Annotated in this window: 124 protein-coding genes, 5 tRNA genes and 1 pseudogene (1 of these 130 running past the window's edge); 78 read left to right on the forward strand and 52 right to left on the reverse strand. The window is 41.6% G+C overall.

Annotated elements, in window-relative coordinates:
* From PWQ49_RS03605 to PWQ49_RS03615, 3 genes and pseudogenes are all read right to left on the reverse strand, one after another.
* Positions 1 to 594: pseudogene (locus PWQ49_RS03605) on the reverse strand (methanogenesis marker 9 domain-containing protein); the annotation flags it as partial.
* 269 nt (positions 595 to 863) lie between these two features.
* Positions 864 to 1,613, reverse strand: a complete 750-nt coding sequence (locus PWQ49_RS03610) for a trypsin-like peptidase domain-containing protein (protein WP_300607962.1) — start codon at positions 1,611 to 1,613, stop codon at positions 864 to 866.
* 18 nt (positions 1,614 to 1,631) lie between these two features.
* Positions 1,632 to 1,985: a S1C family serine protease gene (locus PWQ49_RS03615; protein ID WP_300607965.1), complete on the reverse strand. Its 354-nt coding sequence runs from the start codon at positions 1,983 to 1,985 to the stop codon at positions 1,632 to 1,634.
* A gap of 703 nt (positions 1,986 to 2,688) precedes the next feature.
* On the opposite strand from PWQ49_RS03615, the gene PWQ49_RS03620 reads away from it, so the two are divergent.
* The 3 genes from PWQ49_RS03620 (at position 2,689) to htpX (ending at position 5,444) form a co-directional block, all read left to right on the forward strand.
* Complete coding sequence (locus tag PWQ49_RS03620) at positions 2,689 to 4,029, forward strand: hypothetical protein (RefSeq protein WP_300607968.1); 1,341 nt, start codon at positions 2,689 to 2,691, stop codon at positions 4,027 to 4,029.
* The gene (locus PWQ49_RS03625; protein ID WP_300607970.1) at positions 4,026 to 4,304 is read left to right on the forward strand and encodes a hypothetical protein; all 279 of its coding nucleotides are present in this window, start codon (positions 4,026 to 4,028) and stop codon (positions 4,302 to 4,304) included. The genes PWQ49_RS03620 and PWQ49_RS03625 overlap by 4 nt, the downstream gene beginning before the upstream one ends.
* Before the next feature lie 291 nt (positions 4,305 to 4,595).
* Positions 4,596 to 5,444 carry a zinc metalloprotease HtpX gene (gene htpX / locus PWQ49_RS03630; RefSeq protein WP_300607974.1) on the forward strand — a complete coding sequence of 283 codons (849 nt, stop codon included), beginning with the start codon at positions 4,596 to 4,598 and terminating at the stop codon, positions 5,442 to 5,444.
* Position 5,445: 1 nt separating this feature from the next.
* On the opposite strand, the gene PWQ49_RS03635 is transcribed toward htpX, so the two are convergent.
* Positions 5,446 to 5,877, reverse strand: a complete 432-nt coding sequence (locus PWQ49_RS03635) for a DUF488 domain-containing protein (protein ID WP_300607977.1) — start codon at positions 5,875 to 5,877, stop codon at positions 5,446 to 5,448.
* 475 nt (positions 5,878 to 6,352) lie between these two features.
* Positions 6,353 to 7,054, reverse strand: a complete 702-nt coding sequence (locus PWQ49_RS03640; protein WP_300607980.1) for a radical SAM protein — start codon at positions 7,052 to 7,054, stop codon at positions 6,353 to 6,355.
* Between the two features lie 136 nt (positions 7,055 to 7,190).
* Here PWQ49_RS03640 and PWQ49_RS03645 point away from each other — a divergent pair, with 136 nt between their 5' ends.
* A complete protein-coding gene (locus PWQ49_RS03645; RefSeq protein ID WP_300607983.1) occupies positions 7,191 to 7,490 on the forward strand; it encodes a hypothetical protein in 300 nt (99 codons plus the stop codon).
* Here PWQ49_RS03645 and PWQ49_RS03650 read toward each other — a convergent pair.
* The 7 genes from PWQ49_RS03650 to ala all read right to left on the reverse strand — a co-directional run bounded on the left by PWQ49_RS03650 (position 7,487) and on the right by ala (position 13,070).
* On the reverse strand, positions 7,487 to 8,467 hold the full coding sequence (locus PWQ49_RS03650) for a methanogenesis marker 2 protein (protein WP_300607986.1): 981 nt from the start codon (positions 8,465 to 8,467) through the stop codon (positions 7,487 to 7,489). The genes PWQ49_RS03645 and PWQ49_RS03650 overlap by 4 nt on opposite strands.
* An 18-nt stretch (positions 8,468 to 8,485) precedes the next feature.
* Entirely contained in the window at positions 8,486 to 9,433 is a 948-nt protein-coding gene (gene nifB / locus PWQ49_RS03655; RefSeq protein WP_300608291.1) for a nitrogenase cofactor biosynthesis protein NifB, read from the reverse strand.
* A 63-nt stretch (positions 9,434 to 9,496) separates the two neighbouring features.
* The gene (queD, locus tag PWQ49_RS03660) at positions 9,497 to 9,859 is read right to left on the reverse strand and encodes a 6-carboxytetrahydropterin synthase QueD (protein ID WP_300607989.1); all 363 of its coding nucleotides are present in this window, start codon (positions 9,857 to 9,859) and stop codon (positions 9,497 to 9,499) included.
* Complete coding sequence (locus PWQ49_RS03665) at positions 9,859 to 10,581, reverse strand: 7-carboxy-7-deazaguanine synthase QueE (RefSeq protein WP_363321803.1); 723 nt, start codon at positions 10,579 to 10,581, stop codon at positions 9,859 to 9,861. Before PWQ49_RS03665 ends, queD begins: the two co-directional genes overlap by 1 nt.
* Positions 10,578 to 11,135 carry a DUF366 family protein gene (locus PWQ49_RS03670; RefSeq protein ID WP_300608296.1) on the reverse strand — a complete coding sequence of 186 codons (558 nt, stop codon included), beginning with the start codon at positions 11,133 to 11,135 and terminating at the stop codon, positions 10,578 to 10,580. Before PWQ49_RS03670 ends, PWQ49_RS03665 begins: the two co-directional genes overlap by 4 nt.
* Positions 11,135 to 11,827 (reverse strand): 7-cyano-7-deazaguanine synthase QueC, encoded by a 693-nt coding sequence (gene queC, locus PWQ49_RS03675; protein ID WP_300607991.1) that lies wholly within the window; start codon positions 11,825 to 11,827, stop codon positions 11,135 to 11,137. Before queC ends, PWQ49_RS03670 begins: the two co-directional genes overlap by 1 nt.
* 190 nt (positions 11,828 to 12,017) lie before the next feature.
* Complete coding sequence (ala, locus tag PWQ49_RS03680; RefSeq protein WP_363321804.1) at positions 12,018 to 13,070, reverse strand: alanine dehydrogenase; 1,053 nt, start codon at positions 13,068 to 13,070, stop codon at positions 12,018 to 12,020.
* Here ala and PWQ49_RS03685 point away from each other — a divergent pair.
* From PWQ49_RS03685 to truD, 4 genes are all read left to right on the forward strand, one after another.
* Positions 13,069 to 13,725, forward strand: a complete 657-nt coding sequence (locus PWQ49_RS03685; RefSeq protein ID WP_300607994.1) for a DUF434 domain-containing protein — start codon at positions 13,069 to 13,071, stop codon at positions 13,723 to 13,725. The genes ala and PWQ49_RS03685 overlap by 2 nt on opposite strands.
* A 30-nt stretch (positions 13,726 to 13,755) precedes the next feature.
* Positions 13,756 to 14,676: a tetrahydromethanopterin:alpha-L-glutamate ligase gene (gene mptN / locus PWQ49_RS03690; protein WP_300607996.1), complete on the forward strand. Its 921-nt coding sequence runs from the start codon at positions 13,756 to 13,758 to the stop codon at positions 14,674 to 14,676.
* 22 nt (positions 14,677 to 14,698) lie between these two features.
* Positions 14,699 to 15,052: a peptidyl-tRNA hydrolase Pth2 gene (gene pth2, locus PWQ49_RS03695; protein ID WP_300607999.1), complete on the forward strand. Its 354-nt coding sequence runs from the start codon at positions 14,699 to 14,701 to the stop codon at positions 15,050 to 15,052.
* Between the two features lie 96 nt (positions 15,053 to 15,148).
* Positions 15,149 to 16,468 carry a tRNA pseudouridine(13) synthase TruD gene (gene truD, locus PWQ49_RS03700; RefSeq protein ID WP_300608302.1) on the forward strand — a complete coding sequence of 440 codons (1,320 nt, stop codon included), beginning with the start codon at positions 15,149 to 15,151 and terminating at the stop codon, positions 16,466 to 16,468.
* 5 nt (positions 16,469 to 16,473) lie between these two features.
* Here truD and pyrG read toward each other — a convergent pair whose 3' ends face one another.
* From pyrG to PWQ49_RS03715, 3 genes are read right to left on the reverse strand one after another with little or no spacing between them, the layout of a single operon-like run.
* Positions 16,474 to 18,063 carry a glutamine hydrolyzing CTP synthase gene (pyrG, locus tag PWQ49_RS03705; RefSeq protein WP_300608002.1) on the reverse strand — a complete coding sequence of 530 codons (1,590 nt, stop codon included), beginning with the start codon at positions 18,061 to 18,063 and terminating at the stop codon, positions 16,474 to 16,476.
* Between the two features lie 19 nt (positions 18,064 to 18,082).
* Positions 18,083 to 18,736 (reverse strand): hypothetical protein, encoded by a 654-nt coding sequence (locus PWQ49_RS03710; protein WP_300608005.1) that lies wholly within the window; start codon positions 18,734 to 18,736, stop codon positions 18,083 to 18,085.
* A gap of 13 nt (positions 18,737 to 18,749) precedes the next feature.
* Positions 18,750 to 18,932: a methytransferase partner Trm112 gene (locus tag PWQ49_RS03715; RefSeq protein ID WP_300608008.1), complete on the reverse strand. Its 183-nt coding sequence runs from the start codon at positions 18,930 to 18,932 to the stop codon at positions 18,750 to 18,752.
* A gap of 114 nt (positions 18,933 to 19,046) precedes the next feature.
* Between PWQ49_RS03715 and PWQ49_RS03720 the strand changes: the two genes are divergently transcribed.
* Entirely contained in the window at positions 19,047 to 19,985 is a 939-nt protein-coding gene (locus PWQ49_RS03720; RefSeq protein WP_300608011.1) for a nucleoside recognition domain-containing protein, read from the forward strand.
* Positions 19,986 to 20,140: 155 nt separating this feature from the next.
* On the opposite strand, the gene PWQ49_RS03725 is transcribed toward PWQ49_RS03720, so the two are convergent.
* Together PWQ49_RS03725 and alaS are read right to left on the reverse strand one after the other, a co-directional pair.
* Entirely contained in the window at positions 20,141 to 21,208 is a 1,068-nt protein-coding gene (locus PWQ49_RS03725; protein WP_300608014.1) for a response regulator, read from the reverse strand.
* Between the two features lie 89 nt (positions 21,209 to 21,297).
* Complete coding sequence (gene alaS, locus PWQ49_RS03730) at positions 21,298 to 24,084, reverse strand: alanine--tRNA ligase (RefSeq protein WP_300608017.1); 2,787 nt, start codon at positions 24,082 to 24,084, stop codon at positions 21,298 to 21,300.
* Between the two features lie 538 nt (positions 24,085 to 24,622).
* Between alaS and surE the strand changes: the two genes are divergently transcribed.
* Positions 24,623 to 25,411, forward strand: coding sequence for a 5'/3'-nucleotidase SurE (gene surE, locus PWQ49_RS03735; RefSeq protein WP_300608020.1), 789 nt, complete (start codon positions 24,623 to 24,625; stop codon positions 25,409 to 25,411).
* 2 nt (positions 25,412 to 25,413) lie between these two features.
* On the opposite strand, the gene PWQ49_RS03740 is transcribed toward surE, so the two are convergent.
* Together PWQ49_RS03740 and moaA are read right to left on the reverse strand one after the other, a co-directional pair.
* On the reverse strand, positions 25,414 to 25,563 hold the full coding sequence (locus PWQ49_RS03740; RefSeq protein ID WP_300608023.1) for a hypothetical protein: 150 nt from the start codon (positions 25,561 to 25,563) through the stop codon (positions 25,414 to 25,416).
* Positions 25,564 to 25,569: 6 nt separating this feature from the next.
* A complete protein-coding gene (gene moaA / locus PWQ49_RS03745) occupies positions 25,570 to 26,475 on the reverse strand; it encodes a GTP 3',8-cyclase MoaA (RefSeq protein ID WP_300608026.1) in 906 nt (301 codons plus the stop codon).
* 73 nt (positions 26,476 to 26,548) lie between these two features.
* Here moaA and PWQ49_RS03750 point away from each other — a divergent pair, with 73 nt between their 5' ends.
* Positions 26,549 to 27,868 (forward strand): cobyrinate a,c-diamide synthase, encoded by a 1,320-nt coding sequence (locus PWQ49_RS03750; RefSeq protein WP_300608029.1) that lies wholly within the window; start codon positions 26,549 to 26,551, stop codon positions 27,866 to 27,868.
* Positions 27,869 to 27,876: 8 nt separating this feature from the next.
* Here the strand turns inward: PWQ49_RS03750 and larE are convergent, their stop codons facing one another.
* Positions 27,877 to 28,683 (reverse strand): ATP-dependent sacrificial sulfur transferase LarE, encoded by an 807-nt coding sequence (gene larE, locus PWQ49_RS03755; protein ID WP_300608032.1) that lies wholly within the window; start codon positions 28,681 to 28,683, stop codon positions 27,877 to 27,879.
* A complete protein-coding gene (locus PWQ49_RS03760) occupies positions 28,680 to 29,414 on the reverse strand; it encodes a HesA/MoeB/ThiF family protein (RefSeq protein WP_300608035.1) in 735 nt (244 codons plus the stop codon). The genes larE and PWQ49_RS03760 overlap by 4 nt, the downstream gene beginning before the upstream one ends.
* A gap of 211 nt (positions 29,415 to 29,625) precedes the next feature.
* Here PWQ49_RS03760 and PWQ49_RS03765 point away from each other — a divergent pair, with 211 nt between their 5' ends.
* The 7 genes from PWQ49_RS03765 (at position 29,626) to PWQ49_RS03795 (ending at position 36,185) form a co-directional block, all read left to right on the forward strand.
* Positions 29,626 to 29,952 (forward strand): transcriptional regulator, encoded by a 327-nt coding sequence (locus PWQ49_RS03765; RefSeq protein ID WP_300608037.1) that lies wholly within the window; start codon positions 29,626 to 29,628, stop codon positions 29,950 to 29,952.
* An 88-nt stretch (positions 29,953 to 30,040) separates the two neighbouring features.
* Positions 30,041 to 30,111, forward strand: a tRNA-Cys gene (locus tag PWQ49_RS03770).
* A 15-nt stretch (positions 30,112 to 30,126) separates the two neighbouring features.
* Entirely contained in the window at positions 30,127 to 31,506 is a 1,380-nt protein-coding gene (gene pscS / locus PWQ49_RS03775) for an O-phospho-L-seryl-tRNA:Cys-tRNA synthase (protein WP_300608040.1), read from the forward strand.
* Between the two features lie 11 nt (positions 31,507 to 31,517).
* Positions 31,518 to 32,828, forward strand: a complete 1,311-nt coding sequence (locus PWQ49_RS03780; protein ID WP_300608042.1) for an O-acetylhomoserine aminocarboxypropyltransferase/cysteine synthase family protein — start codon at positions 31,518 to 31,520, stop codon at positions 32,826 to 32,828.
* The gene (locus PWQ49_RS03785; RefSeq protein WP_300608045.1) at positions 32,821 to 34,272 is read left to right on the forward strand and encodes a homoserine O-acetyltransferase; all 1,452 of its coding nucleotides are present in this window, start codon (positions 32,821 to 32,823) and stop codon (positions 34,270 to 34,272) included. Before PWQ49_RS03780 ends, PWQ49_RS03785 begins: the two co-directional genes overlap by 8 nt.
* A 485-nt stretch (positions 34,273 to 34,757) precedes the next feature.
* Entirely contained in the window at positions 34,758 to 35,387 is a 630-nt protein-coding gene (locus tag PWQ49_RS03790) for an ATP-binding cassette domain-containing protein (protein ID WP_300608048.1), read from the forward strand.
* Positions 35,388 to 36,185, forward strand: a complete 798-nt coding sequence (locus PWQ49_RS03795) for an ABC transporter permease (RefSeq protein ID WP_300608051.1) — start codon at positions 35,388 to 35,390, stop codon at positions 36,183 to 36,185.
* 389 nt (positions 36,186 to 36,574) lie between these two features.
* Here the strand turns inward: PWQ49_RS03795 and thsA are convergent, their stop codons facing one another.
* The 5 genes from thsA to PWQ49_RS03820 all read right to left on the reverse strand — a co-directional run bounded on the left by thsA (position 36,575) and on the right by PWQ49_RS03820 (position 41,596).
* The gene (gene thsA, locus PWQ49_RS03800) at positions 36,575 to 38,212 is read right to left on the reverse strand and encodes a thermosome subunit alpha (RefSeq protein WP_300608054.1); all 1,638 of its coding nucleotides are present in this window, start codon (positions 38,210 to 38,212) and stop codon (positions 36,575 to 36,577) included.
* A 172-nt stretch (positions 38,213 to 38,384) separates the two neighbouring features.
* Complete coding sequence (locus PWQ49_RS03805) at positions 38,385 to 38,558, reverse strand: DUF5350 domain-containing protein (RefSeq protein WP_300608056.1); 174 nt, start codon at positions 38,556 to 38,558, stop codon at positions 38,385 to 38,387.
* A 128-nt stretch (positions 38,559 to 38,686) separates the two neighbouring features.
* Complete coding sequence (locus tag PWQ49_RS03810) at positions 38,687 to 39,571, reverse strand: glycine betaine ABC transporter substrate-binding protein (protein ID WP_300608058.1); 885 nt, start codon at positions 39,569 to 39,571, stop codon at positions 38,687 to 38,689.
* 40 nt (positions 39,572 to 39,611) lie between these two features.
* Positions 39,612 to 40,442, reverse strand: coding sequence for a proline/glycine betaine ABC transporter permease (locus PWQ49_RS03815; RefSeq protein ID WP_300608061.1), 831 nt, complete (start codon positions 40,440 to 40,442; stop codon positions 39,612 to 39,614).
* Complete coding sequence (locus tag PWQ49_RS03820) at positions 40,439 to 41,596, reverse strand: glycine betaine/L-proline ABC transporter ATP-binding protein (protein ID WP_300608064.1); 1,158 nt, start codon at positions 41,594 to 41,596, stop codon at positions 40,439 to 40,441. Before PWQ49_RS03820 ends, PWQ49_RS03815 begins: the two co-directional genes overlap by 4 nt.
* Positions 41,597 to 41,861: 265 nt before the next feature.
* On the opposite strand from PWQ49_RS03820, the gene PWQ49_RS03825 reads away from it, so the two are divergent.
* The 7 genes from PWQ49_RS03825 to PWQ49_RS03855 all read left to right on the forward strand — a co-directional run bounded on the left by PWQ49_RS03825 (position 41,862) and on the right by PWQ49_RS03855 (position 48,465).
* Positions 41,862 to 43,115, forward strand: coding sequence for a DNA double-strand break repair nuclease NurA (locus PWQ49_RS03825; RefSeq protein WP_300608067.1), 1,254 nt, complete (start codon positions 41,862 to 41,864; stop codon positions 43,113 to 43,115).
* Positions 43,105 to 44,931, forward strand: coding sequence for an ATP-binding protein (locus PWQ49_RS03830; RefSeq protein ID WP_300608070.1), 1,827 nt, complete (start codon positions 43,105 to 43,107; stop codon positions 44,929 to 44,931). The genes PWQ49_RS03825 and PWQ49_RS03830 overlap by 11 nt, the downstream gene beginning before the upstream one ends.
* 421 nt (positions 44,932 to 45,352) lie before the next feature.
* Positions 45,353 to 45,694 (forward strand): DUF134 domain-containing protein, encoded by a 342-nt coding sequence (locus PWQ49_RS03835; RefSeq protein ID WP_300608073.1) that lies wholly within the window; start codon positions 45,353 to 45,355, stop codon positions 45,692 to 45,694.
* Between the two features lie 2 nt (positions 45,695 to 45,696).
* Entirely contained in the window at positions 45,697 to 46,536 is an 840-nt protein-coding gene (locus PWQ49_RS03840) for an Mrp/NBP35 family ATP-binding protein (protein ID WP_300608075.1), read from the forward strand.
* 22 nt (positions 46,537 to 46,558) lie between these two features.
* Complete coding sequence (locus PWQ49_RS03845) at positions 46,559 to 47,257, forward strand: DUF169 domain-containing protein (RefSeq protein ID WP_300608078.1); 699 nt, start codon at positions 46,559 to 46,561, stop codon at positions 47,255 to 47,257.
* A 7-nt stretch (positions 47,258 to 47,264) separates the two neighbouring features.
* Complete coding sequence (locus PWQ49_RS03850; protein ID WP_300608080.1) at positions 47,265 to 47,999, forward strand: prenyltransferase/squalene oxidase repeat-containing protein; 735 nt, start codon at positions 47,265 to 47,267, stop codon at positions 47,997 to 47,999.
* Positions 48,000 to 48,033: 34 nt separating this feature from the next.
* Complete coding sequence (locus PWQ49_RS03855; RefSeq protein ID WP_300608083.1) at positions 48,034 to 48,465, forward strand: polymer-forming cytoskeletal protein; 432 nt, start codon at positions 48,034 to 48,036, stop codon at positions 48,463 to 48,465.
* An 8-nt stretch (positions 48,466 to 48,473) separates the two neighbouring features.
* On the opposite strand, the gene PWQ49_RS03860 is transcribed toward PWQ49_RS03855, so the two are convergent.
* The 3 genes from PWQ49_RS03860 to PWQ49_RS03870 all read right to left on the reverse strand — a co-directional run bounded on the left by PWQ49_RS03860 (position 48,474) and on the right by PWQ49_RS03870 (position 51,100).
* Positions 48,474 to 49,232: an ABC transporter ATP-binding protein gene (locus tag PWQ49_RS03860; protein ID WP_300608086.1), complete on the reverse strand. Its 759-nt coding sequence runs from the start codon at positions 49,230 to 49,232 to the stop codon at positions 48,474 to 48,476.
* Positions 49,232 to 50,017 carry an ABC transporter permease gene (locus tag PWQ49_RS03865; protein ID WP_300608089.1) on the reverse strand — a complete coding sequence of 262 codons (786 nt, stop codon included), beginning with the start codon at positions 50,015 to 50,017 and terminating at the stop codon, positions 49,232 to 49,234. Before PWQ49_RS03865 ends, PWQ49_RS03860 begins: the two co-directional genes overlap by 1 nt.
* 78 nt (positions 50,018 to 50,095) lie before the next feature.
* Positions 50,096 to 51,100: an ABC transporter substrate-binding protein gene (locus PWQ49_RS03870; RefSeq protein WP_300608091.1), complete on the reverse strand. Its 1,005-nt coding sequence runs from the start codon at positions 51,098 to 51,100 to the stop codon at positions 50,096 to 50,098.
* A gap of 179 nt (positions 51,101 to 51,279) precedes the next feature.
* Between PWQ49_RS03870 and PWQ49_RS03875 the strand changes: the two genes are divergently transcribed.
* On the forward strand, positions 51,280 to 51,810 hold the full coding sequence (locus PWQ49_RS03875; RefSeq protein ID WP_300608094.1) for a helix-turn-helix domain-containing protein: 531 nt from the start codon (positions 51,280 to 51,282) through the stop codon (positions 51,808 to 51,810).
* Between the two features lie 190 nt (positions 51,811 to 52,000).
* Here the strand turns inward: PWQ49_RS03875 and PWQ49_RS03880 are convergent.
* Positions 52,001 to 52,074 (reverse strand) — tRNA-Val (locus PWQ49_RS03880).
* Between the two features lie 101 nt (positions 52,075 to 52,175).
* Here PWQ49_RS03880 and PWQ49_RS03885 point away from each other — a divergent pair.
* From PWQ49_RS03885 to PWQ49_RS03895, 3 genes are read left to right on the forward strand one after another with little or no spacing between them, the layout of a single operon-like run.
* On the forward strand, positions 52,176 to 52,793 hold the full coding sequence (locus PWQ49_RS03885) for a magnesium transporter (protein ID WP_300608305.1): 618 nt from the start codon (positions 52,176 to 52,178) through the stop codon (positions 52,791 to 52,793).
* Complete coding sequence (locus PWQ49_RS03890; protein ID WP_300608096.1) at positions 52,790 to 53,350, forward strand: magnesium transporter; 561 nt, start codon at positions 52,790 to 52,792, stop codon at positions 53,348 to 53,350. The genes PWQ49_RS03885 and PWQ49_RS03890 overlap by 4 nt, the downstream gene beginning before the upstream one ends.
* Before the next feature lie 52 nt (positions 53,351 to 53,402).
* A complete protein-coding gene (locus PWQ49_RS03895) occupies positions 53,403 to 54,605 on the forward strand; it encodes a potassium channel family protein (RefSeq protein ID WP_300608098.1) in 1,203 nt (400 codons plus the stop codon).
* Positions 54,606 to 54,612: 7 nt separating this feature from the next.
* On the opposite strand, the gene PWQ49_RS03900 is transcribed toward PWQ49_RS03895, so the two are convergent.
* From PWQ49_RS03900 to mbhE, 9 genes are read right to left on the reverse strand one after another with little or no spacing between them, the layout of a single operon-like run.
* Entirely contained in the window at positions 54,613 to 54,852 is a 240-nt protein-coding gene (locus tag PWQ49_RS03900; RefSeq protein WP_300608100.1) for a hypothetical protein, read from the reverse strand.
* A gap of 10 nt (positions 54,853 to 54,862) precedes the next feature.
* The gene (locus tag PWQ49_RS03905; protein WP_300608103.1) at positions 54,863 to 55,912 is read right to left on the reverse strand and encodes an L-threonylcarbamoyladenylate synthase; all 1,050 of its coding nucleotides are present in this window, start codon (positions 55,910 to 55,912) and stop codon (positions 54,863 to 54,865) included.
* Positions 55,913 to 55,927: 15 nt separating this feature from the next.
* The gene (mnhG, locus tag PWQ49_RS03910) at positions 55,928 to 56,272 is read right to left on the reverse strand and encodes a monovalent cation/H(+) antiporter subunit G (protein ID WP_300608106.1); all 345 of its coding nucleotides are present in this window, start codon (positions 56,270 to 56,272) and stop codon (positions 55,928 to 55,930) included.
* Positions 56,269 to 56,535: a cation:proton antiporter gene (locus PWQ49_RS03915; RefSeq protein ID WP_300608109.1), complete on the reverse strand. Its 267-nt coding sequence runs from the start codon at positions 56,533 to 56,535 to the stop codon at positions 56,269 to 56,271. Before PWQ49_RS03915 ends, mnhG begins: the two co-directional genes overlap by 4 nt.
* On the reverse strand, positions 56,532 to 57,026 hold the full coding sequence (locus PWQ49_RS03920; RefSeq protein WP_300608111.1) for a Na+/H+ antiporter subunit E: 495 nt from the start codon (positions 57,024 to 57,026) through the stop codon (positions 56,532 to 56,534). Before PWQ49_RS03920 ends, PWQ49_RS03915 begins: the two co-directional genes overlap by 4 nt.
* Positions 57,023 to 58,558, reverse strand: a complete 1,536-nt coding sequence (locus PWQ49_RS03925) for an NADH-quinone oxidoreductase subunit M (RefSeq protein WP_300608114.1) — start codon at positions 58,556 to 58,558, stop codon at positions 57,023 to 57,025. The genes PWQ49_RS03920 and PWQ49_RS03925 overlap by 4 nt, the downstream gene beginning before the upstream one ends.
* Positions 58,558 to 58,977, reverse strand: a complete 420-nt coding sequence (locus tag PWQ49_RS03930; RefSeq protein ID WP_300608116.1) for an NADH-quinone oxidoreductase subunit K — start codon at positions 58,975 to 58,977, stop codon at positions 58,558 to 58,560. Before PWQ49_RS03930 ends, PWQ49_RS03925 begins: the two co-directional genes overlap by 1 nt.
* Positions 58,974 to 59,390, reverse strand: coding sequence for a monovalent cation/H+ antiporter subunit B (locus tag PWQ49_RS03935; protein ID WP_300608119.1), 417 nt, complete (start codon positions 59,388 to 59,390; stop codon positions 58,974 to 58,976). The genes PWQ49_RS03930 and PWQ49_RS03935 overlap by 4 nt, the downstream gene beginning before the upstream one ends.
* Positions 59,387 to 61,756 carry a hydrogen gas-evolving membrane-bound hydrogenase subunit E gene (gene mbhE, locus PWQ49_RS03940; RefSeq protein WP_300608121.1) on the reverse strand — a complete coding sequence of 790 codons (2,370 nt, stop codon included), beginning with the start codon at positions 61,754 to 61,756 and terminating at the stop codon, positions 59,387 to 59,389. Before mbhE ends, PWQ49_RS03935 begins: the two co-directional genes overlap by 4 nt.
* 309 nt (positions 61,757 to 62,065) lie before the next feature.
* Between mbhE and PWQ49_RS03945 the strand changes: the two genes are divergently transcribed.
* From PWQ49_RS03945 to PWQ49_RS03955, 3 genes are all read left to right on the forward strand, one after another.
* A tRNA-Val gene (locus PWQ49_RS03945) sits at positions 62,066 to 62,142 on the forward strand.
* 50 nt (positions 62,143 to 62,192) lie between these two features.
* Positions 62,193 to 62,269: transfer RNA gene (locus PWQ49_RS03950), tRNA-Phe, on the forward strand.
* An 18-nt stretch (positions 62,270 to 62,287) separates the two neighbouring features.
* Positions 62,288 to 62,359, forward strand: a tRNA-Gly gene (locus PWQ49_RS03955).
* A 1,148-nt stretch (positions 62,360 to 63,507) separates the two neighbouring features.
* Here PWQ49_RS03955 and PWQ49_RS03960 read toward each other — a convergent pair.
* Genes PWQ49_RS03960 through PWQ49_RS03990 form a run of 7 tightly spaced genes read right to left on the reverse strand, consistent with a single transcriptional unit; the run spans position 63,508 to position 70,182 of the window.
* Positions 63,508 to 64,281: a formate dehydrogenase accessory sulfurtransferase FdhD gene (locus PWQ49_RS03960; protein ID WP_300608124.1), complete on the reverse strand. Its 774-nt coding sequence runs from the start codon at positions 64,279 to 64,281 to the stop codon at positions 63,508 to 63,510.
* Positions 64,278 to 65,603 carry a formylmethanofuran dehydrogenase subunit B gene (locus PWQ49_RS03965; protein ID WP_300608308.1) on the reverse strand — a complete coding sequence of 442 codons (1,326 nt, stop codon included), beginning with the start codon at positions 65,601 to 65,603 and terminating at the stop codon, positions 64,278 to 64,280. Before PWQ49_RS03965 ends, PWQ49_RS03960 begins: the two co-directional genes overlap by 4 nt.
* Entirely contained in the window at positions 65,596 to 65,985 is a 390-nt protein-coding gene (locus PWQ49_RS03970; RefSeq protein ID WP_300608126.1) for a molybdopterin dinucleotide binding domain-containing protein, read from the reverse strand. The genes PWQ49_RS03965 and PWQ49_RS03970 overlap by 8 nt, the downstream gene beginning before the upstream one ends.
* Before the next feature lie 10 nt (positions 65,986 to 65,995).
* The gene (locus PWQ49_RS03975) at positions 65,996 to 66,805 is read right to left on the reverse strand and encodes a formylmethanofuran dehydrogenase subunit C (protein WP_300608129.1); all 810 of its coding nucleotides are present in this window, start codon (positions 66,803 to 66,805) and stop codon (positions 65,996 to 65,998) included.
* Positions 66,806 to 66,810: 5 nt separating this feature from the next.
* Positions 66,811 to 68,562, reverse strand: coding sequence for a formylmethanofuran dehydrogenase subunit A (locus PWQ49_RS03980; RefSeq protein ID WP_300608133.1), 1,752 nt, complete (start codon positions 68,560 to 68,562; stop codon positions 66,811 to 66,813).
* Between the two features lies 1 nt (position 68,563).
* Positions 68,564 to 69,589 carry a 4Fe-4S binding protein gene (locus PWQ49_RS03985; protein ID WP_300608136.1) on the reverse strand — a complete coding sequence of 342 codons (1,026 nt, stop codon included), beginning with the start codon at positions 69,587 to 69,589 and terminating at the stop codon, positions 68,564 to 68,566.
* 14 nt (positions 69,590 to 69,603) lie between these two features.
* Positions 69,604 to 70,182: an FmdE family protein gene (locus PWQ49_RS03990; protein ID WP_300608138.1), complete on the reverse strand. Its 579-nt coding sequence runs from the start codon at positions 70,180 to 70,182 to the stop codon at positions 69,604 to 69,606.
* 227 nt (positions 70,183 to 70,409) lie between these two features.
* Between PWQ49_RS03990 and PWQ49_RS03995 the strand changes: the two genes are divergently transcribed.
* From PWQ49_RS03995 to engB, 3 genes are all read left to right on the forward strand, one after another.
* The gene (locus tag PWQ49_RS03995) at positions 70,410 to 72,017 is read left to right on the forward strand and encodes a BatD family protein (protein WP_300608140.1); all 1,608 of its coding nucleotides are present in this window, start codon (positions 70,410 to 70,412) and stop codon (positions 72,015 to 72,017) included.
* 510 nt (positions 72,018 to 72,527) lie between these two features.
* Complete coding sequence (locus PWQ49_RS04000; RefSeq protein WP_300608142.1) at positions 72,528 to 73,511, forward strand: DHHA1 domain-containing protein; 984 nt, start codon at positions 72,528 to 72,530, stop codon at positions 73,509 to 73,511.
* Positions 73,504 to 74,121: a GTP-binding protein EngB gene (engB, locus tag PWQ49_RS04005; protein ID WP_300608311.1), complete on the forward strand. Its 618-nt coding sequence runs from the start codon at positions 73,504 to 73,506 to the stop codon at positions 74,119 to 74,121. The genes PWQ49_RS04000 and engB overlap by 8 nt, the downstream gene beginning before the upstream one ends.
* Positions 74,122 to 74,123: 2 nt before the next feature.
* On the opposite strand, the gene PWQ49_RS04010 is transcribed toward engB, so the two are convergent.
* Positions 74,124 to 74,726, reverse strand: a complete 603-nt coding sequence (locus PWQ49_RS04010) for a TatD family nuclease-associated radical SAM protein (protein ID WP_300608145.1) — start codon at positions 74,724 to 74,726, stop codon at positions 74,124 to 74,126.
* Positions 74,713 to 74,862 (reverse strand): hypothetical protein, encoded by a 150-nt coding sequence (locus tag PWQ49_RS04015; protein ID WP_300608148.1) that lies wholly within the window; start codon positions 74,860 to 74,862, stop codon positions 74,713 to 74,715. The genes PWQ49_RS04010 and PWQ49_RS04015 overlap by 14 nt, the downstream gene beginning before the upstream one ends.
* A gap of 105 nt (positions 74,863 to 74,967) precedes the next feature.
* Here PWQ49_RS04015 and trmY point away from each other — a divergent pair, with 105 nt between their 5' ends.
* The 13 genes from trmY to purE all read left to right on the forward strand — a co-directional run bounded on the left by trmY (position 74,968) and on the right by purE (position 86,205).
* Positions 74,968 to 75,585, forward strand: a complete 618-nt coding sequence (gene trmY, locus PWQ49_RS04020) for a tRNA (pseudouridine(54)-N(1))-methyltransferase TrmY (protein WP_300608151.1) — start codon at positions 74,968 to 74,970, stop codon at positions 75,583 to 75,585.
* Positions 75,572 to 76,873 carry a tRNA pseudouridine(54/55) synthase Pus10 gene (locus PWQ49_RS04025; protein WP_300608154.1) on the forward strand — a complete coding sequence of 434 codons (1,302 nt, stop codon included), beginning with the start codon at positions 75,572 to 75,574 and terminating at the stop codon, positions 76,871 to 76,873. Before trmY ends, PWQ49_RS04025 begins: the two co-directional genes overlap by 14 nt.
* Before the next feature lie 60 nt (positions 76,874 to 76,933).
* On the forward strand, positions 76,934 to 77,227 hold the full coding sequence (locus tag PWQ49_RS04030; protein ID WP_300608157.1) for a 50S ribosomal protein L21e: 294 nt from the start codon (positions 76,934 to 76,936) through the stop codon (positions 77,225 to 77,227).
* Positions 77,228 to 77,369: 142 nt separating this feature from the next.
* Positions 77,370 to 77,723: an RNA polymerase Rpb4 family protein gene (locus tag PWQ49_RS04035; protein WP_300608314.1), complete on the forward strand. Its 354-nt coding sequence runs from the start codon at positions 77,370 to 77,372 to the stop codon at positions 77,721 to 77,723.
* Between the two features lie 55 nt (positions 77,724 to 77,778).
* Positions 77,779 to 78,372 (forward strand): DUF655 domain-containing protein, encoded by a 594-nt coding sequence (locus PWQ49_RS04040; RefSeq protein WP_300608160.1) that lies wholly within the window; start codon positions 77,779 to 77,781, stop codon positions 78,370 to 78,372.
* 15 nt (positions 78,373 to 78,387) lie between these two features.
* Positions 78,388 to 79,200: a 16S rRNA (adenine(1518)-N(6)/adenine(1519)-N(6))-dimethyltransferase RsmA gene (gene rsmA / locus PWQ49_RS04045; protein WP_300608163.1), complete on the forward strand. Its 813-nt coding sequence runs from the start codon at positions 78,388 to 78,390 to the stop codon at positions 79,198 to 79,200.
* A complete protein-coding gene (locus tag PWQ49_RS04050) occupies positions 79,200 to 79,796 on the forward strand; it encodes a HemK2/MTQ2 family protein methyltransferase (RefSeq protein WP_300608165.1) in 597 nt (198 codons plus the stop codon). The genes rsmA and PWQ49_RS04050 overlap by 1 nt, the downstream gene beginning before the upstream one ends.
* Before the next feature lie 89 nt (positions 79,797 to 79,885).
* Positions 79,886 to 81,817, forward strand: coding sequence for a hydantoinase/oxoprolinase family protein (locus PWQ49_RS04055; protein WP_300608167.1), 1,932 nt, complete (start codon positions 79,886 to 79,888; stop codon positions 81,815 to 81,817).
* A gap of 267 nt (positions 81,818 to 82,084) precedes the next feature.
* The gene (locus PWQ49_RS04060; RefSeq protein ID WP_300608170.1) at positions 82,085 to 84,052 is read left to right on the forward strand and encodes a hydantoinase/oxoprolinase family protein; all 1,968 of its coding nucleotides are present in this window, start codon (positions 82,085 to 82,087) and stop codon (positions 84,050 to 84,052) included.
* Between the two features lie 32 nt (positions 84,053 to 84,084).
* Entirely contained in the window at positions 84,085 to 84,642 is a 558-nt protein-coding gene (locus PWQ49_RS04065; RefSeq protein ID WP_300608173.1) for a hypothetical protein, read from the forward strand.
* Positions 84,639 to 85,505 (forward strand): shikimate kinase, encoded by an 867-nt coding sequence (locus PWQ49_RS04070; protein WP_300608176.1) that lies wholly within the window; start codon positions 84,639 to 84,641, stop codon positions 85,503 to 85,505. The genes PWQ49_RS04065 and PWQ49_RS04070 overlap by 4 nt, the downstream gene beginning before the upstream one ends.
* A gap of 13 nt (positions 85,506 to 85,518) precedes the next feature.
* Entirely contained in the window at positions 85,519 to 85,803 is a 285-nt protein-coding gene (locus PWQ49_RS04075) for a chorismate mutase (RefSeq protein ID WP_300608179.1), read from the forward strand.
* Positions 85,804 to 85,815: 12 nt separating this feature from the next.
* Positions 85,816 to 86,205, forward strand: a complete 390-nt coding sequence (gene purE, locus PWQ49_RS04080) for a 5-(carboxyamino)imidazole ribonucleotide mutase (protein ID WP_300608181.1) — start codon at positions 85,816 to 85,818, stop codon at positions 86,203 to 86,205.
* Between the two features lie 17 nt (positions 86,206 to 86,222).
* On the opposite strand, the gene PWQ49_RS04085 is transcribed toward purE, so the two are convergent.
* Positions 86,223 to 87,065: a response regulator gene (locus tag PWQ49_RS04085; RefSeq protein ID WP_300608183.1), complete on the reverse strand. Its 843-nt coding sequence runs from the start codon at positions 87,063 to 87,065 to the stop codon at positions 86,223 to 86,225.
* A gap of 65 nt (positions 87,066 to 87,130) precedes the next feature.
* Positions 87,131 to 87,841, reverse strand: coding sequence for an ATPase domain-containing protein (locus PWQ49_RS04090; RefSeq protein WP_300608186.1), 711 nt, complete (start codon positions 87,839 to 87,841; stop codon positions 87,131 to 87,133).
* Between the two features lie 347 nt (positions 87,842 to 88,188).
* Between PWQ49_RS04090 and lonB the strand changes: the two genes are divergently transcribed.
* From lonB to PWQ49_RS04110, 4 genes are all read left to right on the forward strand, one after another.
* Positions 88,189 to 90,105 (forward strand): ATP-dependent protease LonB, encoded by a 1,917-nt coding sequence (gene lonB, locus PWQ49_RS04095; RefSeq protein WP_300608189.1) that lies wholly within the window; start codon positions 88,189 to 88,191, stop codon positions 90,103 to 90,105.
* Between the two features lie 13 nt (positions 90,106 to 90,118).
* Complete coding sequence (locus PWQ49_RS04100; protein WP_300608192.1) at positions 90,119 to 91,447, forward strand: TldD/PmbA family protein; 1,329 nt, start codon at positions 90,119 to 90,121, stop codon at positions 91,445 to 91,447.
* A gap of 4 nt (positions 91,448 to 91,451) precedes the next feature.
* Positions 91,452 to 92,774: a TldD/PmbA family protein gene (locus PWQ49_RS04105; protein WP_300608194.1), complete on the forward strand. Its 1,323-nt coding sequence runs from the start codon at positions 91,452 to 91,454 to the stop codon at positions 92,772 to 92,774.
* A gap of 112 nt (positions 92,775 to 92,886) precedes the next feature.
* Positions 92,887 to 93,705 (forward strand): response regulator, encoded by an 819-nt coding sequence (locus PWQ49_RS04110; protein ID WP_300608197.1) that lies wholly within the window; start codon positions 92,887 to 92,889, stop codon positions 93,703 to 93,705.
* A 36-nt stretch (positions 93,706 to 93,741) separates the two neighbouring features.
* Here PWQ49_RS04110 and PWQ49_RS04115 read toward each other — a convergent pair whose 3' ends face one another.
* The gene (locus PWQ49_RS04115; RefSeq protein ID WP_300608200.1) at positions 93,742 to 97,113 is read right to left on the reverse strand and encodes a S8 family serine peptidase; all 3,372 of its coding nucleotides are present in this window, start codon (positions 97,111 to 97,113) and stop codon (positions 93,742 to 93,744) included.
* 731 nt (positions 97,114 to 97,844) lie between these two features.
* Here PWQ49_RS04115 and PWQ49_RS04120 point away from each other — a divergent pair.
* Together PWQ49_RS04120 and PWQ49_RS04125 are read left to right on the forward strand one after the other, a co-directional pair.
* Positions 97,845 to 97,982, forward strand: coding sequence for a hypothetical protein (locus PWQ49_RS04120; protein ID WP_300608203.1), 138 nt, complete (start codon positions 97,845 to 97,847; stop codon positions 97,980 to 97,982).
* Positions 97,983 to 98,112: 130 nt separating this feature from the next.
* On the forward strand, positions 98,113 to 98,637 hold the full coding sequence (locus PWQ49_RS04125) for an Hsp20/alpha crystallin family protein (RefSeq protein WP_300608206.1): 525 nt from the start codon (positions 98,113 to 98,115) through the stop codon (positions 98,635 to 98,637).
* 418 nt (positions 98,638 to 99,055) lie between these two features.
* Here PWQ49_RS04125 and PWQ49_RS04130 read toward each other — a convergent pair whose 3' ends face one another.
* The gene (locus PWQ49_RS04130; protein ID WP_300608209.1) at positions 99,056 to 100,069 is read right to left on the reverse strand and encodes a class I SAM-dependent methyltransferase; all 1,014 of its coding nucleotides are present in this window, start codon (positions 100,067 to 100,069) and stop codon (positions 99,056 to 99,058) included.
* A gap of 400 nt (positions 100,070 to 100,469) precedes the next feature.
* Between PWQ49_RS04130 and rpl3p the strand changes: the two genes are divergently transcribed.
* The 24 genes from rpl3p to secY form a co-directional block, all read left to right on the forward strand.
* Positions 100,470 to 101,483, forward strand: coding sequence for a 50S ribosomal protein L3 (gene rpl3p, locus PWQ49_RS04135; protein ID WP_300608211.1), 1,014 nt, complete (start codon positions 100,470 to 100,472; stop codon positions 101,481 to 101,483).
* 5 nt (positions 101,484 to 101,488) lie between these two features.
* Entirely contained in the window at positions 101,489 to 102,250 is a 762-nt protein-coding gene (gene rpl4p, locus PWQ49_RS04140; protein WP_300608214.1) for a 50S ribosomal protein L4, read from the forward strand.
* A complete protein-coding gene (locus PWQ49_RS04145; protein ID WP_300608217.1) occupies positions 102,247 to 102,495 on the forward strand; it encodes a 50S ribosomal protein L23 in 249 nt (82 codons plus the stop codon). The genes rpl4p and PWQ49_RS04145 overlap by 4 nt, the downstream gene beginning before the upstream one ends.
* Positions 102,496 to 102,506: 11 nt before the next feature.
* Entirely contained in the window at positions 102,507 to 103,220 is a 714-nt protein-coding gene (locus PWQ49_RS04150) for a 50S ribosomal protein L2 (protein ID WP_300608220.1), read from the forward strand.
* Positions 103,221 to 103,236: 16 nt separating this feature from the next.
* Complete coding sequence (locus PWQ49_RS04155) at positions 103,237 to 103,650, forward strand: 30S ribosomal protein S19 (RefSeq protein WP_300608223.1); 414 nt, start codon at positions 103,237 to 103,239, stop codon at positions 103,648 to 103,650.
* 10 nt (positions 103,651 to 103,660) lie between these two features.
* A complete protein-coding gene (locus PWQ49_RS04160) occupies positions 103,661 to 104,116 on the forward strand; it encodes a 50S ribosomal protein L22 (RefSeq protein WP_300608226.1) in 456 nt (151 codons plus the stop codon).
* Position 104,117: 1 nt separating this feature from the next.
* On the forward strand, positions 104,118 to 105,086 hold the full coding sequence (locus PWQ49_RS04165) for a 30S ribosomal protein S3 (RefSeq protein WP_300608229.1): 969 nt from the start codon (positions 104,118 to 104,120) through the stop codon (positions 105,084 to 105,086).
* A gap of 2 nt (positions 105,087 to 105,088) precedes the next feature.
* A complete protein-coding gene (gene rpmC / locus PWQ49_RS04170; protein WP_300608232.1) occupies positions 105,089 to 105,292 on the forward strand; it encodes a 50S ribosomal protein L29 in 204 nt (67 codons plus the stop codon).
* Position 105,293: 1 nt separating this feature from the next.
* Positions 105,294 to 105,599, forward strand: coding sequence for a ribonuclease P protein component 1 (gene rnp1, locus PWQ49_RS04175; RefSeq protein ID WP_300608235.1), 306 nt, complete (start codon positions 105,294 to 105,296; stop codon positions 105,597 to 105,599).
* A 5-nt stretch (positions 105,600 to 105,604) separates the two neighbouring features.
* Positions 105,605 to 105,934: a 30S ribosomal protein S17 gene (locus tag PWQ49_RS04180; protein WP_300608237.1), complete on the forward strand. Its 330-nt coding sequence runs from the start codon at positions 105,605 to 105,607 to the stop codon at positions 105,932 to 105,934.
* Positions 105,931 to 106,329: a 50S ribosomal protein L14 gene (rpl14p, locus tag PWQ49_RS04185; RefSeq protein ID WP_300608239.1), complete on the forward strand. Its 399-nt coding sequence runs from the start codon at positions 105,931 to 105,933 to the stop codon at positions 106,327 to 106,329. The genes PWQ49_RS04180 and rpl14p overlap by 4 nt, the downstream gene beginning before the upstream one ends.
* A gap of 12 nt (positions 106,330 to 106,341) precedes the next feature.
* Positions 106,342 to 106,698, forward strand: a complete 357-nt coding sequence (gene rplX / locus PWQ49_RS04190; protein WP_300608242.1) for a 50S ribosomal protein L24 — start codon at positions 106,342 to 106,344, stop codon at positions 106,696 to 106,698.
* Positions 106,699 to 106,704: 6 nt separating this feature from the next.
* Complete coding sequence (locus PWQ49_RS04195) at positions 106,705 to 107,412, forward strand: 30S ribosomal protein S4e (RefSeq protein WP_300608245.1); 708 nt, start codon at positions 106,705 to 106,707, stop codon at positions 107,410 to 107,412.
* Positions 107,409 to 107,918: a 50S ribosomal protein L5 gene (locus PWQ49_RS04200; RefSeq protein WP_300608247.1), complete on the forward strand. Its 510-nt coding sequence runs from the start codon at positions 107,409 to 107,411 to the stop codon at positions 107,916 to 107,918. Before PWQ49_RS04195 ends, PWQ49_RS04200 begins: the two co-directional genes overlap by 4 nt.
* Positions 107,918 to 108,070 (forward strand): 30S ribosomal protein S14, encoded by a 153-nt coding sequence (locus PWQ49_RS04205; RefSeq protein WP_209678136.1) that lies wholly within the window; start codon positions 107,918 to 107,920, stop codon positions 108,068 to 108,070. The genes PWQ49_RS04200 and PWQ49_RS04205 overlap by 1 nt, the downstream gene beginning before the upstream one ends.
* Positions 108,071 to 108,081: 11 nt before the next feature.
* Positions 108,082 to 108,474, forward strand: a complete 393-nt coding sequence (locus tag PWQ49_RS04210) for a 30S ribosomal protein S8 (RefSeq protein WP_300608249.1) — start codon at positions 108,082 to 108,084, stop codon at positions 108,472 to 108,474.
* A 14-nt stretch (positions 108,475 to 108,488) separates the two neighbouring features.
* Positions 108,489 to 109,019, forward strand: coding sequence for a 50S ribosomal protein L6 (gene rpl6p / locus PWQ49_RS04215; RefSeq protein ID WP_300608251.1), 531 nt, complete (start codon positions 108,489 to 108,491; stop codon positions 109,017 to 109,019).
* Between the two features lie 15 nt (positions 109,020 to 109,034).
* Positions 109,035 to 109,475, forward strand: coding sequence for a 50S ribosomal protein L32e (locus PWQ49_RS04220; RefSeq protein WP_300608253.1), 441 nt, complete (start codon positions 109,035 to 109,037; stop codon positions 109,473 to 109,475).
* Positions 109,476 to 109,477: 2 nt separating this feature from the next.
* The gene (locus PWQ49_RS04225) at positions 109,478 to 109,924 is read left to right on the forward strand and encodes a 50S ribosomal protein L19e (protein WP_300608255.1); all 447 of its coding nucleotides are present in this window, start codon (positions 109,478 to 109,480) and stop codon (positions 109,922 to 109,924) included.
* A gap of 46 nt (positions 109,925 to 109,970) precedes the next feature.
* Complete coding sequence (locus PWQ49_RS04230) at positions 109,971 to 110,492, forward strand: 50S ribosomal protein L18 (protein ID WP_300608257.1); 522 nt, start codon at positions 109,971 to 109,973, stop codon at positions 110,490 to 110,492.
* Positions 110,493 to 110,501: 9 nt separating this feature from the next.
* Positions 110,502 to 111,134, forward strand: a complete 633-nt coding sequence (locus tag PWQ49_RS04235) for a 30S ribosomal protein S5 (protein WP_300608259.1) — start codon at positions 110,502 to 110,504, stop codon at positions 111,132 to 111,134.
* Between the two features lie 2 nt (positions 111,135 to 111,136).
* Complete coding sequence (locus PWQ49_RS04240; RefSeq protein ID WP_300608261.1) at positions 111,137 to 111,598, forward strand: 50S ribosomal protein L30; 462 nt, start codon at positions 111,137 to 111,139, stop codon at positions 111,596 to 111,598.
* A 5-nt stretch (positions 111,599 to 111,603) separates the two neighbouring features.
* Positions 111,604 to 112,038: an uL15 family ribosomal protein gene (locus tag PWQ49_RS04245; protein ID WP_300608263.1), complete on the forward strand. Its 435-nt coding sequence runs from the start codon at positions 111,604 to 111,606 to the stop codon at positions 112,036 to 112,038.
* Positions 112,039 to 112,116: 78 nt separating this feature from the next.
* Positions 112,117 to 113,267 carry the 5' portion of a preprotein translocase subunit SecY gene (gene secY, locus PWQ49_RS04250; RefSeq protein WP_300608265.1) on the forward strand. Its footprint extends 328 nt past the window's final position, so only the first 1,151 of its 1,479 coding nucleotides appear in the window; it begins with the start codon at positions 112,117 to 112,119; its stop codon lies beyond the right edge, outside the window.

Consider the following 113,267-nt stretch of genomic DNA (forward strand, 5'->3'; position numbering starts at 1 on the left):
GTTGAGATCCGCTCCCGCTCCGGCTTTCATTGCATCAACGTGGAGTATGTCAGCACCTGCAGATTCAATTGTTTTTGCCAGTTCCTCGTCATCCACAACATTTGCCCTGATCTTTACCGAGAGTACAACACCCGTTTCCTTGATCAGGCGAATCCATTCCGTAAGGCGCGGGAGATCTTTCATCAGTGCTTCCCCTGCGCCGATTTCGATCATTTCTTCTTGCCTGCAATGTGCATCAAGCTCAAGAATCCCGCTTGCTTCCCTGATCATATTTGCGGCTTCAATTAAAGGCTCAATTGAGGTACTTCTCAGATTGAATCCAGCAGCTCCGGATACTTCGGTCTTCTCAATTTCACTTTTCAGGAATTCAAGTGGATTGTCAGATACAAATTCTTCTCTTCCTCTGGATTCAATTCTTTTTGCAGCTTCATTGGTTGCAGCATCCAGATTATATCCTCCAAGTATCACCAGCCCGGCGTTTTTGCCATAGCGGTTTGCAAATGAGCTATCAGTTTTACCCGCCATGGAAGCGATAGCAATAGGGTTATTAAATGAAATGTAACCGCTCTTTATGTCAAATAATTCGTCAGTCACGATAAAATCCTCTGGAATCTTTACTAATGAGACATGTAGAGGATGCAGCGCCCTTTATTTAACTTTTGTCAGGTGCACAGGGAAAAAACAATACAACGGAAAGTGATCATTTCAGGTCTACCCTTTATCCTGTGTGCATGTAAATAATGCATTCACAGATATTGCAGGTATGATCAGCAATACAGAGAAGACCTTTTGTGAAAGTAAATAGTGAACCTAAAACGATAGGAGAGGACATGAACTCATTCAATTTGCATTAGGTCTTCGCATTAGGGCCGGATACCAAGTTTAACATCCACTGTTATCTTTTCGCCTTCCCGATAAATAATAAGCTCTATAATCTCACCTGGTCTTTTGCTATTGACATAGGATATTATTTCGTTCGTGGTATACATAGAAATATCATCAATTCCCACAATGATATCTCCATTCACAAAAACGGGTTTCCCGTCGATTACTTTTTCCTCAGCGGCTATTAAGCCGGCTTTGTCGGAGGGTCCGTCTTCAACTACATCCACCACCATCACTCCATTTGCTGCTTCATTACTGAGTCCCATATATTCAGCAGCAAGAGGGTCCACCTCCAGCATACGGATTCCCAACCATGAGTGTTCGTATTTTCCCGTAGCTATTATTGAATCAGCTACCTCACGTACACGGTTTGAAGGAATTGAAAACCCAACGTTATCTCCGCCTTTTGCACGGTTGATTCCGATTACTTCTCCCGAAAGGGAAAGTAAAGGACCACCTGAATTGCCGGGATTTAGTGCGGCGTCTGTCTGGATCACATTAGACATTGAAAATCCTTCCTCGGTGGGGAGGGTTCTTCCAGTCGCGCTGACAATTCCCTGCGTCACGCTTCCTTCAAGACCGAAAGGGCTTCCGATTGCAAGCACAATCTGTCCGGGACGGACTTCCGATGAGTTGGCAAGCTTAAGCGGGGATGGGTTTAAATCTTCGTCATAGGGTATGGTGGATATTTTCAGGACTGCGATATCCGAATACCTGTCTCCTCCCACGATCTCAACAGTATTGCCCTATCCATTGATGAAATAGACTTCCACGGTATCAGCATCTTCGATCACATGTTGGTTTGTGACAATGTGTCCAGAGTCATCATAAAGGAACCCGGATCCACCTGTAGTAAATTCGACCCCGTTGATTTTTCCTTTGGCCCTCACGGATACCACGGAATCTTTGGCTTCAGCATAAAGTTTTTCATAAATTTCAACTGAACTTGTATTGAAGTTGATGGATGACTCTAATCCATTGCCAGAGTTTACATCAACCTGTTTTCCGCTGTATAACATTGCTGTAAAAGTCATGCCGATTACAAAACCAATTATGAGTATTGCAAACACAGTAGCATAATTGGTATGTTCGTCTCCCATGATCCGCTCCCTTCTTCCGGAGATATTACTATTACGAGTCTGTTTCAAAACATAAATGCCACTTCTTCTAATTATAGTTTGAGGGGTATTGAAATGGAATTTAGAAAACTTTCTGATAATCAATGGGAATTTATTAAATCTATTCTACCGCCCAGCCAATAAACTGGTTAGGAGAAGAGCTGATGACCACAAGATCATCAATGGTTATTCTCTTTGTTTTAATTGCAGGATGTATGAAGAGATATGCTAAATGAACCAGTATTGAATGATTATTGGTTTAAGATGGGGAGAAGATTAGCAAGCAGATATGAAAGACTCAATGCATTTTTTTAGGGGATTGCTGGATATTGCATGTTTCATGTTATACTGGAAAAATTATAAGAACAAGTTAGGAAACAGTTTCATCATAAAAATGGTAATAGGTTAACTGAGTTTAGGGGAAGGTATTTCCTCAGAGCAGTTATATATATCAATACAAAAAATCATTTTCCTACGTGCAATTCTAAAATATTTCACATATCTAATAACTTCTCTGACAGTCTCAAATTAAAGCTTAATTAGAAAATGGGCATAAAATAAAGCTTTAAAATCATAAAATAAAGCTTTTAAAGATACAATGGTTGATTCATAAAAGTATGCTTATATATTCATCTTGTCAAATGGCACGTATTAAATGATTTTGGAATAAAGGAGGAAAGTTACTATGAACATCAATAATAAAAAAATATTTGCATTATTCGCTTCAGTCTGTATGCTGTTAACAATTCTTCCGGCTGCGGCTTTACACGAAGGTAATTTGAATAATGTAACTGTTAATTCTGCGGCTCAGGTTTTTGCGAGAAACGCATCAGGAGCATCAGGAGGGTCCGCAGTTACTTTAATGGCTGACCCACAAATTATGAACAGGGATCGCATCCAGTACTCAAAACAGTTACAGCATGAGTCGCTTAAAGCAAGGAAAGATTTGAACAGGGCAAAGGCAATGTTCAATAATGGGAGTGCAACGGAAGAAGACATTTTCAATGTTTCAAGGGATTACCTTAACACCACCATTGACTACATGATAACCAGCCTGAATGAAACAAAGACTGTTCTCAAGGAGAACAACGGAGACGAAGATCAGATAGAACTTCTTGAGAGTTACATCAAGGAACTTGAAGAAGCAAAAGAAAGTCTTGAAGACGCAGAAGATAGAAAAGATCTTGCAGATGTTGCCAAATCGGTACGTGATATCTGGAAAGATGCACACAAAGATATCAATTTGTCAAGGGCTGTCCACATTGTAAGAGGTCTGGAGGCTTATCTTGTCAAGGCAGAGAGGACTTCTGAACGACTGGACTTTGAAATAACAAGATTAAACGAAAGTGGTGTTGATACTTCCGGGGCAGAGGAATTGCTCGGAGAGTATAATTCTCTTGTTGCAGAAGCAAGTGAATATCTTGATCTTGCAAAAGATAACTATCAGGCAAATACAACAGAAGCTGCTGCCTATGTTCAATTGGCAATAAACAACATTAAGGAAGCAAATACAATACTTCGAGATCTTCTTGGGGAAATAAAGGATCAACGTCCAGGGTATGCTAAATTTGCAGGTCCAGGTGTTGTAAATGCAGAAGGTGATGGTACTGCAGTTCTTTCCGGGGATCTGGATATTGAACTTTCTGCCACAAATGCAACTCTAGTTGTGAAGGATCTTGCAGGGGATGCTGTCGTTGATGTGGAAGGTGAATATGATCTCTTCAACGGCGGAGAATCCCGTGGTGAGGGCGTACCCTCTCAGGTATATCACAATTTCACAGGTAATGCTTCCATCTCAGGATCGAGGCTAACTGTAATGGTTCATGGCTTCGACATATCTTTTGAGGGTGAAGGCATGGGAAGTGTAATGCTTTCAGGTGAAGGCTCTTGTGAAATTAATGATGAAAATATCTCTCTCCAGAGTTTTGAATGGGCTAACGTAGTTGATGATGAGGGAGACGACGAGGACCATGAGAATGATGAAGGGGATGAATCAAACGAAAATGAAACTGAGGATATGGAGTGATTGAAGTGGCATCAGCTCGCTTTATTTATCTTTGTTTCATTATATGCGCAGTTGTTCTCATTGCCGGATGTGTCGGAAATGATGAGGCAGCGACAGAATCCGCTGCAGTTTCTCCCGCAGATTCAGTTTCTGATTATGCGGATAAGGTACTTGCTGAAGAAGGAGCGGCGTTGACTGATGAGGAGCTTGCTTCTCTTGAAGAAGACATTGCAGAACTGGAAGTAATGCTTGAAGATCTAGAATATGATTCAAATCTGACTCTGGAGGAGTTTTGAGTCCTCCATCTTTTTTAATTGGGTAAATATAAATGCCATGCAGAAAACCTCTAGCTAGGTATGGTGGTGTGAACAATCTCAAGGAGATAGTCAAATAGTATAATGCTCAGTAAAAAACGATAAGAATGATGTTTATATTTACCGTTGTTCTATTGTTCATGTGGGCCTTTTATTTGCGGGTCTTATAAGGTTGGCGAAGTCAAACTATCAAATGATTTATATATAATTACAAATCAATTTGTGTCAACTTAGTATGAGATTTCATTTATCTTTGATACTATGAGGTAAATCATGAGGAATATGCTAAAAACCACCGTATTACTGGCGACACTTACTGGCTTGCTGGTGATCATTGGTTCTTACTGGGGTACCGGAGGAATGGTCATTGCGTTTGCATTTGCTCTCCTGATGAATTTTGGTACCTATTGGTATAGTGATAAAATCGTTCTTAGGATGTATCATGCGAAGGAAGTTACTGAAGCAGAAGCGCCACAAATTTACCGCATAGTGCGTAATCTTGCTCATTCTGCGGGTCTTCCCATGCCGAGGGTATACATTGTCCAGACTTCAATGCCCAATGCATTTGCAACGGGCAGGAATCCCGATCATGCGGCAGTAGCAGTTACAACTGGTATTTTAAAGCTTCTTTCCGAAGAAGAACTCGAAGGCGTACTTGCCCATGAAATGGCCCATGTGAAGAACCGCGATACCCTGATAAGTGCAGTAGCTGCTACAATTGCCGGTGTTATTACTATGGTGGCAATGTGGATTCGCTGGGCTGCAATTTTTGGCGGTATTGGTGGAAGGGATGGCGATAACAATATTGTCGGTTTCATTGCAATGGCCATTATAGCACCAATTGCAGCAACAATAATTAGGCTGGCAATATCCCGATCTCGTGAATTTGCAGCAGATGCTGAAGGTGCTCGTATTTCACACAAGCCATTGGCTCTGGCAAGTGCTCTTGCAAAACTGGAAGCAGCTTCATCAAATTACAGGGCAAGTCCCTCTGATGTGAAGCCCTCTGAGAGTACTGCACACATGTTCATTGTCAATCCACTTCGGGGCAGTACCCTGATGAACCTGTTCAGGACACATCCTCCTACTGAGGAACGTATCAGAAGACTAAGGCAAATGTAAATTAAAAAGTGAGTGAAGTCTGGCCCGGTTCAGTAATGTGAATTATCCGGACCTCTCTTTTTTCTAATTCCTGTGAGATAAAATGCCGATGACAATATCTCGGATTCTTCTCAGCACACATTAAAGCAATTCCTGTATTTTCGTTGTTCGCTTTTTCTATTATTGAATACAGTACAGAGATGGCATCTCCAAAATCCGCTGATTCCATGAATTTTTGATAGGGAATCATGCGAATTCCACCGATTTGTGGGCAGTGCACGTATTTCAATTCCCTCTTAGGTAGTTCTGCCATAAGATATTCCAGATTAAATTCTTCTCTTTCTGAATGTGGATAACTGCGTACATCAATTAGATGGGATATTCCATGTTTTCTGAGTAAGCCTATAAATTCTTCAAAGCTCCGGTTTCCATATCCTATCGTATAGCAAATCATAGAATTTCCAATCCTTTAGAAATTTATACTGATTTCATTTAACTCTCCATGATTCTGCTTCATAACGATTAAATCTTGTGGCTCCTCCACATCTTTTCTTTTTCGGGTTCATTATATTGATCGAAATATTGCTTTATATCAATCTTGACCATAAGTATTCACGAATTATCCTGATTATATCGTAAGCAGACTCTGCAAAGAACTGGTTTTGTTATTGGTCTTCTACTCGATTTTATCTTTATAGTTTCTTTTCTATTACTTTAATGAACCTTTTACTGTAATATGATTATGTGTAATTTTGAATCGTGGTAACATGGAAAAGGTGGCACTTTTTATGCATATATAATGGGATAGGGGGCTGATTATAGAAGATTATAAGATTAGTAAACTACTGAATAGAAGCAAGAATTAAAAGCAGTTTTTATACCACCACAATTCTACTTTTACAAACTTGCTCATTTTTTCCTTTTATCAATTAATTTCCGCAATGAATTGATTTTTTACCATTTTCACCTATGATAACAACCGTTGGTACCACATGGCATGCAATAGAAGCTAATTCCTCCATCTCATTCCACGAAGGTACGGGATCTGAATAATCTTTAAAAGGAAGATCAAAATCAGGATTACTCAAAAATTGATACAGAAGAACTTCCGAAGCCCCCTCTAACAATGGAATAACCTTCTCAAATCGTTTTCCTGTTACATAGCCGGGAATCAAGCGTATCCATATTCTGAGCCATTTATTCTTTGCCAATTCAAGGGATTTTGAAAGATTTGCTACATATTTATCCACTCTGTCCTCAGGCATTCCGGTTAATTCCGCAAGGGAAGCAGTATCATCCATTGGTGCTTTCAACTCAAGAACAAAACCTTTCACATAGGGCATTGCTAGCTCCAGAACTTCAGGTTTCATGCCATCAGATTTCAATAGCGTTTCGACACCAAGCCGATCCAGTTCTTCGATCAAAGACATCAAATCTTTTTGGATAGTGGGTTCTGCACCTCCAAGAAAAACCTTTTGTGCATCGGAATCTCTGACAAAATCTATAATCTGATCAATCGAATACTCTTCAAATGGCTGGGTAATGTGTACACAGTATGGACATTTGAGATTACAACCAAAAAATTCCAGTCTTACTTCACCATTGTTTTCAGATAAGTTAATTAAACGCATTGCTATTACCTCTATTTACAATTACCAGACAATAGACTACAAAAACACTGTGCTTAACATAAATATAACCAGGGGATAAGCTATAAAAGCAGAAAAGCTAAATGTAGGGCAATCACGTCAATAATGGTGTAATAGCATGCTAAAAAAGCTTACTCTGGAAGACCTCAAAAGAAGTAAAGATAAACAACAGGCATCAGACTCGAGTGATATCCTAGAAGGACTTTACGATCTCATTATCCCGCCGGGAACGCCATCATATATAATATATGATCTGGTAGAGGAATTTGATCTCGAGCCCCTTGAACGCAAAATTAATGTGAATATCGTGGAATGTGAGGAAAGGGAGGTAATTGTATTAAGAGGTAAACTTGAAACTGTTCAGGAAGCCGAAAAATACCTTCATCAGGAACTCAATGCGTACGTGAATTCTGATTAATGAGATTTAATACCGGTAATAATGTCTTTCTCAAAGTCAAACACACATGCTTTCTTACCTTCGTACTCAATTTCAAGCTGCAGGGATGACGTGATTACCCCTACTTCAGTAGCAGTAATCCCTACGTCTTCGAAAGCTTTAATGCAATCACCTACTTTATCCGGCTTTACTGTTACAACATAACCCGTGGCAGGGTAAATTTTCAGCCACTGAACCAGAGGCATGGATTCTGGAGATGGTATTTTACTTAGATCGACCTTTGCACCGACGCCACTGGTTTCACAAAGCATTCCAAGAGTACCAATTGTGCCAGGATTACTGATATCTTTACCGGCAGTCACCAATCCGGCTTCTCCAATATCCTTCATAACAAGATAGCGTGCTTTTACAGTTTCAGCATCCTTAAATGAAGTAGTATCCCAGCTGTAAGGCGAATTTTCTCCCACCTTGCCATCAAGATCATAGGCCAAAATGATTGCGTCTCCTGCGGATGCGGTATCACTGCGGATAAGAGAATCCTTGCGGGCAATACCTATTATGGCAACAGCAAGTGAATTATACGGAGTATCTGGATGCATATGTCCACCGACCATGGGAACACCGAACTTGCGAATACCTTCACGCATGCCTTCAAGCATCTCATTTGAAACATCCTCATCACTTGAAGACATGACATTCACCATCGCAAGAGGTCGGCCCCCCATCGCGGAAATATCATTTACATTTACAACAATTGAAGTATATCCTGTCCACCAGGGACTTGCATCTACTATTTTTCCCCATATCCCGTCTGCCGCAAAAAGAATTACCTCGTCGCTGCCAATATCAATTACCGCAGCGTCATCTCCCATATCCACAATAGTTCCAGAATATTCCGACTGCACATCCTCAAACATCCTAGCAATATCCGCAATCGGTTTCTTGCGGACAACCCCTTCAAAATTGCAGAGTTCATGGGCCAAATCATCAAGATTCAAATTATACACCTTTGCAGGTTAGTTTTCAGGATCTTTTTTCGCATGTTTGTGGCTTTCAATCTTGATAAGATTTCTACGCATTTCACTCATCTGAGATAGATCCTTCCCAAGAAGACCATATGCATCGGAGCGACATTGTCTGCAGTGGCTCATCTGCTTTACATACGGTTCACAGGCATCCTGAATAGCTTTTCTCTCTTTGTTCGTAGGAGGTCTCAGGTCTGCAAATGTTGCCTGCGCAATGAGAGGCATAACATTCATGATGTAAATACCCATTTCACTTAGTTTTTTAGCCACATCTATAATATGATCATCATTGATTCCGGGAATGAGTACAGTATTAATTTTTACAACAAGACCTGCTTCCACAGCTTGTTTGATCCCTTCAAGCTGGTTTTCAAGAAGAATCGAAGCACCCTCCACTCCGTGGTAAACCTTGCCGTCATAAACAACATGATCAATAATTTTAGCACCTATTTTGGGGTCGATTGCGTTCATAGTCACTGTCAGTGTTGAAACTCCGACTCTCAAGATGTCCTGCATTTTTTCGGGAAGTGATAGACCGTTTGTGCTGAGACAAAGCGTGACATCAGGGAACTCGTTTTTGACTAACTCAAATGTCTCAAATGTCTCGTCATTAGCAAGGGGATCTCCGGGCCCTGCTACTGCAACAACCTTGATGAAAGGATACTCTTTCAGAACCTGACGACTTTTTTCAAAAGCCTGCTGTGGAGATAAGACTTCACTGGTAACCCCCGGTCTGCTCTCGTTAACGCAGTCGTACTTACGATCACAGTAGTTGCACTGGATATTACATTTCGGTGCTACTGCCAGATGCATCCGCCCGAATTTGTGCTGGGCATTTTTATTATAGCAGGGATGTTCTGCAATTCTTCGGTGAACATCATCGGTAAAATTTACCTCTTCGCACTTTTCTGGCAGATTATCAGTTTTTTCAGACAAAATATATCCTCCATTTTTAAGGCGTGAACTTATTGGAGCAGCCATAGATATAAGTTTGGGAAAACTTTAGTCAAAACCGTCAATCTGGCACCACTTGCCTTCTCCTTCCCATACTTTCACAGAAACCCGATAAGGCAAGGCATCAGATAAACGGGCATGGATAGCCTCGCAAAGATTTTCCGAACTTGGAAATTCAAGAATGTCGTTCAGCAAACGGTGATCATATTCTTTCAGGATTTTACGCACAGTACTTTTGATGTCATAGAAATCCATTACCATGCCAGTTTCCTTTTTCTCACCTTCAATCACAATTTCGGTCTTATACGTGTGACCGTGCACCACTCCGCAGGTTTCATGCCCCGGAAGATAGTGTGCACTGTCAATGTATTCAATAATTCCGAGTTTCATCTTTGTATTTGCATTTGTCATTATAAACACCCCCACATCTTGTGAGTCTGGGGAATTATACGTGTATCTACAATGTCCAGCAGACGATATTGGCAATCCAGCAAAAACGATGGGCTGGCAGCCATGTGTTCCTGTGTCACCGGCTGGAGAATGACACAGCTTAGATATCTATGAATATCCTCGATAATTAATATTAAGTCATCCATAGACGTTTTTGAGGTAACAACCACTTTACAGAAACAATCACGACAATCCGTATTGCGAAGAATGCTGAAACATTTTATTGTGTTTTTTAGATGTAACTCTAATTCATCCTCCGGTAAACCTGGATCAAGTTTGACATCACCTGAAACATAACTAACTTTATCTTTTACTTTCCTAGCCATGTCCGGAAGTGTCATGTTGCTTTCAAGATAAAGCGGAACATCGGTTGAGAGGGCTGAAATAAAATCAGCATTGAGTAACGGCTCGCCACCGGTAAGAGATACTGAATGAATTTTGTCGTAGGATTCAATCAACTTATCCACACTTGCAGGACCCATTGGATTTTTCACATGCAAGAATGAAATGGGTTTACTAGGGGATTCGTACTTGCAACTGCCCGGAGGCGCAACGGGAGTATCACAGTAACTGCAATTAAGGTTGCAACCTGAAAATCTCACAAACGCCTGTCGGACTCCTACATAGGGTCCCTCGCCCTGCACGGCACAAAACACTTCAATCAGGTTTGCTTCCTGGATCAAAATACCCCCAATTGTCGGGATTTTCTTAAGTCGGCTTCAATGTCTTCTATTTCAAAAACATATTTTTTGGAAACCACATCCATCAGGTTCACTGCTTGCTTCTCGGTCATGCCAGCATCCTTAAGATTTCCATAGAAATCATGGGAGACATTTACGCCAAAATGTATTTTTTGGGAAATAGCAGAAGTGCTTGCTATTGATACCGACAGTTTCTTTCCATCTACGAAAAGATCGTCCCCCTTCCGTTCCACTGCGATTCCTTTATCTGTTAGCACTGAAGCAAAAATAGTAGCTAGCAAGCGTTGTCTGGCATAAACAAGTTTAAGATCGGTAGAATCAAAGTGTTCCACTATAAAATGCAGCATGTCCGGCGATTCAATCGATTCGTTTTGCCTGCGGTCTTCCAGATCAATCATATGCTCAGGGAAAACATCACATGCACCCCTGAAAGCGATTATTGAATCAGATTGGATTCCAAAAGCCGAATAGGCCCAGAGTGATGATATTTGACTACCGTCGTAATCGATTCTCTTATCCATGACATAAGCTTCTATCATTGGCTTATACCCTCCGTTTCAGCAAACAGTGGATCAGCCCTTCCGATTTTTTCAAACGCAAGAGAGCGTCTTTTACAGCTTTCACAAACCCCGCATGGATCAGGACCTGATGCATAACAACTCCAACTCCATTTAAGCGGTGCATCATTTTCCAGAGATGTTTTTACGATAGATTCTTTATCCATGCCGAGCAATGGAGCATAAACTTTCACGCCTTTAAGAGTAGAATATGTGAAAAAAAGGTTTGCGGCATCCACAAATTTAGGAGAATTGTCTGGGAAAGTCGCTGCTTCTTCTGCATTGAAACCGACAATAATAAATTCACAATCCATTGTTTCAGCGAAACATGCTGCAATATTCAGCATCAAACCATTGCGATTCGGAACCCACACTGATGCTGCAGTTTTTGTTGCTGTTTCAGAGAAAAGGTCCTTAGTCGAAGGTTCAGGTAATGATTTCTCTTTGTTCACAAGAGATGTAGTTGTTATAGCTTCCAGCCAACCAAGCTGGATGGTTTTGTGGATGATGTTATAGTGATCACATATTTTTTTAGAAAAGGATTTCTCAATCGCTGCGGAACGTTGACCATAATCAAAAGTTAGTGCAAGGGCGATGTCCATTTTTTTCTTTGCAATCGCAAGAGCTGCTACTGAGTCCAGCCCACTGCTCAAAAGACATATCCCTTTCAAAATCAATCCTCCGGCTATTACCCCAGTATTCTTTAAAGGTTATTTATAGGTATCTAACCTTATAAATGACAATAGCCTTCATATCGTTCCATCGGATGATTTATAACAAGCGAATTATAGATCGAAAGGAGATATAATCCATCTACTACATTATACAGATGTATTATTTTTGTGTACCTGCTCTCCTATATTAAAACATTTTGAGATTTTCACCAATTCCGCTTTCAATAGCTCTTCTGTATACTAAATTACCGACAGCAACATCCTGTATAGCAAGGCCGGTTGAATCAAAGATAGTAATGTCTTTCTCTGATACCCTCCCCTTCTTCAATCCTGTTATAACTTCACCGATTTCACAACAAATCATATCTTCAGTGATTATACCGGAGCTAAGGGGAACATTTACTTCACCTGAATGGAAAGCCTGAAGCTTGTCATCTACCACGACTCTTCCTCTTTTTAGTATTAAAGGGTCAAGTTCTTCCTTTCCCTGAGCATCTGCCCCGATAGCATTTATGTGTGTACCTTCAGCGATCCACTCTTCTTTGACTATAGGATTCCGGGAAGGAGTTGCCGTAACCACTATATCAGACTGGCAAACATCCGAAATTGTTTCGGCAACTACAACATCACATGACAATAATTTCTCAGCAAATGAAACAAAAGAATTTGCTGACGCACTACTTCGCGTATAAACTTTCACACACTCAAGGTCAAAGCTTTCAGACAAGCCCAGCAACTGGCATCTAGCCTGGTTGCCTCCACCAACAAAACCTGCAACTTTTGAATCTTTTCTGGCAAGATGTTTTGCCGCAACGCCACCAGCAGCACCTGTACGCATATTCGTAAGATAGGTGGCATCCATGATTGCCAGCGGTGCACCGGTTTCTGTCGAATTGAGAACAAAAACAGCCATCACTGTCGGCAATCCTTTTTTCCTGTTTTCAGGATGCACATTAACAATTTTGACTCCTGCAATGTCATCTTCTTCCAGAAACGCAGGCATTGTACGTAAATCGCCATTGTGTTTAGGGAAATATAGATATGGTTTAGGAGGCATTTGAACTTTCTTTTTTCCATGTTCCGCAAATGCCTTTTCTACCGCGTCCATTGCAGAAGGCATGTCAAGGACCGCCTTCACATCATCCTGATTAAGCCAGAGAATATCCAGTTGAACACCCCATAAGGGTTTATTGTACGACAGGTATAAAAGATCTGTTTTAGAAATGAAGTATGCAACCATGAGCAAGTATGAAGACGAATTGAGAATTTTGGCGGTTGCAGCAGAAGACCTCCGTTATCTTTTGAGCAAAGGGTATCCCAGAGCAGGAGCGCTAAAGTTTGTGAGTGATCACTATCGGCTTTACTCGAAACAAAGGCATATATTGAACAGGACTGTCATAAAACCGGACATTGTGGAAAAAAGAAAAAACAAGATAATCGAGTGTGACCAAATACCCGGGAAAAGCCTTGCTATTGATGGCTATAATGTGCTCATCGGAATAGAAACCGCATTGGAAGACTATACACTATGGGTTTCAGACGACGGGTATGTGAGAGATATTAGAGGAAAATTCAACAATTTTAAGATGACAGATACCACAATTATTGCAATCGATAAACTCATGGAAATATTGCACCAGAATCAACCTTCCCGGACAACAATTCTCCTTGACAGACCCATGAGCAACAGCGGGAATCTAGCAGTTCTTTTGAGAAAAAAAATGAAAGAACATCGTATTGAAGGCGATGCACTCACTTCAGATCACGTGGATTATGATTTGAAAAACATTCAGTCAGACATAATTGCAACTTCAGATGGAATAATTATTGACAGTGTGAGCAAGGTTGTCGACATTCCCGCATGTTTTACAAAATACTGGGGAATAAATTTATAGCAGATACCTGCAACGTCAGGTTGATGTAAGTTGAGCACAGAACTAAAAGCCGTGAAAAGAATAGCTATTGCCTGTGGAAACGAACCTGACTGGACAACAAATGCTTTTCTTAAATCATGCAGAAAGGCAGGCGTAGAGGGAATCCAGCTGAATCTGCAAAATCTTAACGTTGATCTGGACAATTCCTTTGTTGAGAATAAAAATGTCCATGACTTTGATGCTGTGATCGTCAGGGATGTCGTTGCTTCAGGTAATGAAGGTCTGTCGTTTAGATTTGACTGGATTAAGGAGCTTGAAAAAGAGGGAATTCCTGTAATAAATTCCACAGAAGCAATCCAAAATGCAGCGAGCAAATTTCACACAACATATCTTCTCAGGAAAAAACAAATCCCAGTCCCTTCCACCCACATTGTGCAGGATCTGGAAAAAGCAATTGATATTGTGAGTGCTTCAAAAGACATTGTAATTAAACCACTTCATGGTTTTAAGGGGCATGGGATTTACAGGATTGTTGGCAATGCTGTAATCTCAAATAATGGAGAAAAACTCCCTATGGAAGCTGAAAAGTTACTCCGGCAATTGATCGAGGAAAGAGGGTGCCTCTACATACAGGAATTTGTCGAGAATCCTTTCAGGGATATCCGGGCATTTATTGTGGGAGGAGAAATCATTGCAGCCATTTACCGCAGTTCTGCAAAAGGATGGATCAATAACCTCAGCCAAGGTGGCAAGGCCAGCCGGTGCATATTGAATGACGAACAAAAGGAACTATGTGTGAAAGCGTCTGAGGCTGTCGGAACAACCTATGCAGGAATAGATCTAATAGAAGGGGAAAAAACCGACATGGTTCTGGAAATCAATGCCACACCCTCAGGAGCAGGTATTTATAGGACATGGGGAATTTATCCAACCGACAGGATCATCGAGCATGTCGTTGAAAAGCTGCTTTGAACTTATTTTCAGGAGAACTTCAATGGACAGATTCCAATATAAGCAGTGCATTGTTGTCAGGGAAGACCTGAAACTTTCCAGTGGAAAACTTGCGGTACAGGTAGCACATGCTGCGGTTTCAGCCATGATAGATGCAACTGACAATGACGTGAAAAAATGGCTGCGAGAGGGACAAAAAAAAGTTGTCCTGAAGGTTCCCACAGAAAAAGATTTATTCAGGCTTAAAACAGATGCTGAGATGCAGGGATTATCTGCTTCGCTTATACGAGATGCCGGACTTACAGAGATTCCACCTAATACAGTTACTGCTCTTGGAATCGGACCCGCAAAAGCTGATGACATAGATAGGGTCACAGGAGATCTCAAACTGCTGTAAACAGACCGGTAATATGATCAAATGATGGATGGACTTTCCTTAGCCAGACAAATGTTACGGTGATTGATGTTGTCAGTGATTGAAAAAACACAGCAAATCGAGGTTCCTGAAATTGAAAGAAAAACCGGTATTGATATTTATGCAACTCCTGCTGAAGGAATTGGGGGACAATTGCGTCAGCTCCCTGAAGATTTTATTGTGAAGGAAATAGCTGAAGACTTTAAGGAAAGCAAAGACGGAAAATATCTAATCCTTGAGATGACAAAACGAAACTGGGAAACCCACCATCTCATAAGGGATATATCCCGCGCACTTGGCATCAGTAACAGGCGGATTGGAATTGGCGGCACCAAGGACAAACAAGCAGTTACAACCCAGAGAATAAGTATTTTCAACATTTCTGAAAGTGAAATTGAAAATCTACACATAAAAGATGTGAATTTCAAAATACTTGGTCGCTCCAACAGGGATGTGGGGTTGGGAGATCTTGTCGGAAATGAATTCAATATAACAATTCGGAATATCGATATTGAAAGAGATGAGCTTGAGTCCCGGATGAAGCTGACTTCCAACACAATCCTTGAAATGGAAGGAGTACCCAATTTCTACGGTATCCAGAGATTTGGGGCACGCAGACCAATTACCCACCTGATCGGGGAATCAATTGTCAGAGGTAATATAGAAAAGGCTGCGATCGATTACATTGCAAAAGCTTTCCCGGATGAACCCGAAAAAACACAGCTAGTTAGGAGGATGGTAGAAGATACCCGCAATTTTGCAGAAGGGCTCTACAGGTATCCGCTGCAATTGCGATACGAGAGAGCTATGATGCATCACCTTCATGTGAACCCTGATGACTATGTCGGTGCATTTGAGACGCTTTCCCTGAAAATGCGGAAATTGTTTGTCCACGCTTACCAGTCATATCTTTTCAACCGCATGCTCTGTCTTCGCATGAAAAAAGGACTTGAACTGAACCGTGCGTACGTGGGAGATATCGTTTGTTTCAAAAACCAACAGGGACTACCAGACACAAGCAAATACGAATATGTAACCGAGAATAATCTTGCAGGCATGAATAGACTCCTCCGTCACGGCAGGGCATTTGTTACCGCTTCACTTCCCGGATACAGAAGCGATTTCGCATTCGGTATACCGGGAGATGTTGAAAGCTCTATCCTGAAGGAAGAAAATGTACCCCTTGAAGGATTCAAAGTTCCTGACATGAAAAAAGTGGGTTCAACCGGCCAGAGGAGAGAAATACTCCTGAAGGTTAAACCTGAATACACAATAGATGATGATGAACTCAATCCGGGGAAACTTAAAGCAAACTTGCGTTTTTCTCTCCCCAAAGGTAGTTATGCAACTGTTGTCCTCAGGGAATACATGAAAACTGACCCAATCAAAATGGGATGAAGGAATTATTGTTTTCCTTCAAGCATGGACTCCATGAATGCCTTAAACGGAGATGACGGTTTTCCGGGTCTGGACCTGAATTCCGGATGGAATTGTGATGCGAAGAAGAAACGATGATCCGGAATTTCCGCAATTTCCATTCTATTCTTGTTCTTGCCTGAGAAAATCATTCCCTTAGCTTCAATCCGTTCCACAAAATTTGGATTTACCTCATACCTGTGCCTGTGTCTCTCAATAATGTTTTGTGAACCATAAATTTTCTCGGCTAAAGAACCTTCACGCAGGACGGCTTCATAGTCCCCAAGACGCATGGTTGCACCCATATCAACGATATTTTTTTGCTCCGGCAGGATATCAATTACAGGGTAAGGGGTATCTTCATCAAACTCGGTACTGTTTGCACCATCAAGTCCCACTACATTTCGTGCAAACTCGACTACTGAAAGTTGCATTCCAAGGCACAGGCCTAGGAAAGGAATATTATTCTCCCTTGCATAGCGTATTGCAAGGATTTTACCCTCAACGCCTCTTTCTCCAAAGCCTCCTGGTATAAGAAGACCATCATAGTCAGCCACCATTTTCACAGCATCAGGATCTTCATCAAACTTCTCGGAATTTATCCAATCCACGTTCAAACAACAACCACATTCAATCGCCGCATGCTTGAGGGCTTCATTGATGCTGATATATGAATCTTCAAGATGTGTGTATTTTCCCACCACTCCAACCTTGATTTCCGTTTTTGCATTATGCATTCTCTCAACCATTTTCTCCCATGAATCATCCATTGAGATCGTTGAAAGGTTGAGTTTGGACATCAGGTATTCAGTAAGACCTTGATTCTCCATTTGAAGAGGCACTTCATAAATGTCATTGGAATCATGGGCACTGATTACAGCTTCCACAGGAACGTCACAGAAAAGGGATATTTTTGAGCGTGTTTTTTCCAGCAAAGGCTCATTGCACCTTGCTACAATTACGTCCGGAGATAATCCGAGCTCTCGAAGCTCCTTTACTGAATGTTGTATGGGTTTGGTTTTCTGGTCTTTCTGGGCATCAAGGATCACCAGAGTCACATGTATAAATGCAATGTCCTCTTCCGCCTCTTCTCGGTGCATTTGCCTCACAGCTTCGAGGAACGGCATACTTTCGATGTCACCAACCGTGCCTCCCACTTCGATTAAACAAATGTCTGCACCACTTTTTGCAGATACTTTTCTTATACGATCCTTGATTTCGTTGGTAATGTGAGGAATAATCTGAACAGTCTTACCAAGGTATTCACCACGCCGTTCCTTGGAAATTACTGACTGGTAGATTTTACCAGTTGTGAGGTTATGGTCTCTTGTAAGTTCGGTATCCAAAAAACGCTCGTAATTACCAAGATCAAGATCCACTTCACCTCCATCTTTCAGGACATACACTTCCCCATGCTGGAAAGGACTCATTGTACCTGCATCAATGTTGATGTAGGGGTCAATCTTGATAGCGGTTACATTGTAACCACGGTTTTTGAGATTTCTCCCCACGGATGCCGTGGTGATGCCTTTACCCAAACCGCTCATAACACCGCCAGTAACTATAATATACTTCATTCCACAACCTCATTTTTCATCATCTAATAAATGGCAAACGGACAAACAAATAGGCCGCTGCAGCAGTAAAAATTATGGCTAAGAATACAGATGGATAAAATCCAAAAGATATACCCTTTTCCCCCAATAAATGGGGGATTGAACTGATAAAAAGATAGGCAGCAATCAAAACCACAATACCAACCATCAGAACCATGAGCTTTTGCATGTCTACTGCCCGGAACGATTTTCCCGCCATTTCCAAAAGTGGTGAACTTGCCCTTGTTCCGGAAATCTTGCAGGATGGGGGTTCGAACACAGTATCCTCATACTCGTCTCTTATCATCCCAATTTCATGTTTTTCTGTACCGATGTTGATTGTAAAACTGTCTTTTCTGGATCCGTAACCGACCATAACAAAAACGTTACCTGTGTTGAAAAGTTTCCCGTCATAGGGAATCCGGACTACCACCGGTACATATTCTTCATGCGTTACGTAAGGGTTATCATCAAGAAAAGTTACATAGTCCTCCAGATGGGGATCCACTGAAAGATTGACATGGGTTGGTGAACCATAGTTTATAATCACCAGTTCGAAACTATCTTCACTGCCTGGGACAAGGGGAACATTAAGGACAGGGGATTCAAACTCAATAGAATTGACACCAAGACGATTAATGTGGATTTGCTGCAACTTTTAGTTCTCCTCAATCTCTTATGTCAGGTGGAAGCAAATTGGGAATACCTTCTTTTATAGGATAGTATTCATCGCACTTCCCACAGTAGAGTGTGCCTTCCATGACCTCTTTGTTATCTTCGTTTTGTATGTTGAGGATAAGATCACCTTTACATACGGGACAGGCAAGGATATCTACCAGTTCCTTTTTCATTTAGTCACCAGAAATACATACGTTGCTACTCATATCAAACTTTTGGTTTTTTGATATTTGGAAATTAGATTATCACAAATAAATTAATCTACCTGTGTCAACGTTTATTTGACCATGCTGGATCTCATGATAAGGGTGCTGGATTTTGCTCTCCCAATCCTGTTAATGATATTCCTTGGCTTGTTTGGCACGGGGTTACTCATAGAACTAGGATTGATGCAAAAACTCACGGGACTTACAAAACCCCTTATCAAGCATACAAACTTACCTGAAGAATGTGGGGCTGCATTTGTTGTTTCTCTGGGATCCACCTTCGCTGCAAACAGTATGATCGTCAAAGTAAGAGACAATGGATGTATCAGTGACCGGCAAACAATGCTCTGTGCAATTCTAAACAGTACTCCGGCATACATCCGGGAAATCCTGACTTACCAGATCCCGATTGTTCTACCTGCTCTGGGTTTTATTGTAGGAGGTTTTTATGTGGGAGTTTTCATCCTGACAGCCATTGTTAAGATATCTGTGATAATCATATTGAGCAGGATATGGTTTGAAGACAGTAAATGCACTCCTGCAAAAGAAGTCAAAAAGGAAAGACCTACACTGAAGAAAGCCCTCTCCAAAATCTTCCACAGAGAAAAAAAGCTGTTCACAAAAATTGCTATTATTTACCTTTCAATGACAACTCTTGTTTTTGCACTACGAGAAAGAGGTGCATTTGAAATATTCAGTGTCCTACCGCTGGCAGAAATTTTTGGCATCCCTCCGGAGAGCATTGTGCCCCTTACAACATACGTGGCAAGCCCTATCCTAGGAGTTTCCCTTTTGGGACCAATGATCGGGGAGGGGAGTATTACATATATTCAAGCCATGATTGTGCTAATGCTCGGAAGTATGTTCATGCTTCCAATATTTGCATTCCGTACTATATTGCCCCGGTATGTTGCCCTTTTCGGACCTAAACTTGGTGCAAAAATCGTTACCCTCTCAACCGGAATAAGCATAATTGTCCGTTTTTGCATCCTTGTGGTATTGCTCATGATTGCGCGATAAAAAGTGGAACTTATTGATATTACGATATGATGAGAAACAAAAGGATCAGTATTAAAAGAGCAAAGATGAAAAGACTTTATACTGTTGTCAAAAACGTGTTCCATCAGGATTTGTAAGGATAACAATTCTGAGAAGACTAACTCAAAAAAGGACAATTATTCAGAAGTCTCCGGTGGATTCCACCCTAATCTCTTCATAACCATTTTTATCCGGGCATTAATTTCCCTTTTATCAAAAGGTTTTGAAATATAATCATCGATTCCAAGTTCCATCCCTTTTAACTTGTCTTCAACATTGGTTTTTGCAGAAACCATAATTATAGCAATATCTCTCGTTGCCCTTACTTTTTTCAGTTTTTCTACGACTTCATATCCATCCATATCCGGCATCATTATGTCTAATAAGATGAGATCCGGAAGTTCTTTCATTGCAATTTCAACAGCTTCCTTTCCACTGTATGCTACTAGGAAGTCATAGGGTTCACTTGCAAGCGAGAGCTTGATAAGATCCACTATATCAGGTTCGTCATCCACGATAAGTATTTTGAGTCTGTCTTTTTTGACTTTTCTTTGTAGATATTCAAGTTCAATTTCACGATCTTCGACACGGTACTGAATATCAAGGGTTTTCAAACCAATTTCAGTGTGCATTTCCCCAGATTCTGAAATTTCAATTATAATGTCAAAAAAAGATTTCATAGTATTTTGCACTTCTGCGGAACTACCTTTATTTAGCATAGAAATGATGCTTCCGGAATGTTCCGTTGCAATGCGTGTCAGGAATTTCCCAAAATTCTCCACGACCTGAAGGTTGTCCTTTGAAAGCACATTCAGATCATCGATAACAAGCAGGGATTCAGGGTAATCGGTGAAAAGTTTTTCAACATGAGAACCTATTTTGATGTAATCAGTCTGTGAACTGCAATAAAGGGTGTTTTTTGCAGATTCAATGGCAGGATTCTCAACATCAATAAACCAGATCCTGTCAAGAAACGATTTGATATCAAATCCATATTCGGTAAATCGAGAAAGGACTCTTTCACGCGAATCCTTGAGACAAAGCCAGATGATTTTCTTATCTTGCTCATTTTCCAGAACTGAAGATATATAAAAATGAATAATGCGTTCACCAAAGACATTTGCAGGTGTAAGTAATAATACATTTTTTCCTTCCAGTTCCCTGCGCAGTGTTGCAAGTATTTCTTCAGTTTTTTCTTCAGGCATCGTTTCCTCTTCCTGATCCTTACCTGCTCTATTTGTTTTCTAATGATATTAATGTTTGGGGAGAAAAACAAAATGAGAATGGGGAAGGCTTAGTTAGCATTCCCCTGTATTTGTGCAACTAATGTATTCTTTCCTACAGCAAGTGCGTCCTCGATCTTAGATGGATCCGTTCCTCCACCTTGTGCAAGGTCAGGTTTACCGCCACCTCCTCCGCCCACAACAGCTGCAACTTCGCGCACAATAAGGCCAGCATTAGCTCCTTTCTGTACTGCGTCTTTTCCTGCCGAGGCTGCTACTTTCACACCGTCATAATCACTAAGCAGGAGTGTCACAAGATCACTGTTTTCAGCGGAAAGCTGTTTTACCATTTTTGCCAGTTCTGCGGCATCTACACCTGGAATAAATTCCGCTATCAGCATGACTCCTGAAATGTCTTCTGCTTTATCCACAAGCTGGCTGATTCTTAAGGAAGCAAGCTCTTCCTTGAGTTTTTCGTTTTCCTTCCTCAGCGTTTTCCATTCTTCAAAGAAACGTTTTGTAGTCGCAGGAAGTTGTTCCGCAGGGACACGGAGAGTCTCAGCAGATTGCCTAATCAGATTGTCCATCTGCTGCATCGCCACAACAGCAGCTTCACCTGCTGCATATTCTATCCTTTCAACACCATCCTGAATTCTCTCAGTTTTGAGGATTTTTATGGCTCCAATCTGACCTGTATAGGTGCAGTGTGTACCTGCGCACGCTTCAATATCATTTCCAACATGCAAAACCCTGATCTTCTTTCCTGGAGGGACGCCTCCCTGATATAGTCCAAAGCCATATTTCTGTTCGGCTTCGGTTCTATCCATCCACTCACTGACAACTCTTCTGTTTTCCATAACCATGCGATTTGCCAGGATTTCGATTTGTTCAATTTCTCCCTGAGAAATGCGCTTGTAGTGTGAAAGATCAAGCCTTGCACGGTCAGTAAATTTCTGAGCTCCTGCCTGCCATATGTGGTCACCAAGCACTTCCCTTGCAGCACCATTTACTATGTGTGTTGCAGTGTGATGTCTTGCATGTGCCATTCTTCTTTTCTCGTCAACTTTCCCGTGGACAAGATCTCCTTTCCGGATGCGGAGTTCATCATCTATTTGATCAATAGTGTGGATTACAACCCCGTTAATCATCTGGACGTCAACAACATTGAGCATGGCATCTTCCACTGTGATAGTGCCATGATCTGCAGGTTGCCCGCCACCTTCAGGGTAAAAGAGTGTATTGTCAAGAACTATATTATTATCGAAAACGTCAAGTACAACCGCCTCAAAATCAAGCCGATGAGGTTCATCATAGAACAGGCGTTTGGTTGCCGGTAGATTGCTTATCCTGTCAGCAAATGGTGATTCTTTTTTTTCTTCCTTTGTGCTCTTGCTGTGCTTATCAGCTACAAGCGAGTAGAAATTGTCGGGAAGATCAACTTCTACTCCAACCTCTGCAGCAGCATCTTTTGCTATTTCAGGAGGTACTCCGTGACTGTCATACATTTCGATGATAGCGTCAAGCGGCATTTTTTCATTGTTTTTCTTGTAATGTTTTGCCGACTTCTGGATCATCTTCCTTCCACGATTAAGTGTTTCTTGGAATTTCTTCTCTTCTAATTCAAGGATTTCGTGAATAACATCAAAGCGCTCTGCAAATTCAGGATATTCAGGAAGGTTGCGAATGTGCATATGCACGATTTCAGAAAGCGGGGTCGTTATGCCACGATCCTGCATCATCTTCAGGCATCTCCTGATAACAAGGCGTGCCAGATAGCCTGCTTTTACATTGGAGGGGATAATTCCATCACCGAGCATGAAAGTCAGGCAACGGCTGTGATCAGCTATGGCATAAATGTCTTCCACAGGTTCCATGATAGCAGTGAGTTTGTCAACTGTAATTCCGATGTCATACGCCACTTGCTTACGAAGCTCGAAAAGATTGGCTCTCTCGCTTATGTCCATAAGTCCTGCAAGTCTTGCATTCTGGGAAAGAATGTTTGAGTATTCCTCGTCTTCAAGGCGGTGTTCAACGCCTGCAAGTTCCATCAATTCTTCAACAACGTTTGGAAAAACAGCATCATAAATGGTAGGTGAACCCTTTGAAGCCCATACAAACCTTTCCAGACCATAACCAGTATCAACTATATAATTATCCATTTTACGGTATGGTTCTCCCTTGATAATTATATCCCCTTCCCTGTGCTGCTGGAGATCCATAAACACAAGGGTTGCAACTTCAAGACCTCCAATAAGAGTTTCTAGACAAGGACCTGCATTACCTCCGCCAGCCCAGGGCTCTTCCTTATATGTTATTGCATAGGGATCCGCTCCCAACTTGTTGAGGAATCCATCGCAGAGCTCAAGGGTGTGTTCTTTCCAGTAGATCTCGTTGTCTTTGGTGTTGAATGCATGGTGTGCCATCATCTCAAAGGTTGTGAGATGCCTGCCGCTACGCCCTACTGCATCAAGATCAGAAAGCCTGATGCATGGCTGTGAAATTGTAAGTGGGTTTGCTGGTGGAGGTACCTGTCCTGAGGTTACAAATGGCTGAAAATCCGCAATTGATGCGATTGTAAGATATATGTCATCTCTCCAGCGTGCAATTACAGGGTATCGTTCGATGCGGGTATGGCAATTTTCCTCAAAATAGCTAAGGAAAAGTTCCCTCATCTCAGTCAGATCATGGCTTTTTTTGAAAATAGGATTCCCTATAAATGTGTAAGGATCACACGGAGCATCACCGCATGTTTCTCTTTCTATATCCCTTGTCCAGAAAAATTTACCACATTTTGGACATTGTTTACGACTAAATCCGTTTAACTTGAAAAAATCAATTTGATATTCCTCTTCCAGCATAATCATCCCAGTTGAGTTTTATTAGTATGAATTTTGAGAACTTAATATTCTATCACGTAAACTACCAAGCCTTAAAAACATTTCCGACAGCCTACCGTGTTCCTGCATATGCTGCTTTTTTAAAACCTTTTCATCTGTGTGATATTTTCATGTATTCATCAAATCCAATTTTCCCAGAGATACTGCGCTCATCCTCCTGTTTTCATGGATGGTTTAGAGGATCTTCAGATTTATCTTTGTGATCCTATTGTTGACGATCCTATACTTGAGGTAAATATTATTATAACAAGTGTGAAGCAAGCGGCGGGCAATTTTCAGAAGGAATTTTCAAAGAGTCAAAATTACATGCCGTTAAACCCAACAAAACAATACATCTTGAAGTAACGTTAAAAATGATCTCTTGCATCCATTATTACCTAAGGCAAATCCTTGTGGAACTGCCTCTTCTTCCATCTTCTACTTTTCGTTCTTATATTTTAATCTGGTTTTAAGCTAAACCATATGTTTAAGAATTGTTAGAAATTAAGTAGGTACTGAAATGTCCAAAAAAATTCTTCTGACTAATGACGATGGCGTTTATGCCGCAGGAATACGTGCTGCTTACAGAAGTGTAAGTCCTCTGGGGGATGTAACTATCTCTGCTCCTGCAATCCAGCAAAGCGGGGTTGGGAGATCAATTTCTATATTTGAGCCTCTTCGAATTCACAAGACAATAGTTGATGGAGTTGATGCGTATGCTGTGGGAGGTACTCCGACTGATTCTGTTATTCTCGGAATTTTTGCAATACTTAAGCAAAAACCCGATTTAATTGTCTCAGGCTTTAACATTGGTGAAAATATAAGCACAGATACCGTTACCACATCCGGCACTGTGGGTGCGGCACTTGAAGGCGCCAGCCATGGTATTCCTGCAATCGCAGTTTCTATTCAGGTCACCGAAGAAGGACTAAAATTTGATGATCTAAGGCATCATGAAGATGATTTTGATGTAGCCATAAAAGTCGTAAGAAAAATTGCGGACAAGGTTCTCAGATATGGGTTGCCTGAAAATGTGGATGTTCTTAATGTAAACATTCCTCATGACGTTGAGAATGATCCTGAAATCGAGTTTACCCGTCTTTCAAGAAAGCTTTTCATGACCGATGTTGAAGAGCGGTATGATCCAAGAGGCAGACCATATTATTGGATTGCCGGTGATCTGGTTGCCGTGGGTGATGAAGGCACTGACGTACATGCTGTAGCCCAGAAAGGGAATGTGTCAGTAACTCCCCTTAGTCTGGATTCAACCGCAAGAGTCGATTTTTCGGAATTGGAAAAACTGATTTGAAATCAGCGTTTAAGGCTTACTTCCATTTTGCTCCAGTCTTTCCCGACACCATGAAGGCTTTCGGCTGATGCCCTGATCACGTTTCCAAGAAACTTCTGGACAAAATCGTTTATCTCAATATCTTTACCGTCAACTGTGAGAACTACTTCCATTAATTATTACCTCCGGTTGTAGGGTACTCTTTTCTTCACTGCTAACTTAAAAAGTTCACGCAACTCTTCAATGGATGCACCTTTTGTGTCAACAAGATTATCATTGGTGAGTAAACATGGTTTGAATTTGCCATCAGCTGTAACCCTTAATCGATTGCAACGGGCGCAAAATTCCGTGTTGTCCACCGGGCGTACTACTTCCACTTCAGTGCCATCAATCATATACTTGCGTCTTCGGTGCATAGTCCGAACACGGATTTCATCCGCTTTCTCAGCAAGCATTTTTTCAATATTTTCCGCATTGACCTGAAATCTGGAAGTTTCATTGAAATCCATTAACTGTATCAGTTGGAGGACAACTTTTCCATGATATTTCCGGGTAAATTTCATCATCTCGTCAATCTGGTCATCATTAATTCCCTTCAGAAGAACCATGTTAAGTTTTACAGGAGTCAGTCCAACTTCGACTGCCGCATCTATTCCTTCAAGAACTTTTTTATGCAGCTTCGGGCTACGGCAGATAATTTTCCCATAACACTCAGGATCAAGACTATCCAGACTGACGTTCACTCTGTCAAGCCCGGCTTCTTTTAGACCTTTTGCTCTTTCTTCAAGATAAATTCCGTTTGTTGTAACCGAAACATCTTTAAGAGGAGGAAGATTTCGCAGAATTTCTTCAAAATCCTTCCTTACCAGTGGCTCCCCGCCTGAAAATTTGACCTTCCAGATTCCGTATTCTGTGCCAACTTTCACAATATTGGCAATTTCCGTGGGAGTCATTTCCTCCTGACTGCCTTCACTTCCTTCATTGTGGCAATAAATACAGTTAAGATTACATCGTTCTGTAATAGATATCCTCAGACTTTTTACAGGTCTTCCGTAAGAGTCTTTGAGTTCGATAGTAGGTTGCATGGGTTTATTAGTAATGGTTTGTTGAGGAAACTGATGGTAATTGCTATATATAAAATAAACTCAATTGCTACCCATGAAACGTTCCATACTTATTGCAGGTACCCATAGTGGAGTAGGTAAAACGACGGTTTCAATGGGTATTATGGCAGCCTTAAGGCGTAGAGGGCTTAATGTTCAGCCATATAAAGTGGGTCCTGATTACATTGATCCTTCTCATCACAGGGCAATTTGTGGTCGCCCCTCGCGCAACCTTGATACTTTTATGATGGGCGAAGATGGTGTACAAAGCTGCATGAAAAACACCTACACAAACGCTGATATTGCTGTTGTTGAAGGAGTAATGGGTCTTTTTGATGGTATGGAGTCAACTGAAATCGCAAGTTCGGCACATGTGGCAAAATGTATGGATATTCCGGTTTTGCTGGTTGTGAATGTACATGGCATGTCGCGAAGTACCGCTGCGCTTGTCAAAGGTTACTCCGAATTTGACAGTGGTGTGAGAATTGCTGGTGTTGTCCTCAATCGTGTCGGAAGTCCGAGACACAAATCCATGATTGTTGATGTGCTTGGTGATATGCCTGTGGTAGGAGCTCTCCCGAGGAACCAGAATATTTCAGTTCCCTCACGGCACCTCGGTCTTCACATGGCAGAAGAACAGGACTATGATGTCGATATGCTTGCAGATTTCATTGAGGAAAATATTGATCTGGATGCGGTACTTGCAATTGCCGAAGAACCAAAAATTCCAGAAACAATAGAGAAATATAAATCATCAGTTGAAGCGGATGTAACTATTGGAATCGCTCTTGATCATGTTTTCTGTTTCTATTATGAGGACATGTTTGATGCATTCAGACGTGCAGGCGCAGAGATTAAGTTTTTCAGCCCGCTTGAAGGCGAAGTTCCGGATGTGGATGGACTGTACTTTGGCGGTGGCTATCCTGAACTGCACATCTCAGAACTCGAAAAATCAAAAACCACTCACAAACTCAAGGATTTCTCAGCTGAGGGGATGCCTATCTACGGTGAATGTGGGGGTTTGCAGTATCTCGGTAAATCCTATGAGATAGATGGTCGAGTTTACAAAATGGCAGATCTGTTCCCGTCAGAAACATTTCAGACAAAGAGGTTGCAGGCACTTGGTTATACAAGAGGTTATGCAGACAGTCCACTGTTTAAAGGTGAGATGCGCGGACATGAATTCCACTATTCTCTTACTGACTGTGCACCTGACAGCAGGTTTGCATATACGATGCAACGGGGTAAAGGAATAGTTGACGGCAAAGATGGCATATATGAGCACAATTCCCTTGCAAGCTATATGCATGCACATCCAGCCACATTCCCTGTTAATGAATTTGTGGAAATGTGCCGCAAATACAACCGCAGCTAATTCAAAACTTATTCTTTTTTGTCAAAGTTTCCCGGGCGATACCCTTCCAGATCAAGGGTTATATAATGGAATCCAAGCTTGCGGAGTTTCGGCATAATCCAGTCCCTTTTTGAAACAAGATCTGAGCACATGTTTTCAGGCACTTCGATGCGCGCAAAACTCCCACCGTCATGAAGCCGCACTCTGCATTGCATTATTCCGCAATCGTGGAGGATATTTTCCCCTCTCTCTATTATTTCCAGTTTGTCAGAATCGAGCTTTTCATTGTAGGGCATTCGTGAAGCAAGACATGCAGAAGAGGGTATATCCCAGAATTCCAGCCCCATTTCCCTTGCGATTTCACGAATATCATTTTTGTCGATCCCTGCTTCCACAAACGGATGACAAATCCCTTCCTCGGAAGCAGCATGGAGACCTGGGCGGTATTCAGCCAGATCCGAAAGATTTGTCCCATCGGCGATGGTCGTAATACCATGTTCTCCTGCGATCTGCTTCAATGTGCTGCAGATTTTTTTTTTGCAATGATAGCACCTGTCGTTTTGATTATTCCTGATTTCGGGGATTTTCAGGGGATCAAAAGGCAGCATTTTGAGGCAGATCCCGTACCTTTCAGCAATATCACGGGCACGGCGGACATCCCTGCGGGGTATAAGCGGAGAATCAACCAGCACACAGAGATGTTTATCATTTAGCACTTTTTTTGTGATCACAGCTAACAGGGAACTGTCTGTACCTCCCGAATACGCAATCAGTAGCGTACCCTTGTCGGAAATAAATTGTTCCAGCTTTTTGAGCTTATCTTCGTGCAGGTTCATTTTTCACTGCAACTCCAGCATATTTCACAGGATGGATTCCTGGAGATTTTGAGTTCTTCGGTTGTGCCGGATTTTCCGTCCCACACAACCATCCTGCCAGTATAGAGATCTTCCTCTCCAAGCAGGTATTTGATTGCTTCGTTTGCCTGCATGGTTCCTACAACCCCAGCAGTTGTCCCGATTATCGGGAACAGTTCCTTTGGAGGTTTTCTTTTGAAGATGCATTGGATACAGGGCGTTTTCCCAGGCAGAATTGTTGTCATCTGGCCATGGATACCGTGTACCGCTCCGTGAATAAGTGCAATATTATTCTCAACTGCAATCCGGTTTAGCAGAAAACGTGTATCGTAGTTGTCCAGTGCATCTATGATCACATCCGCATCTCCGAGTAGCTCTTTTGCATTGTCGTCTGTAATTCTGTCCCCGATAGTCTCAATGGTTATGAAGGGATTGATGTCTTTCAGCTTTTCCCCGGCGGAGCAAACCTTCTTTTTCCCCATATCATAATGCCAGTGGAGAATCTGCCTGTTAAGGTTACTCAACTCCACACTATCCATGTCAATGATCCGTATATGCCCCACACCGGCCACGGCAAGATAATTAATAATAGGCGATCCAAGCCCTCCGCATCCGGCAACAACGGCCCTGGATTTCTTGAGGCGCTCCTGCCCCTCCTCCCCGATCATCATTATCTGGCGGCTGTACAACTTTTTCTCTGCGTCAGAAAGCATATGCCCAATCCTCTTTGACAGGTACTGTTTTATTCTTTTTATTTCTGTTGAACTTGATATGCATCGGTTCACATATGTGAACAAATAACTGTACTCTTTGGTTTTAATACTTTAGTCGGTATACTCGAGAAACCCGGTTCACGATAGTGAACTATTTATTTATTTATTAATGTTTATATCCTATCAAAACAGACCTTGTGTTGGAATACTCATGAAAGTTAAAACCCCCTGTGAGGTTGTGGTTTGGGACATCCTTCCTGCGATCCGTGCGGCACTTGCAGCCGAATTGGTACACTCGGGTGTATCACAACAGGATGTAGCCTCCATTTTCGGAATGGCCCCCTCGGCGGTATCACAATACCTGACCAAAAAGCGCGGATATAAGATTGAATTTGACGACGAGATTAAAGAAGTCATAGCCGAACTTTCAGCTGAAATCAAGTCCGGCAGTGATGTAGATCTCCCTAAAAAGTTCTGTGAAATATGCAGGCTGTTAAGGACAGAGGGTGAAAAGTGCCCCTCTGACCCGGATGAATGATCTCCTGAATGTTCATCTCGTTCTAAGATTAAGTATTTATAGTATGAGCGTATATTCACAATTGTGACTTCACAATTGTGAAGTTTTTGGCCGGGTGGCAGAGTGGTTATGCGTCCGACTGCAGATCGGAGTATGTGAGTTCGATTCTCACCCCGGCCTTTTTGGAGATATCAAATGAAAAGTCCTAAAAATGATCTAATAGGGAAAACCTTCGAAGCCCTTTTTACCCTTGAGGATATCCGCGAGTTAATTCGGCAATCCTTACCAGGGGGTCTTTCGGCCGAAGAGGAGATTTCCTTTAAGCAGAAAACGTCAAGGCTCAGGGATATTGTTGAATCCCTTGAGGCAGGCGGAGCCGGGAACAACCAGGCTCTACCATCAGTAGTTGACGGCATAGGACTGCGCTTTCGTGAAGAAGGATACATTAATATCCAGCCAATACAGGCTGCTGGCAGGCTGACCCCTGAAGCAAGGAAAGCGCTAATTTCCTATGGCGACGGGTACTCTACCTGTGACACCTGCCGCAAGCCTTTTCGTCTTGATAAAATAAGCCGTCCTCCAATTGCTGACTTTCATGATGAACTGGCAGAGTTTGTGAACATGGATGTAGCACGTGTGGTGCCCGGAGCACGGAGGGCTTTTCAGGCGGTAACCTCGTCGTTAGTTGAAAAAGGTGATTCAGTTATTGTTTCGGCGCTTGCACATTACACGGAATTCCTTTCGGTGGAAGCTGCAGGCGGCTTGATTCGTGAAGTTTCACTCGATGAGAACAATTTGGTTACTGCAGATGCGGTTGCGGAAAAGATCGAGGCGGTAACAAGGGAAACAGACAGAACTCCCAAACTTGTATTTATTGATCACTTTGACTATCAGTTCGCCAACGAGCATGACGTCGAAGGAATTGCAAAGGTAGCCCACCAGTATGACATTCCGCTGCTTTACAACGGTGCGTACACGGTGGGGATAAAACCGGTGGACGGTAAGAAAATCGGTGCCGACTTCGTTGTTGGCTCTGGTCATAAGTCAATGGCATCGGCTGCACCATCCGGTGTTCTGGCGACCACCGATGAATATGCAGACCTAATTTTCCGTACAACCCAGATGACTGGAGATGTAACAGGCAAGAAATTTGGGATCAAGGAAGTGGAGATGATGGGATGTACCCTCATGGGAGGAACCCTGCTCTCCATGATGGCATCGTTCCCACATGTGAAAAAGCGGACGAAAAACTGGGATGAGGAAGTTAAAAAATCTAATTACTTCCTGAAGGAATTCCTGAAAATTGAAGGAAACGAAATAGTATCCGAATACCCGCGCAAACACACTCTTACCAAGGTGGATACCTCCGGCACGTTTGATAAGGTTGCAAAAAACAACAAGCGCCGTGGTTATTTCCTTAGTGACGAGATGTCAAAACGCGGCATAGTGGGCATGTTCTCCGGAGCAACTCGGCAGTGGAAACTCAATACATACGGATTGAGTTGGGAGAAAATCCATTTTCTTTCGGATGCGTTCAAAGAAGTTGCAGAGAAATATGAGCTTAATGTGAATTGAGGTGTAAATAAATGACCCAAAATAAAACTCCCGGTCTGGAAACTTTATCGATACATGCAGGGCAGGAGCCGGATCCAGCTACTGGTTCTCGCGCAGTGCCAATCTATCAGACAACGGCATATGTGTTTAACGACACCGAGCATGCCGCAAACCTGTTCGCCCTGAAGGAATTTGGCAATATTTATACCCGCATTATGAATCCGACAACAGACGTCTTTGAAAAGAGAATGGCTGCTCTTGAAGGCGGAACTGGTGCACTTGCCGTGGCTTCCGGAATGGCTGCCATCTCCATTGCCCTGCTGACCATTACTCGAGTAGGGGATGAGATAGTAGCTGCTGATAATCTCTATGGAGGAACGTACCAGCTCTTCAACCATACATTCCCAAAACTGGGACGAAAGGCTGTATTTGTCGATTCCGCTGACCCTGAAGCTTTCAGGAATGCCATTAACGGGAACACTAGGGCAATTTATGTAGAATCCATCGGGAATCCAAAGCTGGACATTCCTGATTTTGAGAAGCTAGCAGCCATCGCCCACGAGGCAGGAATTCCGTTGGTCGTTGATAATACTGTAGGTGTGGGGCTTGTGCGCCCGATTGAACACGGGGCGGATATAGTTGTGCTTTCGGCAACCAAATATGTCTGTGGTCACGGGACATCAATTGGTGGTGTAATCGTGGATTCGGGAAAGTTTTCTTGGAACAATGAGAAATTCCCCGAATTTACAGAACCGGATCCCAGTTATCACGGACTGGTTTACTGGGATGCATTTGGTGATGTGCCAGGACTTGGAAACATAGCTTTTGTGTTAAAAGCCCGTGTTGAATGGCTACGTGACATAGGAGCTGCACTCAGTCCGTTTAATTCATTCCTCTTCCTTCAGGGACTGGAAACATTGCCCTTAAGGGTCAGGAAACATTCGGAAAACGCCCTTGAAATCGCTACCTATCTGAAAAAACATCCTAAAGTAGCATGGGTGAATTATCCTGGACTTGAAGGGCACGAAAGCCATGAAAAAGCCAAAAAGTATCTTGACAATGGTTTTGGGCCAATTGTAGGATTTGGCATCAAGGGCGGTCTTGAAGCAGGAAAACAGTTTATTGAAAGTCTCCAGTTGTTTTCTCATCTTGCCAATATTGGAGATGCCAAGAGTCTTGTAGTCCATCCGGCATCCACAACCCACCAGCAACTGACTCCTAAAGAGCAGGTAAGCACCAGTGTAACCCCCGATTATATAAGGCTCTCGGTGGGTATAGAGGATGTGGATGACCTGATCGCAGATCTTGAACAGGCACTTGAAGGAGTAAAAACGGATGAATGAGAGGTCTGTAGGTATTGTAAAAACTCAATTTTATACTCTTAAAGTACCTTTTTTTCTCAATTCAGGGAACTTTCTGGAAGAGGTTACCGTAGCCTATGAAACCTATGGTAAACTGAATTCTGAAAAAAACAATGCGATCCTGATATGTCATGCTCTCACGGGAGACGCACATGCAGCAGGATATCATGAGGGAGATGAAAAACCTGGATGGTGGGATAGTACAATCGGACCCGGAAAGGCTTTTGATACGGATCGTTATTTTGTTATTTGTTCTAACGTGCTGGGCGGATGTCAGGGTACAACCGGTCCTTCCAGCATTAATCCCTCCACAGGGATGTCCTATGGTCTGTCTTTCCCCCAAATTACCATTGAAGATATGGTAAATCTTCAGTATGAGTTTTTGAAACATCTGGGAATTTCTCGGTTGTATGCGGTAGCCGGAGGTTCGATGGGAGGTATGCAGGCTCTCCAGTGGGCAGTATCCTTTCCTGAAATGATGCAAAAGGTCATTGTGCTGGCATCCACTGCCATATCCTCTCCCCAGCAAATTGCCTTCAATGAAGTTGCAAGACAGGCAATAATGAGGGATCCAAAGTGGAATAAAGGAGACTATTACGATGGCGAGTTTCCATGTGAGGGGCTTGCTCTTGCACGTATGATTGGTCACATCACCTACCTCAGTGACACTGCCATGCAAAACAAGTTTGGAAGGGATGTTAAGGATGAAAGCATGTTTCAGGTAGAGAGTTATCTGCATTATCAGGGTGATAATTTCACCAAAAGGTTTGATCCTAATTCTTATCTCTACTTGACAAAGGCAGTTGATCTCTTTGACCTGAGTAATGGTAAATCACTTGAAGAAGGTCTGAAGAATGTAAAAGCTGATTTTCTTATAATATCAGTTTCTTCTGATTGGCTTTATCCTTCGTACCAGTCAAAGGAAATAGTCGAGGCTCTTACTTTGCATGACCTGAAGGTAGAATATCGAGAGATAGTTTCACATTCTGGTCACGATGCTTTCCTTCTTGAAAAGGGACAGATCAATTATCATGTTTCTTCTTTCCTTGAACATCTTAGTGTAAGGAATGTGATGTTATCAGAAGTACCTACCATTGACGAAGGATGCAGCCTTGAGGAAGCAGCCCAACTCATGATTTCGAAGAATACCACTCATCTTCCAATATTGTCTCCCAGCGGGCGGATTAGCGGAATTGTAACTTCCTGGGACATTACAAGAGCCGTGGCAAACAAGATAGTTTCCCTTGAGGACGTTGTTTCCAGGGATATTGTGACTACAAGACAGGAAGAATCACTGTTTGTAGCTGCGCAACTGATGGAAAAATATGCTATTTCTGCATTACCGGTTGTGGATGAGAATGGCTGTCTTGTGGGTATTTTGTCTAGTGATAATATTAGCGCTTTGATGGGGAAAAAAGCCGATTAATGCTTTTTCCTTCTCTTTATTTGGCTAATATAATTTTTGAAAATATTGTTTTGTTAGGAAAACGTATAGAGTATTTTGCAAAGGCGTCTGAAAAAGACATTACACTTTCTGATAGTTGAAGAATTTATCACTGAGTTCCTATTTTTCTTATGTGGAATTAGATGTGATTATTGTGGGACATGGTCCCGATCGAATGCCTATACCGCACCCCGCGATCTTGCAAATAATGGAATCAAGACTGTTGTCCTTGAAAGTAACAATTATTTTGGTCGGATTTTGGTTAGTCTAGTTACCTCAATAACATTAAATTTGAAATCGGTATTAATGGATGTGTAAAACGCGGTTTTTTTGGATAAATACTTTCATATAATATTCAGGTGAACTAGCATTTATATCCTTTACCAACAGAAGATGAATGTATTATCCGGTTGGATATTCTGGATTTTATTATTAAATGTCTAAATAAATAGGGTAAACAAAAGCTCATGAATACTGAACTTTTGAAGTATGAGGATGTATCTATCCGCTATGGTGAGAAGGAAGTACTGTCTAACTTCAACCTTGATATCAACAAAGGTGATCGTATCCTGCTCAAAGGCAGGTCAGGTTCAGGCAAGTCAACACTTTTGAAGATGCCGATGGGATTTGCTCATCCCACAAGAGGAAGAATCTTCTTTAACAACCACTTGCTTGACAGTGATACAGTATGGAATGCAAGAAAAAGGATTGCTTATGTTTCCCAAGATCTTGATATCTATGAAGGCTCTGTCAATGAGTTTATCGAGGAGGTATTCTCCTATTCCTTCAATCAAGGTAAACTGGACAGGACAAAGCTCCGGAGACTCCTTGTCTATTTGGGATTTCAGAAAGATGTTCTTGAGATGGATTTCGAGGACCTCTCAGGAGGCGAGAAACAGAGGATAGGCATCATTATGTCAGTGCTTATTGGAAAGGACATCTACCTGCTCGATGAGATCACTTCATCCCTTGATGGTGCTCTAAAAGAGAAGGTGGCAAATTATTTCCTTGAGCGAAAGGAATGGACACTTGTGATCATATCCCATGATGATGTGTGGGAAAAGAGAGATGTTAAGGTCATACCAGTGGGTGTTTAAATGGATGCTGTAGATATTGGTTACTTCTCCCTTGCGGCCTGTTTCCTGTTGCTCACAGTTCCTTTTCTTGTGAGTCACTACCTCAAGCTTGGTATGATCCATGATACTGTAGTATCGGCCTCAAGGATGATTGTTCAACTTGCTTTTGTGGGAGTTTTTCTTACCTTGCTCTTTGACCTTAACAGTTCGATCGTGAATCTTCTTTGGTTGCTTGTGATGATCCTTGCAGCAACCCATTCCTCTATAAATGATGTAGGTCTTGACCTTAAGAAGTTACTTTTGCCTATCATGGTCTCATTCATAGCAGGTAATTTCCTAGTTATCCTTTACTTCAATACTTTCGTGGTGGAGCTTGAGAACCTCTTTGATGCCAGATATCTTATCCCTATATTCGGCATGTTTCTTGGCAATTCACTAAGGGGTAACATCGTGAGCATCAACAATTTCTATGATACCATCAGGAGGAACGAGAACCGTTATCTTTACAGTCTTTCACTGTGTGCGAAAAAACATGAGGCTATTCTTCCCTATGCAAGGAAAAGTCTCAAGCTTGCACTGAAACCTTCTATTGCAAACATGTCAACGATAGGCCTAGTGTCATTACCGGGAATGATGACTGGTCAGATCATTGCGGGTTCCAGCCCGATCCTTGCTATCAAATACCAGATGGCTATCATGATAGGGATCTATGTTTCTACTGTGATGACTGTCACGATCGGTATCTTCATGACCATACGCTCGAGTTTCGATGATTATGGCATACTAAAAGAAGATGTGTTCAAATCAGCAACTGCCTGATCAGATCATGTTCTTCTTTTTCTTGATTATTCCGCGTCTCCTGTTTTCTTGTTCATTACTTTTCAGGATTCAATGAATACGCGACTTTGGCATTTCGATAACAAATTTCCCAAGCAGGAAAAGAGGATAAAAAATGGAATGAATTGTAAAGGCAACTATGCAATAAAGGACTAATCAAGAAAGGTATGATTTTATTGACTGCTATCTAATAAAAATTATTTGAGAATATCACTACACCAATTCATAAATATTGAGGTAGATATTCATCATCCTATTTGTGTTACGGATAAGATAAGAAACAGAAAAATCGGCAGTTAATAGCAATCCTCTAAAAAATAGTTGTTGCACAGCTTGAAAGCTGTGCATGAAATATCTATTTCCCTGAAAACTTACATCTGAGGCATTCCGCCCATTCCGCCGTCCATTCCGCCGGATGGCGCCTCAGGTGCACGGGTTGATGCGATGATGTCGTCAATTCTCAGGATCATAACGGATGCTTCTGCAGCGGCATTGATTGCCTGTGTCTTAATCCTGAGTGGTTCGACAACACCTGCTTCCCACATATCAATGACTTCACCGAGGTAGACATTCAAACCAGCGGTTTTTGTACCATTCTCGTGGTGGGATCTCAGTTCGACAAGCATGTCGATCGGGTCTAGACCTGCATTTTCTGCGAGTGTCCTTGGCACTACCTCAAGAGCCTCGGCAAATGCCTTTACTGCGAGCTGTTCTCTGCCGCTGAGGGATGCTGCGTAATCCTGAAGTTGAAGTGCAACCTCTATTTCAGGTGCTCCTCCACCAGCTACGAGTTTTTCATCTTCGATGGCTACTGCAACTACACGTAATGCATCGTTGAGTGCTCTTTCTATATTGTCAATAACGTGTTCGGTACCGCCACGGAGAAGGATTGAAACGGATTTTGGATTCACACAACCGGTAATGAAAATCATGCTGTCTCCAGCAATCTTCCTTTCTTCTACCATTTCAGCTTCACCGAGGTCATCTGCGCTCATCTCGTCGATGTTGGTAACCAATTTTGCACCGGTAGAGCGTACGAGTTTCTCCATATCGCTCTTCTTTACACGCCTGACTGCGAGAATGCCTGCCTTTGCGAGGAAGTGCTGTGCCATGTCATCGATACCTTTCTGGCAGAAGACAACATTTGCGCCAGTGTTCTTGATCTTTTCGACAAGGTCACGAAGCATCTTTTCTTCCTGATCAAGGAAGGACTGGAGCTGGTCCGGAGAAGTGATGGATATTTCCGCGTCTACTTCGGTTTCTTTGAGCTCGATTGCACTGTTGAGGAGAGCTATCTTTGCGCCTTCTACTTTCTTTGGCATGTTGGAGTGTACGCGCTCCTTGTCAAGAATCATTCCTTCGATGAGCTCGCTGTCTTCGATGGAACCACCGACTTTCTTCTCTATCTTGATGTTTTCAATGTCGATGGATTCGCCGTCACTCTTTTCTGCAATGCTTGCAACTGCTTTGACAGCAATATCGCTGAGTGTTTCCTTGGAAGCTTCTGCACCCTTTCCTGTCATTGCTGTGCCAGCGATGTTAATAAGAGTTTCACGGTCGTCTACGGTGATCTCTTTTGCAAGTTCTTTGAGGATCTCACTTGCCTTATCAGCGGCCAGCCTGTAACCTGCAGCAATGATTGTGGGATGGACATCCTGATTGATGAGGTCTTCTGCTTTCTTGAGAAGTTCACCGGTGATGATAGCCGCAGTTGTTGTACCGTCTCCGACCTCATCATCCTGGGTCTTTGAAACCTCTACAATCATCTTTGCAGCGGGGTGTTCAATGTCCATTTCCTTGAGAATAGTTGCACCATCGTTGGTAATTACAACATCTCCGAGGGAGTCCACGAGCATTTTGTCCATACCCTTTGGACCAAGAGTTGTCCTTACAGCTTCAGCGACAGCTTTTGCTGCCATAATATTGTTGCTCTGGGCATCCCTGCCTCTTGTTCTCTGGTTACCTTCCTTTAAAATGAAAATTGGCTGTCCAGCCATTTGTCCTGCCATTGTATTCCTCCTGTAACATTATTTGTCAATATGATAGCCTGAATCTCAGGTTGTTTGTACATGTTTGTAGTTCTATATAAAGGTTACTTTATGAAAAAAAGCTGTAAAAACAATTAAAGCAACATCCCATAAGGGGGCACTGCTAATTAAAAAAAGAATTGAGGAACAAAGTTCATTTTACAATGGACTTTGGTGACCTGTGTTTAAAGCGCCTCTTTGTTCCGGATGAAGTGTAGCGCTGGGCAGGCGCAGTGTGTGTTTTCTCTGCATCTGCCTTTTTGACCTTAATTACGTTTCCTTTTCTGCCTTTGACTTTTACCCATTCAATGCTTCCGGTTTTGCCCATTATGAGTCCTCACTAGATAAGTATGATTTCTAAATTAAGCTAATGTGGTTTTCCATACATGTAATGCTACTTATTAAAGGTTGCGGGAAATTCATTAATAAAAAAAAGTATGATGGGAAAATCCCACCTTATTCAGTTCCCAGAACTTCGTTGTATTTCTCGGGATTCTCCTCAAGCCATTTTGCAGCGGCTTCTTCAGGGGTCATACCCTTATCTATGTCCAGCATAATTGCTTCAATGTCGGATATGTTCATTGTATACCTGCTAATGATTTCGTAAAGCTCAGGTTTATCTACCTTCAGGGTTTTGGGTGCAACTGCAACAATGTTATCGCTTCCACCAAAAGCGCCCTTTGGGTCATCGAGGTATTTCAGATCCATACGACTAAATGCCCAGTGAGGAGACCAGAGGGTTACTACAATCCATTCCTCATTGTTAATGGCTCTCTGCAATTCAGTTACCATACCTACAGTGCTTGCAGCAGATAATTTATAATCCAGCTCGTATTCCTCAATAGCAGTTTCAGTGGTCTGCATGATTCCTGCACCGGGTTCAATTCCCTGTATTATTCCACCAAACTTTTCTTTTTCAGAGTTAAGTTCAGCAATAGAATCAATTGTTACGTATGAGGGTACTACAAGACCTGTTTTAGCGCCGGTTGAAATATTTCCGACATAGTCAAGTTTGTCTTCATACTTTTCCCAGTATTGTCCTTGGGTATGAGGCAACCATGCTGATACATAGGCATCAATTTCTCCCTGTGCAACTCCTTGGTATATAGCACCAAGATCCGCATTTACAATTTCTACTTCATAGTTACCTGTTGATTCCAATATCTGTTTGAGAACCTGTGTATTTGCTCGGGAATCGTCCCATCCGGGGTCTCCGAGCACTACATATGTTTTCATAGACTCTGCTTCTTCAGATGTACCGTCCTGTCCTGTACATCCTGCGGCTACAAGCGACACTACAAGCAATAGTCCCAGCAAAATAGCTTTTAATTTGTTTTTCATACTGTATCTCCTCCTTTTTGATAAAATGAAGACTGCATAATTATTTTGGGGTAAGGTGTTGTGTTATCCTATCAAGTACAATAGCAATTATTACGATCCCTATACCTGCTTCGAAACCGGCTGCAATATCCACGCGCTGTATACCTATTAATACTTGGTAGCCGAGTCCACGTGCACCTATCATTGAAGCAACTACAACCATTGAAAGAGATAACATAATACACTGATTAACTCCCGCCATAATGGTTTTCAAAGCCACGGGAATTTCCACTTTAACCAGCTTTTGCCACGGCGTCGATCCAAAAGCATCTGCAACTTCAACCAGTTCCTTTGGAACTTCGCGTATGCCAAGGTTGGTTAACCTGATTGTAGGTGGCATTGCAAATACCACGGTTGCGATCATTCCTGGTACGTTTCCGAGACCAAAAAAAATCACTGCAGGAATCAGGTATACAAAAGATGGCATTGTCTGCATAAGATCAAGGATTGGCTTGACAATATGCAGAATGTGATCATTTTTTCCACACAGTATTCCGATTGGGATGCCTATTACCAGCGCCATCCCTGCTGATGCTATCACCAAGGCCAGAGTCTCGATGGATAATTCCCATAAATCCATGCTTAAGATCAAAATAAATCCCACTGCCGAGCCAATTGACAGTTTCCAATCCTTATTGCTTACCAGATAAGCAATTGCTGCTATTAACAGGATAAATAGCGGCTCCGGAATCAGTAACAACCCGTTTTTCATAATCAACAGGAGATATCCTAAAATATCACTGAATGCATCCAAGTAAAATCCAAGATGGTCGTTTGTCCAGTAGACTGCTTCCTCTACAAAATCTCCCAGAGGTATCCTTGGGATTGTCATTTTTCATCCTCCTCAACTTTTTTAAGAGCACTCAGTATACTTCCCCTTACAATGGTTCCAACAAGCTTTTCATTGGCATTAACAACTGCTATAGGCTTGTCAGTTTTTACACTTATTGAAATTAAGTCCTGAAGAGGAGTTTCAGGTGATGTTATTGGGAAATTTTTTGTGAGGATTTCAGATATCTGTTTTTTTTCTTTTAGTCCTTTTACGGCATCATCAACCATCAATAATCCATGGAGCCTTTTGTTTGCATCAACTACAAAGATTGAAGATCTGCCATGAATCTCCATAAGCTTGAGTGCAACTTCAATACCTGATCGTATAGATACCACTGGATCTGGTCTTTTCATGACATTTTCAGCTGTCAATATTTTTGTCTTATCAACACCTGCGACGAATCTGGATACATAATCATCTGCAGGGTTTGTCAGGATTTCTTCAGGTGTTCCGATTTGAGCAATGACACCATCTTTCATGAGGGCAATACGGTCTCCAAGTTTCAGGGCTTCATCAAGATCATGGGAAACAAATACGATGGTTTTCTGCATATTTTCTTCAAGCTCAAGAAGTTCATCCTGCATATCACTGCGAATAAGAGGATCAAGTGCGCTGAAAGCTTCGTCCATTAAAAGAATGTCAGGATCCGTTGCAAGTGCTCTTGCAAGACCAACTCGCTGTTGCATACCTCCGCTCAATTGACTTGGTTTGCTTTTTTCATGTCCTTTTAATCCTACCCTTTCAATTACTTCCTCGGCTATCCTGTACCTTTCATCTTTAGCTATTCCCTGGATTTCGAGTCCATAGGCTACATTGTCAATAATTGTCCTGTGAGGAAGAAGTGCAAAATTCTGGAAAACCATACTGATTTTCCGTTCTCTGATTTCACGTAACCGATCTTTATCTACAGCCGTGACATCTTCGCCATCAATAAGAATATTTCCTGAAGTCGGTTCAATAAGTCTGTTAAGACATCTCAAAAGAGTCGATTTCCCGGAACCCGATAGCCCCATCAATACAAAGATTTCGCCTTCGTATATTTCAAAACTCGCATTATAAAGACCAACTGTTTGCCCGGTTTTGTTGAAAATTTCAGTCTTTGAAAGACCTTTTTCAACATAAAAAAGAGCTTTTTTCGGGTGTTTCCCAAACATTTTGGTTAGATTGTTGACAACTATTTTTTTCTTTTTTTTCCTCCTAATGAAAATAACTCCTTTTGATTTTGTAGAGATTATCTATATTATGTAATCTCTAGATTATACGTTATAATTATAATCTGTTTTCTTATTGAATTCGCTGACTAATCATTTGTTCATTAGTTTTATAGTTTTTGTCTCATTTAATTATGATCCTCCAGGACATTCCTTTTTTATAAATTTGGCAACAATTATATCCACACAAAACAAGAGTATAGTCGAAATGAGTCTTGAACCAGTTCACATCAGAGCAATAGCAGATCTTGCAAGCCGTATAGATGCTGACTTTGAAACACCGGAAGAAAGCGAGGTGGATGATATTCTTCCCCTCCTGCAGGAATTGAAACATGAGTCGAAAATTATCCTGAAAGCACTGGGGAGGGTGTTCACTGGCAAGGTGAATATTGAACAAATATCCTCCTGCAAAGATCCTGCTCAAAAGACGTTTGCCTGCGACAGCGGAAGTAGTAATCCACGCAATTTTGAATCAGGGGTAACAGTTGATTTCTGTCACTGTGCCCTTGCATGTACACCTTCTGATCTTGATATTCATACAAAACGTACCATTGTAGCAGTTATATATTCCCCTTCATGGAGATGTTGTGTCAACACTGATGAAAACTGGAATCTGTTTGACAATGGTAATGGCAGATCTAGACTTGTCCGCATTAATCCCGGTCTACTTCAAACACGGGAAAAACGAATGGTACATAATGTTGCCCTTTATCTGGCGGAATCGGAACATATGTTATGGCTTAAGGAGATCCCAGCAAAAAATGATTTTTTTATAATGGATGGTCCTCTTTATCCAAAGCAGTTAATGTATTGGATGGTTGTTCCTTCCGGTGAAGTCCAGATTCGCTATGATCCACATGCAAAGCAAATTTTGCAGAATTATATCGATATTGTTGACCATTTTATGAAGGAACAAATTCCTATTATAGGATTTGTCAAAAACCCCGGGGATAAGCAGGTGGTCCAGACGTTGAGGAAGCAGGAGATAGATATGGATATTCCATGGATGGAGGATGCCCAGCTTTTTAAATCCATATTAAGACCTTCTGAGAAAGAAAGCAGGAACTGCATTACTTTTACCAATTGGTTTATGCATCCACACCAATTTTACGAGAGCATACTGGATACGACCACTCCTTTGATGGACGAATCCCTGCACCATGCATTTGGGGTGGAAGATTATGCGTTGACATTTTTTGTTGTTTTTGTTCCTTCAATGAATGTGTTGTTTAAGATAGAGGCGCCATATGGTCTCACAAAGGATGATAATATGCGGTCTTTGATCACAAAAAAAGTGCTCTATGACATTTCTATAAACGGATTGCCAATGAGTCTTTCAAAGGCGGATAGCTTGGGCAAAATCCGGAAAACCGAAAGGGCACAGATCCTGAAACAGTTCAGAAAGCTGGGTCCTGATACTACTTATAATGATTTGAGATGGAGTGATATGAATGAGTCTTGATGATTTTGATGATCTGCTGAAAGTTGGGGAAAAATACGGAGAAGGGAAACACGAAGCCGCACAGAATGCAAACCAGACTTCAGAAAATTCCCGCTTTGAAGAATACACTCCTGATGATTCTATCAATCCCACATTATCAGATGCAGGAGATTCTGCCTTCGGGACGATTGTTTCAGGGATGGAACCTATCGAGATTACCGAATCAGGGGCACGGATTACAGGTTATATTACTTCCTCTCGCAGATCCGCTGTGAGGCTTGGAACGTATGTGATGGTTCCTTACGGCAACGAAGATCTATTTGCAAGGGTCTGGAAATTGCAATACATGCAGGAATTTGAGGTTGATGACGCTACAGAACTCCACTCCCGTAGAATGCTGAAAAGCAACACAACGGATGAAGTGGATTACAAGTTTCTTGCATACCTTGATCCGATCTGCATCCTCTATTCAAAAGACGGCAAACTGATGCGGAGGATGACTGACAGGCTTCCTCGGCCGAACGCTTTGATACTCCCTGTAGCCGACAAGATGAAAATTCAGACCGGTCTCAATATGCCAACTGAGGGTATATTCCTTGGTCATCTCAGCGTAGGCGGCGAACTTGTCTATACACATGCATCTCCTCCCACGGTCGCATACTACATGCGAAATGATTATTCCTTAGGTGATCCGCTGATTTTCAGGCATATGCTGGTTTGCGGAAGTACGGGAACTGGGAAGACATTCCTGACAAAAAATATCCTGCGGCAGTTCTTAAATGAAGACAACCGCTATGTTGTCAGGGATGAAATTGGGCAGGGAGCCAAAGGCAGGCTTCCGTGCCTTGTGGTAATGGATCCGCAGGATGAATATTCACAGTTCTTTGAAGAGAATACCGGACTTACTTCAGATGATAAATTCGTGTTCCAGTCAGAGGCTGTGGAATATGGTGCCTATCAGGATACTCGCACGTTTATTGCAAAAGTTGAAGGGCATCCTTACAGCGGAAAATCAAGGGCAATACAGACGGATTTCACAATTCCGTTTGAGATGGTGAAAGACAATCCCTGGCTGATAGCCGCAGCCGAGCTGACCCAAAATCAGCAAATAGGCATTGAAAGGTTGCTTGATGATTATTTCAGTGAACCTGGTACACACACATACCGTGGGTTTGTTGAATTCGTAGATGATCCAATGCGTCGTTCTGAATATGTTGATGGCGGTAAACTACACGAATCTTCCTATGATGCCATTGCAAGAAAAATCAATAATAGGTCATTTTCAGCAGTTTTTGATCAGCCCGCAACACCTGTAACCGAAATTCTGGATGAGATTTTCAAAGCAGGAAGGATCAGCGTGTTTCCCACCGAGTATGTGAATAATGTACGTATCCGGGATCTGATTACTCTTGCATTGATGACAATTACAGTGGACAACAAACTCAGCACCTCCGGTGACAGGGCAGTGAAGAATACTCCGGTAATCCTTGTGCTTGACGAAGCCCATAGGTACCTTTCAAATGCAACCTCGGCGCACTCAAGACGGATCATTTCAAAGTTTGCAGACGCTGCACGTCAGGGGCGAAAAGAAGCTCTGGGGCTTTTCCTGATTACACAGGATCCACAGGATATCGATTCAACTGTGCTCAAGCAGATTAACACGCGTGTAATCCTTAATCTTTCCAATGATGCCGCTATAAAAGCTCTTAATGTCCCGCTTTCATATGAGAAGCGAATTCCGTATCTTAAGAAGGGACAAATGATTGTCCACAGTCCCGATAACAGTGATACCGTGGAAATCACGGGCCTTTCCACTTGTGTTGTCAAACATGCGTGAGGTTTTCAAAAAATAATAAATATAGCGGCAATCATGCTTGGTAGCAACATTGTTGATTACAGGTCTACACATTGCTTCTTCGAGGCTTGCCAGCCTCTGGATGGTCCTTTTTATTCATCTACCGGGGCAACTTTTCTGGCGTTGCTGGCGATTCATTGGAGTCCATAATAGAATGATCTCTGTGCAAGAGAATGTTATGAGATTTATCAAAAACTGTGCCCATTGCAGGTTTTTTTATGATTTTTCTGTTTTGACTTTTAGCAATTCTGCTTCTTAAATACTAGGTTATTTGCAGAAAATATAAATGAGGAGATCAAAATTAGCTCCTAAATCCTCTTCCCATTCTAATTTGATATTCTCGAAATACACGAAACATGGAGAAGATTACTTTATATATTTCTTCTCCTATGAGTAATTGACTATGGGATATAGAGGAAGACCCAAATCACCTAGGAGAATCGGATGCAAACCACGCATAATGTGCTTCAAACCCTGCGGAATCCCTATGAAGGAAATTGAAATAGTTGAGCTTGCAATTGAGGAACTTGAAGCATTAAGGCTTGTGGATGTCGAAAGACTGCATCAGGAAGAAGCTGCAAATCAAATGGGTATCTCACGAAGAGCTTTCTGGAAGGATCTCCAGAATGCAAGAACAAAGGTAGCGTTTGCACTTTCTACAGGGAAGGGTATCGAAATCCTTGATACAACAACTACTACTACCACTAATACTAATATTAATCCAGAAAATACAGAGGACGATTAAACATGAGTTCAAACATTCAATCATCTGAAAGTCTTTTGAGTGCGAAACCAGAAGAGCCAAAAATTGTCACAAATTTGCGAGGAATTAAGAATAAGATCATGATTATGAGTGGCAAAGGGGGAGTTGGTAAAAGTACAGTATCCGCCAATCTTGCAGCATTCCTTGCAAAGAAAGGTAAAAAAGTAGGTCTTCTGGATAGCGATATTCACGGACCTACGATCCCTACGATGTTTGGCATTGAAGACCAGCGCCCGACAGTTGGTGAAAAGGGAATTGAACCTGTAAAAGTCTCAGAAAATCTGAAAGTCATGTCTATCGGACTTCTCCTTGACAACCAGGATTCACCTGTAATATGGAGAGGACCTGCAAAGATGGCTGCCATTAAGCAATTTCTTGAAGAAGTTGATTGGGGAGTGCTGGATTATCTAATTATAGATCTTCCCCCTGGCACCGGAGATGAGCCACTGAGTATAGTACAGCTCATAGGAAAGATTGATGGTTCGATTGTTGTTACAACTCCTCAGGATGTTGCTCTAACAAGCGTGCGTAAATCTCTCAAGTTCGCAGAAACACTTAACGTTCCCATCATCGGCTTGGTTGAAAACATGAGTGGAGTCATATGCCCAGAATGTGGAAAAGAAATCGACATTTTCGGACGTGGAGGTATTGAAAAGGCTGCGGAAGATTTCAAGATTCCGATTCTTGCAACACTGCCAATCGAGCCTGCAATATCAGCAACCAGCGACGCAGGGAACGTATATACAGAGGGAGTGGACTCCAAGTGGAGTGAAGGTTTCAATGAGATTGTTGAATTCGTGGAAGACTTTACTCAAAACAAGTAATCTCAAAATGGAGATCGAACAAATGGATAACAAACAAATCAGTGAGAAACTCAAAGAAATACTTTATTTGAGATACGAACCAGTGGCGGTAAAACTGGTTCACAAAGGTGATGAAATTCCTGAAATATTTGATATTCCTTCTCAAAAAATCCGGCACTGCCAATCCATTATGCGGGCTCGTAAAGGCGAAAGCTTTGTAATACCGGCAGACATGCATGCTTGTGTTGTTGGGGGTTCCAGTCTTGGCTTGTTGCCTACCCCTGAAAAGGTAAGGAGTGGTGAATTTCATCACAATCTTGGCATGTTTGGAAGCAACGAAGCCGCATCAAAAATGATTGAAGAACGTGTCGAACTTGAAGAGGGGTCAATAATAGCAACAATTGTTTCTCCCCTGAAAGACGCGGTGTTCGAGCCTGATGTTGTGATTGTTGTTGATCTTCCAGAGACTCTATACTGGCTGATTCCAGCTACTACCTATGAAAAGGGCGGGCGGGTTAATATAAGCACTGCCCCATTTCAGGCAACCTGTGTGGATTCAACACTGATGCCCCTCACAACGGGCAGGATTAATCTTTCACTTGGTTGCTTGGGATGCCGCAAGGCTACAGATATACAGAACGATGAAATGCTCATTGGAATTCCTTATAAGGATCTACCACAGATTGTAAAAAATCTGGAAGAATTACATGAAGGACCTATGAAAAAAACACGAGGAAAATAAGGATCTAATGACATCTGGAATTAAAGTGGCCGTTGACAGGGGCTTCTTCTGGCTGGATCAACAGCAACCTGCTGAACTAAAAGAAATTAGTCGCTTTTATCTTGTATACAATCTATGGAATAGGGATGAACACAGGACAAATTGCCTGAAAGAAAGTCTACAGGATATACAGTCATACAGTATCAGAGATATTTCAAGGGCAATCTCTTCCGGCATTGTTGAGCGACAGAATTTGTCTGATCTAGTCTTACAAATTAAAGAACAACAAAATCAAGATGGTTATTGGGGAAACAAGGATATTTACGATACGATTTATTCGCTTACAGCCCTTGCCAACATTGGACATTACAATCCGACAGGATGTAACTGGATACTGAATAACTTCTCTTCCGAATGGAAATATCCCGGGACTGTTTCCCTGATAATTACAGCTCTCATAAAACAGGGAAAGGCAGGAAATACCGACATATATGATACTTTTATTAACCGAGAAGTACAGTGGTTGCTTGACAACAAAACAAGTGAAGGCGGATGGAAGTACATAGCCACAACAACAATCGTAATTGATGCATTGATTGATGCAGGGCACCCCGATGCAGTCAATGATGCCACAAAATGGTTGCTCAGTACACAGAATTCGGATGGTTCATGGGGAAAAGGCGAAAAAAAGAATAACACAACAGCGATGGTTCTCGCTTGTTTTTCGAGATTAACAGAATTTTCAGAAGAGCAGTTTTTATAAAGGAAATCTGGATAATGATAACTGAGGGGAAGTAATGAACAATAATTTCCTAAAATATCATCCAGAATCAAACACTTACATTGCTGAAAAAAGATCCTATTTTAAGGATGAAATAAGGGTTGATGGCAACCTGATTGCCGGTGCACTATCCAATTTTTGGAAATCCCTTCGGGTTAACGGCTCAGTGGAACTGGGGAAAAGGACGATTGTTCGCGGGGATTTGCAGGCAAAACGTATTCTTCTTGGACCGGGAAGTGAAATTCATGGCAATCTTCATGCAGAGGAAGAAGCAATTTTGCTTGATGGAGCAATTGTAACCGGTTCCGCCACCTGCGGTGGACAGATGAAAATAAGACCCGGATGTAAAATTGAATTTGCCAAAGCTGACAGGGAACTTGAAATCGTAGGCAAAGTACAAATAGGGGACATCGAATCAGGAACCCGCGTGGTTGTCCGCTCCGATTAAATCCTCAATTATTTTTTGCGTTCTTCCGCAAGTTCTTCTAAAAGCTTATTGCGAAGCTCATTTGCCTGCCGACTAGTGCGATCCCGTGGCCTTGGAAGAGTTACGGTTACAATTTCCTTGACCTTACCGGGTCTTGCGGACATGACTACTATACGGTCGGCGAGATAAACCGCTTCATCAACGCTGTGAGTTACAAAGAGAATTGTTATTTTCTTTTTGCTCCAGATCTGGAGCAATTCTTGCTGCAGCAAGTTTCGGGTCTGGGCATCAAGCGCGCCGAAGGGTTCATCCATGAGCAGGACGGATGGGTTATTTGCAAGTGCCCTTACAATCGCAACTCTCTGCCGCATTCCTCCGGATAATTCATAGGGGTAACTGTTCCTGAATTGTTCAAGACCTACCAGATTTAGGTATTCTTCCGCAGTTTTCAACCTTTCTGCTTGTGGAACATGTTGCATTTCCATCCCAAATGTTATGTTTTCCATAACCGTTCTCCAGGGGAAAAGAGAATACTCCTGAAATACCATTCCTCTTCTGGGATCAGGAACTGTAATCGTATCACCATCAAGAGTTACCTGACCCGAATCCGGAATATCAAGTCCTGCTATTATGCGCAACAGAGTGGTCTTCCCACAGCCTGATGGACCTATAATACATACAAATTCCCCATCTTCTATTTCAAGACTCACATCTTCAAGGGCTTTTGTTGATTCTCCACTATCTTTCTCAAAGGACTGCGAAATATGTTTAACTGAAAGATGCCCCATCAGACAACCACTCCTTTACGCCATTTCAGGATTTTTCCATCAACATACCACCTAAAAACACGGTCAATTAATAATCCAAGAAAACCGAGTATTAGCATGTAAACCAGTACGTAATCCATCTGATGAAGATAGTAATGCCACCAGATCTTGTATCCCAACCCACTGCTGCTTACTCCAAACATCTCAGCTGCTACAAGACACATCCATCCAACACCCATTGCAATCCTTATACCGGCAGCAATTGAGGGCATGGACGACGGTAAAGCTACATGGCGTATCAAACATCTGTCATTCATACAGCCAAGCACTTTAGCTGCTTCCACATAAACTCTTGGAATTCCTTTGAATCCAGCAACAGTATTTATAATAATTGGAAAAACAGCCCCTACAAAAATAACAAAACCTGCAGAGATATTTGTCAGACCAAACCAAACTATTGCAAATGGTATCCATGCAAGCGGAGGAATCGGGCGCACCACTTCAATAAGAGGATCAATCGCCTTATTTACATATTTGAACCACCCCATTGCCACCCCTATTGGGATTCCAATAATCAGGGCTGCAAAGAGACCAAGACCAAAATGCACAAGGCTAGTAAGTAAGTCCATAAAGATAACGCCAGTCTGGACAATATTAACAAATGCTGAAACAACATCGGTAAAGCTTGGAAGAATAAGTTTTCTCTGGATTAGAAAGTCTGCTATGAACTGCCAGATGATGATTACAACTAGCAGAGATATAAGATCAATACCTTTTCCTGAAAAAGTACTCTTCTGGTGATTCATGTGACCTCCGGAAAAAATGGAGAGCTGTGCCTCCACTTCCGGAAGCTATTATGTACAGCTCATTAAAGTATGTTGCCGTTATTCTTCTGTGGCAGCCTTGTAGAAACTCAGATCAAATATATCATCCTGAGTCAACTCAGTATCTATGTAACCAAGATCATGCTGTACCTTGGCATAATTTACAGTTGAGTTTACAATTATATTTGGATCTGCAATCCACTGGCCATCCCACTCATCAAGGGAAGCGCGTACAACATTAACATCCCATCCGAGTTTGTCAGCAAATATCTGGGCTGCTTCATCTTTATTCTCAAGGTTATACTCAGTTGCCTTAATGTGGGTTTTCACAATCTGTGTAACCAAATCAGGATTATTGCGGATGAGGTCACCACTCACAACCAATACACAGCATGCATGTCCAGGCATGATTTCACCGGAAGATACAACGGGTCTCCCACTGCCTTCTTGTTCAATGAGGGTGGGTGCGGGATGTGGAAGGAACACACCATCAACATGACCTGCAGAGATAGCAGCAATTGCATCTCCCGGACCCATTGCCTTGATAATCACATCTACATCCGGTTCGAGCCCGTTTTCAATGAGCCAGTTACGCAGAATGGTATCCTGAATGGTTCCCGGTGGGAAAGTTGCAATTGTGAGTCCTTTAAGATCTTCGGGACTTTCATACGGAATTTCTGGAGCTAAAACAAGATCAGAACCCTGTGAATTTACCCCTGCAACAATTTTGGCATCAAGACCACCGCTTAGTGCAGAAATAAATGGAGCTGCACCAACGTATGCTACATCCAGGTCGCCTGCAAGCATTGATTGCATTTCAGGAGCACCTGTGGGGAATTCAAATTCATTGATTGTTGTTACGCCAAAAGGCGCGAGGTCTTCAGCCCACCAGCCCTTTTCATAAGCAGTCATGTATGCAATCTGGTGAGTGCTTGGCTGATATCCGAAATTGATCACTTTTACGACCGATGCTTCGCCGTCTTCTTCCGGTGAAATACAGCCGGAAATCAAAACGACGCCGGCAAATACAATCAAAATTAACAAAATAGTTTGAAGTTGTTTCATGATAATGCCTCTCAAATAAACACGTCCTATATAGTAAGTCCTATATAGTAGATATAATCTGCAAACTGGAACCATCAAATTTATAGTTTGCCGTGAAACATAATTATTTAACCCAATAGTGATAATCTCCAAGGTAATATTTCCTAATAATGAACAATATGTGGAGGAGATTATACAAAATGAGTACTGCAAACAAAGTTATAGAAGCTGCATTTGAATCTGATGAAGCTTTCCAACAAACCTTACTTAAGGTCATTAAAGAGGATCTGGGGCTCACAGCAATTAAATTTTCAGAGTATTCCGGGATTCCTCCAAGTACTCTTTACAAACTTATGTCTGGAAACAGGGAGCCAAATCTGCGCACAATAAGGCAAATTGTAAAAACCATACGCAAAATAGAAGGGCAGGAAAAAGACGATTTCATTGCAGTAATTGCTGCAAGACCCGTGCTTGACAATATAAAGGAATCAAAAAAGAAAATCTGTGGTAACCTCTGTACTATTCGGGAATACTCAGCCACGACGATGGAAGAAGCTATAATTGCCGCAGTGAGAGCTGAAAGGGAAGGTGCAAAAGCACTTGTATGCGCTCCTATAGTCAGCCCTACCGTTGAGAAAATTCTTCGCATCCCGGTTTCAACTATTATGCCAAAAAATAGTCTTGTGGAAGCTATTGAAAACGTGGCTCGCAAGGTTGAAATTAAAGGATAAAAAAGTATTGTTAATTAAACATGAGTAGTTCTTTATTTCTATATTTTATAGAGCAAAACACAACATTAAGCGTTTGTTTGATGAATTCCCTTTGTTCATCAGAAAGTTTAAACTCATCCATAGAATCCCGGCTAGAAGCCCTCGAAAAACAGATGGATTTGCTCCTAAAAACGCTATCAGAAGAAAAGAGTGGGCCCGCTGAGATTCGAACTCAGGATCCCCGCCGTGTAAAGGCGGTGTCATAACCGTCTAGACCACGGGCCCAGATTTATTGCAACTCCTTAATGGAAAAGCTGGTATATATCATTTTTGTAGTCATACCGCTCTCATCTGGAAGCTTTTTATATAAAAATGTCTGATTACGCATAGTGCCTGAATCCTCCTATGAAAATGAGTCTGAGATTGAAGAGCTTTATCTCGGAGACTATGCAAGCATCGGTTCAATTGTAAGGGAAGCTCTTCCCTTTGAGCTGGTAGCAACAGTAGGAGGTGTGTTTGCAGGTTTAATTTTTTCCGGGATGACCAACGAATTGCAGATGATTCCGGGGTTGATTGTTATTGCTCCTGCAGTTTTGGGTATGAGGGGAAACATTTCTTCAACACTTGGTTCTCGACTCGGAAGTGCTATTCATATGGGTCTGATTACTGAAGTCGACATGAATAACCCTGAGCTTACTAACAATATTATAGGTTCCCTTTTATTGAGCTTTATGCTATCTATTTTCCTGGGCATAATGGGTCATTTTATGACTCTTGCAATTGGTCTTGAAAGTGCGGGACCTTTTGTCCTTATAGCTATTGCAGTAATTGCCGGAGTTTCATCTGGATTAATTCTATCAGTTGTTGCTGTGCTTTTCGCGTTAGGTATGTTCAGGTTCGGATTTGACCCTGATAATGTAGTAACTCCAGCAATCGCAACAATCGGTGATATTGTATCCATGATAATGCTCTTCATTGCAGCAAAGGTGGTGATTCTCCTGTGAGTTATTACACCATTAAGGGTATTGTGAGAGGTAGTGTTCCAATTCTTGTTTTTACAGCATTTATCGGCATCATTGCAGGGCAGATTATGAATACAAGACTTGATAGTCTTCTCTCTTCACCTGTTCTTTTACTTCTGATCCCTGCTCTCATCAAGATTGGAGGAGATACCGGAAGTATGCTTGCAGCAAGACTTGCATCGGCTTTTCATATGGGTTTGGGTACCACACATATTCAAAAGAATCCGGTGGTAAGGAACAGCCTGGTAGCTGCTTTTATTGTAGGTATAATTGCATCATTTGTCGTTAGTTTCCTTGTTTGGATAGCAGGACACTACTTAGATAATTCCCTGCCATTTCGTATAATATTCCAGCTATGTGTCATTGCTGAGATTTTTGAATTGATTGTTGTATATGCAGCAACGCTTGGAATCGCTATAGCATCTCACCGCTTTGGGCTGGATCCTGATGATACTATTATTCCCATTATTGCAACTCTGGGGGATATTGTGGGAGTGCTGGCGATATTTACTACAATTAATGCCTTTAACATAATATAAACTAAAATCACTAATATATGAAGATAGAATATATATTCAAGGTCGAAATATCATGTCGCCAAAGGAAATAAAGTACAGTCCGAGAAACCTTAAGGATCTTCTTATCGAGATGAAGAACACTTCCGAATTAATGGTTGATTTGGCATATTCTGCAATGGTTTATGATGATGAGGACATTGCGCATGAAGTCAATAATCTCGAAGAACGCATGGACACTTATTTCTATCAAATGAACATGGCTGCAATACTCAGCACCAGGAAAGTGGATGAAGCTGAGGAAATGACCGGTGTTCTTCAGTTGGCTTCTTCATCTGAGAAAATAGCAAATGCAGCAGGTGACATTGCTAAGATAGTATTGATGGATATGGGGATTCCCCTTGAGTTGAAAATGGCATTGAGGGAAGCTGAAGAAACAATTATTCGCTCAACTGTAAGTGAAGACTCACCAATGGTGGGTGCTACACTTGGTGATCTTGAACTTGACACTGAAACAGGGATGTGGATAATAGCAATCCGGCGCAATGCAGACTGGATTTATGATCCTGATCACTCTACAAGAATAAGAGCCGGCGATGTGTTATTTGCGCGTGGTCATGACGAAGGGGTTCCACTTTTAGTGGAGCTTGCTACTAATCACAAGTATATCCCCCAAAGAATCGACCATGAACGTATTCTCAGGGATCTTGAAAGGGCTGTTGATATTATTGTGGATATGAAAAACATGGCTGAGCTTTCTGTGGGACTTGCATATTCAGCAATTCTCTTTGACAACGATGATATTGCAGAAGAAGTCAAAGCCATAGAAGTAGAAATGGATTCGATGAAATACGATCTTCAGCATTGGGTACTTGAAACTGCAAAACATGTAGAAAATGTAGATCAGTTAAAGGGTCTACTCGATCTTGCAAATGCTTCAGAAACAATCTCCGATGCTGCATATGGCATTGCTGACACAGTCCTGAGGGATATTGAATTGCATCCCATCATAACTCTTGCTGTCAGGGGTTCGGATGAAGTAATAACTCGTCTGAAAGTTGAGGATTGCTCACCAATTGTAGGCAAAACATTTGGTGAACTCAAATTGAGCACTGAAACCGGCGTACATATTATGGCAGTAAAAAGAAACGGAAGGTGGGTTTACAGCCCTAGTGCAAGAACCAAGGTAGAAAGTGGCGATATCCTGATAGGTCGCGGTTCCCACACAGGAGAAGAAGCACTAATTGAGATGTGTTCCTGTCCGGTAAGAAAGGATTAAAATCCCTTTATTTTTTTTCGTATTTGCTAAGTGCAGAACGGGCCATCATATTGGAGCCAAAGATATAAATCACCATGACAACTCCAAGCCAGATGAAATGCTTCCCGATATCTGCCATATCCAGATATTTGAGCGCAAGGCCTATGAATAGGATTACCATGCTTACAAGCCCGATTTTACGGTTTCTGTTTTGTATACGAATGTAATTTTGTTTTTCCAGCATGTAGTTTTTCTTATCTTCTTTCATGCTCTTATCCTCAAAGATTAATCATTTTACTGGCAGCTTTTCGCAATCTATTAAAGACGGCAGCACCAATTCCCTGTGACGTAAATGAACCGTCTACCAGTATGATATCGATTCCTTCCATGTCCATTTCTCTCATTGCACTAAAAATCCGCTGGGCTGCGACAGAAGGTTGGGAGGCTAATCCTAATGAAATAACTTTCATGGCTACAAAATTATCCTGAAGCTCTTCTGTTAGGAGGACTCCGATCTTCTTTTCTTCGGATGAGTATTGCTGTATTAATTCTGCAATCTTTTGTTTTATAGCTTCCGCACTTCCTTCCAGCAGGATAACTTCCGCATGGGGGGAATAATGAGTATATTTCATTCCGGGGGATAGCGGGTTTTTAATACCTTCCTTATTGTCTTTGTATCCAATTTCCACTTTTCCGACAACAGTTTCGATATCTTCCCTGGAAATTTCTCCTGGTCTCAGGATTATTGGAATGTCACCTCTTGCATCTACAACAGTTGATTCAATGCCGATTTCCGTGTTTCCTCCGTCAATGATTGCATCTATTTTTCCATTGAGATCATTCATTACATGTGATGCAGACGTAGGACTTGGGCTTCCGGATCTGTTGGCACTGGGTGCTGCAATAGGTGTGCCAGATGCAAGTATGAGTTCACGTGCAATTTTATTTGAAGGAAGCCTGATTGCCACACTATCCAGTCCCGCAGTGGTGATATCTGGTACAATTTCTTTCTTTTTCAGGATTAATGTAAGAGGTCCGGGGCAAAATGTGTCCATGAGTTTTTTTGCTGTGGGATTTATCTCATCTGCAAGACGGAAAAAATCTTCTTTTTTTGCAACATGTACAATTAGCGGATTATCAGCAGGTCTTCCTTTAGCTTCAAAAATTTTCTGAACTGCATCTGGATTCAGGGCGTTGGCTCCTAATCCATAAACTGTTTCTGTTGGAAATGCAACGAGCCCACCTGCCCGAATTATTTTTCCGGCGGACTGCATTACCTCTTCAAAATTTCCCTTGTCCTGAACAAAAAGATGGGTTTGCATCTTCATTGGAGTATTCCATCTTTATTTGTAAGTTTTTCCGTAATCATCCATAATTGATTCATCACACAAACCGACACCATGTCGGTGTGCAGCTCTTGCAATCATGTGGGCAGCGATAGGTGCTGTTAATAGCAGAAATAAACCTACAGTTATAGCTTTTAATCCCATTGCCGAAAGTCCGACTTTCAACACAATACCAATCATTACTGAAAACGCACCGACAGTTCCGATTTTTGTTGTAGCATGAAGGCGATTATAGACATCAGGAAGACGCAATAAACCGATCATTCCAAGAAATACAAAGGCTATTCCTATCAGGAAAAAAAACATACTGATAGCGTCAATTGCAGTAGTTAGTGTACTCAAAATACAGTCCCCTCATCAAGATATTTGGATATTGTTACTGTTCCTATGAATGAAATTATTGAAAGTACAAGGGCAACATCAAGGAAAAAAATAGATTCCTGTACAAATGAATAAACACCAAGTGTTACCACGATTACTGTAGTCATTGCATCAAGAGCTACCACCCTGTCCGGGATGGTGGGTCCGACTATTACCCTGTAAACGCATGGGATCATTGAAAGAACCATGAAAACAAGGACAATGTAAAATAGTTCTGAAATCATTCAAATGCCTCCAAGACGTATTCTTCCAGGTCATCACGAATGGAATCACGAAGTTCCTTTGGATCGGAAACATCAATTGAATGGATATAGAGTGCGGATCTGTCGTTTGAAACATCAATTGTAAGTGTTCCGGGCGTCAGTGTAATGGTATTGGCGATTGCAGTTATGGATAAATCCTTTGTGGTACGCACCGGTACTGCAATGATTCCAGGATGGATATCTATTTTTGGCTGCAAAACGATTTTTGCTACCACAATACTGGCTTTTATAATTTCTACTATGAGCATTGAAAAGTATCTGACTAATTTTGGTATCCGGAATATAATATTGCGATATGATGTCTGCTTATCGATATCATAAAGTTCCTTAAATGGCCTGATTACTAAGAGTCCCAGTACAAGGCCGATGAGGAAATTTGGCAAATTAATAGCACCATGAAGGAAACACCATGTCGCTCCCAGTGTTACTGAATAAATAACATACTGTTTCATCTTACACTCCTCTCGAGTACTGCTGTTATGTATGGTTGTGGATCAAGCAATTCATTTGCAATTGATGTAGAAAGTGCCATTAAGGGTTCCGGGTAAATTCCGAGAATCAAAACAATCCCTGCCAGTATTACCATGGGGATTGCCATTCTGGTTGACACGGTGTGAGTATGATAGTCTCCATATTCATCAGTTGCTTTCTCGCCCCAAAACATGAGAAGCCATGCTCGGAACATGTAGAAAAGGGTCAATATTGCAAATAATAATGCGATTATTATTGGGATATAATATTCACCCAAAAGTCCTGCATCAAAGAGGACAAATTTTGCAATAAATCCTCCCATTGGCGGAAGTCCTGCAATTGACATGGAACCTATAAGAAAAATACCGCTCATCAGAGGTGCGGTTTTTACCATCCCTCCCATTTTGCGCATGTCTCTTGTACGTGCATGGTGAATGATCCCGCCAGCTGTCAGGAAAAGCATGGACTTAGCAACCGCATGATTGACAAGGTATACAAAAGTTGCTGCAAGTGCATAAGCAGTACCCATACCTACTCCTAAAATCACATAACCAATTTGGCTGATACTTGAATATGCCAACAAACGTTTAACATCATTTTGGCCGATTGCTGAAATTGCCCCGATTATTATAGTTAGAAGTGCCAATATAATTATAATTGGCTGAAGGATGAACATCGCATCATGGAATATTAGGTAACACACCCTTAGGATTCCGTATACTCCTACCTTTATCATTATTCCGCTAAGCATTGCACTTATTGGTGAAGGTGCAGATGGGTGTACGTCAGGGAGCCAGTAATGCAAGGGGAAAATGGCGGCTTTGTTTCCAAAGACAACAATGAACAAGAGTGCAATGACATATATATGCCATGGCATAGTTCCCGCAGCGTTTAGAGTTTCGATTTTGACAGCTATGTCTGCCATATTGAGTGTTCCCACTGTAGCATAAAGAGCAGCAATTGCAATAAGCATAACAATGGAACCCAGCATGTTAAGCATGAGATACTTGAAAGCGGCTTCCATTTTGTCAGGTATTTTTGTAAAGCCACCTTTTCCGGAAGCAACTACAAGTCCGCATGATGATAGTAGCAGGATTTCGAAAAAGACAAACATATTAAATATGTCGCCTGTGAGGAAAGTACCGTTAAGTCCTGCAACCAGTAAATTGAATAATGCATAATATGTTGTGTTGAGGGCTCTACTGTCCATATAGTCAAGGGAGTATATCAGTGCCATAAGGGAGACAAGGGAGCTAACTACTACCAGTCCCGAACTAAGTAGATCGGCCACCAGAATAATTCCATATTTACCCCATTCGCCGACTTCATAAACCAGAATCCCGTTATTCCAGACGTTGAAAAGGAGTACAATGCTCAATGCAAATAGTATTAATGAAGCAAAGAGATTAATGCCCTTCTGGAAAGATGGCATCGTCCTGAGTATCACTGTTATTGTCGAAAGGACGATGGGCAATACTATCAGTATAATAGGAATGTGGTTTGATATATACATTAACCCCATAACCTCCGCAGTTTTGAGATGTCTGTAGTCCCGTATTCTTCATATATGCGATATATAAGGATCAAAATAAATGCGGTTGTTGCCAGACTGATTACAATAGCAGTAAGTACGAGTGCCTGTACAAGAGGATCAACGTATATCATCTCAGCTGATTCAGGAACAATAGGTGCAAGAATTGAATTTGCAAGATCATCTGTGAAGATTGTCCCGGACGAAGGTTCAATGTGTTCGCCGGTTATTATTGGTACCTTTTCTCCGTTAAAAAGACCGGTTGAAACAATTAACAGGTTTACTGCATGTGAAAGAATGGAAAGCCCAATGACCACTTTGATGAGATCTTTCCTGAGGATAAGGAAAGTTCCGATACCAAAAAGTAATGCTATGGTTATTGAAAGCAATGTATTGTTCATTTTTCCTCCCCCAGTGTTTTGAATATGTAAAGAAGGCTTCCGATTACTACAAAATAAACTCCTGTATCAAAGAGTGCTGCAGAAACCAGTTCGATTTCTCCGAACATTGGTAGGTGTACCAACTCCACTGCGCTCCTGAAGAAATTATGATTAAAGGGTATGGCCGCAAAAGCTGTCATTGATGCCAGTAGTAGTCCAAATGCAAACCATTTGTCCCATTCCGGATTAAAGAAGGATTTCACATTCTTAAGTCCAAAAACTACATATGTGAGTGATATTACTGATGCAAACATAACTCCTCCGATAAATCCTCCTCCGGGGTTATTGTGTCCTGCAAGCAGGAGGGATATGGAGAATAAAATTATCAACGGGATGCATATCTTAGTAACAGTTTTGGTAATGAGAGTTGTCACTGTTTGTCACCTCTACTGCTTATGAGGTTATATGTTCCTAATGCAGCAAGACAGAGTACTGAAATTTCTCCCAGAGTATCGTATCCCCTGAAATCAACAATTATGACATTGACAATGTTATGGCCACCTGCGAGAGGGAGGCTCTTCTCCACAAAATAATATGAAAGGGATTCTAATGGGTATACTATTTCATGTGTTGCATTGAGTAACAGGATCAATACTGTGAGGGATACTGCTGAAGCAATAACGAGGTCTTTTGCCATGGTGGTTCTGGATATTTTTTCTCTGAATATCTGCGGAACCCTGACAATCACCAGCAGGAAAATTATTGTGGTAAGTGTTTCCACCAAGATCTGAGTCATGGCAAGATCTGGTGCTTTGAGATAGATGAAAACAAGGCTTACAAGGTATCCCACAGCTGAAAGTGCGATTATGGCATGCAGGTATTTTTTTAAGACTGCAGATGCGATGGCTGCAATTATCATCAGACCAAGTATTAGGACCTCATATGCAGGGACATTAAAGTTCAGGTTATCCGGAATCAGAGTAGCCGCAACCATGAGGGCAGGTATTGTTCCCAGAATTACGAATAATAGAAGCATGGCATTAATGTAGGTCTTTATAGTACCCGGCTGGAAACATCCAGCAAAGTCTCCAGCTCTGGATTTTGCACCATCTACTATTTTATCATATACGTAATTCATGCTAAACCATGGAATGCGTTCATTTGTCCGGTTTTGCCATGCAGCAATATTGTCATATTTTGTGTAGACTGCAATTCCAATCAGGAATGTTGCAATTGTCATCATCAGGGATGTTGTGAATCCATGCCACAGTGCTACATGCAGATGTACTTCCTCAAGCAAGATTCCAGCGGTAGCCGGTTTGATTATGTAATAAACGGCAGTGGATGGCGAAATCCCGATGAATATTACAAGGACTGCAAGGAATGCTGCAGGAATCAGCATGGTCAATGGTGCTTCATGGACATGCTGGGGAAGGTGATGATCCTGTCGTTTCCCAAGGAATATCCCGTCGATGAGTTTTATTGAGTATGCAAATGTAAATACACCACCCATGACTGCTATTGCAGGAATAAGAACTTCAAATGGTCCTCCAAGTATATGCCCCATCTCAAGAGAAGTCTCATAGAACATTTCCTTGCTGAGGAATCCGTTCAGAGGTGGCACTCCTGCCATAGCAAGAGCTGCAATTGATGCGATTATGAATGTGATAGGCATCTCTTTTCGCAATCCTCCAAGCTTGCGGATGTCACGGGTAGCAGTTTCGTGGGCTACAATTCCGGCTACGAGGAAAAGACATGCTTTGAATATTGCATGGTTGAGGAGATGGAATGTGGCTGCTGCAACCCCGATTCCGGGTTCATGATACGATGTGTATCCATACATTGTCATCATGTAGGCAAGCTGGCTGATAGTCGAATAAGCGAGAATTGCTTTGATATCCGTCTGCCTGAACGCTAGGAATCCTGCAAGTAGCATTGTGAATATTCCGATTCCACCTACAAGGATAAACCATGCATCTGTTCCGGAAAATATTGGATGCATGCGTGCAATCAGGTATATACCGGCTTTTACCATTGTTGCGGAATGCAGGAAAGCACTTACCGGAGTTGGGGCTTCCATTGCATTGGGAAGCCATATATAGAAAGGACCCTGTGCGGATTTCGCAGAGGCACCGATCACAATCAGGATTAGGGTTATAAGAAACAATGGATGTACCTTAAGATTCTGTACAATTTCTGGATTCTGGAGGATTGTAGGAATATCAAACGTACCGGTTATGGAGTGTAGTAAAATGAATCCAGCCAGCATGAATAGTCCGCCTCCAACTGTAATGAGCAATGATTTGGTTGCGCCGTAGATTGAAGCGGGTTTGTTTCTCCAGTAGCCGATAAGCATGAATGATGTAATGCTGGTAAGCTCCCAGAAAATAAAGAGCTGGATTAGATTTGATGAAAATACCATTCCGATCATGGATCCCATGAAAAGTAATAGGTATTTGTAGTAGCGTGGTAGGTCCTCTTTGTGGGACATGTAGCTATTGGAATAACCCATTATGATAAAGCCAATACCAGATGCAATAAACCCTATCATCATCGAAAGACCGTCTGCATAAATTCCAAATTCAATGCCTGCAGACGGTAACCAGGTTATTGATTGTTTAATTGCATGACCTTCTGCTACAGTGTGGGTAACCTGTCCAATGAGAATAAAACTGATTAATGCAATGGCTGCCGAAAACCAACCAATGCGATGTTTGATGCCTTTTTCAATAAAGGGAACAAACAAAGCGGCAACAAATGGAAAAAATATCGCCAGAATGATTGCATTAAAGGGGTCCATGTCTTTTCTTGATTGCATTACCGATATATAACTGTTGTTAATGAATAATTAAAAAAATAATACAGTTGGTATGATTTAGGTATTTGAGTATTGCACTTTGCGAATCATTTTAGTTCAAACCAATTATATTTTTGCATAAAAATGTAATCTTATACTTTCTTTTTGCTAGTTAGATAAGTTGCTTTATATGAATGCCTCCTGCGTGGAACAAATTATATATAGGGTAAATTTGTATAGGAGTGTTTGCTTCAGGCATGCGGTTCCTGAAGAAATGGCATCCTCGTTTTTGTGGATGTCAATAAAATATATGGGCTCGTGGTCTAGCTGGTTATGACGTCGCCTTGACATGGCGGAGGTCCGGAGTTCGACTCTCCGCGGGCCCACCATAATCCGATAACTATAAATGCAAACACATTAACTATGTGTTGCTTACAATGCCCAGGTAGCTCAGTTTGGGAGAGCGCTGCCCTGAAGAGGCAGTTGTCCCCGGTTCGAGTCCGGGTCTGGGCACCAGGGATAGGAATTGAATATACACCAGTAGTGTAGTGGTTATCACCGGGCGTTGCCAACGCTCGAACCCGGGTTCGAATCCCGGCTGGTGTACTCATTTATTTTTATATATCATTTTTAATAATTTACCCATCTCCAATGGGTTTGGTGTATTGTTTCTGATTCTTCTGTGTTTTTTGCACTTCTATATAAAAAATATATGATTGTGAAAAAAATACTATAAGGATACATATTCAATAAATTCAATAAATGTGCTGCAAATAATATTTGTTTTAAACCTTTAGTGCTGTCACGTAAGCTGTACAACATCGTACTAATTTTTGAGTATAATCAAGGGTATGGGAAAGCAAGCAGTTCATAGATACTCTTAGAAGATGTTTTCAGTTTCGCTATATGATTCTCAAACTATATTTAAACCAGCATTGTTGGGAACAGAGTCGCTGGAATTCATAAGATGTTGTTGTAATCGCAAACCATTTCACGTATATGCATCCAAATTATGTCCAATAGGTAGGTCAGAATAATACCATATGCCTTCAATATAATCGTTTATCTATGACACTATTTTAATGAATAGTTTACCAGTAATACCTCTTTTTACAGAGCCTGTTTCAAAGATCCATTTTAGTATCCTCCCTTCTGCCGGGAAATGATTTCTAGAAAAGCAATGCAAGTGAATTAACTACAGATAGATGAATCCCAAAACATGCTACAGCGAGGCGCAGTAGTGGCAACAATTAATGTCATTAGCCTTCAAATCTGTGTCAATGAGGGGATGCATTCGATCAGAATTCCCTTGATATCCTGAACCTGATGATGAAGGGAGCAAGGTCACAATGATAGGTCGTTTTGCTCAACTGACTCCCCAGAGACTCAAAAAGTCTTCAACTCTTAATATGGTTAAGAACTGAAAGGATTGATAATGATAAGTTAATTCCCCTGACCCAAAGATTCGCTCTCGGAATCAATTGCTTTCTTGGATGTTGTACTATTAACGGCAAGCAGTCATGAAATGACGCTATTGATAATTTTTGATACAATTCTGCACGCATCAAATGTAGTATTATTGGAAGTTGTCTCCTTTATCAGAATCCTTTTTTGAAAAGGGATATAGCAGTTTATGGATACAGAAATAGTGGATTCTGACTTTGATGCTTGATATTGTGGGACAGGCATGAGGCACTCCCACAAATACTCAAAAATTGCGGAAAAATCATTTAGTGACAATGGTTAAATTGTGGTTAGATCAATATCCTTTCCGGATTTGAATAAATATAAAGATTGGGTCTGCGTGCAAATCCAACCAGTGTTACATTATTTGCCTGTGCAAGTCTGATTCCCTGATCCATTGGTGCAGCCTTGCTTACTATTACAGGAACTTTCGCATTCACAGCTTTTCCCACCATGGTAACAGACAATCTGCCTGACGTTGCCATTATGCACTTATGAAGCTTTACACCTTCAAGTGCTGCTTTGCCGATTGCCTTGTCAACAGCCGAAGCCCGGCTAACGTCCTCGCAGAATGCAAGTATTTCACCATCCTGACTTGCAATAATCGTCGAATGGGCACCGCCTGTCCTTCGCCAGATCTTCCCTTCTTCAAAAATATGATCAATAAGATCAAAAATCGTATCTTTCTGTACTCTTAAGTTAGGATCTGGATCAGCAGTACATTTTGTCAGTTTTTTTGTCTTGCAAAAAAGCTTGTTATTATCAATCTCAATCGAAGAAATATCATCTGCATTTTCAATGTATCCTTCAGAAATCAGATGGCCAGCAGTCATCTCTTCAAGTTCTCTCGGACTTCCTAAAAAAGAAGAAATGTAATTGTCATTCAGGAAAATTTCAAACATTTCCTCAACGACAACGTCTACACTGATCTCTTTCGGGGACTCATCGCCCTTGATCTCAATGCAGTTCATGGAAACATAAGGAGCAGTTTCATCCCGCTCCTCTTCTTTCCATGTAATTTCGGTTTCTGGCTTCTTATCGAAATGCCAGTTGTCTTTGCTCATGCCTTCTCTTTCAGTTCCTTAACCTTTGCAAAGAGCTGTTTCATTGTGTCCTCATTGCTCTTTGTAAAATCAAAGGGTGAGTCAGTGAATGGCTCGAAGTAGACTGGTACGTTATCCAGTCTGTAGAATGTACCGTCACATTCAAATGCGTCGATGACACCTGGCAGGAGAACGTCTGCACCTGATGGGGTCGGACCCGGTGCGATGTCAATACAGACCATTGGTATCTGGCAGAGGTATTTAGCAGAGTCTGCAGGAGTATGGCCCACAAGGTCGGCACCAAGCACAAGGGCAGCATCAACATCCTTTTCCCTCAGTAAGTCAACACAGGAAGTTTCTCCCGGATTGTATCTGGCGTAACCACGTGCAAAGTCAAGTGCAAATGGGTATCCGTAGAGATAGGTTGCAATCTGGTTAAAACCTGCTACATTGCAGTGTCCACGAAGTGCACCTATCCTAAATTTGGTACCATGGTTGTTATTTAGCTCTTTTACAAGGTTCAGTGCCATTTCGATGTTGCGGTGCTTACCGAAGGATGAGCCTGCACCAAGACCTACGTTAATGCTTCCGAATTTGGCTTCAAGCATCATATCAACCATTTCTTCCATTACGGATATAGCTATACCTGTCACCTGTTCCACGGAATGGTGTGGTGTTTTTCCATTAAGGATGGTAAGCAGGGCATTCAACAGTTCATAATCACTGTTTGGCTGGAGTTGGATATGCAGGTCAGATGCAACAGCAGTATCTGTTTTACGTGGGTCTACTGTTATAACTTTCCTGTCAAACCGACCTCTCTTTGTCCAATATCCTCTGGGGAAAAGACCATACTTTGACATGTGTCTGGGCATGGATGCGAGTGGGTTTGTCCCCCAGTAAATATTCAGATCGGAACGATTTATTGCCACTCCGCAGGTAGATGTAGGCAGACCTGCTTCCTGGATACCCATACATGTTGGCCCATGACAGATAGTTGCGTTAGAGTCTACCACACCGCCAAGATATTCTCCCATGTGAAGACCAACTTCCTGAGCTTCACAGGAGGTTTCACTGCCCATAAAAAGGAGCGGTCTTCTGGAGTTGGCAAGAATTTCGGCAGCTTTGTCTAAGGCTTCTTCCCAGCTTACCTTCACAAACTTACCATCTTTCTTGATCATCGGATCCTTTATACGGTGCTCACTCACGACTTCCTGAAACTTACCGTTACCCATTTTACAGGCATTTTTCACAGTGATACTGTTGTCTTTAAGCTCGACCTGGATGTCTTCACATGATCCTCCACAAACAGGACATACTACATTCTTAACAACCATTTCACTCACCTCCATAGTATAGTTTAAGCACGACATCCTCAGCGTCGAGCACCTCATCGTCACTTGGTTCCACAGTTACGGGGCTTCCTTTGTAGAGCGGGGATCCGGTGGAGAATGTCCATGGGTTCACGACAACATTAGACCAGATTGCACGGGGCATAAAGATATTGCCACACATCACTCTGTCAGTGCATTTTGTGTTAACCACAATTGAATACCTGCCATCTGTGCTGGTTACTTTCACTTTTTCAGGGCATCCCAGCAAGTCAAAATCTTCCGGTGAAATCCAGCAGACTGCACATTCTTTTTTGTATTCTTCGCTGTATTTGTTTCCACCTTTTGCAAGCCTTCCTTCATCAATAGTGCTTCCGGTGTTTAGTAAGAACTTCATTATTGTCACCTCACAGATCCGGATTTGTTTCTTTTCCTGCATAGACAATGCCCTTTGGGTTCTTGGCAATGGCAAAGTCGCCTCTGAACTTTTTGAAAGTGCCACTGCATTTGATATCCTCGAATTCCAGATCGGATTCTTCACCTTCATTCTGCATTCCGGGAGTGAATTTCTGAATGTTTCCGCCAATTACAATGGTACCACCACTCATCTCAGCACCAACTGCACGAATTGCATTGCCTTTGACCACAATGAGGCCGCCAGTCTGGCGAATTCCGCAGAAGTTTTCAATGGATCCGCCAATTATAATTTCTCCGCCAGTCATACCGCCGCCAATCTGGCTGCGAGCATTCCCGTCAATTATAAGGCGACCACCCTTCATACCATGCCAGCTTCCGCGGTAAGCAGAACCAACATGATCACCTGCGTTTCCTTTGATATGAAGAACTCCTCCAGTCATTTCCATTCCGGGCCAAGAGTCTGCATCACCTTCAACGACGATTTCTCCGCCAGCCATCTGTGATCCCACATGCATTCCTGTTGAACCTTTGACAATAATTTTTCCGGCAGTCATTTTTGCGCCGATTAATTTAACTCTTGAAACATCGCCATTAATCACAATGGTTGTATCTTCGGCTGAGCTGCCTCCTTCTCCTTCAACATCGAAGAAGTCAGAAAGAGGATACTGGGATGGACCCTGCCAGACGAGCAGCTGTTCAATCTCAGATTTTCCTTTGCCGGCAAATTCATCCGGAGTAATCACATCAGCTTCAACTTTAAGATCAATTTCCTTATTTGGTGTAAGTTTAACCTCTGCCATTCAAATCACTTCTCCGTGTTTACGTTGATGGCTGTGGGGTTGGTAAGGTATTTCTCAGGGGTTGGATAGTGCTTGAATCCAATGGAGTAGTACCTGAACCATTCCTTTACATCTGCAAGCATAGCTTTTTCAGCTGTTTCATCAACAGTAATGTCACTGTAATAGGTTCTCTGGTTAGGGAGTGAAACAATCTCACCGTCCTTTACAGCAATTTCACCGCCTTTGATTGTGTAAGCTGCCCTACTGAATTTCCTGATAAGTTCCTCATGGTTGTTGACATCAAGTTTTGTCGGATCGATGTCGTAGACAGTTACATCACCATCTGCGCCAATTCCAAGGCTTCCTTTCCTGTGAACCATACCAATGGTCTTTGCAGGGTTGGCACGTGTGAGGATTGCGATATCATATAGTGACATCTCTCTGTCAACACCGCCAAGTTCACTGCGGTCATTTGCCCATTTGTGGCATTCGTCGAATGTTTGTTCTCTAAAGGAGTTGGACATCAACCAGCTCATGACAATTGGATACTTTGTGAACGGTCCACCATTAGGGCTGTCTGTTGTCATGATAGCCTGCCATGGATTGTCAATAAGCAAAAGGCACTCAAGACCCATTGCCCACTGGACACTGTGTACCGGGTTGTTCTTGAGATATGTGAACGGACAAACCCCTGAACCACATTCCAGATCAACATCACAGTTGGACCATTTGCCACCGGTCAGCACTGCTATATCGTGGATTGAAGGACCATCACCAGTCATACAGGTTGCATTTCCAAATGGTACACAACCACTATCAATGACCACATGTTCGTTCTTATTAATGTAATCTGCAAGTGGCTTGACACCTGATTCAAAGTCTCTCCATGAAGTACCGGCAAATGCGTTGAACTGCATGTGAGTCAGGTAAATGGATCTATCCCTTGACGGATCAATCTTGGTCTCCGCCCATTCAACAGCAAGATCCTGTCGGGCTTTAATCTTTGATGGAATTGCCAGGGATTCAAGAGTTGTTTCGTAGCATCCTGGGTGTCCGAGGTTGTTTGCGTGTAAGTGCATAGGCATGGGGATTCCAAGCTCTTCGTTGAGTTCGCAAAGTCCCTTGATAATTTCCCTTGGTGTTATTTCAAAGTGAATGTTAGCTTCATCAAGTGAGCTTACGTTCTCACCCCAACCCCAATTCTCTACACCAGCAGGGTTGACACATTTGATACCATATGTCTTGTGTGCCCTCATCATCCAGGAAATGTAGGCAGCTGCCTTTTCCATGTCACCTTCTTTGAGGTATCTCATCATGAACCAGTTGTTACCCAGAACAAGGTAGGCACCCATATCCAGCATAGGAATGGAGCGCATTTCCTCATGGGTATGTCTGGCTTTCATTGGAGGCACGGCAGCTTCAAAAGCAGTTGTGTATCCCATCTGTGCGTATTCATATCCCTCAAGATAAACGGTCTTTGTGGTTTCACCGCATCCGGAGTGGGTAATATCAGTTTTTGGCTTGTTATATTTGTAATGATCTTCTGGTCTCATGAATCTTCCGGAGTTAACCTTTGATCCTGCAATATGTGTGTGTGAATCCACTCCACCAGGCATCACAGTCTTGCCGGTAGCATCTATGACCTTGGCATCTTTTATCTCGGCTTCGGAAAGGCCAGATACGATCTTACCATCTTTAATGAAAACATCCATTACTTCCCCGTTAATCTCATTGAGGGGATCGAAAACATAACCATTCTTAACTATAAGTGCAGCCATTTTATACCACCTCTCTCTTCTCAAGCCAGATTGCAGATGTCGGGCAGATAAGTGCACATGTACCGCATGATCCACAAACTTCCGGATCGATTACTTTGATTGCACCGTTTTCCACTTCAAGAAGTGGTTTGTCATCAATATCGTTCAGGCATCCTGCTGCGATATCCTTGTCAGAATTTGAATTGACAGGGCATACAATCACACAGTTCCCGCATCCAAGGCAAGCATCCCTGTCCGTAGCAAGAGTGGATGCAAGTACCGGTGTAGGTGAAGGCTTGTCAACAAGTTTCTTTTCGAAGACATTTTTCTTTGCCATCTCCGGTAATATAGCTGTCTTCCTGACATCAATTGCATTAACCGGACAGGCTACTGCACAGGCACCACAGTAAATGCATGCGTCAGGCCTCTGTGCAACCTTGTCCACGCGCTCTCCAACACCCCATTCAGGGTTGAAAAGTGCATTGCATGGACAAACGTCCAGACAGGTCTGGCATGCCTGGCATATATCATCATCACGTGCCCAACTTCCTGAAAACGGTTTTTCCACTTCGATTGCATTGGTTGGACAAACTGATGCACACCATCCGCAGTGTACACAACATTCCTGATCAATGATAGTCTGACCCTCAATTTTTGCAACATTTTCGTTTGAAAGCCACTGTTCAACTTCAATACAACCCTGTGGACAAATCTGTTCACAAAGACCGCAGTGTACACAATCGTCATTTACAGTTGTGGGTTTAATGGAGCCGTTGATATAATTTTCATCGGTCACGGGCTTTCCATCTTCTCTCATTTCCAATGCGCCTGTCGGGCAGACTTTTGCACACATTCCACATGTGATACAGGTATCTGGCCTGATATCTAAGAAATCCTTGTCCAGAAGACCGCGGGCTACAGGACCGACAGATCCGATTACCAGTGTGTCTTTTGGACAAACCATGACGCATGTTCCACAGCCGATACATTTCTCTGGAATGTATACGGTCTGTTTGTTATCCTTGGTTGAAATCACGGTTTCGTTCATCTTGTATTCTCCGTTTAGTTATCGTTACATGCAGGACAGAGTGCTTCATCTTCATACTGGACGAAGCTCTCACCACACTTTTCGCAAAGTCGTACTTTCTTTTTCATTTTCAATGGGACTTCAATATCTACCATCTCGTAACTGTAGACACTTTCCCCGGCTTTGAGTAATTCAGGGAGAACTTCTTCATGGGGTACTTTTGCAGTATTCATGTACCAGGCATGAAGCTTTGGGTACTCTGCCATCTTATCGGGATCAAGGTATATCCTCACACCTTTCACTGAAGAAATGCCTTTTTCCGCTCTCTTGTTGACCGTGACAGCCATTTTGCCATAGTCCTTGACGCGAAGTCCTTTGTTGCCGATGGTTGCGCCTTCCAGGATCTGGAATGGATCTGGTAAACAATTGTAAGTCTCGCTGACAGCGTAAATGCGCTCTCCTTCCTTGACATCAAGAATGCGTTTGGCCATATTGAGCATTTGAAGTCCGATAAATGCACCAGTACTCAAATACCCGTGGAAAGGAATGATTTTTTCGACTTGAGAATAAAGTTGTGGGTCCTGTTTCTCAATTTCATTAATGATATTTTCCATAAAGAACCCTCATTTTGGTACAGAATTTACTATAAATATAGCTATTAGGCGAGGACGCCTAAAGAACATAGCTGAGAAAATTATATATATTTATCGATGTTCCTTTGCAGGCTTGTTAGCTTTAGATAATATTTTCGATAAAAAGTGATTTATAAAAAGACGATTCTCATTTTGAATATAGCACTATGAGAGAGGAAATACGATTCTATATTTTATGAGGTAGACCTATGCAAGCTCAGTCTTTTTCCATTATGATTCTGATAATACTTTTTCTTATATATCCGGTCAATGCATATGAAATTGAAGATGTCCAATGGGACTCAGTTATAGATTCCAAAACAATGCATTGGGGAGATAGGGTAGACGTGGATGAATATACCATTGAGACAGCCGATTTTGATGATGATGGTTATGTTTATGTGAATCTCTACAAGAATGGTGTTGGGGTAAAATATGCTCCAATGCAGGTAGGTGATTCTCTGGATTACAGGGATGTGGACGATGGTCATGATATTCGGGTTTACATAAAAGAAATTGATCTTGATATTGATCAGTGGAAGGGGACTATGCAGCATCCTACTGCAAAAATTAGTGTTTACATGCGTGGTTTGCCGGAATTTGACATAACGATTGATACAAATAAAGATACATATGATCCACGTACTACCGCATCTGTAGATGGTATTGAAGTATCTGTAAAAGTAAAAAATACAGGCGAAGCCGATGCCTACGATATTACTCTTAGACTCTCTGGCGCAGACCTGGACCTTAAAGATGGAGATCTGGTACATGAAATATCAGAACTAAGCATTGGTGAAACAAGTGAAACCTTTGTAACTAAATTTGAAATACCTCTTTTCTGGGAAGAAACTGATATTGACATTACCGCTACGGTAGAAGGTTATGACATCAATAACGATTTACACACGGAAAAGGAATCACACAAAGTGACTATCAAACCCAAATCTGAACTACTGATTACAAAATCAACTGTTGATGAAGTTTATATGGGGAATAATGTTAGAGTTAAGGTTTCTATGCGCAATTGGGGGCTCTGTAGCATTTCTGGAATTCATGTTGAAGACTCTCTTCCTACTACTGGTTTTGAAATGCTGGACAATGTTGTCTTGGAAAAAGATCTGTCCCTTGCTCCTGATGAATCAGTTGTTCTTTTTGAATATTCTCTTAAGCCAATCAACGATGGAAAATATAAATTGCCGCCCACTGAAGCCACTTTTACTGTGGATGGTATTACATACACTGCCAAATCTCAACAACCTGAAATTCAGGTAGATGGTCCGGTAATAGAGATCAGTCAGTCCTTAAGTAATTCTAAAATACATATAGGTGAAACTTCAACCGTGACAGTTACTATTAAAAACAGCGGAAACAGACCTGCAAATGTTAAATTCTCTTCCGAAGTACCTGAGGGGTTAAGCTTTGTTAGCGGGGATCTTTTTGTCGATCAGGTTTTAGACGATGGCAAGTCTGTAACTTACTCATATGTTGTAAAAGCAACTGAAAACGGCACATTCACAATCCCTCCTGTTCAGGGAAATTTCATTGATCTGGAAAATTACAAAGGTGAGATGATTTCTAATTCACTTTCACTTTTGGTAGGTGAACAGGTTGAATCAGAATCTTCTTCACCTTCCCAATCATCCGGAAACTCTGGTTCAGGAAATGATAACGATCCTATTTTTACTCTTGGCGATCCTGCTGAATCTGAAAATACTCATGAAAACACTGACGACAATAAAGTGGAACCGGGTTTTAGTTCTCTGCTTGGAGTAATCATAATAGGTTTATTATATATGTTTAAACAACAAAGGTGAAAAAACCAACATGGGATAAATGGAAAACTGCATGATCTACGGTTTATTTGTAATCTTGCAGATCATGATTATTCCGAGTAACTCAGAAAGATGGATTATGGAAAGAACCTGACTGTATTCTTTATTGGGAGGAAGAAGTAAATGTTATGGTTATTCCATAAATTGGATCTTTCCATAATCTAGTGTTACAGATATTGATATTGTTTTACTTTCCATAGAAGGCAAGAAATCAGATTCGTGGAGTGCAGTTCTCTGTGCAAATAGTTCCATCATTTCCTAATTAAAGATTGTAGGTGGTAACTTCAAAATTGAAGCTCTCAATATAACTGGAGGTAGTGATATTCCCACTATATACACAAAGATTGCTGCATAAATTACAAATAAAGATTCCAGCCTGTAGCCCCTTTCCAGCAATACGGGAAAATAACGTCTAAGGGATTTTTATGTCCAGATTCTCAAGATTATTAATGAAGCGCTTAGCTTTTGGATAGGCTTTTTGGAAGGACAGAAATGAAAGGAAAATCAAAGAAAACTATAATCTTTACACATGGTGATTCAGATGGCATATGTTCAGGATCAATTGCCAAAAGTGCATATCCGGATGCGGATGTTTTTTTTACAAATCCTGTGAGTCTTAACAGACGCCTTGATATTGCTAAAGGTTATGATAATGTCATAATATGTGACATTGCGGTGGATGAACGGACGTGTGGTGAACTCTACGAGAAACTTGATACAATGTCATCAAAAGTAGATCTTGTATATATTGATCACCATCCTCTCCCAAAACAATGCTGGGATACTCAATGGTTCCACCACTCTCTTGAAACCTGTGCTGCTGAACTTACCTACAAAATCTTTAAATCAAGATTAAGCCGCGATATTCGCAGAGTTGCAATTTATGGTGCAATTGGGGACTATTGTGATAATACTCCAGATGTTAAAAAATGGATCAAGGATTGGGATAAAAGAAGCCTTTATTACCAGGCGGGTACTCTTATTCAGGCAATCCAGTATGCTGGCAGGAATTATGATTTCAAGCGTAGTTTGCTCGTTCCTCTTTCAAAGGATGAAATACCGTCCGAAATTGCCAAATTATCCAGATATGCACGTGCAGCTTCCCGTATGGAAGAAGAATTACGTATTCGTGTGAAAGCTAGTGTCCAGAGTTTGAACAATCTTGCTTATGTTATAGATCCAAACGGTTTCATGGGGAAATCTGCAATTTATGCGGCTTCTTATGGCAGGAGAAATGTTGGTATCGGTGTGGAGCACAGGGAACGAAAAGGTGTGTATGATTTGAGTCTTCGATCCCGCAACGGTGCGGATATAAATAGAATTCTCAGGGAAGTTGCCCCGAAGTATGGAGGTTCTGGCGGAGGTCATCCGGTTGCAGCAGGCGCACGCATCCCTGAAGAGTTGTTTGAGTCCTTTATTATGGAACTGGATCGGAGAATTGGGATTGAAGAGAAAAAGGCGGCAGAAAATGAGTGAAACCCGATTTTCTAAAAAAGGAAAGTTTGAAATTGCAATGTTTGGCCGATCCAATGTGGGTAAATCTTCTCTTGTCAGAGAACTTACAGGTCACAAGGTTCGTACAGGGAAACGCCCGGGAGTTACGTTAAAACCCACTATTGTGAAGCGATCGGATCTCGTTGTGACCGATCATCCTGGTTTTGGATTTATGAGCGGTGTCAAAGAACGAAAGCAGGATATTGTTAAGGACCGGATTGTACGCAGCATTGAGAAAAATGCAGATGAGATCTCACTGGCTCTTCTTGTGATTGACGCATCTTCTTTTGTGGAAGTTGTGGAGCGCTGGGAATCCCGTAATGAGATCCCAATTGATATTGAGATGTTTGATTTTCTGGCGGAACTTGAAATTGATACCATTATTGTCCCGAATAAGATGGATAAGGTGAAAAACAAGGACAAGGTACTGGATGAAATAGTTTCCAAATTTGGTCTTCTGAAACCATGGACCAAATGGAAATATATTATTGCTCCGACCAGTGCAAAGAAAGGATCTATTGATACACTGAAAATCCTTTTAAGGGAGCGCTTGCATGCTGCCAAGAGGGATGATCTGTTAAAATACCTATAAATTCAACCTCGAACATGGAAACCTGCTCCAAGTGAAAAAGCTATTTCTCTGCATTTTTTAATATTAATTTCGGGTACCTTCACAACAGTCATCCTTGTATCCATTCCCGCATCAATAGCACCTCTTGTGAAGCCAATCATAGCCAAATAGGCGTTGGGGTATTTGGGTTTGCATATCCGGTCATATTTTTCTTGCGATTCGGCATTCAGGCTTACAGAAACCGCATCAAGACCTGCTTCTTTAAGATCCTTTATGACATTTCTTTCCGGATTGATTAGCTGTGCATGACCGTTTGTATCAAGCCTGACATAGGCTCCCTTTGATTTCAGCCATTTGATGATTTCCAGAAGTGTTTCAAATCTTAATGTTGGTTCGCCAAAACCCGTGAAAACAATTTCTCCGTATTCAGAAAGTTCGTATTTTTCCAGCCATGCAATAATTTCTTCCAGCGAAGGATCTTTTGATAGTCTGAGATCGTATCCATACACTCCTGTCTGAAATTTTCGGATGCAAAAAGTGCAGTCTGCGCTACATTTGTTGGTGATGTTAAGGTACAGATTGTCATGTGCCTCGTAGCAAATTGTATCCTTCTTACTGTTTTTCATTTCTGACATCCCAGTTTCCATCTTTGATTACAGGATACTTGTTTTTTATGACTTCAGGTGAGAGGAAACATGCATAAGGTTCTTTTCCAAGATTGTCGGGAAATGTTCCAGTTAAATTCTGCTTTCTTTTTCCCAATTCTTTTCTTAATTAATTTTCAAAAAATAATGCTTAATAACCTATTTATATTATTGTAACTTGGAATACTGCTCGATCCCAATTGCCTTTATTCCGGAGTTTATTATGAAACATTTTTTGATAATCGGTCACAAAGCCGTTACAAGCGGGGACTATTCCCTTAATGATATGCCCGGTTCAGCCGGAAGAATGGACATACTTTGCAGATGTGTAAGTTCCGCTTTTTTCCTTTCCCATGATCTTCGTAGAGATGTGCAGGTACATCTACTCCTGCTCGGAGAACCACATCCGGGAAGGCTTGTGAGATTTGAAGGAGAGTATGTTCGCTACTTGAGCCCAGATGAGAGAAGTGCAGGGGCGCTAATTAAGAAAGCTCTTCAGAAAGATATTTCGAGTTTTGAAAGCCGTTCAACTCCCGGCGTAAATACCCGTACTGCAAGCCTCAAGGAATTGCTTGATGAATTCGTAGAGAAAGGATGCGAACTTGTGTATCTCAGGGAAGATGGGGAAGATATAAGGTGTACCGCAGATTTTGCTGAAGATACTGTTTTTATATTAGGTGATCATCTTGGTGTCACTGAAGAAGAAGAGAAACTAATACTTGATGCAGGAGCAAGGCTTCTTTCCATAGGTCCCCTCTCACTGCATGCAAATCACTGTATTACCATAATTCATGATGAACTGGATAGGCGGCAGGGAAGGAGGAAAAATGAGTATTCTTGAAATTGCAAAAAAAATACTGCCGGAAGGCGCCATTTGTGATCATTGTATGGGCAGGCAGTTTGCAAACCTTTCCACGGGTCTTACAAATGATGAAAGGGGAAGGGCTGTCAAGCTTGTACTTGCGATGGAAGCTGATAGACTAAGCAAAGATGAAGATGACAAATCCCTTCTGGAACGTCTTGCACCATCAAGCCGGAATGCCCGGTACAGTCTCAAGGATTTCACAAAAAACGATGAGCAGTGTTGGGTCTGCCTTGGCATTTTTGAAAAACTGGAAGAATGGGCAGATCGGGCTGTAAAGGTAGTTGAGGGTATTGAATACTCCACTTTTGTTGTAGGTACAAAGATCAGTGGTCTCCTGTCTGAAAATGAGGAAATCCTCTGGGCAGAATCAGGTACTACCTATGGGGAACCTATCAAAAGTGAGCTCAACAGGGAAGTAGGGAAACTGATAGCTGCTAAAACCGGTAAAGAGGTAGATATTAAGAATCCTGATGTTGTGTTTACCCTTGATATTGCAAAAGAAGTTGTTTATGCACAGATTCGTTCTCTTTACATTGCGGGACGGTACCGAAAATTTGTGCGAGGTATTCCACAGACCCGCTGGCCATGCAGAAACTGTAAGGGCAGGGGCTGTGAAAAATGCAACCAAACCGGACAACAATACCCGGAATCTGTTGACGAATTAATTCGTGGACCAGTTATCAGGGCTACAGGTGGCAATGACACACGTTTCCACGGCTCAGGCAGAGAAGATATCGATGCCCTTATGCTCGGAACAGGACGTCCATTCGTTGTGGAAGCCTTGTCCCCAAAAATCCGTACTATTGATGTAGCTGCCATCCAAGAAGAGATTAATGTTGAATCGTCCGGGAAAATTGAGGTTGAAGGTCTAAAACTGGTCTCAAAAGATCTTATTCATAAATTAAAGAGTTCGAAGGCAGATAAAGTTTATAAGCTTAAAGTTACATTCAGTGACCCGGTTACTGAGAATACGCTCCGATTGGCGGCTGAAAAACTCACAGGTTCCCAGATTGAACAACGAACCCCCGTTCGTGTATCCCATCGTCGTGCAGATCTTGTAAGAAAACGGAAGGTACATTCCGTGGAATTGCTTGAATACAATGCTGAATACTCAATATTCAAGGTCGATTGCCAGGGTGGTTTATACGTAAAGGAACTTGTTTCGGGGGATGAAAACAGAACATCTCCAAGCCTTACCGGGATTATCGGAGCCCAGGCCCGTGTAGAGGAACTAGATGTCATTGACGTAAAAATAGATATCTAATCCAGATAATCTCTGAGAAAACAAAATCGCATTTATTATCATATTGTGGAGGAAAATAGAATGCCTACATCCCATGGTCCAAAATGTTGTACCAGATACAAATTGAAGAAGACAGTAAGAGAAAGAGGACTCTCACCTGTGAGCCGTGCTATTCAGGAGTTTACCGAAGGTCAGATGGTTCACATAGACATTGATCCAAGCGTACAAAAAGGAATGCCAAACCCTAAATTCCAGGGTAAGACCGGGAAAGTAATTTCACAGCGCGGTCGTGCATATATCCTCCACGTGCGTGATGGCAATGCAATGAAAGAGGTTATTTCCCTTCCGGAACACCTCAAACCACAGAAGTACTGACACTCCAACAGGAGTTATAAAATAATACACCAGAGAACATCGGATAGATATATCTATCCGATGTTCTATTATTAATCAGCTTTCTGGATTGTCAAATATTCGGAATAACTGTACTTATACAATTACAGGGATGCGTGACCCAATGATAGTAAAGGAAGTTCTTGAAGAAGAATTGCTCACATTACCAGAAGCCCGTGAGATCCTGAATAGGATCCTTCAGGAACGCACCGAACGTGGTGAAGAGCTTGGTTACGAGTTCAGGAAAGCTGTAAACCATGCTGATCTTTTTTCCAAGACATCATCTGCAAAAGCTCGGGAACTTGTTAACAAGCTTCTAGAAATGGAAAAGATGAAACCTGAAATAGCAGTTCATATTGCAGATATTATGCCTCTTTCAAGGGATGAACTAAGATCAATTTATGCAAAAGAAAGATTCACTCTTTCCGAAGAAGAGCTAGATCAAATCCTTGAACTTGTGATGGAAAGTATGGAATAAATTTATATTCCATACCCCACCTTTTTCTATAATTGCTGGAGGATAGGAGGATATAATGAACGCCAAGGGGAAGAGACCAGAGCGCGAAGAGTATGCATGGGTACTTGATTATTTACCTTATGGAAATCCCAATGATAAGAGGCCAACCTATCAGAAAAAACCTCTTGTACAGGCTGTTGGGGACAAGCAGTTTGTTCTGATGGAATTGATTCCCAAAGAAGGCTATACTCCTGAGATCCAGTCTAGGGTATATATCGGTGAAGGCGACCGTAAAGAAATCGATCATGTTAAACGTCGTATTAGATTTAATGACCTGAGCAGTGGCTCTCAGCTTGAACTTCCTTTTGTTCTTGAACAATCCGTAAAACATCATGAAGAACGGTTTGTGAAATTCTTCAATGAAGCCCATCCAATTACAACCCGTCTTCACATGCTGGAACTGCTTCCGGGGATCGGTAAGAAACTTATGTGGGCTATAATAGATGAGCGTAAAAAAGGAGATTTCAAAAGCTTTGCAGATCTTCACGAACGCGTAAGCGCAATGCATACACCTGAAAAGGTTATTGTGAACCGTATCCTTGAAGAATTAAAGGATGACAATATAAAATATCGCCTTTTTACACGTCCAATACACCACCGGCAAGACTAAAAGGTGGGTTAATTATTGGTCAGGAATCTTCTTTCAAGATATAGGGTAAAAGGCGGGTCACATGATCAACATTTTCTCATTGATGAAGATGTTCTTGATTTGATAGCTGAAACTGCAAACCTGTCGGAAAGCGACCATGTTCTTGAAATTGGTGGGGGGATCGGGAATCTTACAGAACGTCTTCTTAAAAAAGCTGGAAAGGTTACAGTAATTGAGTATGATCCATATCTGGTGGACGTTCTCAACGATCGCTTTGGTGATAGGGATGATTTTGAGGTAATCTTGGGGGATGCTGTAAAAGTTGATCTCCCTCCATTCAATAAAGTGGTTGCAAACCTTCCTTACTCCATTTCCTCGCCGATTACTTTCCGCCTTTTGAAACATGGTTTTGATCTCGCTGTTCTGATGTACCAATATGAGTTTGCAAAACGCATGGTTTCGTCTTCAGGTTCTAAAGAATATGGTAGGCTTTCAGTTGCTATCCAGCACTATGCAGATGTGGACATCATAGTCAAAATACCGCCTTCGTCATTCAGCCCCCAACCTGAGGTATGGTCAGCTGTGATTCGTCTTGAACCACACGAATCACCTTATCTTGTAAAGGACGAGAAGTTTTTCCTTAAACTTGTGGAAGCTGCCTTTTCCCAGCGGAGGAAGAAACTCAAGAATGCTATTTCCAGATCCCTTCCGTCAGAAGAAAAACAGTTTATTCTCACTCATCTTCCGGAATCTGTAATGAATAAAAGAGCTGAAGAACTTTCCCCGGAAGATTTTGCATCCCTTGCAAACTATATTCTGGAATTGAAAAAAAAAGCGGTGGATAACTAATGTCTTACGTTGTCTACAAGGGAGCTACGGTTTATTTTTGTGAAAATGTATATGAACCTGCCGAAGATTCATTTCTTCTTGCGGATGCCTGTATCGAATACATAAAAGATGGTAGCTGCGTTCTTGAAATAGGCACAGGAAGTGGGTTTGTATCATCTGTTATACTCACAAACAAAAAGAATGTTAAACTTATTGCTTCAGATTTAAATCCCTATGCCCTCAATTGTGCAAGAAAAAATAATGTTGATGTAATATGTTGCGATTTGTTTGGGGGATTTAAACAAGTAAAACAATTTGATACAATTGTATTTAATCCTCCATACCTGCCGACAGAAGATGATGAGCGTTTGGGAGGCTGGATAAATCTTGCCTTTGATGGGGGAAAAGATGGAAGGGAATGCATACGGCGTTTTTTAGCAGAAGTAAAACAATACCTGAAACCCGATGGTGATGTGTTGCTATTGATATCATCCCTTACCGGACCTAAAGAAGTCATTCGCTTAATGAATAATGAAGGATTCAATGTTAATGTGATTTCTGATGAAGCCTGTTTTTTTGAGAAGCTTATGGTGCTGCATGGGTGCTTAAATGGGTAACCGTATTTCACCATTTATATATATGGTTATAATCATAATTTTGTCATTAAATCTTCCTGAGTTATTTTTGATTATCTGGAGTTGAAAAAATGCAATATAGTATGGGAATTGATGCTGGTGGTACTTATACAGATTCTGTCATTGTTCGCGATTCTGATGGCAAGATAGTGGATTCCAGTAAGGCGCTGACCACCTATCCTGATCTTCTTGAAGGAATACGCAATTCCATAGACGGACTTGATCCTGCCTATCTTGAAAACATAAAACTTGTCTCAGTATCCACGACTCTGTCTACAAATACAATTCTTGAGCATACAGGTTATCCTGTTGCGTTGATTCTGATAGGTGATTTAGGGGTTCCTGAAGACGTATCCTTTGAAAATTACATCGTAGTTTCAGGAGGGCATGGGTCTTATGGAGAGGAAGTAGAAAGGCTTGATATTGATGCAGTGCGGGATTTTGTTCTGGAAATTAAAGACAGGGTTTCAGCATTTGCAGTATCTTCCTATTTCAGCATTCGAAACCCCAGCCATGAATTGGAGGTAAAAGCTCTCATTCGTGAACTTACAGGACTGCCTGTAGTTTGCGGTCATGAACTATCCCAGGATTTGGGTGCTTTTTCAAGAGGTATAACCGCTTATCTTAATGCCCAGTTAATTCCCATTACAGATAATTTCATCGATGCGATAATGCACGAAATGGAACGCAGAAATATCAAAGGGCGCCTTTTGATGCTCAAATGTGACGGTTCAGTTGTGGGCATTGATGAAGCAAAAGAAAAACCTATAGAGTCCATTTTTTCAGGCCCTGCTGCCAGTTTAGTCGGTGCTTCTTATCTCTCGGATGCCCAGACATGTGTTGCAATTGACGTAGGCGGTACGAGTACCGATGTGGCAATGATCAATTCAGGATTGCCGGAAATTACTGATGAAGGAGCAGTTGTCGGAGGCTGGCAAACAAAAGTAAAAGCTATTCGTATGGAAACTTCGGCTATGGGAGGCGACAGTCACATATGGGTTCAAAACCAAAAAATCAATATTGGTCCACGTCGTGTAATTCCCATATGCGTAGCAGCATCCAAATGGCCATCTATCAAAGACAAGCTAAGAATTGCTCGTATTCCTTCAAAAATGCAGTTGTGCGAAAACATTCAGCCAACCAAGTTTTTTATTCGTACCGGCAAGGAGCCGGCAGAGCTCAGTTCCACAGAAGAGGATCTTCTTGATCGTATTGGTGACGAACCGATTTCTGTAAATGATATTTATTCAGATCACCTTCCATCTCCAATATTCTTAGATCTGTTAATTAAAAAGCGTCTTATCCAGGCAATTGGTTTTACTCCTACGGATGCACTTCATGTCTTGGGTGATTATACTGAATGGGATGTTGAAGCTTCAAGACTCGCAGCTGGTACATTAGGAAGAATTATGCTGAAAGAAAGAACAGAATTCTGCAGGCATACTAAAACTATTTTTGCAAAGAATATGGCTCTCTACATTATGTCCTACCTTTTGAGAGGTGTTGATAGGAGTGAAATCGAGAAAATATTGGAAAATCGTGCTGAATTTTTCTCAGCATTCAAGGTGAATATACCAGTTGTTCTTCTTGGTGGTCCTGCACAGGCATATGTTGACGAAATCAATGAGTTTTTTGATGCGAAAGTCATACTCCCTGAACATGCTGAAGTCGGAAATGCCGTTGGAGCTATTATGGGGAAAGGAATCAAGAGATTTGAAATTCTCATTCGCAGTATATACAAGGGCAGAAAATCTGGTATCATGATGTTCTCTCCAAACGGTCGAGAAGCATTTAAATATTCCACGTATCCAGAGGCACTGGAAGCAGGCAAGGCTCTGGGCAAAAAGCTAGTTATGGAGTATATGAAAAAATCCGGGTTTGATGGTGGAGACATACGGATTGAAGTCACGCAGCATGACATAAAACTTCAGGATGAAGGGGGCATCCCCATTGAAACCAAGCTTATATTTGTTGGTGTCGGCATGCCCAAGCTGAACACCTGAGAAGGAGTATTTTCATGGATGTATTAGGTTTGATTCCCTTCAAATATATCCGGTTTGTATCCTCAAGATTTTCTTCCATTTTTATGTTCAATACAAAACATTTTAAGGATTCAACTCAAGTTGTAGACGAAAGTTATCTTGAATAAAAGAATAGGTCATAAAATACAAACATTTTGCAGAATCGAGCTATGATTTTGAAAAACGATATGAGAAATCGCAATATATTTGTTTTGTGAAGTATATTAGATAGTAGTTAGAGGTTGTAGTATGAAATATAGTCTTGGAATAGATGCCGGAGGTACTTACACAGATGCAGTAATCCTGAGGGATTCGGACGGAGAGATTGTTGACACAATGAAAGCTAGAACGACATATCCGGATTTGCTTATCGGGATACAGAATGCTCTTGATGGCTTAGATCAGTCATATCTTGAAAATGTTTCTCTTGTATCGGTATCCACTACGCTTGCCACTAATACGATTCTCGAAGGTACCGGTTATCCTGTTGCTCTTATTATGATTGGTGAAGCCGACATCCCGGCAGATACTTCTATAAAATATTCAATACATATTGAAGGCGGGCACACTCCAGCAGGCAATGAAAAATATCCACTTGATATTGAAGCGGCGGAATCTTTTATTAAAAAAGTCAGAGATAAAGTATCTGCTTTTGCCGTATCTTCCTATTTCAGTATTCGGAATCCTGAACACGAACTCAGGGTTAAGGAACTGATAACAAATTTAACAGGTCTTCCTGTAGTATGCGGACATGAGCTTTCACAGTCACTTGGTGCGTACGAACGTGGTGTTACTGCCTACCTGAATGCCCAGTTGCTTCCTATATCCACCCGGTTCATGGATACAGTTGAATCAGAAATTAGGAGGAGGGGTATTGATGCTAAAATGATGATGCTTAAATGCGATGGTTCCATCGTAGGCATCAAGGAAGCTCTCAAGCACCCCATCGAATCTATTTTCACCGGTCCTGCAGCCAGTCTTGTAGGTGCCTCATACTTGGCAAAACGCAAGAATTGTATCGTGGTTGATGTAGGTGGTACAAGTACCGACGTGGCAATGATTATTGATGGATTCCCGGAGATCACCGATGAAGGTGCTATTGTAGGTGGCTGGCACACAAAAGTTGAAGCAATCCGAATGGAAACTTCTGCACTTGGAGGTGACAGCCATGTATGGACCAAGAATGAAAAATTATACATTGGTCCCAAACGTGTCATTCCGCTTTGTGTGGCTGCTACTCAATATCCTGAAATACGTTATAAGCTCAGTAAAAATCAGCACATTATGCGAGCTCAGCTTGGAGAAAACATCCAGCCTGCAAAATTGTTCATGAAAACAAATCATGAACCCATTGAGTTGACAGAGAAGGAAGAAGAATTGCTTGCAAGGATTGATGAATCCCCGAGAACCATTAATGAGATTTACTGGGAAAAACGTTCCTTCCCATCCCCTATGACGATGACAAGCCTAATCCAGAAGCGTTTGGTTCAGGCAATTGGCTTCACACCAACGGATGCTCTTCATGTATTGGGAATATATAATGAATGGGATACTGAAGCATCCATACTTGGTGCGACTTTGATAGGTAATTTTTGTTTCAGGGATGCCTACCAGATAAGTTCTTATGTTAAGGAAGAATTCACTAAAAATATAGTACTTAATGTTCTTTCCTATGTATTTGAAGATATACCAGCTTCAGAAATTCGCAAAGCACTTGACAATAACTATTACGGTCAGTTCAAAGTGAATGTTCCTGTTGTTTTGCTCGGTGGACCCGTAAGTGCCTATGTGAATGATATTGGCAAATATATGGATGCTGAAATTATCCTTCCTAAGTATTCGAAAGTTGGCAATGCAGTAGGCGCGCTTGCAGGCAGAGGTCTTAAGCGCATCGAGATCCTGATAAGGCCTAATTACAATAAGGTCGCAGCTCACAACCTGAAAACCGATTCGGTTTCCGCTTTTTATCCTGGAGGTAAAGAAATATTTTCATCCTATGATGAGGCAATTGAGTTTTCAAAGGAAATTGGTACAAAACTTATTATGGAGTATATGAAAGATGCAGAACTTGATGAAGGTGAGATTTCCATTGATATCAAAAGAAAAGATCTCACTTTCCCTGACAGCAATGCTCTTATTGAAACACGTTTGATCCTGACAGGTATTGCGGATCTCAGAAACAGGAATGATGACATCAAGAAGCCTAATACCCCTTAAATATTTAAGGAAAAAGATCTCTATTTCAATTCATGATGAAGTTGAGAAGTGGGCCTTATTGTCTGAAAATCCGCCCTGATATAATAGGATCAGAGCGGCAATTCCGTGAAAAACTAAATTTATCAGATTTTAATGGTGTACTTTTCAACGCAGGTTTGACAATTAATAACTCGTCACAGAAAATTGAGTATGATGCAATTCTATGGAAAGACAGGAATATTTGTTTCATGGAATACAAAGATTCCCTTCTAGCCCATAAGCGCATGAAAGCTAAGCGTGTCCAACAAGTATCTGATAAATCTAGAGATGTTGCAAGAGCTTTTGGATTCCTGAAATATGATTTTGTTGTAGTTGTTAATGGAGAGCCCGCAATTGATCAAAAAAGTGGTGTCAGGGTAATTCCCCTTGAAGACCTTCCGTCATTTAAACCGAAATACAAATGTGCCTACAAAGAAATTGATACTCTTGACAACCTGATTACAAAATATTCCCGTGATCAAAATCCTGTAAATCCGGAGAAGGATAAAATAGTTTCAGAATTAAAAAGTCTGAAAAAAATGATTATAGATATATCAAGGGAACAAAAATGACAGTAGTAGGATACGGCGAAGCGCTTGGTGCTGGAACAATTATTAATGCCATTGCAATGCATAAAGGAGCTGCTTTTGGGATAGATCTGAAAACACAGTCTAAAGTCGAACTTTCACATGGTTCAGGCGGTATCAGGGGTGAGATCGAAGGTAATACTGATGGGGATACACGCCTTATTGAATTAGCAGTCCAGAAAACGCTAAAACATTTTGGGTTTAAGATGGAAGGGACCGTGAAAACATGGAGTGAAATCCCAATGGCCAGCGGATTAAAAAGCAGCAGCGCAGCAGCCAATGCGGCAGTCCTTGCAACTCTTGATGCTATTGGGGAAAGCATGGAACCCCTTGATCTGGTAAATCTTGGAGTAACTGCTGCAAAGGAGGCAGGGGTTACCATAACGGGTGCTTTTGACGATGCATGTGCCTCCTTTTTTGGTGGAATTGTGGTTACAGATAACTGCAACAATACACTGCTTGCAAGGGTTCAGAGAGAAGATGAGGTTATGATCCTTGTGCCAGACAGGCAGGTTTTCAGCTGCAAGACAGATGTTATGCGTTCAAAGGCAATTGCTCCTTGGATTGAGATGGCATATGATCTTGCTCTTGCCGGAGATTATGAAAAAGCCATGACCCTAAACGGAATGCTTTATTGTAGCGCTCTTGGTTTTGATACAGAACCATTAATGATTGCACTTGATTGTGGTATACATGGTGTAAGTCTTTCGGGAACCGGTCCTTCCTACGTAGCTCTGTTAGGAGGTAATGATTCTGCTAAACTGGAAAAAGCATGGAATAAATATGATCCTGCCGGAAAAGTGATAAAGACAGAAATCAATAATGTAGGAGCGCTGATAGTAAAATAACTTGTTGATTCATATGACAATAGAGGAAGTGCGCGGCGAAATTGCCAGCATTGATGAGCAGATAGTTGAGCTGATAGCCAAGAGGGTTGCTCTGGCTGAAGATATTCTGCATTATAAACATAAACAAAAAATGTCAATTAATGATGAAAACCAGAATTCCGTTGTGATTGAACGTGCGATAGCCGCAGCAACAGAACACAATCTGGATACTGCTTCCGTAAAAGAAATTTTCGAAATTCTTATCAGGATGAATATTGAAAAGCAGCATGAATTAAGTGGCGAAGGAAATTTACCTTAAAGAGAAGATAAAATGGTTGATATTGCAATAATAATGGGTTCCGAATCGGACAGGGCCATTGCAAACCGTGTGACGAATGTTCTGGAAAACACTGATTATTCATTTGAAGTCCATGTAATTTCCGCTCATCGCAACCCGGATGAATTGGATGAATTTGTGAAAAGTAGCAATGCTAATGTTTTCATAACAATTGCAGGTCTTTCAGCAGCGCTTCCAGGAGTAGTAGCCTCCAAAACACGCAAACCAGTGATTGGTGTACCGGTTGGTGCCAAACTTGGTGGTCTTGATGCATTGCTCTCAATTGCCCAGATGCCTCCGGGAGTCCCAGTTGCAACAGTTGGTATCGACAATGGTGCAAATGCTGCGCACCTTGCCATGAGGATATTAGAAGTTGCCAAATAATTTTATTTTTAATAATATTATTTTTCAAAATAGATATCTATACAACACATTTCATCCCCATTGCCAATAGTCTTCCTTACATTTATATTGCCATCAATGTTTGCCTTGTTGAGCAATCTTGAAAGGATTCCAACTGTGAGATTGCACATAATGGGATTTGTTTTTATCTCATCTCCCCACTGACATTCATTCGCAGTTATCCTGACGAAATTGTCATCTGTTTTCACAGCATGATAATTCCCTCCAATTTCACTTAGAACCTTGCAACCAATTTCGCCGATGTTATCAACGTTCATTTCATTTGAATTTTCATGATAGTGCTGCAATATATTGCTCTCAACCTTTTCCACCATCTGTCTCATCATAATTTTTTTCTGCTCAATAGGAACTGTCGCCAATAACGATGGAATTATTGCAGTTAGTATCTTGCGAACTTGATTCTGCATTTCAAGCTTATTTCTGTCCTGAATAATCTCATCATGGTATTTTTTCAGTTTCAAGAGGGAATTAATTCGGGTTTTAAGTTCCAGTTTGTTAATAGGTTTTGTCAGGAATTCTTCTGCCCCGCTTTCCAATCCTTTTATCAGGTCTTTTTTTTCTGAAAGGGCAGTTATCATGATGATTGGAATATAGGGATAATTCTCATTTTCTTTAATTCTCCGGCATACTTCATATCCATCTATTCCGGGCATCATTATATCGAGAAGAATAAGATCAATTTTTTCTGATTCTACTTTTTGTAAAGCTTCTTCGCCACTTGAGGCAAAAATGAGATTGTATTCCTCCCCTATGAGATATGCTTCAATTAATTCCAGATTTTGGGGTTCATCATCCACTACAAGAATAGATGCCATTTCCATTTGTGTATCCTCTCTCTATTTTTGTCATAGAAACATATTTTTTGCACTCAGTACAACATAAATTTTCATTCGGTGGGTCCAATGACACGCATACCTTCGGGAGTTATTACAAATTTATTGAGATCAAGGGATATGTTTGTTCCTCTCATTTTTGGTATGAAAATAAATCTCTCCATTTTTGAGGTGTATGGATTTTCCTTAACAAGGAATTTAATACATCCATATGTTGAATAATCAGCAACATAGTTGGTTAGTTCGTGCGTAGCTTGATCAAGGACATAAATGGCCGTTACAGATTTTTCTGACAGAAGTAAGTTTAGAGTATCAAACTGATCCCTGAAATCACCGAGAGACATTCCAAGTGCAAAAACTCCTATGTTATCGATAAGTACCAGATCAACGTTTTCAGGAACCAGATCTGCAAGACCAATTATATCGATTTCACGTATGCTCAAACCACTTGTGAGATGTGATGATGCAGTGGTGGTTTTACTTCTCATTTCTAGAACTTTGGTTATTGTAAGCAACTCTTCTTCCAGATAATGTGAAAAGGCAAATCCAAAGTTCTCTGCTTCTGCTATAATATCTTCCTTTGTTTCTTCGGTTGCCAGTATTAAACAATTTTTTCCATCTTCACAAGCTCTATTAATAACATGTAATCCAAAAATAGTCTTGCCGGATCCAGCTGTACCGGTAACCAAAATACCTTTATTTATAGGTAACCCACCCTCAAGTTCCTGATCTAGTTTTGCAATACCGGTTGGAATCCTTTCCATCAAAGAATTCAAATAACTTGTTTCTATAAATAATTTATAGCAATAGTAGAAAACATTTCCGATTCTTCTTATAAGAAGTACAACATGCAAAGTCCCCCCCCAAATCGGGATTTGTTATCAGGTATCATCAATTAAAATAGGTTAAGAAAAGGGCTGCAGACAGTTACAATACGAGTATAGAGATAAATTTATGCGAAATCATTACGAAAACCCTCTTATTTGGGTTTACAATAGTCAGATATATCTATTAGGAATACACTTATTACCTGCACCAATAATTTATGGATATATTTTTAGTAGTGCTTTAAAGTTGTTGTGATATTTATTGAATTTAAATGTGAGCTAACATGGAAAAGGAAATATCTTCCAGCGATGAGGAATTTACAGGAGATAATTTTGAAGATACCAGTTCTATAAAGGTGCCTAAACTCCTGATTGACCAAATCATAGGGCAAGATCATGCGGTAAAAGTTGTCAAAAAAGCTGCAAGCCAGAGAAGACATGTTATGATGATTGGGACTCCTGGTACCGGTAAGTCAATGCTTGCAAAAGCTATGGCTGAACTTCTTCCCAAAGAAGAGTTACAGGACATTCTGGCATATCCAAACCCGGAGGACAACAACAATCCAAAGATACGAACTGTCCCTGCAGGCAAGGGTCGGGAAATTGTCATGGCACACAAAATGGAAGCCAGAAAGAAAATCCAATCAAGGAACATGTTAATGATGTTCCTTATTTTTGGTATTGTAATGTATTCATTCTATGTGGGACAATTACTCTGGGGTATTATTGCTGCTATCATGATGCTAATTCTAACACGGCAATTTATGCCAAGAGAAGAGGCATTGATTCCAAAGCTTCTCGTCAATAATTTTGAAAAGGAACATGCGCCTTATATTGATGCTACCGGTACACATGCAGGTGCTCTTCTTGGTGACGTAAGACATGATCCATTCCAGTCTGGAGGACTTGAAACCCCTGCCCACGAGAGGGTTGAGAGTGGAGATATTCATAAGGCACACAAGGGAGTCCTGTTTATCGATGAAATTAACACACTGAGGATTGAGTCTCAGCAGAGTTTGCTTACTGCAATACAGGAAAAGGAGTTTCCGATTACAGGTCAATCCGAGCGCAGTTCAGGTGCACTTGTGAAAACCGAGCCGGTTCCATGTGATTTCATAATGGTGGCTGCAGGTAACCTCGATGCAATGGAAAAAATGCACCCTGCGCTTCGTTCGCGCATAAAAGGATACGGTTATGAAATCTATATGCGCGATTCCATGGAAGACACTCCTGAAAATCGTAAACATCTTGTTCGCTTTGTTGCACAGGAAGTTATGAGAGACGGTCATATTCCTGATTTTGATAAATCAGCGGTTGCAGAAGTCATTCGAGAAGCACGCAGAAGGGCAGGTCGTAAAGGACATCTTACCCTCAAGCTAAGGGATCTTGGAGGACTTGTAAGGGTTGCAGGCGATATTGCACACGCTGAAGGAGCAAAAATCACTACAGGCAGCCATGTGCTTGCTGCAAAGAAAATGGCTCGCTCCATAGAACAACAGCTGGCAGATAACTATCTTGAAAGACGTAAGGATTATCAGCTGTTTTCCAAGACAGGAACGGCAGTGGGCAAGGTTAATGGTCTGGCGGTCATGGGCAGTGATTCCGGCATAGTGCTACCTATAATGGCAGAGGTAACTCCCCCACAATCCCAGTCAGAGGGGAGAGTAATTGCAACCGGTATGCTAAAGGATATTGCCAAGGAAGCTGTGCTAAACGTATCCGCAGTCCTCAAGAAAATAACTGGCAAGGATATAATCAAACAGGATATCCATATACAGTTTGTTGGGACCTATGAAGGCGTTGAAGGGGACAGTGCTTCTATTTCTATCGCAACAGCTGTGATTTCCGCACTGGAGAACATTCCAATAGATCAGAGTGTGGCCATGACAGGTTCACTCTCTGTAAGAGGGGATGTGCTTCCCGTAGGTGGGGTTACCTATAAAATAGAAGCTGCTGCACAAGCTGGAATTAAAAAGATCATAATTCCAAAATCCAATGCGGATGATGTTCTTATAGAAGATATCTATAAAGATAAGGTTGAGATAATTCCAGTAACAACTATCTCCGAAGTAATTGAACACAGTCTTGTTGGCAGTAAAAAGGATAAGATTCTGAAAAAACTCCGGGATTTGACTGACATGAAGTTTAATGTTGCAGTCTCTGAAAGTGATAGCATCAGCAGTCCTACCAGCTCCAGTTAAGAGATGATATGGAATGAAACCGGATTTTTTTGATGTAAGAGTGATTGAGGGTAATTCTATGGCGATTACCCTCGATAATGGCAGAGTGGAGGAAATATCCAGCAATCATGGCAATGGTTGCAGTGTCCGTGCCCTTTCCAATGGTTGCTGGGGCTATACCCGAATGGAAGGAAACTGTGATACAGAAAAAGCAATAAAAGCAGCTTCTGAGCTTTCAAAAAATATCAGTCTTGAATCAAACCGGGAATCCTTTTCTCTGATTCCGATAGAAGCACCGAAGATAAAAAATCTTCCCGTGGTGAAAATCAATCCACTTGATATTTCGGTTGAGGAGAAGGTTGAGTTCCTTAAGGAACTCGATTCTCATGCTCGTTGTGATGGGGTTGGAAGCACTTCAGCTATCTATTCGGAGAGTATGGTTCATGTACATTATACAAGTTCTGAGGGTCTTGATTGCGAGTATGAAATGACAAAAGTTGGATTTGCAATAACTGCTATTGCTTCAAGGGAAGGATTATTTCAGGCAGGCAGGGAGAGCAAATTTGGAGTTGCAGGATTTGAATTTTTTAAAGGTAATGAGCCCTTTGAGATGGCAAATCGTGCCGGGAAAACAGCTGTTGAATTGCTTGACGCAAGTCCAGCAAAGGGCGGGCATTTTCCTGTAATTCTTGACCCTGAGCTTGCAGGCGTTTTTGCACATGAGGCTGTAGGTCACGCATCTGAAGCCGATCTTGTTTTGGAAGGAAGTTCAATACTTGAAGGCAAAATCGGGGAAAAGATTGGTTCCGATAAAATCACAATAATTGATGATCCAACCCTCCATGAATTTGGATACTATCCATTTGATGCAGAAGGTGTGCAATCTCATAAAACTACAATTGTGGAAGAAGGAATTTTAAAATCATATCTTCACTCACGTGAAACCGCTTTCCATCTTGGTGGGAAACCCGGAAACTGTCGTGCACAGGGCAGCTCTTCACCGGTTGTGAGGATGAGCAATACTTACATCGATCGTGGTGATTCAAATTTGGATGAGATGCTGGCTGAAATCGGAAACGGTGTCTATCTTCTTGGATCCCGTGGCGGACAGGTTAACACAGGTGAAGGAGTTTTCCAGTTCAATGCCAAGAAGGGTTATGTTATTGAAAATGGTGAGATTGGTGATCTATTGCGTGACGTGTCATTGTCAGGTAAAACACTTGAAATACTGAATAATGTTTCAATGGTTGCCAAGGATCTGGAGATGCATTCTGGAAGGTGTGGGAAATCAGGTCAGTTGGTTCCGGTTTCTGATGGTTCACCTCATATTCTTGTATCAAATGCGCTGGTTGGAGGTGCATGAGCTTATGGATTACTATGACATTGCCGACAAAGCTCTCAAAACAGCTGAAGAGCTAGGAGCCAATGAAGCGGAAATCTATATTTTCTCAGGTAAATCCACCTGTTCGGATATTCGTAAGAATTCTATTGAAAGTGCTCATGACAAACATAGTTTAGGCATCGGAGTACGCTGTATAATAAACGGAGCTGTAGGATTTGCAAGTACCAATCTTTTAGGGGATATTGAGACTACAGTTCAGGATGCAGTAGCAGCAGCAAAGGTAATGCCGGATGATCCTGATTGGATATGTCTTCCTTCAAACAAACAATATAACGATGTGAAGGGCCTTTTCAGTGTTGATGTAGCTGATTTGTCTTTAGGGGACTGTATCCTGAAAACCAAGGAAATGATAGAAGGAGTATCTTCGGTTGATGGAATTCTGGCAACATCCGGTTCATTCTCACGAAGTATAGGATCTCATTTGATAATGAACAGCAATGGAGTTGAAGTTGAAGAAAAATCTACCGCAATCACAGGATTTATTGATGTTATTACAACGGGCAATGAAGTTTCAACTGCATATGATTTTGCCGTTTCAAGGGATCTCGATATAGATTTCTATGGACTTGGTAAAAGGGCTGCAACGCTTGCTTCGGATTCCATCAATGGCATTGAAATAAAAGGTGGAAAAAAGGATGTGGTTTTCCATCCGTTTGCCCTTGCAGACTTAATTGAAAATGCATTTGTACCCTCAATTGATGCTGACAATGTACAAAAGGGTCGTTCCAGCCTTATAGATAAAATTGGGGAAAATATTGCGTCAGATTCACTTTCGATTTATGATGACGGAACTCTTGAAGGGGGGTTGGGATCTTCAATCTCTGATGATGAAGGAGTTCCTTCACAGAAAACCTGTGTAATTGGTAATGGGGTTTTGGAATCTTATCTTTATGACTCGTATACAGCCGGGAAAGCAGGTGTTGAAAGTACTGGTAATGGTATCAGAAACTCCTATGCTTCTCTTCCAAGAGTAGGAACAACAAACCTTTTACTTGATTATGATTGTCCCTCTCCCGATATAATTCCTGAAATAGATGAAGGGGTTTTCATAAATACTGTTATTGGAGCACATACTGCTAATCAAATCTCCGGTGATTTTTCCGTGGAAGCAAGAAATGCTTTTGTAATTGAAAAAGGTGAAATCACTTCGCCTGTGAAGTCATTAATGATTTCGGGCAATATTTTTGATATTTTATCCAGAATACAGGGTGCAGGAAATGATGTCAAAAAGGTGGGTGGAATTGTTCTTCCGTCTATCTGGGCAAGTGAACTAAATGTTGTGGTTTGATAGTATTATTAGTAAGCATTATATAAGAGTCAGAAAACAGTATTATAAACATGTTCAACCTATACTATAATTATCGTTTGAACGAAGTGACTTTAACGATCCAGGTGCAAGTATGACAGAGAATAAAAGGACTAAAATATTAGTCGTGGATGATGAACCCGACAATGTGGAACTTTTAATTGCTTATCTTTCAAACGATTACGATATTATTCCGGCTTATAGCGGGAATGAAGCACTTGGGATGTTGAAAGCAAGTGAAGAAGATCTTCCAGATCTAATCTTAATGGATATTATGCTTAAAGATGATATGGATGGTGTTGAAGCAGCTCGCTACATTCTTCAGAATTACGATATTCCTCTTATTTACATCACTGCTTACGCCGATGATAATATCATGAGAAGAGCAAAACTTACCGAACCTTTCGGTTACATCCTCAAGCCATTCGAAGAGACTGAACTCCGTACCAACATTGAAATTGCTCTCTATAAACATAAAATGGAACAAAAGCTCAAAGCAAGCCAGAAATGGATGGTTGCGATATTAAACAGCATTGCAGATGCCGTCATTGCAACAGACAAAGATGGCAATATAAAGCTCATGAATCCATTTGCTGAGGCTCTTACTGGCTGGAGTCATGAAGAAGCAATGGGTAATCCTCTGACAAGCGTTTTTGTGGTTGAAAGTGATGAGCCGGGGGAAATAGTTGAAAATCCTGTAAAAAAGGTTCTTAGGGAAGGAATGTTCTATGGTCTTGGTAACAAAACAGTGCTGGTTTCCAAAAACAAGGCCCGTGTACCTGTGGATATTATTGGTTCACCAATAAAGAATGAATCAGGTAAGCTTCTTGGGTCCCTGTTTCTTTTTCATGATATCTCCGATCGTAAACGCATTGAAAAGATTATTTGCTCAAGAAAAGGGCCGGATTACTAACCTTGCACTATTTTCTCTTCTTAATAGTCTTTTCATTTATTGTCTTTTTAGTATGAGATATGCACCTGTAAGAGATAATGTACATGCCAATATTCCGATTGTGCTGAGTTTTTCCTCCGCTTCTTCTTCTCCTTCCAAATTTTCTCCAGATTGTGTCTTGTTGATGTCGACCTTTAGATTTTCAGAAAGCTTGTTAACAACAGGAATATGTTTTTCTTCTGAAATTGAAGTTATTGCAAAGGGGGATGCAAGTTTTTTTGTCTTCACTTCGTAAGTTACATACTCACCATCATCTGATATAATTGAAGGCGAATCCAGTATTGTCCATCTGTCATTAGTATACATTGCCATCACAACATCTTCTGCATGGACTCCGTGTTTTGTCAGCCAATCTTTGGACACACGGAAAGTGATTACTGCATTTTCGATGCTGTCTTTAAAGGCCGCATTGCCGGCCCAGATGTTCATGTTGCTGTAAACATCTCCTTCGGGTTTTTCACCTGCAATTGTGGAAGTGTTTTTGAGAACTTCAATAATGATCTTGATCTGTCCAGCATTTCTGTTTGAAGTTAATTGAATGGATTGGATTGCGTTTCCTTTCCCTTTGAACTCATAGGTTGCAGGAGTTCCTTTTTTAAGATACTGGATTGCGAAGTCCTTGAAGAGAATGTTTTCGTAATCTTCGCCGGTAGTTCCTCCCCCTCCACCACCACCGCTTCCACTTGAGCTTTTCTTTGTAGTGGTAGTTGGTGTAGTAACAACGATATATCCGATATATATATCACTGCCATTTTCATTGGTTGCATTGAGAATTACACTGTAGTTCCCTACTTCAGTGAAAATCCAGATCGGTGCACTTTCATTGGAGTCCTCTATGCCATCTTCATCAAAGTCCCATGAAAGATAAGTAGCATTTGTTGAGTTATCCCAAAATTTCACAGCAAGCGGTTTATTGCCTGAAGTCACGTTGGAAGTGAAATTGGCATTTGGAAGTATTAATCCTAAATATGAAGAATTGCTCCAGTTAACGTTTCCGGCAACATCGGTTGCGGATATATTGAGTGGTTGGTTTCCGGCACCAGCTATGATTGTAGCATTCCAGAGGTTGTTTCCTGTATAATTAAGGACATTGTTGTTTGCCATCACAATATTCACACGATGATTATCAGTAACATTAACACTCACATTCATTTCTCTTCCGGCAAATGGTACGCTGTTAGTTACGGAATGTATTACCGGTTTGTCATTATCTGTAAGTGTGGCTGCACTGTCGTTTACCCAAGTCTGGTTGATATTCCCAGCCCTGTCCACAGCAAGGATGCTTATGTTGTGTGTTTCACCAGGATCAAAACCAGTGGCGTTGTAATAGTAATTACTTGTGTTTCCGTTAAAAGTTCCATCAATGTAGATGATAGTGTGGTTCAAATCATCTGGGTTTGTGTGATTCCACGTCCAGTTGATCCATGAATAGCCCCTTGCTGTTTCATTAAGATCTATTACCGATAGAGGAGGGTCGATGTCCAATGCTCCTGAAATAACAAGTGCAAATGGTTGTGGTTCCTCAGTTTGTATATTTGTACCATTAACAGAAATATTATACCAACCGGATTCAGGAGATTCCAGAGAAACCTGTTCGACATTATTTCTTCTGTCAGGTTCACTTCCTCCGTTACCCAAGTAAGTGGAACTTGGACCTATTACTTTGAGATCTAAGTCGTTGTACAGAGCTGGATCAGCTGCTTCTTCTGCGGGATAATCAGTCCATACAAGAGACATTTTCAGCGGATGCCCGCTGCTGATATATTGTTTAGTATACCAAATTTCAGTGTCATTTAAACTTATGTTATCGAAATACAGGATGCTTGCAGGTTCATCTATAAAAAGTGAGTTTTTAAGATCGACCCTACCCCAGCCCTGATCATTTATGTGATTACCCGTATTTACTGCACCATTGATCAATGTAGCTTTTATTAGTGCTGCGGAAGGGTTAATTGATTCATTTTTTACATAATATTGTCTTACAAGTGCGGCTGTACCGGCAGTTAGCGGGGTTGCCATACTTGTTCCGCTACTATAAGCATAGTAATCATCTATTGTTCCCCATGAATAAGTGCTTTTGTTTATGCTTGAGCGTGTAGAAATTATCCAAGTGCCAGGTGCTACAACATCTGGTTTAATCCTTCTATCCACTGTGGGGCCACGGCTACTAAAATAAGCAATATCATCTGGATCATCTGCATCAGATTTTTCAGGACGAAAATTTTCTGATGCTCCTACAGTAAGACAATTTTTGGCAGTGGAAGGTGGAGCTATAGTATTATTTGAAGGACCCTCATTACCTGCAGAAAACAAAATCAGCATATCTGGATGATTCCACATAAAATTATCAACGTCTATTGCTAGATATTCATAAACACCATAATAATGTTCTGATGACAATCCCCAGCTGTTGCTATGTATTCTTGAACCATCATTATATGCCTGTAGAAAAAGTTCAGACAAGTTGTTTATTTCGAGGTAACCAGAAGTCTCATTTCCGATTGCCTGAAAAACAAGTGTTGAATTTGGTGCAGTTCCGCTATACTTTCCATTGGAATGTGACCCATTTCCCAAAGCAGAGCCTGCCACATGTGTGCCGTGTCCGTCATAGTCCTCGGGATTTTCATCTACATAATCATAAATCCTGTAAATCCTTCCTTCCAGATCATCATGCATGGACGAATCATTCACTCCGGTGTCAAGTCCGGTATCAGCAATTCCTATGATTTGTCCGGTACCGTCAAGTCCATGGGTCTCACGCACTGTTGTTACATTCACGTTCATAATGGCTGTCGCTTGATCATTCAAAATCACAGGTTTTAGGTATTCATCGATCCACTCCACATTTTCAATAGCTGCAATGTCGGTAATACATGAAGAATCAACAATTGCACGGATATATTTTCCATTATGATTGACGATTTGTCCATAATTTGTCTCAATTTGTGAGAGTATGTCTGAATTATTATTAGGTTCAAATGAAATTATAATGATTTCTACCAGTCCCGTTTTGGAATGCAGCGAAGGAGCAATTTTGTAGTCTGGAAGGTATGGGCCAATCCATTTCACAAATGAAAGTCTGCTGACATTTGCATAATCACAATCATTAATTTTTGCAAGGTATGCATTGTTTGGGATATAGCCATGCAGGATTGCACCATTTGCTTCGACTGCTTTCTTATATTCTGCAGTCACATGCCCGTCAAACTGAATAAGATAGTATTCACCGCCATGATCATCGGAAGAAGATTGTGCTTTCATTGTAGCAATTGCATTATCTGTATTAATATGTGCATTCTTAAGTAAAATAAGGTTTGATCCATCTGATTTTCCGGAATTTCCTGACTCAGGAGCATGTGCTGTAACCATACTGAAAGTTATTAAAAACAAGATCAAAAGGAGCATTATTCCATTTTTCATATTAAACATGTTTGCCTCTTCTTATTTCCAGCATAAATATGAATCACTTGATATCCAGCAATCCCCTGAAAACTCCATTGAGCCTTTCATATCTGCATGCAATCTTCTTCTCATATTCAACCATGCAAAGAAATCGTTCAATACTGGTTCTTTTCACATAAGATTATTCTGAATCACCTTCTTTTTTTCTGGATTTATATATTTTTCTTCTTATTATCCTTTGTAAAGTTTTTCTTCATCCCTTTTTAGTTTCAATGAAACTACTGTCTACATTAAACCTTTTCAAGTGATGGCATAATTTCTGAGACAAAAATTTCAGGGAAAATGAAAGCAAGTTTTAAGTTTATCCTTGCCAATTCCAACCTTTCCAACCTTTATTTGAGTACTACATATTATTTTTCGCACATACTTGTTTCTGATAAGTTCGTCTCCTTTTCACGTTGCCAAATTCTAATGTGGAGTATGATGTTTTGTCCCGTGTGCTTATTCCCTAAATCAATCAGATGTGGAAGGAGTTTTTTAAGTATTATAAATTTCATTTACAGAGTATAACGTCTAAAGGTCTGGAATTGTAATTATTTTTAAAAGGATAACGTTATTATATTATGGAGAGTCTATTTTAACTAGGTGGAAAACAGGTGGAATGAATTTTGTCACTCGGTATTGAAGGAGATAAAAAAATGGTTGAAAAAACCAAAATGCTCCATGAAGATCTTGTTTGCCCGTCTAAAATGGACAGCATGTCCAATAGCATGTATTACTATGATTCAGATATGAAGTCCATTGGTGGACACAAGAGTTTTTGTACCATTGGATAATCAGGATACAAAGGGTTTTATGGCCCAGGATGAAGCTGAACTTATATATTTGAAGTAACCTTCCATCTTATTCGTTTATTTAGTACAAAATTAGAATTTGTATATCCATCTTTGCCGGAGGTTCTAAATTATGGTCGATAAAAGTGAAAGTGGTAGTGATAAGTCACAGGATAAAGATCCATTGCAGGATTTTTCAGAGATTATCGAGCAGATGATGAACAAGCTGGGCATTGATCTGGGTGATTTATCAGGTGAGTCATTTGTCTATGGATTTTCTATAACTAACCTTTCAGGTGAAGATCCTGAAATACGTGAGCTTGGAAATACCTCTTATGAACATGACTTAAGGGATGGTCCTTACATAGATGTCCAGGCAAATAAATGCAAACCTCTTATTGAGATCAATGAAATCGATAATAATATTTATGTAACAGCTGAGCTTCCGGGTGTGGAAAAAGAGGACATTCGACTTTCAGTTACTGATACATTGGTAAAGATCGATGCAACACGTGGAGTAAATGAGTATTCAGAAACTGTCATCCTCCCTGCAAAAGTGAGTCCGGAATCTGCAAAAGCTTCTTACAGGAATGGAGTATTGGAGATAGTTTTGCTTCGGGTTGCAGAATTGTTGAGATTTGATGTAACAATTGATTGATATTTTATATTTCCTGCAACAATTTACTATTTGTCACACATATAGCAATAGTAAGATATTTCTAAAATAAGATATCATGGTAGTTGATGGTGAAGGATTCTTCCACTGATCAAAACTGTTCGGACTAAATGCGGGAGGACAGGAAGCAATAAGTGTATCTGGAAATATGAATGCCTTTTTCTTCTTAAAACAATGATCCTCGATGTCCTACTCACCTATTTCATTATTTCATGGAAAACTTTTCTCAAAATCAGAGACAAATATTAAGACTTTCTCATTGCTATCCTTACTACAAGGTATCAGAAATTTGATGAAATGATGAGTGTTGAAGTTGATAGGAGTGGACAATTTTTCACAAAATCATTTGAAATTGAGACCTGTTTAAAAGTGTCCATTCACCTTTAGGATATAATTGATATCATATTTTTTTACAAAGAATTGCTTCCTTAGATGTCAAAAACAAGTGGAATTTGCTTGTTCCTTCTAAACCATTTTCAAGAATTTTTCTGAAATTCCAGTAATATTTCGGATCAATACTTCCTCTTAAAAGGGCATTTCCGGCTTTATGTTCTTTTAGTTTTTTATTGATTAAGATAGGATCTGGTTCAACAACATCAACCACTTCATACTGATTTTTAAAAAATGGATGCGAACAATTGGTGTCAGAAATCAGTAGTAATCTCTTACTGTCAATTACATAAGCTTTCAAAGAAGATTTTGTTTTGATGCTATCAATAAGTTCTCCCAACAAACCTGCCTGAAGTATTGCAGGATCGGGTTCGAATGCAAAACGATCTAGTTTTTTTGATTCTTCAACTATGGTTTTGCTTCCTGTGGAGCAGAGCATATCTTCAGAGGGAAGTAGAATAGCAGATATATCACATTTTTTCAAATCACCAAAGTAAAGGTTTAATCTGTTGAGCTTGCCTTTGAATGAAAGGTACTCCTTTTCACATGAAAAAGGTATTCTCTCAGGGGTAAGTTGTGGAGGGACTTCAAATGCAAAATTTGATGCTTTTGAGGAATATGCTTCCATAACTTTGTCAATGGGCGGCTGGAGATTTCTGATATCCCGCCTTTTTTCTGAAGGAGGGCGTGCCGGATCAGAAAATATGATGTCCACTTCAGGTATTTTGTTGATTATTTCTTCTGACAACGCATCTCCACACAAAAATTCCACGTTTGTTATTCCGTATCTGCGGCAGTTTTCCTTTGCATGCTTTATTTTCACGGGGTCAAGATCAATTGCAAAGACTTTTTTGCAATGTTTTGCAAAAGCAATTGTTTGTCCTCCTATGCCACAGCTGATGTCGGCAAGAGTATCAGACTTGAGTCTTTTTGCCCGGTAGTTAGCTACTTCTTCGGGAGTTGCAAATCTTAATCCGGGTTTATCGAAGCTGATTTTCTTACTATATTTTTTCTTTCTTGCCATGTGGTGGGTAAAAAAGGTTCATCTGCTTAAATCTATTATCCTTCATGTGGGTGTTTGTTGCAAAGGGTTTATATAGGTGATAGACGTCATAGCCCTCCTAACTGAGAATATAGTATGTAACATTCATACTTGTCGCAGGTCGGAATAAGAAGTGCAGACACGTGGGATTTAACAGCAACCTGTCACGGGCCAATTCATGGAATGCCCTCATGCATGCGTAATGATGTATGTATGGATGGTGAATGTTTAAATCTTTTCGAGAGAGGCGGCATAAGTATCTGCCTTTGGAACTAGAGTACACGGTTTAACGTGATTGATATCCCTTGTAGAGGGGATATTCAATTGCACTCTTTTAGACGCCTGCGGCTACACTATATAAAAACAAATAAGGAGAAGACAGATGTCAGATACACACAGGCCAAGACGTGGTTCCCTGGCTTTTAGCCCCCGTAAAAGAGCAAAAAGCCACATTCCAAGATTCAGGTCATGGCCAGAATCAGAAGGTGAACCCAAATTACAGGGATTTGCTGGCTATAAGGTGGGTATGACCCATGTGGTCATGGTAGATGATACCAAGAACAGCCTTACCGAAGGAGCTGAGATTTCTGTTCCGGCCACTATACTTGAAACTCCGGCAATTGGGATTGCTGCCATCAGGGCTTACAAACAGTCCTCCTATGGCGAAAAATCAGTAGCTGAAGCATGGGCAAAAGATCTGGATGCAGATCTTCAGAAAGCAATTAAAACTCCCGTTAATTATGATACTGAGAAAGCACTTGAAAAGGTTGCTTCTCTAATCGAATCCGGAGATGTCTCTGATGTACGTGTTATAACTTATACACTTCCATCCTCTATTACCGGTGTTCCAAAGAAGAAGGCAGATGTCATGGAAACCGGAATCAGTGGCAAGGACGTTGCAGCTAAGTTTGAGTACGCAAAATCAATACTTGGTTCCAAAGTACACATCACCGACGTCTTTAATGGCGGAAACATGGTTGATGTAGCTGCAATCACCACTGGTCATGGGACTCAGGGTCCGGTAAAAAGATGGGGTATCCAGCTACAGAAGCATAAACATTCCCGCCAGGGAAGTCTGAGGCAGGTTGGAACTCTTGGTCCATGGTTCCCTGCGCATGTAAGCTGGAGAGTACCTCAAATGGGTCAGATGGGTTACCACCAGAGAACTGAATATAACAAACGCATTTTGAAAATATCTTCGGATGCTGATGAAATTAATCCAGATGGCGGATTTGTGAATTATGGACTTGTTCGTGGAGACTACGTATTGATTAAAGGTAGTGTTCCAGGGCCATCCAAGAGGTTGGTAAGGCTCAGGGAACCTATTAGGTCAAAGGTATCTGGTCTCGGAGATCCGCAGATCCTTCATATCAGCACACAGTCCAGGCAGGGGTGAATTGAATGGTTACAGCAAATATCATCGATCTTTCCGGTAATTCTAAAGGTGAGATCACATTGCCTGCAGTTTTTGAAGAAGCATACAGGCCTGATATAATTAAGAAGGTAGTGCTTTCATACCAGGCAAACAGGTACCAGCCATACGGTCCAAAGATGTATGCAGGTATGGAAACTTCTGCCAGGTCATGGGGTTCAGGAAGGGGTGTTGCTCAGATTCCTCGTCTTGCAAACGGTAGCCGGGCGGCAAGGGTTCCGCAGGCAGTAGGTGGCAGGCGTGCTCATCCTCCAAAACCGGAAACTGACCGCACTGAAAAGATCAATAAAAAAGAGAGAAAGATGGCAATCAGATCTGCGATTGCAGCAACTATCAATGAAGAGCTGGTTAAAGCCCGCGGACACATATTCACAGGAAAATTACCTATTGTTGCAGATAATGCACTTGAAGCAGTTGAAAAGACTCGCGACGTCGTAAGTTTCCTGAGAGCTGCAGGTCTTTACGATGATGTTGTCCGTGCAAAAGAAGGCCGTAAAATCAGGGCTGGCAGAGGCAAACTCAGAGGCAGGAAGTATAAAGGCCGTAAGAGTATCCTTATTGTTGCAGGTTCTCAGAGTTCTATTCTAAAGGCTGCTAACAATCTTCCAGGTGTTGATGTGACAACTGTTGATTTACTGAATGCTGAATTACTGGCACCAGGAACTCATGCAGGCAGACTTACCATCTGGACCGAATCAGCAATATCCAATCTGGAGGGTATGTTCATATGAGTGCCATTAAATATCCATTCATCACAGAGAAAGCTATGATGCATTTGGAAGAGAACAAGTTGCAGTTTGTTGTTGATACCAGAGCAAATAAAAATGAAATCAAAGATGAGGTCACAAAGATGTATGGTTTCACGGTAACCGATGTTTGTACCATGACTACCATGAAAGGTATAAAGAAAGCTCTTGTGACCTTTGAAGAAACAGATGCAGCACACGAAATTGCAACAAGAATTGGTTTAATGTGAGGTGACTAAAAATGGCAAAAAGAATTATTTCCCAGAATAGAGGTCGTGGATCTCCAACCTACAGAGCTCCCTCACACAGGTTCAAAGCTGCTTTGAGACATCCAGCAAAAATAAACGAAGGCACTGTTTCCGCAACAGTTGTAGGCGTCGAGCATGATCCTGCAAGGTCTGCTCCGATTGTAAAAGTAGCCTTTGAAGACGGAAGCGAGAAGTTGATTCTTGCGCCGGAAGGTATTGCAATAGGTGATGTTATTGAATGCGGTGCAGAAGCTGAAATCAAACCAGGCAATGTCCTTCCGCTCTTTAGGATTCCTGAAGGTGTACCTATTTGTAATATCGAGTCAAAACCAAATGATGGTGGATGCTTTGCCAGAGCTTCAGGGACTTATGCGACTCTTGTAGGGCACGAGAAGACTCGTACGTCAATACAGATGCCATCAGGTGAACTGAAATGGTTTAATCCCAAATGCAGAGCTACAATCGGTATTGTAGCAGGTGGCGGTCGTGTAGAGAGGCCTTTCCTTAAGGCAGGTAAAAAATACCACAAACTTAAGACAAGGGCAGCAAAGTATCCAAGAGTTTCCGGTATTGCCATGAACGTTATTGACCACCCATTTGGTGGCGGTAACAGAAAGCACCCCAGTAAACCCACGACAGTAAGCAGGAACGCCCCTCCGGGACGTAAGGTTGGACAGATTGCAGCAAGGAGAACCGGAAAGCGTTAATCTAGAGGTATATATCATGGCAAAGAAATCATCATCAAGGTTACCAAAGAGGAAAGGAGAATATCTCTATAGGGGTAAAACCATAGATCAGCTCAGGGAGCTGTCTATCGAGGAATTCTCCGAACTTTTGCCTGCAAGGCAACGTCGTACAATAAAACGCGGTCTCACTGACGGTCAAAAGCTAATCCTGCAAAAACTCAGGGATGGCAAGGAAATTGTACGTACTCATAACAGGGCAATGATTATTTTCCCTGAAATGGTTGGTAAAAATATCGAAGTATATAATGGAAAAGAATTTGTGAAAATCGACATTCAACCTGAAATGGTTGGACACAGATTCGGCGAATTTGCTCCAACACGCAGTCGTGTTTCCCACGGAAGTGCCGGTGTAGGTGCGACTCGTTCCAGTAAGTTTGTGCCGTTGAAGTAAGGTGATAGGGATGGCAAGGATAAAATATACTATAGATCTTGAACCTGAAACCAGCTCCAAGGCAATGGGCTCCGAGTTGCACATTTCTCCTAAGAAATCACGGGAACTCTGCAAGGCTCTCAAAGGAATGCGTGCTACAGCCGCAAGGAAGTATCTGGAGGACGTAATTCAAATGAAAAGAGCTGTACCTTTTAGAAAACACAACGACAGTCTTGGACACAAGAAAGGTCCAATGGCGGCAGGTCGTTATCCGGTGAAAGTGGCAAAGGAAATTCTCAAACTGCTGACAAACGCAGAGAGCAATGCAGAGTACAAAGGGCTGGATCCTGCTCACATGCACATTGCTCACATTTCTGCAAAGAGAGGTCGTGTAATTCACGGAATGCGTCCAAGAGCCCGTGGCAGAGCTAGTCCCAAGAACACCGAGACTGTGAATATTGAAATAATTCTTAGCGAGGTGCGCTAAAATGGCTGTTGAGAAGAAATTCGTTAAGGAAGGTTATGTAAAGGCTTCACTTAACGAATATTTTGCAAAACAACTTAGTCGGGCAGGTTATGGAGGAATGGAATTAAACCGTACTCCAATGGGTACACAGATTGTTGTGTATTCCGAAAAGCCCGGAATGGTTATTGGTAAGGCTGGAAAAGTTATCCGCAAACTTACCCGTGATATCGACAGGATCTATGAATTGGATAACCCGCAGATTGATGCACAGGAAGTTCGCAGGCCAGAACTGAACGCCCAAATGATGGCTACAAGACTTGCTTCATCAATTGAGCGGGGTTGGTATTTCCGAAAAGCAGGCCACAATGCAATGCGCGCAATTATGAATTCTGGCGCATTAGGTTGTGAAATTATTATTTCCGGAAAGCTGACAGGTGCAAGATCAAGGGTAGAAAAGATGGTTGATGGTTACATCAAACACTCTGGTAAACCTGTTGATGATATTGTAGATGAAGGTTTTGCAGTCGCTATCAAGAAACTTGGTACTCTTGGCTGTAAAGTAAGGATTATTCCTCCAGGGGCAACTCTTCCGGATGCATATGATATAGTGAAAGTTGAACCGGAGGCAGAAGCACCATCAGAGGTTGCAGAATCTCCTGAATCCCAAGGTGTTGAAGATCTTGTAGAAACGGAAGCAACAGGTGAAGTTGCTGAAGCCGAAGATATTGAATCTACTGAGAAAGCTACCGAAGAGCCAGAAATCCCGGCTGTGGAAACTGAAGCTGAAGTTCCTGAAGTGGAAGTACAACCTGAGGAATCTGTTTCAGAAAAGGCTGAAGAAGCGACCCCTGAAGCAGAAGAACCTGAGGAAACTACAACTGAAGAGACTTTGCCAGGTGAACAGCGCAGGGAAGTTGATGGTGTCTGGCAACACAAACATGAAGGGCACAACTACTGGCATCCAATGGCCCGAGTTCATAAGGAGGCATAATTATGGCAATTCTTAAAACAAAAGAAGTCAGAAACATGTCCCCAAACGAGCGCATGGATGAAGTAGAAAAGCTCAGAACTGAGCTGATTCGTGAAAATGCATTGGCGTCCGCTGGTGGAGCACCGGATAATCCGGGACGTATCCGGGAGCTTAAGAAAACTATTGCACGGATCAAGACGATCCAGAAAGAAATGAAGGAGATCTGAATTGGCGCTCACACCGTGGAATCTGATATACAACGAGCTAATTGGGCTTGAAGTAGAGGTCACGGATTCCTCGAATAAATGCGCCATTGGAATACGCGGCAAAGTGGTTGATGAAACAAGAAACATGCTGGTGCTGGAAACCCATACTACGTTTGAAAAAATGATTCCAAAATCCGGCAATACGTTTGTTTTTCATTTACCAGATCCTTCAAATGGCAATATCACGTATGTGGAGGTTAATGGCGACCTCCTTATCTCACAACCCGAGAACAGGACGAAGAACATCATAAAGTCACGCATGAGGTAATAATCATGGCAAAAAATATCGGATTGGATGTTCCAACACCGTCTGAGGAATGCGACGATGCAAACTGTCCATTCCACGGCGAACTTCCGGTAAGAGGTCAGATCCTCACCGGCACAGTCGTCAGTAATAAGATGGAGCGGACGGTGGTTATCCAACAGAAATATGAGAAATTTATCAATAAATATCAGCGATATGAAAAGCGACAATCTAAGATACATGCTCACAATCCACCTTGCATTAATGCAAAGGTAGGCGATGTGGTCACTATCGCAGAATGTCGTCCGTTGAGTAAGACTAAATCATTTGTGGTCGTTGGCACGGAGGGTCAGGCATGAGAGGAATTAGGTCTGCCATCCCACGTGCACTTAACGCTGGCGCAAAAATTGAATGTGTAGATAATACCGGTGCTCGCACCGTTGAAATTATCTCTGTCAAAAAGTACAGGGGTGTCAAGAACAGGCAGCCTTGTGCTGGCATTGGTGATATGTGTGTGGTATCCGTTAAGAAAGGAACTCCTGAGATGAGGAAACAAATCCTTCATGCTGTAGTTGTCAGGCAGAAGAAGGAATTCCGAAGGCCAGATGGTCTTAGGGTTTCATTCGAGGACAATGCAGTAGTTATCACTGATGCAGACGGGATACCCAAAGGAACTGACATTAAGGGTCCAATAGCCCGTGAAGTGGTAGAGCGCTATCCAAAGATAGGCACCACTGCATCCATAATCGTGTGAGGTGTGTAAAAAATGGTTTCAAAGCAGCCAAGAAAACAGCGTAAAGTGCGATACAACGCACCTCTGCATGTGAAACAGAAATATATATCTGCTCCGCTTTCCAAAGATCTGCGTTCAAAATACGGTCGCCGCAGTGCAAGGGTTGCAGTAGGTGATAAGGTAGTTGTTACAAGAGGTGACCACGCTGGTACAAAAGGAGAAGTAGAAGTTGTTTCTCTTAAGAACGGTACGATTGTCGTGGATGGTATATATGTTACAAAAGCTGATGGTACTGAAGTACCAAGGCCATTATACCCATCGAATGTTATAATCACAGAACTGAATCTGGACGATAAGCAGAGAGCAGCAAGGTTATCAAAGAGCAGGTGATCTCAGGTGGGCAAACATCAGAAAAGAATATCTGTTCCACGTAGTTGGCAGATTTCCAAGAAATCCAACAAATGGATCACGGCTACAAGGCCAGGTCCCCATAATAAGAACCAGAGTGTTCCTCTGGCAGTCGTATTGAGGGATATGCTGGGGATAGTTAACAATCGCGCAGAAGCAAAGAGGATTCTCTCGAAAGGAAAAGTACAGGTTGACGGAATTGTCCGTAAGGATCTCAGGTTCCCGGTTGGTCTGATGGATGTAATCAGTATTCCGGAAACTAATGTCTCCTACCGTGTCCTTTTCGATAACAAAGGCAGACTTGTCCTGAAGCAGCTTGATGGTATTGAAAAGATCAAGCTATGCAGGATTAACAATAAGACCTATGTGAAGGGTGGAAAAGTCCAGCTTAACCTCAATGATGGAACTAACATACTTGGTTCAAACGATTACAATACCAAAGATTCAGTTGTTCTCTCCCTTCCAGACAAGGAAATTGTTAAGCATATTGCGTATAAGGAAGGCAATCTGGCAATGATTGTTGGAGGAGGTCACACTGGTGAACTCGGTACAATCAGAGCCATTAACAAGGTAAGCAGTTCCAAGAGCAACAAAGTATCTATTTCAGGAAAATCTGATTTTGATACAATTGAGGATTATGTGTTTGTTGTCGGAGAAACAGAACCGGAGATTAATATTGGCGGTGATGTTGTATGAGTAATCCGATGAAAAATCCCAAAGTTGAGAAAATTGTTGTCCATATGGGAGTTGGTGAAAGCGGTCAGAGGCTTGTTGATGCAGAAGGTATCCTTGAAAGTATTACCAATCAGACTGTTGTCAGAACCCATGCGAAACGTACTCTCCCAGCATTTGGCATTAAGAAAAACGAGCCCATAGGTTGCAAGGTAACACTTCGTGGAAGTTCCGCAGAAGATTTCCTGAAAACATCCCTTGGAATTATCGAGAACAAGTTGAGTGAAAATCAGTTTGACGACAATGGAAATGTATCCTTTGGTATTGAGGAACACACAGATTTCCCTGGAATGAGGTATGATCCTAATATCGGTATATTTGGAATGGACATTAGTGTAATTGTAAACCGTCCAGGATACCGCATTAATAAGAGAAGGGTTGCAAAACGCAAAATTCCTGCCTCCCACAGGATCACAAAAGAAGACAGCATTTCCTTCTTCCGGGATAAATATGCTGTGGAGGTTGAATGATGGTACAAACCAAGAAAAGTTTTGGACGTGGAGCAAACGAATGTAAACGTTGTGGCCGCAAGCAGGGTTTGATACGCAAGTATGGTATCTACCTTTGCAGGCACTGCTTCAGGGAAATCGCCCATGACATGGGCTTTGAAAAGTATACATGAGGTGAATGATTATGGTATTGCTCGACCCACTTGCGGATGCGTTATCAGTTATCAAGAATGCTGAGGCTGTTGGGAAACCGTCCTGCACATTGAAACCCGCATCCAACCTTATTGGAAATGTACTGAAGGTCATGAAGGAAGGGGGATACATCGGAGAGTTCGAATTCGAAGATGATGGAAAAGCTGGTATATACCGCGTAAATTTGATAGGAAATATTAACAAATGCGGTGCTATTAAACCCCGATATTCAGTAGGTGTTAAAGATTTCGAGAGATTGGAAAAACAGTTCCTTCCTGCAAAGAATTTCGGCACACTGATCCTGACAACTTCCATGGGTGTCATGTCCCAGTACGAAGCACGTGAAAAGAACGTTGGCGGCCAATTGCTTTCATTCGTCTACTGAGGAGGAAAGTTACTATGGCTAAAGAGATGAAAAAGGTCATCCCAATTCCTGAAGGGGTAAATGTCTCCTATGAAAATAGGGTATTTACTGCTACAGGCGGGAAAGGAACCAATACAAAGAAGTTGTGGTATCCTGGGATTACAATAACCATAAACGATTCGGAAGTAGTCGTTGATTCCACTTCTACTCGCAAACAGCAGAAAGCGATGGTTGGGACAATTGCATCCCACATAGCCAATCTGATGAAAGGAGTATCTGATGGATATGAATATCGCCTTAAAGTTGTATATTCTCACTTCCCTATGCAACTAAAAGTTGAGGGCGATAAACTGGTGATCAGCAATTTCCTCGGGGAAAAGAACCCGAGATCTGCAAAAATCATCGGGGAAACCAAGGTGAAAACAGGTTCTGACGAAGTTGTGGTTACTGGCATCAACAAGGAAGATGTCGGACAGACTGCTTCTAACATTGAGCAGGTTACAAGGATTAAGAGATTTGATCCCCGTGTTTTCCAGGATGGAGTCTATATAGTTGAGAAGATTTGAATGTAGGTGATCTGAATGGGAACTAACAATGCTGCAAATGCAAGTTCTTCCGGAAGTAGGACTTTCACTGATGAGAAACAGAAAAAACTTTTCAAAGTAAGGAAAGTCCAGAAAGGCAGCAAGCCGACTTTCAGAAGAGCAAATCATCATAAATTCAAGCGTCTGGATTCCAATTGGAGACGTCCCCGTGGTTTACAGGGTAAACAGCGCCGCCACTACAAGGCAAAAGGTGCCATTGCCCAGATTGGCTATGGTAGCCCAAAGGCTGTAAAGGCCCTCCATCCATCCGGTTATGCTGAAGTCCTTGTGTACAATCTGAACGATGTTGATTCGGTGAATGTTGAAGTTGAAGCAATTCGCATTGCTTCTAAAGTAGGCAGACGCAAAAAAGCTCTCATTGAATCAAAAGCTGCAGAACTTGGGATTAAAATCCTGAATCCTTTGAGAGGTGAGTAATTATGTCAAATCTCACCAACCAGAAGAAACTTGCATCTAAGATCCTTGGCTGTGGAATGAATCGTGTATGGCTGGATCCGAATGCTTCTGAGGAAATCGCAGGCGCAATTACTCGTGAGGATATTCGTGGTCTTATAAATGCAGGCCATATAAAAGCTGCTCCAGTCCGTGGGGTAAGCAGAGGTCGTGCAAGGGCAAGGGACGCCAAACGTAAGTATGGACATCGCAAAGGGCACGGTTCCAGAAAGGGACGCAAAGGTGCCAGGAATCCACGCAAAGAGCAGTGGATGAAGAAAATCCGTGCTCTTCGCAGGAGACTTAAGGAAATGCGCGATGAAGGTGAACTTGATAGGTCTACCTATTGTCTTGCATACCGCAAGGCAAAAGGTGGTGTATACAGAAGTGTTGCCCATCTTGAAGCACACCTTGCGATGGATAAAGAGGAATGAGCGCGGAGCTATCAATTATGTATAATATAAATCTGGAGGATTCATAATGGCAACAGGACCCAGATATAAAGTACCTTTCCGAAGGCGAAGGGAGGGAAGGACTGATTATCATCAGCGCCTCAAACTGCTTATTTCAAGGCAAAACCGTTTGGTTATCCGCAGAAGTGCAAAGCATATTCGCATGCAACTTGTGGAGCCTAAACCAGAAGGTGATTATACCCTTGTTTCAGCAATTTCAACAGAATTAAAGAAATATGGATATGAGGGATCCACAGGAAACACCTCTGCTGCATATCTCACAGGTCTTCTTTTTGGTAAGAAGGCTCTTAAGGAAGGATATGAGAGCGGAGTTCTTGATATGGGGCTTTATTCCCCTTCACCCGGTTGTCGTGTCTATGCGGCACTTATGGGTGCAGTGGATGCAGGTTTGGATATACCTCATAATCCATCCGTATTCCCTGATGAAGAAAGGGTACGTGGAGAACACATAGCAGAGCACATGGACATTCCGGGATTCTCGGAAATGTTCGATGCTTCAAAAGAGAAAATCCTTTCGGATTTCAGCTAAGGTGATTATATGACATATCAATATGAAGATGAATGGGTTCCCAAAACAAGGCTTGGAGTACTTGTTTCTGAGGGCCAGATTACTTCAATGGATGAAGCTATTGACTCCGGTCTTCCAATCAGGGAATCCAAAATTGTGGATATTCTCTTACCGGATCTTGAAGACGAAGTCCTCGATATCAATATGGTCCAGAGGATGACTGACTCAGGACGTCGTGTGAAATTCAGGGCTACAGTCATTGTCGGTAATGGTGATGGATATGTAGGTCTTGGACAGGCTAAGGATGTACAGGTCGGTCCGGCTATCAGGAAGGCAATCGAGAACGCAAAGATTAACATTACCAAGGTTCGCCGCGGTTGCGGCTCTTGGGAATGCGGTTGTGGAAAGCCTCATACTGTTCCTTCTGAAGTAAGAGGGAAAGCGGGCAGTGTTATAGTTGAACTAAAACCTGCACCTCGTGGACTTGGGCTTGCAGCTGGTGACACAGCACGTAAAGTGCTTGAGAAAGCAGGAATCAAGGATGTATGGACCAGAACCGAAGGACAGACCAGAACTACCCTTAACTTTGCCAAGGCAACTTACAATGCACTCGTGAATACCAGTACAATCCGTATTCCACAATCCTATGTTGAGGGGGTCTGAAAATGTACGCAGTTGTTAGGGTACGCGGTAGTGTAAATGTAAGGGATTCCATTGCAGATACCCTTTCCATGCTGCGCCTTCACAGGTTAAACCACTGTGTGATTCTGGAAAACAACCCTCACAACAGGGGGATGCTCCAGAAAGTGAAGGACTATGTTGCATATGGAGAGATTGACGCTGAGAATCTTGCACAGATGCTTACAAACCGTGGTAGGCTTGAAGGCGGTGCTCGTCTTACGGATGCATATGTGGTCGAAAATACTGACTTTGATTCAATTAATGCTTTTTCAGAAGCTGTTATTGAAGGAAAAGCAAGTTTGAAAGATATACCCGGTCTTAAACCGGTTTTCAGGTTACATCCACCAAGAAAAGGGCATGCAGGTATTAAGAAAACCTTCCAGCAGGGTGGAATCCTTGGAAACCACGGTAAAGAGATCTCTGTGCTCCTGAATAAAATGAGGTGAACCGTATGAGCAAAACTAAAACCAAAAAGTTCAGAGGCTCTCGTACATGTGGTGGAGGTACTACCAAAAACAGGCGTGGTGCAGGAAACCGTGGTGGACGTGGACGCAGTGGTGGAGTAAAACACCATTATGTCCTTGCGTTAATGGGTGGTTACACTCGCGGCAAACATGGATTCAAGCGTCCGCTTAAATCCATTAACTCGGTTTCTATTGTGAACGTGGGTGAGCTTGATGAACTTGCAGATCAGCTTGTAGAAGATGGATTTGCAAAATATGAAGATGGTGTATATCACATAGATCTTGAGGATCTTGAAATCGAAAAGGTCCTCGGGACAGGTCAGGTCTCAAAGAACATGGTAGTAACTGCCGCCAGCTTCTCCGCTATGGCCCGGGATAAAATTGAAGCTGCAGGTGGCAGTTGTATTGGGATCGATGAGTAATGCCTAAATGGCATTACTCCAATATCCATGCCACTTTAAAAAATTAGTTTACTGGATATTTGACAAAAGGGTGTAGTAATGAGTTTAAGAGAGACTTTTGGGCCGTTTTTTAATAGGCTCCCGGCTGTAGCTGGTCCGGAAGGACATGTTCATTTTAAGAACAAATTGATGTGGACGCTTACAATATTGATACTTTATTTTGCACTTGCTAATGTTCCTCTGTTTGGTCTATCTGAAAGTTCGATTGACCTATTTGAGCAATACCGTGCTTTCTTTGCCGGTGCTTCAGGTTCACTGATGCTTCTGGGTATTGGTCCAATAGTTACTGCATCTATTGTGCTGCAGCTGCTTGTGGGGGCAGACGTTATTAAACTCAATATGTCTGATCCAGCAGATCAGGCTCTCTTTCAGGGAGCACAGAAATTCCTTGTCTTTGTAATGATTGTAGTGGAAGCTCTTCCACAGATTCTTGGTGGATACATCCTGCCGGACCCAAATATTGCTGCTTCGCTGGGAGTTGGACTGGGTGTTGTTACTTTCATTATATTCCTGCAAATTTGCATAGGTGGAGTATTGATTCTCTTCATGGATGAAATTGTTTCCAAGTGGGGTATTGGCTCAGGTGTGGGACTTTTCATCGTTGCAGGAGTTTCACAGCAGATTGTAACAGGTTTAATTAACTGGATTCCTGATTCATCTGGGTTGCCTGTTGGTATAATTCCAAAATGGCTCTACATAGCACAGAATGTGGATGCAGGCTATCTCTTGTCTGCAGATGGCGTATTATTTATGCTTGTTAATGGAGGACTTTTGGCTCTGGTAAGCACTGTAGCTATTTTTCTTATTGTTGTATTTGTAGAGAGTACAAGGATTGAAATTCCCCTTTCACACAGTGCTGTAAAAGGTGCTAGAGGAAGATTCCCTGTAAAGCTGATTTATGCTTCAGTACTTCCAATGATTTTGGTCCGTGCATTGCAGGCTAACATTCAACTGATTGGTTTGCTTCTTGCTGGTCGTGGAATTACTGTACTGGGTGAATATTCAGGTTCCAAACCAGTGAACGGGATAATGTATTACCTTGCACCTATCAATAGTCCTTACGACTGGATTCCTTCTCTTGTAAGAGAAAACTTTGCAAGTTATGGTTATGCAGCCCCTGCAACCTGGCAGATTGGATTACATGTCTTTATGGATGCTTTTATCCTGATTGCTGGGGGTATTATCTTTGC

It is taken from the genome of Methanohalophilus sp., from assembly GCF_030156785.1.
GTDB lineage: Archaea > Halobacteriota > Methanosarcinia > Methanosarcinales > Methanosarcinaceae > Methanohalophilus.

What these genes read in the sequence shown, in the direction of transcription:
- PWQ49_RS03975 (WP_300608129.1), bottom strand. Translation starts at nt 66,805, where the DNA reads ATGGCAGAGGTTAAACTTACACCAAATAAGGAAATTGATCTTAAAGTT.
- PWQ49_RS04025 (WP_300608154.1), top strand. Translation starts at nt 75,572, where the DNA reads ATGAGTATTCTTGAAATTGCAAAAAAAATACTGCCGGAAGGCGCCATT.
- PWQ49_RS04010 (WP_300608145.1), bottom strand. Translation starts at nt 74,726, where the DNA reads ATGAAAAACAGTAAGAAGGATACAATTTGCTACGAGGCACATGACAAT.
- PWQ49_RS04145 (WP_300608217.1), top strand. Translation starts at nt 102,247, where the DNA reads ATGAGTGCCATTAAATATCCATTCATCACAGAGAAAGCTATGATGCAT.
- PWQ49_RS03875 (WP_300608094.1), top strand. Translation starts at nt 51,280, where the DNA reads ATGAGTACTGCAAACAAAGTTATAGAAGCTGCATTTGAATCTGATGAA.
- PWQ49_RS04075 (WP_300608179.1), top strand. Translation starts at nt 85,519, where the DNA reads ATGACAATAGAGGAAGTGCGCGGCGAAATTGCCAGCATTGATGAGCAG.
- PWQ49_RS03685 (WP_300607994.1), top strand. Translation starts at nt 13,069, where the DNA reads ATGAGCAAGTATGAAGACGAATTGAGAATTTTGGCGGTTGCAGCAGAA.
- surE (WP_300608020.1), top strand. Translation starts at nt 24,623, where the DNA reads ATGTCCAAAAAAATTCTTCTGACTAATGACGATGGCGTTTATGCCGCA.
- PWQ49_RS03895 (WP_300608098.1), top strand. Translation starts at nt 53,403, where the DNA reads ATGTCGCCAAAGGAAATAAAGTACAGTCCGAGAAACCTTAAGGATCTT.
- PWQ49_RS03835 (WP_300608073.1), top strand. Translation starts at nt 45,353, where the DNA reads ATGGGATATAGAGGAAGACCCAAATCACCTAGGAGAATCGGATGCAAA.
- PWQ49_RS04055 (WP_300608167.1), top strand. Translation starts at nt 79,886, where the DNA reads ATGCAATATAGTATGGGAATTGATGCTGGTGGTACTTATACAGATTCT.
- PWQ49_RS03765 (WP_300608037.1), top strand. Translation starts at nt 29,626, where the DNA reads ATGAAAGTTAAAACCCCCTGTGAGGTTGTGGTTTGGGACATCCTTCCT.
- PWQ49_RS04200 (WP_300608247.1), top strand. Translation starts at nt 107,409, where the DNA reads ATGAGTAATCCGATGAAAAATCCCAAAGTTGAGAAAATTGTTGTCCAT.
- PWQ49_RS03925 (WP_300608114.1), bottom strand. Translation starts at nt 58,558, where the DNA reads ATGTATATATCAAACCACATTCCTATTATACTGATAGTATTGCCCATC.
- PWQ49_RS04000 (WP_300608142.1), top strand. Translation starts at nt 72,528, where the DNA reads ATGAAAGGAAAATCAAAGAAAACTATAATCTTTACACATGGTGATTCA.
- PWQ49_RS03795 (WP_300608051.1), top strand. Translation starts at nt 35,388, where the DNA reads ATGGATGCTGTAGATATTGGTTACTTCTCCCTTGCGGCCTGTTTCCTG.
- PWQ49_RS04110 (WP_300608197.1), top strand. Translation starts at nt 92,887, where the DNA reads ATGACAGAGAATAAAAGGACTAAAATATTAGTCGTGGATGATGAACCC.
- PWQ49_RS03990 (WP_300608138.1), bottom strand. Translation starts at nt 70,182, where the DNA reads ATGGAAAATATCATTAATGAAATTGAGAAACAGGACCCACAACTTTAT.
- PWQ49_RS03645 (WP_300607983.1), top strand. Translation starts at nt 7,191, where the DNA reads ATGCTAAAAAAGCTTACTCTGGAAGACCTCAAAAGAAGTAAAGATAAA.
- PWQ49_RS04150 (WP_300608220.1), top strand. Translation starts at nt 102,507, where the DNA reads ATGGCAAAAAGAATTATTTCCCAGAATAGAGGTCGTGGATCTCCAACC.
- PWQ49_RS04180 (WP_300608237.1), top strand. Translation starts at nt 105,605, where the DNA reads ATGGCAAAAAATATCGGATTGGATGTTCCAACACCGTCTGAGGAATGC.
- lonB (WP_300608189.1), top strand. Translation starts at nt 88,189, where the DNA reads ATGGAAAAGGAAATATCTTCCAGCGATGAGGAATTTACAGGAGATAAT.
- PWQ49_RS03840 (WP_300608075.1), top strand. Translation starts at nt 45,697, where the DNA reads ATGAGTTCAAACATTCAATCATCTGAAAGTCTTTTGAGTGCGAAACCA.
- PWQ49_RS04090 (WP_300608186.1), bottom strand. Translation starts at nt 87,841, where the DNA reads ATGGAAAGGATTCCAACCGGTATTGCAAAACTAGATCAGGAACTTGAG.
- engB (WP_300608311.1), top strand. Translation starts at nt 73,504, where the DNA reads ATGAGTGAAACCCGATTTTCTAAAAAAGGAAAGTTTGAAATTGCAATG.
- PWQ49_RS03915 (WP_300608109.1), bottom strand. Translation starts at nt 56,535, where the DNA reads ATGATTTCAGAACTATTTTACATTGTCCTTGTTTTCATGGTTCTTTCA.
- PWQ49_RS04125 (WP_300608206.1), top strand. Translation starts at nt 98,113, where the DNA reads ATGGTCGATAAAAGTGAAAGTGGTAGTGATAAGTCACAGGATAAAGAT.
- PWQ49_RS03785 (WP_300608045.1), top strand. Translation starts at nt 32,821, where the DNA reads ATGAATGAGAGGTCTGTAGGTATTGTAAAAACTCAATTTTATACTCTT.
- PWQ49_RS03830 (WP_300608070.1), top strand. Translation starts at nt 43,105, where the DNA reads ATGAGTCTTGATGATTTTGATGATCTGCTGAAAGTTGGGGAAAAATAC.
- PWQ49_RS03790 (WP_300608048.1), top strand. Translation starts at nt 34,758, where the DNA reads ATGAATACTGAACTTTTGAAGTATGAGGATGTATCTATCCGCTATGGT.
- PWQ49_RS04065 (WP_300608173.1), top strand. Translation starts at nt 84,085, where the DNA reads ATGATGAAGTTGAGAAGTGGGCCTTATTGTCTGAAAATCCGCCCTGAT.
- PWQ49_RS04205 (WP_209678136.1), top strand. Translation starts at nt 107,918, where the DNA reads ATGGTACAAACCAAGAAAAGTTTTGGACGTGGAGCAAACGAATGTAAA.
- PWQ49_RS04235 (WP_300608259.1), top strand. Translation starts at nt 110,502, where the DNA reads ATGACATATCAATATGAAGATGAATGGGTTCCCAAAACAAGGCTTGGA.
- PWQ49_RS03855 (WP_300608083.1), top strand. Translation starts at nt 48,034, where the DNA reads ATGAACAATAATTTCCTAAAATATCATCCAGAATCAAACACTTACATT.
- PWQ49_RS03860 (WP_300608086.1), bottom strand. Translation starts at nt 49,232, where the DNA reads ATGGGGCATCTTTCAGTTAAACATATTTCGCAGTCCTTTGAGAAAGAT.
- PWQ49_RS04245 (WP_300608263.1), top strand. Translation starts at nt 111,604, where the DNA reads ATGAGCAAAACTAAAACCAAAAAGTTCAGAGGCTCTCGTACATGTGGT.
- PWQ49_RS04220 (WP_300608253.1), top strand. Translation starts at nt 109,035, where the DNA reads ATGGGAACTAACAATGCTGCAAATGCAAGTTCTTCCGGAAGTAGGACT.
- PWQ49_RS04160 (WP_300608226.1), top strand. Translation starts at nt 103,661, where the DNA reads ATGGCAAGGATAAAATATACTATAGATCTTGAACCTGAAACCAGCTCC.
- PWQ49_RS04040 (WP_300608160.1), top strand. Translation starts at nt 77,779, where the DNA reads ATGAACGCCAAGGGGAAGAGACCAGAGCGCGAAGAGTATGCATGGGTA.
- PWQ49_RS04120 (WP_300608203.1), top strand. Translation starts at nt 97,845, where the DNA reads ATGGTTGAAAAAACCAAAATGCTCCATGAAGATCTTGTTTGCCCGTCT.
- PWQ49_RS04060 (WP_300608170.1), top strand. Translation starts at nt 82,085, where the DNA reads ATGAAATATAGTCTTGGAATAGATGCCGGAGGTACTTACACAGATGCA.
- PWQ49_RS03870 (WP_300608091.1), bottom strand. Translation starts at nt 51,100, where the DNA reads ATGAAACAACTTCAAACTATTTTGTTAATTTTGATTGTATTTGCCGGC.
- PWQ49_RS03900 (WP_300608100.1), bottom strand. Translation starts at nt 54,852, where the DNA reads ATGAAAGAAGATAAGAAAAACTACATGCTGGAAAAACAAAATTACATT.
- PWQ49_RS03845 (WP_300608078.1), top strand. Translation starts at nt 46,559, where the DNA reads ATGGATAACAAACAAATCAGTGAGAAACTCAAAGAAATACTTTATTTG.
- PWQ49_RS03615 (WP_300607965.1), bottom strand. Translation starts at nt 1,985, where the DNA reads ATGGGAGACGAACATACCAATTATGCTACTGTGTTTGCAATACTCATA.
- PWQ49_RS03760 (WP_300608035.1), bottom strand. Translation starts at nt 29,414, where the DNA reads ATGCTTTCTGACGCAGAGAAAAAGTTGTACAGCCGCCAGATAATGATG.
- PWQ49_RS03920 (WP_300608111.1), bottom strand. Translation starts at nt 57,026, where the DNA reads ATGAAACAGTATGTTATTTATTCAGTAACACTGGGAGCGACATGGTGT.
- PWQ49_RS03715 (WP_300608008.1), bottom strand. Translation starts at nt 18,932, where the DNA reads ATGAAAAAGGAACTGGTAGATATCCTTGCCTGTCCCGTATGTAAAGGT.
- PWQ49_RS04155 (WP_300608223.1), top strand. Translation starts at nt 103,237, where the DNA reads ATGGCAAAGAAATCATCATCAAGGTTACCAAAGAGGAAAGGAGAATAT.
- pth2 (WP_300607999.1), top strand. Translation starts at nt 14,699, where the DNA reads ATGGACAGATTCCAATATAAGCAGTGCATTGTTGTCAGGGAAGACCTG.
- PWQ49_RS03930 (WP_300608116.1), bottom strand. Translation starts at nt 58,977, where the DNA reads ATGAACAATACATTGCTTTCAATAACCATAGCATTACTTTTTGGTATC.
- rpl4p (WP_300608214.1), top strand. Translation starts at nt 101,489, where the DNA reads ATGGTTACAGCAAATATCATCGATCTTTCCGGTAATTCTAAAGGTGAG.
- PWQ49_RS03865 (WP_300608089.1), bottom strand. Translation starts at nt 50,017, where the DNA reads ATGAATCACCAGAAGAGTACTTTTTCAGGAAAAGGTATTGATCTTATA.
- pscS (WP_300608040.1), top strand. Translation starts at nt 30,127, where the DNA reads ATGAAAAGTCCTAAAAATGATCTAATAGGGAAAACCTTCGAAGCCCTT.
- PWQ49_RS04115 (WP_300608200.1), bottom strand. Translation starts at nt 97,113, where the DNA reads ATGGTTACAGCACATGCTCCTGAGTCAGGAAATTCCGGAAAATCAGAT.
- PWQ49_RS03620 (WP_300607968.1), top strand. Translation starts at nt 2,689, where the DNA reads ATGAACATCAATAATAAAAAAATATTTGCATTATTCGCTTCAGTCTGT.
- ala (WP_363321804.1), bottom strand. Translation starts at nt 13,070, where the DNA reads ATGGTTGCATACTTCATTTCTAAAACAGATCTTTTATACCTGTCGTAC.
- PWQ49_RS03985 (WP_300608136.1), bottom strand. Translation starts at nt 69,589, where the DNA reads ATGAACGAAACCGTGATTTCAACCAAGGATAACAAACAGACCGTATAC.
- alaS (WP_300608017.1), bottom strand. Translation starts at nt 24,084, where the DNA reads ATGCTGGAAGAGGAATATCAAATTGATTTTTTCAAGTTAAACGGATTT.
- PWQ49_RS04165 (WP_300608229.1), top strand. Translation starts at nt 104,118, where the DNA reads ATGGCTGTTGAGAAGAAATTCGTTAAGGAAGGTTATGTAAAGGCTTCA.
- PWQ49_RS04030 (WP_300608157.1), top strand. Translation starts at nt 76,934, where the DNA reads ATGCCTACATCCCATGGTCCAAAATGTTGTACCAGATACAAATTGAAG.
- rplX (WP_300608242.1), top strand. Translation starts at nt 106,342, where the DNA reads ATGGTTTCAAAGCAGCCAAGAAAACAGCGTAAAGTGCGATACAACGCA.
- PWQ49_RS03750 (WP_300608029.1), top strand. Translation starts at nt 26,549, where the DNA reads ATGAAACGTTCCATACTTATTGCAGGTACCCATAGTGGAGTAGGTAAA.
- trmY (WP_300608151.1), top strand. Translation starts at nt 74,968, where the DNA reads ATGAAACATTTTTTGATAATCGGTCACAAAGCCGTTACAAGCGGGGAC.
- PWQ49_RS03980 (WP_300608133.1), bottom strand. Translation starts at nt 68,562, where the DNA reads ATGGCTGCACTTATAGTTAAGAATGGTTATGTTTTCGATCCCCTCAAT.
- PWQ49_RS03815 (WP_300608061.1), bottom strand. Translation starts at nt 40,442, where the DNA reads ATGACAATCCCAAGGATACCTCTGGGAGATTTTGTAGAGGAAGCAGTC.
- PWQ49_RS04035 (WP_300608314.1), top strand. Translation starts at nt 77,370, where the DNA reads ATGATAGTAAAGGAAGTTCTTGAAGAAGAATTGCTCACATTACCAGAA.
- PWQ49_RS04240 (WP_300608261.1), top strand. Translation starts at nt 111,137, where the DNA reads ATGTACGCAGTTGTTAGGGTACGCGGTAGTGTAAATGTAAGGGATTCC.
- pyrG (WP_300608002.1), bottom strand. Translation starts at nt 18,063, where the DNA reads ATGAAGTATATTATAGTTACTGGCGGTGTTATGAGCGGTTTGGGTAAA.
- PWQ49_RS03905 (WP_300608103.1), bottom strand. Translation starts at nt 55,912, where the DNA reads ATGAAGATGCAAACCCATCTTTTTGTTCAGGACAAGGGAAATTTTGAA.
- queD (WP_300607989.1), bottom strand. Translation starts at nt 9,859, where the DNA reads ATGACAAATGCAAATACAAAGATGAAACTCGGAATTATTGAATACATT.
- purE (WP_300608181.1), top strand. Translation starts at nt 85,816, where the DNA reads ATGGTTGATATTGCAATAATAATGGGTTCCGAATCGGACAGGGCCATT.
- PWQ49_RS03960 (WP_300608124.1), bottom strand. Translation starts at nt 64,281, where the DNA reads ATGAGCAAAGACAACTGGCATTTCGATAAGAAGCCAGAAACCGAAATT.
- PWQ49_RS03805 (WP_300608056.1), bottom strand. Translation starts at nt 38,558, where the DNA reads ATGGGCAAAACCGGAAGCATTGAATGGGTAAAAGTCAAAGGCAGAAAA.
- PWQ49_RS04225 (WP_300608255.1), top strand. Translation starts at nt 109,478, where the DNA reads ATGTCAAATCTCACCAACCAGAAGAAACTTGCATCTAAGATCCTTGGC.
- PWQ49_RS04105 (WP_300608194.1), top strand. Translation starts at nt 91,452, where the DNA reads ATGGATTACTATGACATTGCCGACAAAGCTCTCAAAACAGCTGAAGAG.
- PWQ49_RS04230 (WP_300608257.1), top strand. Translation starts at nt 109,971, where the DNA reads ATGGCAACAGGACCCAGATATAAAGTACCTTTCCGAAGGCGAAGGGAG.
- PWQ49_RS04070 (WP_300608176.1), top strand. Translation starts at nt 84,639, where the DNA reads ATGACAGTAGTAGGATACGGCGAAGCGCTTGGTGCTGGAACAATTATT.
- thsA (WP_300608054.1), bottom strand. Translation starts at nt 38,212, where the DNA reads ATGGCAGGACAAATGGCTGGACAGCCAATTTTCATTTTAAAGGAAGGT.
- larE (WP_300608032.1), bottom strand. Translation starts at nt 28,683, where the DNA reads ATGAACCTGCACGAAGATAAGCTCAAAAAGCTGGAACAATTTATTTCC.
- moaA (WP_300608026.1), bottom strand. Translation starts at nt 26,475, where the DNA reads ATGCAACCTACTATCGAACTCAAAGACTCTTACGGAAGACCTGTAAAA.
- PWQ49_RS03825 (WP_300608067.1), top strand. Translation starts at nt 41,862, where the DNA reads ATGAGTCTTGAACCAGTTCACATCAGAGCAATAGCAGATCTTGCAAGC.
- PWQ49_RS03640 (WP_300607980.1), bottom strand. Translation starts at nt 7,054, where the DNA reads ATGCGTTTAATTAACTTATCTGAAAACAATGGTGAAGTAAGACTGGAA.
- PWQ49_RS04130 (WP_300608209.1), bottom strand. Translation starts at nt 100,069, where the DNA reads ATGGCAAGAAAGAAAAAATATAGTAAGAAAATCAGCTTCGATAAACCC.
- PWQ49_RS04100 (WP_300608192.1), top strand. Translation starts at nt 90,119, where the DNA reads ATGAAACCGGATTTTTTTGATGTAAGAGTGATTGAGGGTAATTCTATG.
- PWQ49_RS04210 (WP_300608249.1), top strand. Translation starts at nt 108,082, where the DNA reads ATGGTATTGCTCGACCCACTTGCGGATGCGTTATCAGTTATCAAGAAT.
- rpl14p (WP_300608239.1), top strand. Translation starts at nt 105,931, where the DNA reads ATGAGAGGAATTAGGTCTGCCATCCCACGTGCACTTAACGCTGGCGCA.
- PWQ49_RS03995 (WP_300608140.1), top strand. Translation starts at nt 70,410, where the DNA reads ATGCAAGCTCAGTCTTTTTCCATTATGATTCTGATAATACTTTTTCTT.
- mbhE (WP_300608121.1), bottom strand. Translation starts at nt 61,756, where the DNA reads ATGGACCCCTTTAATGCAATCATTCTGGCGATATTTTTTCCATTTGTT.
- PWQ49_RS03810 (WP_300608058.1), bottom strand. Translation starts at nt 39,571, where the DNA reads ATGAAAAACAAATTAAAAGCTATTTTGCTGGGACTATTGCTTGTAGTG.
- rpl3p (WP_300608211.1), top strand. Translation starts at nt 100,470, where the DNA reads ATGTCAGATACACACAGGCCAAGACGTGGTTCCCTGGCTTTTAGCCCC.
- PWQ49_RS03850 (WP_300608080.1), top strand. Translation starts at nt 47,265, where the DNA reads ATGACATCTGGAATTAAAGTGGCCGTTGACAGGGGCTTCTTCTGGCTG.
- rpl6p (WP_300608251.1), top strand. Translation starts at nt 108,489, where the DNA reads ATGGCTAAAGAGATGAAAAAGGTCATCCCAATTCCTGAAGGGGTAAAT.
- PWQ49_RS03970 (WP_300608126.1), bottom strand. Translation starts at nt 65,985, where the DNA reads ATGAAGTTCTTACTAAACACCGGAAGCACTATTGATGAAGGAAGGCTT.
- htpX (WP_300607974.1), top strand. Translation starts at nt 4,596, where the DNA reads ATGAGGAATATGCTAAAAACCACCGTATTACTGGCGACACTTACTGGC.
- PWQ49_RS03725 (WP_300608014.1), bottom strand. Translation starts at nt 21,208, where the DNA reads ATGCCTGAAGAAAAAACTGAAGAAATACTTGCAACACTGCGCAGGGAA.
- PWQ49_RS03820 (WP_300608064.1), bottom strand. Translation starts at nt 41,596, where the DNA reads ATGTTTGGGAAACACCCGAAAAAAGCTCTTTTTTATGTTGAAAAAGGT.
- PWQ49_RS03635 (WP_300607977.1), bottom strand. Translation starts at nt 5,877, where the DNA reads ATGATTTGCTATACGATAGGATATGGAAACCGGAGCTTTGAAGAATTT.
- rpmC (WP_300608232.1), top strand. Translation starts at nt 105,089, where the DNA reads ATGGCAATTCTTAAAACAAAAGAAGTCAGAAACATGTCCCCAAACGAG.
- PWQ49_RS03780 (WP_300608042.1), top strand. Translation starts at nt 31,518, where the DNA reads ATGACCCAAAATAAAACTCCCGGTCTGGAAACTTTATCGATACATGCA.
- PWQ49_RS04050 (WP_300608165.1), top strand. Translation starts at nt 79,200, where the DNA reads ATGTCTTACGTTGTCTACAAGGGAGCTACGGTTTATTTTTGTGAAAAT.
- PWQ49_RS03740 (WP_300608023.1), bottom strand. Translation starts at nt 25,563, where the DNA reads ATGGAAGTAGTTCTCACAGTTGACGGTAAAGATATTGAGATAAACGAT.
- PWQ49_RS03720 (WP_300608011.1), top strand. Translation starts at nt 19,047, where the DNA reads ATGCTGGATCTCATGATAAGGGTGCTGGATTTTGCTCTCCCAATCCTG.
- PWQ49_RS04085 (WP_300608183.1), bottom strand. Translation starts at nt 87,065, where the DNA reads ATGGAAATGGCATCTATTCTTGTAGTGGATGATGAACCCCAAAATCTG.